The sequence below is a fragment of the Nocardioides sp. Z21_20 genome, assembly GCF_059766585.1.
In genome coordinates, this window is record NZ_JCBAJX010000001.1 from 1 (window position 1) to 112,558 (window position 112,558).

The window sequence follows — 112,558 nt, forward strand, 5'->3', positions numbered from 1 at the left end:
CCCGAGCACCTCGGCGATCTGGGCGATGCTGGCCCCAGCGGCCAGCATCAACCCGATCGTCTCTCGCTCCTGAGAGGTCAAACGCCGATAGGAACACCCGGTCCGGCCGGCTCGCGAAGGTGGTGGGATCACGCCACCCAACCCTGCGAGCCAGCGCCGCGCCACGGCGTACGACACACCGAGCGACTCAGCAGCCTCGCGCAGCTCCACGCCATCTTTGAACAACCGCCACAACCGCTCCCGTGTCCCAGCCGGGACCTCCACACCACGCGCCACAAGCACCTCCAACATCGAGGTGTTGCACTAGGACTTGGAGACCACCTCGTGAAACCCGCACTTCCCACGTGATGGAACACGTGGGAAGTGCGGGTTTCGTGTGGCCAGTCGTTCGGGGCGGGCACGCGACGCCGTACGGCGACGGTGCGCGAGGCGACGCGTTGCGCTAGAACAGGGCGGACTGGTCTCCGGGGTGGGAGGGCGACGATGAAGGTCGACCTGAAGAGGGAGCTCGACGAGTACCGGGCCCGCCGCGGCGAGTTCCGGATCCTCGACGTGCGGCCGCTGCAGTACCTGATGGTCGACGGCCACGGCGACCCGAACACCTCCACCGAGTACGCCGAGGCGCTCGGCGCGCTGTATCCGCTCGCCTACCGGATCAAGTTCGCCAGCAAGAGAGATCTCGACCGGGACTACGTCGTGATGCCGTTGGAGGCGCTGTGGTGGGCCGCGGACATGGCGGCCTTCACCACGGCGCGCGACAAGTCGGAGTGGCACTGGACCGCGATGATCCTGGTGCCGGATTGGATCACCGAGGCGACGTTCTCGGCCGCGGTCGCGCAGTTGGCGCGCCGGGACCCGCCCGCCGCCCTGGGCCGGGTGCGCCTGGAGTCGCTGCACGAGGGCCGCTGCGTGCAGACCCTCCACCTCGGGCCGTACGACGACGAGGCCGCGGTCCTCGCGACCCTGCACGGTGAGTTCCTCCCCCAGGCCGGCCTGGCGCCGTCCGGACGACACCACGAGATCTACCTCAGCGACCCACGGCGGGTGGCGCCGGCCGGGTTGCGCACGATCCTCAGACAGCCGGTCACCGAGGCCCAGCCAGCTACCTGACGACGCCCCGGCCGGTCCATTCGTGTGCCTGAGAGCGCGCCCGAGCGCGCCGTGGGGCACACAACCCGCAGGCGGCCACCCGCAGACGGGCCACCCGGAGGCGGGCCACCAGGAGGCCGGCGACCTGGAGGCGAGTCCCCCGGCGAGCCGCTCTCAGCCCTGCGCCGCCAGCACGCACCAGACGACCTTGCCGTCGTCGGTGGGCCGGGTCCCCCAGCGCTCGCAGACGGCCGCGACGATCTGCAGTCCGCGCCCGTGCTCGTCGTCGGCGTCGGGGCGCTGCTTGCGGGGCTCGTAGCTGGCCTGGTCGTGGACCTCGATGAGCAGCTCCTCGTCGTCCGCGCGCAGGCGCAGCTCCACCGGGGAGCCGGCGTGCAGGACCGCGTTGGTGACCAGCTCGCTGGTGACCAGCAGCGCGTCCTCGACCACGGTCTCGGCCAGGCCGCACTCGGCGAGGTGCTCGGCGACCAGGCGTCGGGCAAGCGCCGGGGCCTCCGCGCAGGCCTCGAAGTGGCGCGAGACCGTCCGGCGCACCACGGGCCAGTCGACGCGGGCCACCAGCACCGCCACGTCGTCGTCGGGGCCCTCGGGCAGCCGTCCGCGCACCAGCTGTTCCGGGGTCCCCTCCAGGGGCCCGTCCAGGCGGCCGACCAGGTCGCGCAGGGAGGCGATGCCGTCGTCGAGGTCCTCGCCGCGCCGCTCGACCAGGCCGTCGGTGTAGAGCACGACGGTGGATCCCGGCGGCAGGGTCACCTCGCGCGGGGTCACGTTGTACAGGCCCACGCCCAGGGGCGGGTCCTCCCTGCCCGAGAGCACCGACGTCTCGCCGTCGGGCAGCACCACGATCGGCGGCAGATGGCCCGCGTTCGCGAACTGCAGGGTCCCCTCGGCCGGGTCGAACACCGCGTAGATGCACGTCACGATCTGGTCCAGGCCCAGGTCGCGGACCAGTCCGTCGAGGGACTCCAGCAGGTCGGCCGGCGGCAGGTCCAGGCGCGCGTAGGCCCGGGTCGCGGCCCGCAGCTGCCCCATCACGGCGGCGGCTCGCACCCCGCGACCCATCACGTCGCCGACCACGAGCGCGGTCCGGCCGGCGCCCAGCTCGATCACGTCGTACCAGTCCCCGCCGACCTGTGTGCCCTCCACGCCGGCCCGGTAGTAGGTGGCGACCTCGAGGTGCTCGAGGTCGAAGTCCTCCTGGGGCAGCAGGCTGGCCTGCAGCTCGTCGGCGATCGCCTGCTCGCGCGCCCATGCCTCGGCGGTGGCCGCGCTCTGGGCGAGCGCCCGGGCCGCGCTGCGGAGCTGGGTGACGTCCTGCACCGAGCCGCGCAGCGCAGCGGGCGCCCCGTCACTGCCGATGACCAGCTCGCCGAGCACGGCCACCACGAGCTCGACGCCGTCGGGCCGGTTCAGCCGGAACTCCAGGTCCACCCCCTCGCCGCCCTCGCCCGCGGCGAGCGCCCCCATCACCATCGCGTAGTCGTCGGGGTGCACCAGCTCGGTGATGATCGCGGGGAAGCCGAGCGAGTCGATCTGCTCGCGGGTCAGCCCGGTGATCCGGCGGTACTCCTCGCTGGTCTCGAAGCGGCCGGTGGCGAGCTCGATCTCCCAGCTGCCGACGCGCGCCAGCCGCTGCGCCTGGTCGAGCAGCACCTGGCTGCGCTCGAGCTGGCGACGGGTACGGCGCGCCCGGTCGAGCTCCAGGTTCGCGCGGACCCGGGCGGCGAGCTCACGGGCGGTGAACGGCTTGACCAGGTAGTCGTCGGCGCCGGCCTCCAGCCCCTGCAGGGTGCCCTCCTCGCCCGCGCGGGCCGAGAGCATCACCACCGGGACGCCCATCGTGGCCGGATCGGACTGCAGCGCCTCGAGCAGCTGGAAGCCGTTCATCCGGGGCATCATCACGTCGGTCAGCACCAGGTCGGGCTTGCCGGCGCGTGCCTTGTCTAGGCCGTCCTGCCCGTCCTGCGCGAGCAGCACCTCGTACTCCACCTCGAGCAGACCGCGCACGTAGTTCCGGATGTCGGGGTTGTCGTCGACCACGAGCACGCGCGGGCGGCGCCGCCCCTGGTCGGGCAGCGCGCCCTGCGTCGACGGAGCGTCGCCGGGCCGGTCGAGCAGCTGGGAGGCCTCGGCGAGGAACCCGTCGACCACCTGGTCGGCCACGGCGGCCCCCTGGCGACCCAGGCTGTCCACCGGGAGATGGTCGGTGCCGAACGGGACCCGCACCGTGAAGGTGCTGCCCTCCCCGGGCCGGCTCTCGACCCCGACCGACCCGCCGTGCAGCTCGGCCAGCTCGGCGACCAGCGCCAGCCCGATGCCCGAGCCCTCGTGGGTGCGTGAGCGCACCCCCTGCACCCGGTGGAAGCGCTCGAAGACATGGGCCTGCTCGGCGGGCGAGATCCCCGCCCCGGTGTCGGTCACCGACAGCTGGGCGAGGCCGTCGACGACCTCGACGCGGACCGTCACCGAGCCGCTCATCGTGAACTTCAGCGCGTTGGAGACGAGGTTCAACACGATCTTGCCCCACAGGTCGCGGTCCACGTGGACCACGTCGGGCAGCGGGGCACACTCGATGACCAGCCGCAGCCCGAGCCGCTCGGCCGCGGAGACGAACATGCTGGCCAGCTCGCGGGTGTAGCCGGCCAGGTCGACCGGCTCGAACGACGCGTCGACGCGACCGGACTCCAGGCGGGAGAAGTCCAGGAGGGTGTTGACCAGCTTGAGCAGCCGCTTGCCGTTGCGCAGGATCAGCTCGACCCGCTCGCGTTGTCGCGGCGCCAGCGGCTCGTCGCGGTCGGCCACGGCGTCCTCGGCCGGCCCGAGCAGCAGCGTGAGCGGCGTGCGGAACTCGTGGCTGACGTTGGTGAAGAAGTCCGTCTTGGCCTGGTCCAGCTCGGCCAGCGTCTCGGCGCGACGCCGCTCGAACTCGTAGGCCCGGGCGTCGGTGATCGCGGCGGCCATCTGGCCGGCGACCAGGTCGAGGAAGTCGGCGTAGTCCTCGTCGTAGGGGCGGTAGGGGTTCAGCCCGACCACCTGGAAGCCGTACGGCGCGGACTGGGCCGCCTGGGTCAGCGGCCGGACCACCGCGCAGGTCGGCGGCACGTCCCACGCTCCGGTGGGCAGGTCGGCGAAGCGCTGCGCCAGGCCCCCGACCAGCACCGGCGCGCCGTCGGGCCCCGGCGCGGGCCACGGACCGTCGGCGACCCGCAGCGTGGCGGGAGCGGCCGGGTGCTCCCCCGCGAAGCCGGTCTGCCCGGCGAGTCGCGCCGTGCTCGGGTCCTCGTCGTAGAGGTAGGTCAGCGTGAACGGCAGGCACCTGTCGCTGGCGGCGAGCTGACGGCAGGCGGCGGCGACGGTCTCCTGCTCGGTCAGCTCGGCGGTGCGCGCCCCCAGGTCCCGCAGGGTGCGCATCCGGCGGTGGGCGATGACCTCCTCGGTGTCCTCGCTGACCACGCACAGCATCCCGACGGTGACGCCGGCGTCGTCGGCCAGCGGACTGTAGGAGAACGTGTGGTAGGTCTCCTCGGGGTAGCCGCTGCGCTCGAGGAACAGCAGCAGCGACTTGTCCCAGGTGGCCTCGCCGGTGCTGAGCACCCGCTCGATGCGCGGCCCGATGTCGTGCCAGATCTCCGACCACACCTCGTCCGCGGGGCGGCCCAGGGCCCAGGGGTACTTCTCCCCCAGGGTGTCGCGCCGGTAGGCCTCGTTGCAGAAGAAGGTGAGGTCCTCGCCCCAGGCCATCCACATCGAGTACCGGCTGGCCAGCATCATCCGCACGACGGCCTTGAGGCTGCCCGGCCAGGTCTCGATGGGACCGAGCGGGGTCGACCCCCAGTCGACGGCCAGGAGGTCGCGACCGAGCTCGCCCTCACCGAGGAACGTGTGCTTCATGCGCCACCCATCCTTAGGTCCCGTGGAACGCGCGCAGTTGCCATCCGGCGTGCTGACACCCGGCCGTGGGCTCGACCGCCCGGAAGTCTAGACGCGCCCGGGCCCGCCACAGACGACGGTGTCTCGGAGAATCAGCCCCGCGGCGTCCGCGCCGCGCACCGCCACGAGGCAGGCGTAACGCCGCCGATACGGGGGTACCACCGCCCCATGCGATCGAGATGGACGAGCGGCCCGACAGAGATCACCCTGGTGCGCCATGGACAGAGCGTGGGCAACCTCGCCGACGAGAAAGCGCGCGAGGGTGAGCTCGAGCGACTGGAGATCGACGAGCGCGACGCCGACGTGGAGATCTCGGCGACCGGGCGTGAGCAGGCCGGCGCGCTCGCTGCCTGGCTGGAGCGCGAGGGCCCCGAGGTCGCGCCGAGCATCGTGGTGAGCTCGCCGTACCGCCGGGCGGCGGAGACCGCGGCCCTCGCGACCGCCGGCCTCGGCGCCGACGTGGCGTACGACGAGCGGCTGCGCGAGCGCGACCTCGGCATCCTGGACGGGCTGACCGGGCTCGGCATCCGCAGCCACCACCCCGAGGAGGCGGCCAGGCGCACGAAGCTCGGCAAGTTCTACTACCAGCCGCCGGCCGGGGAGAGCTGGTGCGACGTGGTGCTGCGGGTGCGCAGTCTCCTCAACGACCTGCGCCACGGCTTCGACGGCGAGCGCGTCTGGCTGTTCACCCACCAGGCGGTGATCATGGCCTTCCGCTACGCCCTGGAGGACATCTCCGAGGCCGAGCTGCTCGAGGTGGACCGGCAGGTGCAGATCCCCAACGCCTCGCTGACCACCTACCGCCGCAGCGCGAGCACCTTCGAGCTGGTCACGTTCGCCGACACCGCGGCCGTGGACCACCTCGACGCCGAGGTCACCGAGGAGCCCTCGCAGGCGGGGCGGGGTGCCGATGAGCACGTCTGAGCCGGCCGTCGTCACCCCGGCGCTGCTGCGCTCCTGGGCGCTCCCGGCGCCCGGCGACGACAAGGGGGCGCGCGGCACGCTGCTCGTCGTGGGCGGGAGCGCCGAGGTCCCCGGCGCGGTCCGCCTCAGCGGCGAGGCCGGGTTGCGCGCCGGTGCCGGCAGGCTCGCGCTGGCCACCGTCGCGCCGGCCTGCTGGCCGCTGGCGGTCGCCGTACCCGAGGCCCGGGTGGTCGCGCTGGCGGCGGCCGAGTCGGGCAGCATCTCCCTCGACGCCGCCGCGGGGCTCGTCGAGGAGGCGGGTGCCGCGGACGTGCTCCTGATCGGCCCCGGCTTCTCCGACCCGCAGGACTCCGCGGCGCTGCTCGCGGCGATCGCGCCGGGCCTGGACACCGGCACCGCGCTCGTCGTGGACGCGCTCGCCTCGGCCTTCCTCACCGACCACCCCGAGGGTCTGCACCACCTCGAGGGGCGCGTCGTACTCACCGTCAACCCCACCGAGCTGGCCCGCACCGCCGGGTGCGACGAGGCCGAGGTCGAGCGCGATCCGGTCGGGTGCGCGGCCCGGGTGGCGAAGAACTCGCGCGTCGTCGTCGTGTGCGGTGGCACCGAGAAGCACGTGGTGACCCCGGACGGGGCCGCCTGGGTGGTCCAGGGCGGCGGACCGGGACTGGGTGTGTCCGGCTCCGGCGACGTGCAGTCCGGGATCGTCTCCGGGCTGCTGGCGCGGGGATGCGAGCCGGCCCAGGCCGCGGTGTGGGGCGGCTACCTGCACGCGCGTGCCGGCGAGCGCCTCGCGGCGGCGGTCGGCTCGGTCGGCTACCTCTCGCGTGAGCTGCCCGAACAGGTCCCGGCAGTGCTCAGCGAGCTGGGCTGAGGACACGCCCGGGATGCATCCGGGCGACATCGAGCCGCATGTGATGTGCGTCACTGGGCACCACTCCCTGTCAGCTTCAATGGAGGGAGAAACACGATGCTCACCGAGAACGACGCACGCGAGGTCATCGGCACCACCGCCTACTCGAACGAGGGGGAGAAGATCGGGAAGGTCGGTCAGCTGTTCCTCGACGACCAGAGCGGACGACCGGAGTTCGTCACCGTGAACACCGGGCTGTTCGGCACCAAGGAGTCCTTCGTGCCGGTCGCCGACGCCACCTTCGGCGGCGACCGGCTCACGGTCCCGTTCGCCAAGGACCGGGTCAAGGACGCCCCGCACGTCGAACTCGACGCCGGGCACCTCGACGAGTCCGAGGAGCAGCGGCTCTACGAGTACTACGGCATGGCGGCCACGGTGCGCGCCAACACCCAGACCGGGGACGACACCACACGCGACGACAGCCTGCGCGACACCACCCAGAGCGGCACCCGGAGCGGCACCACTCAGGGCGGCACCGGCGGCCAGGTACGCGCGGAGGGACACGACACGTCGGGACCGAACACCGACGACGCGATGACCCGCTCCGAGGAGCAGGTCCGTGTGGGCACCACCTCGCAGGAGGCCGGCCGCGCCCGGCTCCGCAAGTACGTCACCGTCGAGGAGGAGACGCACACGGTGCCGGTCCGCAAGGAGCGCGCCGTCCTGGAGACCGAGCCGATCACCGACGCCAACGCCGACGCCGCGACCTCCGGCAAGCCCATCTCGGAGGAGGAGCACGAGGTGACGCTCAGCGAGGAGCGCGTGGTGGTGGACAAGGAGGCGGTCCCGGTCGAGCGGGTCCGACTCGGCACCGAGACCACCGTCGAGGAGGAGACCGTGACCGAGGAGGTACGCAAGGAGCACATCGAGACCGAGGGCGATATCGACCGGCGCCCCTGAGGATCGACTGCCCGCACTCGACGCCCACTCCGCAAGGGGCGGGCGTCGAGTGCTGCCCGCAGGCGCAGCCCCGAGGAAGATCCTGGGGCATCCCCGGGGCCCCGGACGGGTAAAGAGGGGAGACCCCAACCGGGAGGAGCCCGATGAGTGAGAACGACAGCGAGACCTACCACGACTACAGCGTGGACGACGAGGACCAGCCCCAGGGCGAGGGCGACAGCCTGGTCAGCGACCGTGGGCTGAGCGAGCCGCTCGACGAGGGGTACTCGCCGCCGGAGAAGTGGTCGGTGGCGCAGGGGTACGGCAACACGCCGCTGGAGGAGGCGACCGGGGAGTCCCTGGACCAGCGGATCGCCCAGGAGGAGCCGGAGCCCGACCCCTACGTGGAGGCCGCGCGGGAGCCCGACAACCTCGACGACGGCGAGGTGGGTGACGAGCGAGCCGGCCGCCTGGTCGACCCCGACCAGGGTACGGCGACCGACACCGAGAAGGACCTCGTCGGCGAGGACGTCGGCATCGACGGCGCCGGTGCGAGCGCCGAGGAGGCAGCCGTCCACATCGTCGAGGAGTGAGCCGGGCGGCGGCCGGGCGCTCGGCCTTTCGTCGAGAGCGCCCGGCCGCCACCGGGTCCGCCGCCCGCTCAGTACGCCCACTGAGTACGCGTACCCGGGTGAACCGGGTGGCGCGGCGGGTACGCAAGGGGCGCGTTCGCTGGCTCAATGAGCCCCATGACCCGCTACGCCGACCCGACACGCTGCCCCGACTGCGGCGCCCCCGTGCCCGGCAGTCCCGGACTTGGCGGTCCCGAGCGCTGTACGCACTGCGACCTCCCGCTGACCGGCCCGGACGCCCACGACCTCTTCCTCACCCTCCAGCACGCCGACGCGGTGCTGGTCCGGCTGCGCGGCGCGGCCCGGGTGCCGGTGCCCGCGAGCCCCGCCTCCCGACTGCCGCACTACCCGCTGCCGGCGCCTCGTGCGGCGCAGCCGCGCACCCGCAGGGCCGGGCTCAGCCAGGCCTCGGTGCCCAGGATCCTGCTCGGCCTCGGCGCCCTGTGCCTGCTGGTGGCCGCGGTCGTCTTCCTCGCGCTGGCCTGGTCGGCGCTCGGCGTCGGCGGCCGCACGGCCGTGCTGGTGGGTCTGACGGTCACCGCGGCCGGGTGCAGCGCGCTCGTCGCGCGTCGTGGGCTGCGCGCCGCCGCGGAGTCGCTGGCCGCCGTGGCCGCCGGGCTGCTGGCCCTCGACCTGGTCGGCGCGGACAGCGCCGGCTGGTTCGGGAGCCTGGGGTCGGCGGAGCTGACCATCGTCGTCGGCGCGGTGCTGGCCGGGACGGGCCTGGTCGCCGGGGAGCTCGCCAGGCGCACCCGGGCCCTGCCGCGGCTGGCGGCCGCCGAGGTCGCCGCCGGTGCGGGCGTGCTGCTGGTCACCCTCGGCTCGCTGCTGAGCCTCGCCGATCACCTCGAGGGGGTGCTGGTCGCGGGGGTCGCCGGCACCGCCGGCGTCGCGGTGCTGGCGCATCGTCGGGGCCTGCGCGTCGCGGCCGGTCTGACCGGGGCCGGCGCCGGCGTCTGGTGGCTGGCGCTGCTGACGCTCGGGCTGCTCCGAGCCGGCCAGCACCCGTCGTACGCCGAGCTCTGGGGCGAGCTGAACTCCTGGCCGCTGCTCGCCGCCGCCGCCCTCGCCGCGGCTCCCGCGCTCGCCGGGGCCCGCGTGCACCTGACGCTGCGGGTGACGGGCGCGCTGGCGGGGGCTCTGGTGCTCACCCTGGCGGCCGGCTTCCCCCTGCCCTGGCTCGAGCCCGACCTGCGCACCGCGCTGGCGCTGGGGGCGCTGCTGGCCGCGGTCGCCGCGGCGTACCTGGTGGCCGGCCCCTGGCGCATCGTGCCCGCCGGCGTGGTCGGCCTCACCGCGCTGATCCCGGCGATCACGCTGCTGCAGCTCGTGGTCGGCGCCGCGCTGCGGCTGGCGCCGGCGCAGGTGTGGTCGGCCCCGGCCGACATGCGGCTGGCGGAGCCCGCCTCCGGCGGCCCGTCGCCGCTCTTCCTGGTCCCGCTGACGCTGGCGATGCTCGCCGCCCTGGTGGTCCTGCGCCGCCTCGTCGGCGCGACCGGCAGCCTGCGCGCCTGGGTGGTCCCGGTCGTGGCCCTGCTGACCCTGGCGCTGGCCGGCACCGCCGCGTCGTACGCCGTGCCGCTCGCGCTGGTGCTGGGGCTCGCCGTGGCCGGCGGAGTCCTCGTGGGCTGGTGGCCGGGAACGGCCTCGGCCGGGCCGACACCGGCCGGACCGGTGGCCGCGCTGGCCGTGCTGCTCGGCGCGCTGGGCGCCGCGCTGGTCTCGGTGGGGCTCACCGCCGCGGTCCTGGTGGTGCTCACCCTCGGGGCGGTGGCCCTGCGCGTGGCGCGCGGCACCGACCGCCGCCTGCTCGGCGAGGCCTGCCTGCCGCCGGCCGCTGCCGCCCTGCTGTGGACGCTCGGCGAGCTCGCCAGCGTCGCGGCGCCCGAGCGCGGTGCGGGGGTGCTGCTGCTGCTCGGGCTCCTCGCGATCGCCCGGCCGGGCGCACTCGCCGAGACGCTGTCGGCCGTGCTCGGTGTCGCCGCCGCCGGGGTCGGCCTCGAGGCCGCCGGGGACCCCAGCTGGTGGCTCACCGTCGACCTGACCCTGGCGGGCACGCTGGTCCTGGTCATGTCGCTGCTCCACACCGACCGCCGCCTCCTCGCGCCGGTGGGCGGGCTGCTGCTGACCGCGGCCAGCTGGGTCCGGCTCGCCGACGAGGGAGTCGGCACCCCCGAGGCCTACACCCTGCCCGCGGCGCTGGTGCTGCTGGCCGTCGGCGTGGTGCACCTGCTCAGGCACCCGGAGGCCGACACCCGGCGCGTGCTCTCGCCCGGTCTGGTGCTGGCGCTGGCGCCCACCCTGGTGTGGGCGTGGGGCGACCCGGTCTCGTGGCGGGCAGTGGCGCTCGGCGCGGCCTGCCTGGCGCTGGTGCTCGCCGGCACCGCGCTGCGCTGGAGCGCCCCACTCGCGCTGGGCGCCGGTGTCGGGGGCCTGCTGGTGCTGCGCGAGCTCGCGCCGTACGCCGAGGTGGTCCCGCAGTGGGCCCTGATCGGGCTGGCCGGCGCGACGCTCACCTTCGTGGGCGTGACCTGGGAGAGCCGGGTGCGCCAGCTGCGCGCGACCGGCACCTACCTGGAGCGGCTGCGCTGAGTCGGCCGGGGAGCAGGCGGCTCAGCCGAGCACCTGCTCCCCCAGCCAGCCGCCGCGTGCGAAACCCGGCAGGATCGCGAACTCCGCGGAGCCGATCGCGGTCGTCCACTCGTTGAGCGCGTCGGACTCGTCGAGCGAGCGCTGGATCGGCGTGAACTGACGGGCGATGTCGGCCTGGAAGCTGCAGAACACCAGACCGCTCTCGATGCGCACCCCGCCGGCCCCCTCCACCTCGCGGGTGTAGTTGAGTCCCTTGCGCACGATCCGCGCGCCCCCGGTGAGGCTCGGGTGGGCACGCCGGGAGTGCGCGTCGAGGGGGATCGTCCAGCGCCCCTCCTCGCGGGCCGCCAGGTCCAGCGGCGCCCGCTCCCCGCCCCCGGTGAGCGGGCCGCCGTCACCGAGCCGCCGACCGACGGTGCGCTCCTGCTCGTCGCGGGTCAGCTCGTCCCAGGTGTCCAGGTCCATCCGGATCCGGCGCACGACGAGGGTGGTGCCGCCCGCCCAGGCGCCGTCGGCGATCCAGACCGTCCGATCGAACAGGTCGCTGCCCGGCCGCGGGTTGGCGCTGCCGTCGATCTGCCCGAACAGGTTGCGCCCGGTCGCGGCGCGGCCCTGGGCGTCCACCCCGTTCCACGAGCCCGCCTGTCGGTGGCGCAGCCTCGCGAACGGCGCCGCGTCGGCGACCAGGCGTCGTACGGCGTGGGCGACGGTGGTGCCGTCCGCCCCGGTCACCATCGCCAGCAGGTCCCCGCCGCACCACCGCGGATCGAGGCGGTCGTGCCGCATCGGCGGCACCCGGGTGAGACCGGGGGGACGGAACCGGGCGAGCCCGGGCCGGGAGAAGACGTCCGGGCCGAGCCCGACGGTGACGGTGAGCTCGGCCCGGGCGGTCGCGAGCTCGGGGGCGGTGTCGCCCGGGGCGGGCCGGCCCTCGGCGAGGGCCTGGATGTCGCCGCTCCACAGCCGCAGCAACCGGCCGAGCGCGTCACGGTCCACGTCCCGGAGCAGGTCGAGCGCGACCAGCTCCCCGGCGCGCGGGGTGGGCTGGGCGACCCCGGGCTGGTGCGGTCCGTAGGGACTGACCAGCCCGGCCCCCGCAGCGGGCGGTGTGGCGGCGGCGCCGTCCTCGTCCCCGCCGAGCAGGGCGCCGGCCGGCGCCGCCACGGCCGCCCCGGCCGCGGCGGAGGCGGCGTAGCCCAGCAGCCGGCGACGGTCCCACCAGCTGGGGGATGCCTCACTCATCAGTGGGAGTGCTCGCCGGTGCCGGGAGCGTGGTAGTGCCCCTCCTCCTCGGTGTACTTCTTGACCGGCGCCGTGACGTCGATCGTGGTCCCGTCGGAGAGCTCGAGGCTGAGCTCCACCTCGTCGCCGGCGGCGAGCTCCTGAGTCAGCCCCCTCAGCATCACGTGGTAGCCGCCCGGCTCGAGGACCTTGCCCCGGCCGGCGGTGATCACGATGCCGTCCTCGACCTCGGCCATCGCCATGGCGCCGTCGCGCATCGCCATCTCGTGCAGCTCGACACGCCGCGCGACCGGCGAGGAGGCGGAGACCAGGGTGGCGTCCTCGGCGCCGTCGTTGCGCAGCAGCATGAACGCCGCCGTCATCGTGGTGTCCTCGGCGCCGGTGGTGGCCCGGACCCACGGGTCCTCGACGGTGACGGCCGGGTCGGCGGCCGGGGTGCTCGTCGCCGAGCCCTCGGCGGAGCCCGCGGACTCACCGGAGCGGGCCGGGTCGGCGTCGTCCTCGCCGCAGGCGCTGGCGCCGAGCGAGAGGGCCAGCACGGCCAGCGGCACGCCGAGCAGGCGGGCGCGACGCCCGGGCCGGGTGGCGCGCAGCGCCGGGGTGGGGCGGTGGGTGGAGCGGTGCAGCATGGGATCTCCTCGTGAGGGCAGGGTCCGTCGTGCCGCGCCCGGTCCCTCGACGAGAGGGGGCGGGGCGTGGCGAGACGGTCGGCCGACGGCGGATGCGTCGGGCCGGGGGCAGCCGGGGCGGTGGCCGGTGGAGCGGTCAGGCGGGGAGGAGACCCGGCGGACCGCGGTGGCAGATGACGTGCCGGGCCGGGGCGGGGCGCGGCAGCCGGATCCGGGTGCGCGCCAGCAGCCGGTGCCGCACCGGGCTGAGCGCGGCCAGCACGGTGAGCCTGAGCCGCTCGACGGCGCAGAGGCCGGTGACCGCACGCAGGTCGCGGGCTAGGCGCAGGGCGCCCAGCTCGAGCACTGTCCACAGCGCGGCCTCGCCGAGACCGAGCCAGACCCCGACCGCGACCGCCGCCAGCAGGTGGGCCAGCAGCATCGGCAGCGGCTGGTCCACCAGGTGCTCGACGAGGTGGGCCAGCCAGCCCAGCGACAGCTCCGGGCCGCTCGGCTCCGGCACCGGACCGAACTGCTCGGCGAGCTGGGCGGCGTAGTGGTCCTCCAGCGAGCCCACCCGGCGCCCGGCGTCGTCGACGAGGACCGGAGCCTCGTGCGCGGCGAGCTCGGCCGGGTGGGCGGCGGAGTCCGAGGCGGCGGAGTGCGCGGCGGCGGGCTGCGGCGGGGCGGGAGCGTCGCCGCGGTGGCCGGCCATCGCGGACAGCAGCGTGTGCACCAGGGCCTGCCCGCCGACGGTGAGCGCCACCAGGCGCGGCACCGACGCGCGGCGGCGCAGCGCGCACCCGGCCAGCCCGGTGCTGGCGACCAGCAGCAGGACCATCGCGCCGGCGCCCGGCAGCCGGCCCTCGGCGAGCACGTGGGAGACCGCGCCGACCAGCAGCACCGCGGCGCCCAGGAAGCCCGCGCGCAGCCACAGCAGAGGGCCCACCCGCACTCCTTCCGCCGCCTGGCCGACGCGTCCAGGGTACGGCGCGCCGGCCCGCGGCGCCCGGACCGGTCCGACAGACTGTCCGGGTGCTGCCCCGGTTCGAGATCGTCGCGCGGCTGCGACCCGTGGCGCTGGTCGCTCCCGCGTTCGTCGACGTCGATCGCTCCTGGTCGACCGCCGAGGGCCCCGTCCCCGGCTCTTCGCTGGAGCCCGCGGCCCGGCTCGCGCCGTACGCCGCGGTGACGGCGCAGGTCGCCCCCGATGCCCGGGGCCGACTCACGCTGCTGCTCGTCTCGGGAGGGGTCACCCTCGCCGGCTGGTGGGACGCCACCTCGGGGACCACCGGCCTCGAGGTCACCGACGCGACCGGCCGCACCAGCCACCACCGCAGTCGCCGCCACGGCCGGGTCAGCGGCCCGGTCGAGCTCGGGCTCACCCTGACCGGAACGCATCTGAGCGTGCTCACCCGGGAGCCCGGCGAAGCGTCCGCGGGTGAGCCGGGCAGCGAGTCCGGCGGCGGGGCCGGGTGGACCGTGCGCGGGCGCGTCGACCTCGCCGAGCGGCTCGACACCCGCGCCGGCCCCTTCCTGGCCGGGCTCCGGGCCGGGCACCGCTGGGCCGCGGGCGAGCCGCCGGCGTCGCTGCGGCTGCGGGCGGGCGCCTTCGGCCAGCTCGGGCTGCGCGACGTCAAGGTGGCGACCCACCTCGACGGAAGCCCGCTGCGCGAGGGGCGTCGGCTGCTGTTGACCGCGACCCACGCCGGGCCGGGCTTCTTCGACACCGCCCACACCGGCGTGTGGAGCCTGGACCCCGTCACCCAGGAGCTCGAGCACCGCGCCGACCTCTTCTTCCACCGCCCCGAGGGACCCGGCGCCTTCGGCGACCACGCCACCCACCTGGTGCGCACCGAGGACGGCTGGCTGGTGGCGACCAGCACCTGGGGCGACTTCGACCGGGCCCGACCCGGCGCCCGGGTGGAGATCACCCTGGCCCGTACCGACGCGGACCTGCTCAGCGGCGCCCACCTGCTCGCCACCCGGCGCCTGGAGCTGCCGATGACCGGGCCGGCGGGGCCGGTGCCGTCGGTGGCGGTCTGGGACCCGCACCTGGTGCGCACCGAGCGCGGCTGGCTGGTCGGGTTCGTCAGCGCCCGCAAGTTCTTCCGCTTCCACCCGGCGCTCGCCGAGGGCCCGTCCCTGGACCGGCTGACGCTGCGCGCGGCCGACACGCGTCGCATCGCCACCGAGGGGACGACGCTGCTGCACCTGGACGAGCGCGACCTGGGCGACGCGGGCCGCCCCGGCTGGTTCGTGCTGGCCAGCGACGGCCGCGACGGCCGACGCGGGATGCGCCGACGCTTCCCGGTGCTCGACCTGGACCTGCGCGAGGTCGGCGTCCTGGACGCGCCGTACCCGACCAACATCCCGTGGCCCTCCCTGGTCCGCGACGGCGAGGGCTGGCTGATGGTGACCTTCAACGGTCGCCCGCACGGTGGCGAGCTGGCCGGCTACGGCACCCATGGGGACCTGGTGCTGGCGCGGACCGCCGGGTCTAGGCTGGTGGGCGAGGTCACACCACCCCCGTGACCGCAGCTCAGCGCCACCCACCCGCGTGGCGTCGGACGAGAGGCCACACCCCCATGCCCGAAGCGCACCCACCGACCGCCCCCGGAGACGTCTTCGAGCTCGGCGCCGAGCATGAGCAGGTCGTCTTCTGCAACGACCCCGCCAGCGGCCTGCGCGCGATCGTCGCGATCCACTCCACCGCGTTGGGCCCGGCCCTGGGCGGCACCCGCTTCCACCCCTACGCCACCACCGCCGACGCGGTCGCGGACGCGCTGAACCTGGCGCGCGGGATGTCGTACAAGGCGGCGCTGGCCGGGCTCGACCTGGGCGGCGGCAAGGCGGTGATCATCGGGGACCCGGCGACGCTCAAGTCCGAGGCGCTGCTGCGCGCCTACGGCCGGTTCGTGCAGTCGCTGGGTGGGCGCTACGTCACCGCCTGCGACGTGGGCACCTTCAGCGAGGACATGGACCACATCGCCCGCGAGTGCGCCTACGTCACCGGACGGAGCGTGGCCCACGGCGGCGCCGGCGACAGCTCGGTGCTCACGGCGTACGGCGTGTTCCAGGGGATGCGCGCCGCGGCGGAGCGGACCTGGGGCAGCACCAGTCTCGCCGGGCGCACGGTCGGCATCGCCGGCGTGGGCAAGGTGGGTCGGCACCTGGCCCGGCACCTGGTCGAGGACGGGGCGAGCGTGGTGGTGACCGACGTGTCCGCGGCCGCCGTGGCCCGGATCCGCGAGGAGCTGCCGACGGTGCGCGTCGTCGGCTCGACCGCCGAGCTGGTCGCCTCGCCGCTCGACGTCTACGCGCCCTGCGCGCTCGGGTCGGCGCTCACCGACGAGGTCGTCGCCGTGCTCTCGGCGCGCGTGGTGTGCGGCGCCGCCAACAACCAGCTCGCGCATCCGGGGATCGAGAAGTCACTGGCCGACCGCGGCGTGCTGTACGCGCCGGACTACTGCGTGAACGCCGGCGGGCTGATCCAGGTCGCCGACGAGCTCGCCGGGTTCTCCTTCGAGCGTGCCCAGCAGCGCGCCGCCCAGATCCTCGAGACGACCCGCGCGGTGTTCGAGCGCGCCGCCACGGACGGCGTCCCCCCGGCGGTGGCCGCCGACCGGTTGGCCGAGCAGCGGATCCGGGAGATCGGTCGACTGCGCGGCATCTGGACCCCGTGAAGGGGGGGCCGAAACCTGATGCTGTCGGGCGAAGTTTCGCCTGACAACGTCAGGATTCCCCGGCGGACCGGGGAATCCTGAACGCAGCACAGTCAGATCAGTCAGTCACGCGGAGGATAGTCCGCCCAGTCCTCGGGGTCGTCGGCAGACGACTCCGGCCGGTCCGGTGTGGTGTTCTCACCGCCATGCAGCTCCTTCGCCAACGCCCCGAAGTCCGTCTCGTGAGTGCGGTACTTCAGGTCGCGAGCGACCTTCGTCTGCTTGGCCTTTGCTCGGCCGCGCCCCATAGGGTCGACCCCCTCGCACGCTTGGCCGGGACACAGGGCCCCGGGCTGTCCTAGAGATTTCTCGTGGGTGCAACGCTACCTGCTGTTGGGCTGTTCCCGCACACCCGGGCCGCAAATCGACTACGCCCAAAGCGAAAACCAAGCCTTACCAACCTGCGTAGGCGCCGGTGAGCCGGACCTGGCCGCCCTCCACGTCGTCGGCGCGCACCGCGCCGGCGACCCAGGCGCGGACTCCGTGCTCGGCCAGCACCTGGATGGCGAGGTCGGCGTCGTCGGCCTCGGTCAGCGCCACCATCCCCACCCCGCAGTTGAGGGTCTGCTCGAGGTCGGGCTGCGCGACGTCGCCGACGCGGCGGACCAGGTCGAAGATCGGCTGCGGGGTCCACGTCGAGCGGTCGATGGTCGCGGTCAGCTCCATCGGCATCACCCGGGCCAGGTTGGCGGCCAGGCCGCCGCCGGTCACGTGCGACATCGCGTGCGTACGGGTGCGCGCGGCCAGCGCGAGGCAGGCCTTGGCGTAGATCCTGGTCGGGACCAGCAGCTCCTCGCCCAGCGTCCGCCCCAGGTCGTCGACGTGGCGGTCGAGCTCCCACCCGGCGGTGTTCAGCAGCACGTGGCGCACCAGCGAGTAGCCGTTGGAGTGCAGTCCGCTGGCCTCCATCGCGATCACCACGTCGCCGGGCCGGACCCGGCCGGGGCCGAGCAGCCGGTCGGCCTCGACCACGCCGGTCGCCGCGCCGGCCACGTCGTACTCGTCGGGGCCGAGCAGCCCCGGGTGCTCCGCGGTCTCCCCGCCGGTCAGCGCGCAGCCGGCCTCCACACAGGCCTCGGCGATGCCCTTGACGATGGCCGCGATCCGCTCCGGCACCACCCGGCCGGTGGCGATGTAGTCGGTCATGAACAGCGGCTCGGCACCGCAGACGACCAGGTCGTCGACGACCATGCCGACCAGGTCGAACCCGATCGTGTCGTGCTTGTCCATCGCCTGCGCGATCGCCACCTTGGTGCCGACCCCGTCGGTCGAGGAGGCCAGCAGGGGCCGCTCGTAGCTCTTCAGGGCCGAGGCGTCGAAGAGCCCGGCGAAGCCGCCGATGCCGCCGATCATCTCGGGGCGGCGGGCCTTCTCGATCCACACCTTCATCAGCTCGACGGCCTTGTCGCCCGCCTCGATGGAGACCCCGGCCTCGGCGTAGGCGTTCTCGGCGCCGGCGCTCGACGAGGGGGACGGGGTGGGGTGGTGGCTCACGGCTGCTCCTGGGGACGGCGTACGGCGGGCGAGGGTGTCGGCTCGGGCTCAGGGGTTGTTGAGGACCGGCAGCGTCCGGGCGCTCAGCGACGCCTCGAGCAGGTGCTTGCCCAGCTGGCTCTCGTCGGGCAGCGCGACCGGGTAGTCGCCGGTGAAGCACGCCTTGCACAGCCGCTCGGTGTCCTGGCCGGTGGCGTCGATCATCCCGTCGAGCGAGATGTAGCCCAGGGTGTCGGCGCCCACGCTGGCGGCGATCTCCTCGGGACTGAGTCCGTTGGCGATCAGCTCGGCGCGGGTGGCGAAGTCGATGCCGTAGAAGCACGGCCACTTCACCGGCGGGCTGGAGATCCGCACGTGGACCTCCTTCGCGCCGGCCTCGCGCAGCATCCGGACCTGGGCGCGCTGGGTGTTGCCGCGCACGATCGAGTCGTCGACCACGACGATGCGCTTGCCGCGGATCATGTGGTCGAGCGCGTTGAGCTTGAGCCGGATGCCGAGCTGGCGCAGCGTCTGGCTGGGCTGGATGAAGGTGCGCCCGACGTAGGCGTTCTTGACGAAGCCCTGCCCGAACGGGATGCCGCTCTCCTCGGCGTACCCGGCGGCGGCCGGCGTGCCCGACTCGGGCACCGGCATCACCATGTCGGCCTCGACGGGGAACTCCCGGGCCAGCTGGCGGCCCATCTCCACGCGCGCCTCGTGCACGTTGCGCCCGGCGATGGTCGCGTCCGGGCGGGCCAGGTAGACGTACTCGAAGACGCAGCCCTTGGGCTCGGGCTCGGCGAAGTGGTGCGAGCGCAGACCCTGCTCGTCGATCACCAGCATCTCGCCCGGCTCGATCTCACGCACGACGCTGGCCCCGATGGTGGCGAGCGCGGCGTCCTCGCTGGCCACCACCCAGCCGCGGTCGAGCCGGCCGAGGACCAGCGGGCGGATGCCCTGGGGGTCGCGCGCGGCGTAGAGGGTGTTCTCGTTCATCCAGACGAAGGAGAAGGCGCCGCGCAGCAGCGGCAGCACCTCGAGGCTGCGCTGCTCCAGCGAGGTGTCCGGGTGGTGCGCCAGCAGCGCCGTCACCAGCCCGGTGTCGTTGGTGGAGACCTCCCCCTCGCGGCCCTGCAGGTCGGCCTCGTCGCCCTTCTCCAGCTCGGCGACCATCGCGACCAGCTCGTGGGTGTTGATCAGGTTGCCGTTGTGGGCCAGCGCGATCGAGCCGTCGGCGGTGGGCCGGAAGGTCGGCTGGGCGTTCTGCCAGGTGCTCGCGCCCGTGGTCGAGTAACGCGAGTGGCCGATCGCCAGGTGCCCGCGCAGCGAGTCCAGGGTGGACTCGTCGAAGACCTGGGAGACCAGCCCCATGTCCTTGTAGACCAGGATCTGGCGGCCGTTGCTGACCGCGATCCCGGCGGACTCCTGCCCGCGGTGCTGCAGCGCGTACAGGCCGAAGTAGGTGAGCTTGGCGACCTCCTCGCCTGGGGCCCAGACGCCGAAGACGCCGCAGGCGTCCTGCGGGCCGCGTTCCTGGGGATCGAGATCGAGGTTGAGCCGCCCGTCTCCGCGGGGTGTCTGCCGGGGCACACTCCGAGTCTAGGGGCGCCGAGGAGGGGCTCGCGCATCGTCGCGGGGGGCTTCCATCCCTCGGACGCACTCCCATTCGCCGTTCGTGCGGTGTGCGTGGGCACTACATTGACTCCGAAGAGGGGGCGCGACCGCATGCCAGAAGAGACTGTCCGCGAGCTCGCGAACTACCGCATCCACCGGGTACTCGCCGAGGCATGGGGCCACAGCGCGCTGCGCGACACCCTCGACGTGGTCGCCGAGGGCGTGACCGACGTGGCGGGATTCGGGGTCGCCTGCCTGAGCGTGCTGCACGACAGCGGCGAGCTCGAGGTCGTCGCGGTCTCCGGCAACGAGGACGCCCGCCAGGCGCTGCTGGGGACGTTCTCCCCGGTCAGCCAGATGCTCGAGGAGATCGAGCACGCCGACGAGTGGGGCTCGCTGCGCTTCGTGCCGCACAGCCGGGTCGGCGACTTCGTGCGCACCGGCTGGGTGCCCGACATCGAGCCCGTCGACGACGACCCGCTGGCCTGGCACCCCCTCGACCTCCTCGCCGCACCACTGCTCGACGAGGCCGGCGAGCTGCGCGGCTTCCTCACCGTCGACCTGCCCGAGGACGGTCGCCGCCCGGGGCCCGAACGGCGCCGCCAGCTGCAGATGTACGCCGACCAGGCCGGGCGCGCGATCATCAGCGCGATGGAGCGCGAGCGCCAGGCCGAGGAGCTGCGCCTGGCCGACACCGCCCGCAAGATCGTGCGCAACGCCAGCGCCCAGCTCAACCTCGACCGCATCCTCGAGGAGTGCCAGAAGGCCATCGTCGACGGGTTCCGCATCCAGGGCCTGTGGATCCAGCTCTACGACGTCGACGGGCGCGGGCTCGAGCGCGGCGCCATCTCCTCCTCCGACGGCCTGGGCGTCGAGCTGCCCGACGACCTGCGTCGCGAGGCCGTCTCCGCGTCCGGGATCTGCTGGCGCGAGCAGCGGGTCGGGATCGTCTCGCTGCGCAGGCCGGCCGGCTGGCTGTTCGACGAGAGCCAGAACTCCCGGATCAGCGAGTTCCTGACCAGCATCGACATCACCTCGATGCTGTTCGTGCCCCTCGGCGCGGGGCCCGAGTGCCTCGGCCACCTGGTGCTGACCCGCGACGACAGCGACCCCGAGTGGAGCGACGTGGAGGGGGCCGTCGCCCTGGACATGGGCCACGACCTGGGCCGCGCGGTGCTCAACGCCCGCCTCTTCGAGCGCGAGCACCGCCTGGTGGCCGAGCTCCAGCGCCTCGACACCTACAAGGGCCAGCTGATCGCGACCGTGTCGCACGAGCTGAAGAACCCGCTGTCCTCGATCATCGGCCACCTCGAGATCCTCGAGTCGGTGACCGGTCTCAGCGGGTCCACCCGGACCTCCCTGGCCGCCATCGAGCGCGGCGCGAACCGGCTCAACAAGCTGGTCGAGGACCTGCTGCTGCTCTCCCAGGTCACCGACCCCGACAAGCCGCTGGTCGCCCACCCGGTCGACCTGCGTCCGCTCCTGGCGGAAGCGGTGGAGCTGGTCGAGGTGGCGGTGCAGCGCAAGGCGCTGACGCTGAGCCTCGAGCTCGCCGACGAGCCGTTCCTGGTCCTGGGCGACGCCGAGGAGCTCGACCGGGTCTGCGCCAACCTGGTCAGCAACGCGGTGAAGTACACCCCGGCCCACGGCACGGTGAGCCTGAGCCTGAGCCGGGAGGGCGACGAGATCGTGCTGACCTGCGCGGACGACGGCATCGGCATCGGCGCCGAGGACCAGAAGCGGCTGTTCAGCGAGTTCTTCCGCTCCACCAACCCCGAGGCGATCCAGCAGCCCGGCACCGGTCTGGGGCTGGCCATCGTGCGCCGGATCGTGGAGCGCCACTGCGGCCGGATCGACGTGACCTCCACCCTGGGCGAGGGCAGCACCTTCGTGGTCCGCCTCCCGACCGGCTGACCGTGGCGCGGGGAACTCCGGGCGGCGAGCGTCCGCCGTACACGCTCCATCGGGAACAGCACCTCCCCTCCTCCGCCGGCCTGCCGGTGGACACGCTCCGGCTCATCGCGCAGAGCCTCGCCGAGCTGGCGGGCTTCGCCGTGGCCACGATCGGCGTGTTCCGGCCGAACGGGGAGATGGAGACTATCGCCGCCGCCTGCGCCGACGGGGCGCCTGCGTCGCTGATCGGCCAGAGCGCCCCCTCCTCGGTGGTGCTGGAGCTCCTCGACCTGGCCCAGCCCTGGGGCCGGCTGCTGCGCTTCGTGCCCCACGAGGAGTCGGCCGCCTTCGCCCATGCCCTCTCCGCGGGCACCGAGGCCGTCGCCGGGCCGGACGCCTGGCAGCCGCTCGACCTGCTGATGGTGCCGCTCGTCGGGGCCGACGAGACGCTGCAGGGCATCCTCGCCGTCGACCGGCCCCTGGACGGGCGCCGCCCCGGCCCCGAGCAGCTCAGGCTGCTCGACAGCTATGCCGAGCAGGCAGCGCGCGCGGTGCTGCGGACCTTCGAGCACGAACGGCGCGCCGAGCAGCTCCGGCTGGCCGAGGTGGCCCGGCGGGTGGTGCGCACCGCCAGCGCCGGCCCCGACCTGAGCAGCACGCTGGGTGCCTGCCAGGCGGCGCTGCTCGACGGCTTCCGCTGCACCGGCCTGTGGATGCGGGTGCTGCCCACCGACGAGGAGCCGCGGGGCTACACCCACCGCTACCCGGACGCGTGGGAGGTGCCGCATGCGCCCGCGCCGGTGGTGGCCACGGCGATGCGGCTGGCCCGAGACTGCTGGGCCCAGCAGCAGGTCGCCCTCCTCGGCCGTGACCGCCTCTCCCCCAGCCTGCTCTCGCCGGCCGAGCACCGCAGGGTCAGGCAGTACTTCGGCGCCCGTGGGCTCACCTCGGTGATGCTGGTGCCCCTCGGCGCGGGCGAGGAGTGCCTGGGCACGCTCACGCTGACGCGCCAGGACGCCGCCCTGGAGTGGACCGACGTCGAGGCGAGCGCCGCGCTGGACGTCGGGCACGACCTGGGCCGCGCCATCCTCACCGCGAGGCTGTTCGCGCGCGAGCGCAGGCTGGCCCACGAGCTGCGCGAGCTGGACGCCTACCAGGCGAGGCTGATCGACTCCCTGGCCCACGAGTTGACGAGCCCGCTGAGCGCGATCCTCGGCAACGTCGAACTGCTGCAGGGCGCATCCGACCTGGGCGCGCGGGCCGACGCCGCGGTGACCCTGCTCGGCCAGGACGCCCGGCGGCTGGCCCGGCTGGCCGACGACCTGACGATGCTCTCCACCCGCGCCGCCCCGTCGGCCTGAGCCGGGGTCCGGGCGCGGCGGCGTCCGGCGCGGCTACCGGGCGGGCGCGTGGGAGGCGAGGTTCTGCAGGAGCAGGGTCTCGGCCAGGATCACCCGCTGGAACTCGGCCAGGTGCAGGCCCTCGTTGGCGCCGTGGGCGCGGGTGTCGGGGTCCTCGACGCCGGTCACCAGCACGCTCGCGCGCGGGAACGCCTCGAGGAACTCGGCGATGAACGGGATCGAGCCGCCGACGCCCATGTCGACGGGGGCGACGCCGTCCCACGCCTCGGCGAACGCCGCCCGGGCCACGTCGTACGCCGGGCCTTCTGCGTCGATGGCGGTCGCCTCGCCGGTGTCGACGACGGTGACGGTGAGCTCGGCGCCCCACGGCACGTGGGCCTCGAGGTGGCGGCGCAGACACGCCACCGCGTTCTCGGTGGTGTCGCCGGGCGCGATCCGCATCGAGATCTTGGCGCGGGCCGCCGGGACCAGGGTGTTGGAGGCGCCGTCGACCTGGGGCGCGTCGAGGCCGGTGATGCTCAGCGAGGGCTTGGTCCACAGCCGCTCGACCGCGGAGCCGGAGCCGATCCACTCCACGCCCGGGTTCACGCCGGACTCCGCGCGCAGCCGCTCCTCGGGGTAGTCCACGTCGGCGGCCGGGCCGCTGTGCAGCCCCGCGACGGCGACGTTGCCGGCATCGTCGTGCAGGCTCGCGATCAGCCGGCTCAGCGCGATCAGCGCGTCGGGCACGAGGCCGCCCCACATCCCGGAGTGCACGGCGTGGGTCAGCGTGCGGACCTCGACGTCGGCGCGGACCAGGCCGCGCAGGCTGGTGGTCAGCGCCGGCACGCCGATGTCCCAGTTGCCGGAGTCGGCGATCACGATCACGTCCGCCTCGAGCAGGTGCTGGTATTCGCGCAGGAACGCCGGCAGGGACTCGGAGCCGACCTCCTCCTCGCCCTCGACGAAGACGGTGACGCCCACCGGCAGGTCGTCGCCCAGGATGCGCAGGGCACCGAGGTGGGCGGCGATGCCGGCCTTGTCGTCGGCCGCGCCGCGCGCGTAGAGCCGGCCGTCGCGCTCGGTCGGCTCGAACGGCGCGGAGTCCCAGGTCGCGTGGTCGCCCTCGGGCTGGACGTCGTGGTGGGCGTAGAGCAGCACCGTCGGACGCCCCTCGGGCGCGGGCCGGCGGGCGACGACGGCGGGCGCGCCGCCGTCGGCGGTGAGGATCTGGACGTCGTCGAACCCCTCGGCGCGGAACAGCCCGGCGACGGCCTCGGCGCTGCGCTGCACCTCGCCGGCCCGGGCCGGGTCGGCGCTGACCGACTCGATCCGGACCAGGTCCTCGAGGTCGCGGCGTACGCCGGGGAGGACCTCGGCGAGGCGGGTGCGGAGCTGGTCGATGTTCGCGGTGACAGTCACACGCCGACCCTATCGGGGCCTCAGCGGCGGATCTCGGCCAGGAACTCCGCGATCCGGCCGATCGCCTCCTCCAGCACGTGCACCTCGGGCAGGGTGACCAGGCGGAAGTGGTCGGGGGTGGGCCAGTTGAAGCCGGTGCCGTGGGTGACCAGGAGCTTCTTGGCGCGCAGCAGGTCGATCACGAACTGCTGGTCGTCCTCGATCGGGTACATCTCCGGGTCGAGCCGCGGGAAGCAGTACAGCGCGCCGTGCGGCTCCACGGAGGTGACGCCGGGGATCTCGTTGAGCAGCCGGTGCGCGGTCTTGGCCTGCTCGTAGAACCGGCCGCCGGGCACGATCAGCTCGTTGATCGACTGGTAGCCCCCCAGCGCGGTCTGGATCGCGTGCTGGGCCGGGACGTTGGCGCACATCCGCATGTTCGAGACCAGCATCAGGCCCTCGAGGAAGTCGGCCGCGAGGTGCTTGGGCCCCGAGACCATCACCCACCCGGAGCGGTAGCCGCAGACCCGGTAGGCCTTGGAGAGCCCGCTGAACGTCAGGCAGAGGACGTCCTCGCCGGTGTAGGCCGCGGTGTGGTGGTGCACGGCGTCGTCGAAGAGGATCTTCTCGTAGATCTCGTCGCTGAAGACGACCAGGTCGTGGCGGCGCGCGATGTCGACCAGGCCCTTCACCACGTCCTCGCTGTAGACGGCGCCGGTCGGGTTGTTGGGGTTGATGATGACGATCGCGTGGGTGTTCTCGGTGATCTTCGACTCGATGTCGTCGAGGTCGGGCGCCCAGCCGTTCTCCTCGTCGCACAGGTAGTGCACCGGGATGCCGCCCGACAGGGTCACCGCGCCGGTCCACAGCGGGTAGTCCGGCGCCGGCACCAGGATCTCGTTGCCGTCGTCGATGAAGGTCTGCAGCACCATCGTGATCAGCTCGGAGACGCCGTTGCCGATGAACACGTCGTCGACGTGGGCCTCGGCCAGGCCACGGCTCTGGTAGTACTGCGCCACCGCGGTGCGTGCGGAGTAGATCCCCCGCGAGTCGCTGTAGCCCTGCGCCTCGGGCAGGTGGTGCACCATGTCGGCGACGATCGCGGCGGGGGCCTCGAAGCCGAACGGCGCGGGATTGCCGATGTTCAGCTTGAGGATGCGGTGGCCCTCGGCCTCGAGGCGCTGGGCCTCGACGAGGATCGGACCCCGCACGTCGTAGCGGACGTGTTGCAGCTTGCGGCTCTGCCTGATCTGGCGCACGGCGTCATGCTCTCAGGCGGTGTCCAGCGGTTTGTGCTCAGGGGAGGGTGGGCGTCCGGTCGCGCTCAGGGCAGGGGTGCTCAGGGCAGGCGGCGGCGCGCTCGGGGCAGGGGGTGCGCTCGGGGCAGGGGGTGCGCTCGGGGCAGGGGGTGCGCTCAGGTCAGGGGGAGGAACGGGGTGAGGTCGGCGCGCTCGCCGCTGGCCCGGACGATCCCGGCCCGCTCGGCCTCCGGCCACGCCGTCTCCCCGCGGGCGAGCGCGATCCACGTCTCGGCGTCCATCTCCACCACGGCCGGCGGCGTACCGCGCTTGTGGCGCACGCCGGGCACCACCTGCACCGCGGCGTACGGCGGGACGCGGACCTCCACCGAGTGCCCGGGCGCCTTGTCCTGCAGCAGGGCGAGATAGTGCTTCACCAGCAGCTTGAGGTCGGCGCGCTCCGCCGTACCGTGCCCGAGCCGCTCCAGGGCGGCGGCCAGCGCCTCGGGATCGGCGGGAGTCAGGCGACGCGTGGACACGCACTCATTCGACCACACCCGCGCTGGCCCCCCTGCGTGGTCGTGTGCCTGAGCACGCGCCCCACCGCGTCGTGGGGCACACAACCCGCTCAGGGCGAGGCGAGGCGAGGCGAGGCGCGGGGCAGGGCGAGGCAAGGCGCGGCCCAGGGCGGGCGCGAAAGGGGTCGGCGCAGAGGGCGCGCGGTCCTAGGGTGGGCGGCATGGACCGTCGGGTGCTGGTGCTGAACGCGGGGTCGTCGTCGCTGAAGTACCAACTGGTCGACCCCGGCTCCGGGGAGGCCGGGGTCAGGGGGCACCTCGAGCGGATCGGCACGCCGAGCGCCGCGCTGCGCCACGTCGACTCCGCCGGTGAGAGCGCGCGCGACGCCGACCTGCCCGACCACGGTGCCGCGCTGGAGACGATGCGCGAGCTGCTGGCGGGCTCGGGCGTGGCCGGTGACGACCTGCTCGCGATCGGGCACCGCGTGGTGCACGGTGGGCCGCGGCTGACCCGGCCGGTGCGCGTCGACGACGACGTCCTGGCCGAGATCGAGCGGCTCTCCCTGCTCGCTCCCCTGCACAACCCACCGGCCGCCGCCGGCATCCGCAGCGCCCGGGCGGCGTTCCCGGGCGTGCCCCAGGTCGCCGTCTTCGACACCGCGTTCTTCTCGTCCCTGCCCGCGGCGGCCGCGACCTACCCGATCGAGAAGGACGTCGCCGAGCGCCACGAGATCCGCCGCTACGGGATGCACGGCACCAGCCATCAGTACGTCGCGAGCGAGGTCGCCGCCTATCTCGACCGTCCGCTGCACCGGCTCGACCAGATCGTGCTGCACCTGGGCAACGGGGCCTCCGCGGCCGCGATCCGGGGCGGGCGCCCGGCCGACACCTCGATGGGGATGACCCCGCTCGAGGGCCTGATGATGGGCACCCGTGCCGGCGACCTCGACCCCGGCGTGCTGCTGCACCTGCTGCGCCACGGCGGCTACGACGCCGACGGCCTGGAGGACCTGCTGCACCACCGCTCCGGCCTGGAGGGGATGGCCGGCGTGCACGACTTCCGCGACCTGCTGGCGGCGATCGACGCCCGCGACCCGGGCGCGGTGGCCGCCTACGCGGCGTACTGCCACCGGATCCGCAAGTACGTCGGGGCCTATCTCGCCGTGCTCGACGGGGCGGACGTGGTGGCGTTCACCGGCGGCGTCGGCGAGCACAACCCCGCCCTGCGCGCCGACTGCCTGACCGGCCTGGACCGGCTGGGGATCGAGGTCGACCCGGCCCGCAACGAGGACGCCGGCGAGCACCCGACCCGGGTCCGGCGGATCTCCACCGACACCTCCCGCGTCGCCGTGCTCGTCGTACCCACCAACGAGGAGCTGGCCATCGCCCGGCAGGCAGCCGCCCTCGTCGGCTGAGTGCGCGCCCCACCCCCCATGTAACGCGGAGTTATCGCTACTGCCACAGCGGTAGAACGCTGTGGTGGAGGGCATAACCCCGCGTTACATGGCGGCGGGGGTACGGCGGGCGGGCTGCGGGCCGTACGGCGTCAGTCGGCCATGTCGCCCGGCTGGCTCGTGGTGGACGGGGACTCATCGGGAGCCTTCGCGCCGGTCCAGGTCCAGTCGCGGACCTCGGGCAGGTCGTCGCCGTGCTCGCGGGTCCACTGGTGGGCGCGCCGGCGGGTGTCGACCATCAGCTGGCGCACCGTCGCCGCCCGCGAGCCCAGCCCGGGGACGCGGTCGATGACGTCCATGACCAGGTGGTAGCGGTCCATGTCGTTCATCATCACCATGTCGAAGGGCGTGGTGGTGGTGCCCTCCTCCTTGTAGCCGCGCACGTGGAACTGCTCGTGGTTGGTGTGGCGGTAGGCCAGCCGGTGGATCAGCCAGGGATAGCCGTGATAGGCGAAGATCACCGGCTTGTCGGTGGTGAAGACGTTGTCGAACTCGCGCGAGCTCAGCCCGTGCGGGTGCTCGCGGGCGTCCTGCAGACGCATCAGGTCGACCACGTTGACGAAGCGGACCTTGAGGTCGGGCAGGTGCTCGCGCAGCAGCGCCGCCGCGGCCAGCGCCTCGAGGGTGGGCACGTCTCCCGCGCAGGCGAGGACCACGTCCGGCTCGCCGTCACCCTCGGTGCTGGCCCACTCCCAGATGCCCAGCCCGCGGGCACAGTGCAGGTCGGCCTCGTCGCCGGAGAGCCAGTCGAAGGTCGGCTGCTTGCCGGCGACCACCACGTTCACGTAGTGCTTGCTGGCCAGGCAGTGCTGCATCGTGGAGAGCAGGGTGTTGGTGTCCGGCGGCAGGTAGACCCGGACCACCTCGGCCCGCTTGTTGACCACGTGGTCGATGAAGCCGGGGTCCTGGTGGGAGAAGCCGTTGTGGTCCTGGCGCCACACGTGCGAGGTGAGCAGGTAGTTCAGCGACGCCACCGGGGGCCGCCACTCGATCTCCCGGGTCGTCTTGAGCCACTTCGCGTGCTGGTTGAACATCGAGTCGACCAGGTGGATGAACGCCTCGTAGCAGCTGAAGATCCCGTGCCGCCCGGTGAGCAGGTAGCCCTCGAGCCAGCCCTGGCAGGTGTGCTCGGAAAGGATCTCCAGCACCCGGCCGCTGTGCGCCAGGTGCTCGTCGGAGGGCAGGATCTCGCCGGCGAAGACCTTGTCGGTGACCTCGTAGACCGCATCGAGGCGGTTCGAGGCGGTCTCGTCGGGCCCGAAGATGCGGAAGTTGTCGGCGTTGTCGCGCACCACCTCCACCAGGTACTGCCCGAAGACCCGGGTGGCCTCGTGGGTGGACGCGCCCGGGCTGGCCACCTCGACGGCGTGCGTGCGGAAGTCGGGCAGGTCCAGCGGCCGCAGCAGCAGACCGCCGTTGGCGTGCGGGTTGTCGCTCATCCGTCGCGTCAGCAGCGGGGCGAGCGCCCGGATCCGCTCCACCGGGACGCCGTCGTCGTCGAAGAGCTCCTCGGGGCGGTAGGAGCGCAGCCACTCCTCGAGCTGGGCGCGGTGCGCGTCGTTCTCACGGGTGCCCGCGAGCGGCACCTGGTGGGCACGCCAGGTGCCCTCGACCTGCACCCCGTCGACGACCTTCGGGCCGGTCCAGCCCTTGGGCGTCACCAGCAGGATCATCGGCCACGGGCGCCGCTCGGTCTCGCCGCGCTCGCGGGCGCCCACCTGGATGTCGGTGATGGCGTCGTGGGCGGCCTCCAGGGCCGCCGTCATCTGCTGGTGCACCAGGTCCGGGTCGTCGCCCTCCACGGTGATCACCTCGTGGCCGTAGCCACGCAGCAGGCTCTCCAGCTCGTCGCGCCCGATCCGGGCGGGGATCGTCGGGTTGGCGATCTTGTAGCCGTTGAGGTGCAGGATCGGCAACACCGCGCCGTCGTGGACCGGGTCGACGAACTTGTTGGCGTGCCAGGAGGTGGCCAGCGGCCCGGTCTCGAACTCGCCGTCGCCGACGACCGCGGCGACCAGCAGGTCGGGGTTGTCCATCGCCGCGCCGTACGCGTGGGACAGGACGTAGCCGAGCTCGCCGCCCTCGTGGATCGAGCCGGGCGTCTCGGGCGCCACGTGGCTGGGCACGCCGCCGGGGAAGGAGAACTGGCGGAACAGCTCCCGCATGCCCTCCTTGTCGTAGCCGACGTGCGGGTACACCTCGCTGTAGGTCCCCTCGAGCCAGCCGTTGGCCACCGCCGCCGGGCCACCGTGCCCGGGACCGGCGAGGAAGATCGCGTTGACGTCACGGGTGCGGATCAGCCGGTTGAGGTGGGCGTAGACGAGGTTGAGCCCCGGCGTCGTGCCCCAGTGGCCGAGCAGCCGCGGCTTGATGTCGTCCGGGACGAGGCCGCGTTCGACCAGCGGATTGTCGAGCAGGTAGATCTGGCCCACCGAGAGGTAGTTGGCGGCGCGGAACCAGGCGTCGATGTCGGCGAGCTCCTGCTCGTCCAGCGGATGCTCCGCAGTGGTGGTGCTCGGGCGGGGGACGGTCTGCGTCATCGGTGGCTCTCCTGGCTCGAGGATGCTCGCTCCCACCGTGCCACGCCGGCCGGCCCGGCGACAGAGGTCATTCGCCCCGGCCCGCGGTGGAGCGGGCGAAGCGCTCGGCGGCCTCGGCAACCAGGTCCGCGAGCTCGGCGGGCTCCTCGACCCGGAACTCGGCCCGCACCCCGGCCAGCACCATCAGCGGCCAATCGAGGTCGTCGGAGCCCATGGTGAGCACGCAGCCGCCCGCGTCGTCGGGTACGACGCTGCCCCAGCGCCCCACCCACGCCTGGACCGTCGCGGCGTCGGTCGCGAACCTCACCCGCACGAGGTGGCGCATCGGCCGGCCGGCGATGCCCGCCCGCACGAACGCGAGCGCGTCCTCGGCGGGCAGCGCGCGGGGCCGGAAGCGCGTGCCGCTCACCTGGGGCCCGGTGACCCGGTCGACGCGGAAGCTGCGCCAGTCGTGGCGCTCGCGGTCGTAGCCGACGAGGTACCAGCGCGCCCCGATCGAGACCAGCTGGTGCGGCTCCACGTGGCGCCGGGTCCGGGCCCCGCCGGCCGCGGTGTAGGCGAAGCGGACCGGCTCGTCGTCGCGACACGCCTGGGCCAGCGTGGTCAGCGTCCCTGCGTCGATGCTCGGGCCGCGCCAGGGCGCCGGCACGGTCTGCGACTGCAGGGCGTCCATCCGCCGGCGCAGCCGGGGCGGCATCAGCGAGATCACCTTGGTCAGCGCCTGCAGCGCGCTCGACTCCATCCCCTGCACCGACCCGGCCGCGGCGCTGCGCAGCCCGACCGCGATCGCGACCGCCTCCTCGTCCTCGAGCAGCAGCGGCGCGAGCGTCCCGCCGGCGCGCAGCTGGTAGCCCCCGGCGACCCCGCGCACCGCGTCCACGTCGTACCCGAGGCCGCGGAGCCGGTCGATGTCGCGGCGCAGGGTGCGCCCGCTGACCTCCAGCCGCTCGGCCAGCTCGGCGCCGGGCCAGTAGCGGTGGGTCTGCAGCAGGGAGAGCAGTCGCAGCATGCGTGCGCTGGTGTTCACGAGTATCAGGCTAGATCCGATTGAGGACGGAAACTGACCGGAAGCGCTCCTAGCGTGGACGGCATGACGAACTCACCCGCAGGACCCGTGATCCGCACCCGGTCGCTGACCCGGAGCTTCACGCGGCACAAGCAGACGATCCAGGCCGTGCGCGGCCTCGACCTGGAGGTGGCCCACGGCGAGCTCGTGGCCTTCCTCGGACCCAACGGCGCCGGCAAGTCCACGACGCTGCGGATGCTCACCACCCTGATCCCGCCGACGTCGGGCAGCGCCGAGGTGGCCGGCTTCGACGTGGTCACCCAGCAGCGCGAGGTGCGCCGCAGCATCGGGTACGTCGGGCAGGGCAACGGCGCCGGTCACCAGCAGCGCGGGCGCGACGAGCTGGTCAGCCAGGCCCGCGCCCACGGACTGACCCGCGCCGAGGCGAGACGGCGCGCCGACGAGCTGGTCGAGGCCTTCGACCTGTCCGAGGTCGCCGGCCGTCCGGTGGCCACCCTCTCCGGCGGGCAGCGGCGCCGCCTGGACGTGGCGATCGGGCTGGTGCACGCCCCCCGGCTGCTGTTCCTCGACGAGCCCTCCACCGGCCTCGACCCGCAGAACCGGGTCAACCTCCAGGAGCAGATCCAGGCGCTGCACTCCGAGTACGGCACCACGATCGTGCTCACCACCCACTACCTCGAGGAGGCCGACGCGATCGCCGGCCGGGTGATCGTGATCGACCACGGCGTGGTCATCGCCGACGACACCGCGGCGCGGCTCAAGGCGGGGCTGGGCGACCTGGTCACGCTGGGCTTCGACGACCCCGACGCGGCGGCGGCGGCCGCGGCCCGCGTCGTACACGCCACGGAGTCGAGATCCGGCACCGTCGACGTCAGCGAGACGACGCTGCGGCTGCGGGTGGCGCACGGGCGCGACCTGGCACCCGGGCTGCTCGCCGACCTGGACCGGTCCGGCTCACCCGCCCGGCGGATCGAGGTGGTCGGCCCCACCCTCGACGACGTGTTCCTCGAGCTCACCGGCCGCAGCCTGCGCGAAAGCGGCACCCCCACCGACTCCCCGGCCGCCGCCGGCCCCTCGAAGGAGAACGCAGCATGACCACTCTCACCGCTACCTCGCCCGTCCGCTTCGACGCCACCCCCGGGTCGGTGACCGGGCGGCCCACGACGTTCCTGGCCGACACCTGGAACGTGCTGACCCGCGAGCTCAGGCCGGTGTGGCGCGAGCCCGCGTCGGTGCTGTTCGCGATGGTGCAGCCGCTGGTCTTCCTGGCGCTGTTCGCGCCGCTGCTGCCTGACACCGGCGGCTCCGCGCTGCAGTGGTTCGTGCCCGGCATCGTCGCGATGACGGTGCTGATGGGGGCCTCGTTCACCGGCGCCAACCTGACCAGCGAGATGCTCACCGGCTCCCACGAGCGGCTGCTGGTCTCGCCGCTGAGCCGCTCCTCGCTGCTGGTCGGGCGGGCGCTCAAGGAGGTGGTGCCGATGCTGATGCAGACCGCGATCATCCTCGCGGTGTGCGCGCCGTTCAGCTTCGACCTGCACCTGGGCGGGGCGCTGCTCGGCACCGCGATGTTCGCGCTGTTCAGCGTGGGCGTCGGCTCGCTGTCGTTCGCGCTCGCGCTGGTCGCCAAGGACAGCGAGTGGCTGTTCTGGACGGTGCAGCAGACGCTGATCTTCCCGGTGCTGCTGCTGTCGGGGATGATGCTGCCGATCGACGGGGCGCCGCGCTGGCTCCAGGTCGCCTCCGACCTCAACCCGCTCACCTACGTAGTGGAGGCCGCGCGCGAGCTCTTCGCCGGGTCCTACCCCGCCGGCGAGACCGCGGCCGGGTTCGCCGCCGCCGCTGTCGTGGCCGCGCTCGGGCTGGTCGTGGGGCTCCGGGCGATGCGCGCCAGCAGCTGACCCGCCCGGCCGGGGTGTGCCCTCAGAGCCCGTCGAGGATCTTGACGGTGGCCGCCCACGCGGGGTGCTCGACGTCGACGACGGCCATGTGGTCGCCGGGGACCTCGAGCACCTCGACCTCCCCGCCCGCACCCGCGACACGCTCGGCGTAGCGGGTGGAGAGCTCGAAGGGCACCGACTCGTCGTCGCGCGAGTGCACGCACCACACGGGAACGGCGAGCGGGGCCTGGCGCAGCGGGTCCACCTCGTCGTACGACGCGTCACCGACCAGCGCGGCGACCACCGGGTCGTCGCCGGCCGCCCACTCCAGGTCGAGGATCGCGGCGAGCGCCACCACGCCGGTCAGCTCGACGCGCGCGGGCCAGCGACCGAAGCGCCCGCGGGCGGCGGCCCAGGCGGCCAGGTGCCCGCCGGCGGAGTGGCCGACCGCGACGACCCGGGTGAGGTCGAGGCCGTCGACGTCGGCCAGCGTGTCGATCGCGGCGGCGATGTCGTCGAACATGGCGGGGAAGTCGCCGCCGGAGCCGATGCGGCGGTACTCGACGTTCCACACCGTCCAGCCGCGCCCGGCGAGATCCCGCGCGGCGGGCTGGGTCAGGTCGAGGCCGTAGGCGGCCTTCCACGAACCGCCGTGCACCAGCACCACGACGCCGCGCGACTCCCCCGCGGGCCGGTACAGCTCGCCGTACTGCGAGGCGTCCTCGCCGTAGGCGATGATCTGCGGTTCCACACTCACTCGGCACTCACTCCCATCGCCCGCCTCGGGCCTTCTTGATCTGCGACCGCTGCTTCTTGCCGGCGAGCCGGCGTTCCTTGGAGCCCCGGGTGGGGCGGGTGGCCCGGCGCGGCCGCGGTGGCGGCGCGCAGGCGTCTCGCAGCAACGATGCCAGGCGCTCCCTGGAGGCGCGTCGATTGGCCAGCTGGGTGCGGTGCTCGGAGGCGGCGATGGTGACCACGCCACCGACCAGTCGGCCCTCCAGCCGGCTCAGCATCCGTTGGCGCTGCACGTCGCTCAGCGTCGGGGAGCCCGCCACGTCGAAGGAGAGCTCCACCCGGCTGTCCGCGGTGTTGACCCCCTGGCCGCCGGGCCCCGAGGAGCGCGAGAAGCGCTCGGTGAGCTCGGCCGCCGGGATCACCAGCGACCCCGTCACCACCAGGTCGTCGGCCATCGGCCCATCATCCCCGACGCGGCACTCTGCGCCGACTCGACGCCCGCTGAGCACGAGCCCGCGCCGACTCGGCGCCTCCTGAGCGCGAGCTCGCGCCGACTCGGCGTCAGTTCAGGGCGGCGGGGAGGGTGGCGGCCCAGGCGTCGCGGACCTCGGCGACCGGGACGCTGAACTGCCCCTGCACCACGATCTCCTCGCCGCCGGTGCGCCCGAGGTCGGTGACGGGTACACCGTGGGCCTGGGCGGCGGCGCGGAAGGCGTCGGCCTGCTCGTCGGTGACGGTGACGATCGCGCGCGCCGCGGACTCCGCGAACAGCGCGAGGAAGGCGTCCCCGTCGGCCACGTCGTCCACCGCCACCGTGACCCCGACGCCGCGCCGGATCGACGACTCGGCCAGCGCCTGGGCGAGCCCGCCGTCGGAGAGGTCGTGGGCGCTGGTGACCAGGCCCTCGGCGGAGGCCTGCGCGAGCAGCTCGGCGAGCGCGCGCTCGGCGGACAGGTCCACCCGCGGCGGCAGGCCGCCGAGGTGGCCGTGCACCACGTGGGCCCACTCCGAGCCCGAGAGCTCCTCGCGGGTGGTGCCGAGCAGCAGCACCTGCTCGCCGGCGGCGGCGAAGCCCGACGGCGTACGGCGCGTGACGTCCTCGATCACGCCGAGCACGGCGACCACCGGGGTGGGCAGGATCGGCACGTCACCGGTCTGGTTGTACAGGCTGACGTTGCCGCCGGTGACCGGGATGCCCAGCTCGAGGCAGGCGTCCTTGAGGCCGCGGCAGGCCTCGGCGAACTGCCACATCACGTCGGGGTCCTCGGGCGAGCCGAAGTTCAGGCAGTCCGAGATCGCCAGCGGCACGGCGCCGCCGGTGGCCACGTTGCGGTAGGACTCCGCCAGCGCCAGCTGCGCCCCGGTGTAGGGGTCGAGCTTGGCGAAGCGGCCGTTGCAGTCGGTGGAGACCGCGACGCCGAGGTTGGTCTGGTCGTCGACGCGGATCATCCCGGAGTCCTCCGGCTGCGCGAGCACGGTGTTGCCGCGGACGTAGCGGTCGTACTGGTCGGTGATCCAGGACTTGTCGCACAGGTTGGGGCTGGCCACCAGGCGCAGCAGGGTCGCGCGCAGCTCGTCGCCGCTGCGCGGGCGGGCCAGCGCCTCCGCGCCATCGGCCTGCAGGGCGTCCTGCCAGGACGGGCGCGCGAACGGCCGCTGGTAGGTCGGGCCGTCGTGGGCCACCGAGCGCGGGGGCACGTCGACGACGCGCTGGCCGTGCCAGTCGATCTCGAGGCGACCGGTCTCGGTGACCTCGCCGACCACCACCGCCTCGACGTCCCACTTGGCGCAGATCGCGAGGAAGGCGTCGACGTCGCCGGGCTCGACGACCGCCATCATCCGCTCCTGCGACTCGCTCATCAGGATCTCCTCCGGCGAGAGCGTCGAGTCGCGCAGCGGGACGCGGTCCAGGTGCACGTGCATGCCGCCGTCGCCGGCCGAGGCCAGCTCGGAGGTGGCGCACGACAGGCCGGCGCCGCCGAGGTCCTGGATGCCGGCGACGAGGCCGGCCGCGAAGATCTCGAGGGTGCACTCGATGAGCAGCTTCTCCTCGAAGGGGTCGCCCACCTGGACGGCCGGGCGCTTGGCCGGACCGCCCGCGTCGAAGGTCTCCGAGGCGAGGATCGAGACGCCGCCGATGCCGTCGCCGCCGGTGCGCGCGCCGTACAGGATCACCTGGTTGCCGACCCCGGAGGCCTTGGCCAGGTGCAGGTCCTCGTGGCGCAGCACGCCCACGCACAGCGCGTTGACCAGCGGGTTGCCGACGTAGGTCTCGTCGAAGACGGCCTCGCCGCCGATGTTCGGCAGGCCCAGGCAGTTGCCGTAGCCGCCGACGCCGGCCACGATCCCGGGCAGCACCCGGTGGGTGTCGGGCGCGTCGAGCGGCCCGAAGCGCAGCGGGTCCATCACCGCGACCGGGCGCGCGCCCATCGCCAGGATGTCGCGCACGATGCCGCCGATGCCGGTGGCCGCGCCCTGGTGCGGCTCGACGTACGACGGGTGGTTGTGGGACTCGACCTTGAACGTGACCGCGTAGCCCTGGCCGATGTCGATCACGCCGGCGTTCTCGCCGATGCCGGCCAGCATCCGGCCCGCGGGGGTCTGCTGCGGGATCTCGCTGAACTGCTTGAGGTGCACCTTGGAGCTCTTGTAGGAGCAGTGCTCGCTCCACATCACCGAGTACATCGCCAGCTCGCTCGAGGTGGGCCGGCGCCCGAGGATCTCGCGGATCCGCGCGTACTCGTCGGCCTTCAGTCCCAGGTCGACCCAGGGCTGCTCCCGCGAGGGGTCCTGCGAGGCGATCGCGACGGTGTCGAGGGTGGAGCCGGATGGGGCGCGAGTCGTCTCGGTCACGGCCCCCATCCTAGGGTCCGCCGCGGGTGGTGGCGGCGGACCGGTCGCCGGGCGGACGGCCGGGTCTCACTCGTAGGCGACCAGGGTCTCGTCGTCGTAGAGCAGGACCCGCCCGTGGGCGGCCGAGACGACGGCCGAGGGGTCGTCGTCGTCGAGCTCCAGGCTCCACGCCGCGGAGTCCGCGCCGAGCTCGTGGTAGGCCAGCACGCCCTCGTCGAGGGTGTAGATGCCGCCGTCGGCGAGGGCCAGGTGCCCCTGGTAGGTGCCGAGCGCCTGGAGGTCCGCGCCGTACAGGGTGTCGGTGGTGTAGGACATCGCATAGGAGTCCCCACCGGAGGTGAACGGGGTCAGGTAGAAGTAGCCGCCCTCGCCGCCCTCGATCTCCAGGTCGCCGACCTCGCCGTCGCGGTCGACGATCGTCGCGGCGGGCTCCGCCTCCTCGTCGTAGTCCTCCGGCGAGTGGTAGAGCCGGGTCTCGGAGAACAGCCCGACCCGGGAGCCGTCCTCGCCGCCGTCCTCGGTCCACAGCTCCTCACCGGACTCCGCGTCGTAGGCCACCACCCGGTCGCCGCCCAGCGCGACGAACTCCTCGTTCGCGGCGAGGGAGATGAGCGCGGGCTCGTCGAGCTCCACCGGGACGCTCCACTGCTCCTCGCCGTCCTCGAGGGACACCTTGCGCAGCTCGTCCTCGACGATCAGGTACGCCGCACCCGCGCTGAACGCCTCGGCGCGGGGCGGGTCGGTGACCCACACCTCCTCGCCGGTGTCCGCGTCGAGCAGGCCCATCTCGTCCAGGCCGACGAACACGACGCCCTCCTCGATGCTCGCCACCAGGCTGCGGTCGTCGTGGCTCCACAGCACCTCCCCGTTCTCGACGGAGAGCGCGGTGATGCCCTGGACGTCGTAGGCCGAGGCGACGATCACGTCGTCGCTGCCGGGCACCACCCCGTTGACCTGCATGCCGCCCTCGAGCGTGGCGCTCCACCGCTCCTGTCCTGCCCCGTCCAGGGACACCACGTCACCGCCGTCGCCCAGCGAGACCACCAACGAGTCGCCGACGTCCATCAGGCCGGTGAGCTTGTCGGGGGCCTCCCAGCTCCAGGCGCGTTCCGGCTGGGAGGTCACCGGCGCCACGAGCGCGCCGCCGGTGGCGCTCAGATAGCGACCGCCGCCGCCGTCGCCCGAGCCGAGCAGTCGGGTGGCCAGGAACGTGCCGCCCACGGCCAGCAGCACCGCCACCACGACGACACCGGCGATCAGGCCGATCCGCCGTCCGCGCCCGGCAGGCGCGGGGGCGGGCTGTCCGGGCCAGCCTGGGGGCTGACCCTGGGGGTAGCCGTGGGCCGGGTAGGCCGGCTGGGCCGGCTGGCCGGGCCAGCCCTGCGCGGCGGGCTGCTCGTAGTAGGCGGCGGGCTGCTGGTAGTGGGCGGCGGGCTGCTGGTAGTAGCCGGGCGGGGCGGTCTGCGGTGCCGGCGCGGCACCGCAGCGAGGACAGGCGCTCACACCGGGAGGCAGCGGGGCGGCGCAGGCGCCACAGGAGCCGGGGGGTGTGGGGTACATCGGCACTCGCTCTCGTACGTCCGCTGGTGGCACAGGTCAGCCCGCGCGGCTCACCGAGCTGATCCAGGACGCGTGCAGGGGCCATCTTTCCCCGCGCCGGTGTCGCGCACGCCCGAACTGCGGAGGGGAAGCGAATTACAGCGGAGTAGTTGGTTCCGAGGCCGTTTCTGGAGTGACGGATGGGGTTAGGGTGACGATCGCCCAACCTTGGAGAACCCCCATGCGCCTGCTTTCCCGATCCGCCGTCAGTGCCCTCGCCGGGGCCCTCGCCGGGGCCCTGCTCACGGTCGCACCGGCCCCCGCCCAGGCCGCGAACGTGGCGACGCCGGGCAACTTCACCGGCTACGGCTTCGACCAGTGCGTCGCACCCGACCAGGCGAAGATGGACCGCTGGCTGGAGACCTCCCCGTTCCTCGCGGTCGGCATCTACATCTCCGGGGCCTCGCGCGGCTGCCGGTCCCAGCCCAACCTGACGCCGTCCTGGGTGAGCACCCAGCTGGCCAAGGGCTGGCGACTCCTGCCGATCACGCTGGGGCCGCAGGCGTCGTGCAGCACGAGCTTCCCGCGCTACGGCAACGACCCGACGATCAAGCCCAACCCCGGCACCAACGGCAGATACGGGCCCGCCCGCGCGCAGGGGCGCAACGAGGCCGTCTCGGCGGTCGCCGCCGCGAAGGCGCTGGGCATCGCCGCCAACAGCACCCTCTGGTACGACCTCGAGCACTTCGACGTCACCAACACCCACTGCCGCGAGTCGGCGCTCGGCTTCCTCAGCGGCTGGACGGCGCAGGTCCGGGCGCTCGGCTACAAGTCCGGCGTCTACTCCAGCGCCAGCTCCGGCATCAAGGCCCTCGACGACGCCCGCCGTACCCGCCCCGGGGTGTTCCACCTGCCGGACGCCATCTGGATCGCCCGCTGGGACAACAAGGCCGACACCTCCACGTCGTACATCGCCGAGGACGGCTGGCGTCCCGGCGGCCGGGTGAAGCAGTACCAGGGCGGCCACAACGAGACCTGGGGCGGCGTCACCATCAACATCGACCGCAACTACCTCGACGTCGGCCGCGGATCGCGCCCCGGGCCCGCCCGGCTCGGCTGCGGCAACGTGAAGATCGACTACCAGGGCTACCCGCAGATCGCGCCGGGCGCCCGCCAGCCCCGCAAGATCCGTGCGCTGCAGTGCCTGCTCAAGCAGAAGAAGCTCTACACCGGCCGGCTCAACGGGCGCTACACCCGCCCGACGCAGCGCGCCGTGGCGTCCTTCCAGGCCTCACGCGGCCACGCCGTCTCCACCACCTGGTCGACGACCAACTGGATGCGCCTGCACGCCGAGGGCCGCCAGCCGGTGCTGAAGGTCGGCTCCACCGGCTTCGCCGTACGCCGGGTCCAGCGCGCCCTGAACACCGCCGGGGTGGCCAAGCTCCCCGTGCACGGGCACTTCGACGCCACCCTCGACCAGGCCGTGCGGGCCTGGCAGCGCCGCGCCGGCCAGCCGGTCACCGGCGTGATCGCCGCCAACAGCTGGCAGGCGCTGGCGGCCGGGCGCCGCTGAGGGCGGGCGGGCGGACGGCTGTCGGTCCGCCCCGGCGTCGACGTCCGGCCGCCAGGGCCACCGTTTGGTCCCCAACGGATGCCATTTCGCGTCCGGACATGCCGTCTCTGACCAATCGACGACCCTCAGCCCCCGCCGTACGCACCACCGACAGCCCCGCCACGAACCGGGCGCGGCCAACCGAGGCCGAACTCAGCCCGGCAGGCCACCGTTTGGTCCCCAACGGACGCCATATCGCGTCCAGACATGCCGTCTCTGACCAATCGACGACCCTCAGCCCCCGCCGTACACACCACCGACAGCCCCGCCACGAACCGCACGCGGCCAACCGAGGCCGAACTCAGCCCCGCAGGCCACCGTTTGGTCCCCAACGGACGCCAAATCGCGTCCAGACATGCCGTTTTTGACCAATCGATGACCCCACGCCGCCGCGCCGCAGGTACGACGACAGCTCCGCGAGAAGCCGCCCTGATCCGGTCAACCAGATGAGCGGGCCCAGCACTGAGTCAACAGGTCACCGTTTGGTCCCCAACGGGGGCCGGAGCGCGCCAGAGCATGCCGTCTCTGACCAATCGACGACCCACCAGCGCGGCAGCGCCGGCGCGGGTCAGCCGACCGGGGGGCCGGCGACCAGGGCGACGCCGGTGAGCGCGACCACGGCGACGACGCCGGTGACGGCGCCGCGCAGCGGGTTGCGCAGCAGCCAGGCCGTCGGGCGCTCGAGGCCGCTCGTCGGCTCGGCGGAGGTGAGGCGCCAGGTGTCGCCCAGCAGGCCGCGCGACTCGGCGTACCGGTCGAACCAGACGGTCATGAACGGCGGCACGGCGCTGACCAGGCCGAGCAGCGCGCGGCCGGGCGACCACCGCTGGTCGATCGCGACCAGCACGGTGACCAGGCAGTAGGCGATGAAGACGGTGCCGTGGATCATCCCGCCGACGCTGACCAGCGCCTCGGTGGTCTCGGTGACGTACTTGAGGAACATGCCGGTGAGCAGCAGCGCCCAGGTGAACGCCTCGGCGACGGCCACACCACGGAAGAGCTTGAGCGGACTCATGCGAAGACTCCTACAGCGAGGCTGGTGAAGAAGCCGAGCCCGTCGGTGCCCGGACCGCACAGGTCCTCCACCGCGTGCTCGGGGTGCGGCATCAGCCCGACCACGTTGCCGCGGGCGTTGGTGATGCCGGCGATCGCGCGCAGCGAGCCGTTGGGGTCCTCACCCAGGTAGCGCGCGACGACCTGTCCCTCCCCCTCGAGCCGGTCGAGCGTGTCCTCGTCGGCGACGAAGGAGCCCTCGCCGTTCTTGAGCACGATCGTGACCTCGGCGCCCTCGTCGTACGACGCGGTCCAGGGGGTGCGGTTGTTCTCGATCCGCAGCCGCTGGTCGGTGCAGACGAACTTGCGGTGGTTGTTGCGGATCAGCGCACCGGGAAGCAGGTGGGACTCACACAGGATCTGGAAGCCGTTGCAGATCCCCAGGACGGGCATCCCGCGCTCGGCGGCGGCGACGACCTCGGTCATCACCGGGGAGAACCGGGAGATGGCGCCGCAGCGCAGGTAGTCGCCGTAGGAGAAGCCACCGGGCAGGACGACGGCGTCGACGCCCTGCAGGTCGTGGTCCCCGTGCCACAGCGCGACGGCCTCGTGCCCGCCCAGACCGACGGCGCGGCGCGCGTCGACGTCGTCGAGCGAGCCGGGGAAGGTGACGACCCCGACCTTCACGAGCCGGCTCCGACGACGTGGGGGACGCCGTCGACGTGGACGGTGAAGTCCTCGATCACGGGGTTGGAGAGCAGCGTCTCGGCGATCCGGTGGACCTCGGCGAGGCGCTCGTCGGTGGCCTCCCCGTCCAGCTCGAGCTCGAAGCGCTTGCCCTGACGGACATCGGCGACTCCGGTGAAGCCCAGTCGCGGCAGCGCGCCGTGCACGGCCTTGCCCTGGGGGTCGAGGATTTCGGGCTTGAGCATGACGTCGACGACGACACGGGCCACGGGGCGGCTCCTTCTGCGGCAGGGATGCGCCCCCAAGTCTAGGCGGCAAGGGCCAACTGCCCGGATCTGGTCTCGCCGGGCGTCCGACCCCGCCCGACGCCGCCCGCCGCCGCCGGAGGACGACGGGTGACAACGTGCACAACCGGAGTGACACTGGGGAGATGGCATCCACCGACCCCCGCACCCCGCGCGCGATGACGTTGGACTTCCCGCAGTCCCTCGTCGTCTACGAGCACTACGCCGATGCGCAGAAGGCCGTCGACTTCCTGGCCGACAACAAGTTCCCGGTCGAGAACTGCGTGATCGTCGGTACGGACCTCAAGCAGATCGAGCGGATCACCGGTCGGCTGACCTACGGCCGGGTGGCCTTGGCCGGCATCGCGTCGGGCGCCTGGGTGGGCCTCTTCGTGGGCCTGATCTTCTCGATCTTCGGCGATGATGCGGTCCTGGCCGTCATCCTGTCCACGGTCTTCGTCGGCGCCGTCTTCGGGTTGATCTGGGGCCTGATCGGCTACGCCCTGACCCGCGGCCAGCGCGACTTCTACTCGGTCAGCTCCGTGGTCGCCACCCGCTACGAGGTGCTCGTCGAGCACAAGCACGCCGACGCCGCGCGGCAGCTGCTCGCCACCCTGCCCGGGGCGATGCCTGACCCCTTCGCCTGAGCCGCGTCGTACCCCGAGCACGGGGTACGACGCGGGCGTCGCGACAGCGAGCGCTCAGTTGAGCTCGCGCTTGAGGATCTTCCCGGTCGCGGTCATCGGCAGGCTGGGCGCCAGCTCGACGATGCGGGGGTACTTGTAGTTGGCCATCTGCGACTTGCCCCAGGCCACCAGCTCCTCGGCGGTGACCGAGGCGCCGTCGTTGAGGATGACGTACGCCTTGATCTCCTCGCCGTGGCTGTCGTGGGGCACCCCGACGACGGCGGCCAGCGAGACCGCCTCGTGAGTCATCAGGACCTCCTCGATCTCGCGGGGGTACACGTTGAACCCGCCGCGGATGATCATGTCCTTGGCCCGGTCGACGATGTAGTAGAAGCCGTCGGCGTCACGGCGGGCCAGGTCGCCGGTGCGGAACCAGCCGTCCTTCATCACCTCGGCGGTGGCCTCGGGGCGCTGGTAGTAGCCCTTCATGATGTTGTGCCCGCGGATCGCGATCTCGCCGACCGCGTCCTCGCCGGTCTCGCTGGTCGGCACCACCTCGTTCCAGGCGGCGTCGACGAGCTTGACCTCGATGCCCCAGATCGGTACGCCGATAGAGCCGGCGCGGGGCTCCTGCTCGGGGTCGCTGAACGTCGCCACCGGCGAGGTCTCCGAGAGGCCGTAGCCCTCGAGGATCTGGACGTGGAAGCGCTCCTTGAACTGCTTGAGGATCTCCACCGGCAGGGCCGAGCCGCCGGCGATCGCCAGGCGCAGGTTCGCCGCGATCCGGTCCACGTCGACGCCCTCGCCGAGCGCGTTGAGCAGGCCCCAGAACATCGTCGGCACGCCGGCGAACACGGTGATGTCCTCGGACTGCATCAGCGCCAGCGCCTGGTCGGCGTCGAAGCGCGGCAGCAGCACCAGGGTCGCGCCGACCGAGAAGCCGGCGTTCATGTTGACCGTCTGGCCGAAGGAGTGGAACAGCGGCAGCACCAGCAGGTGGGTGTCGCGGTCGGTCGGGCGGGAGTCGAAGAGCCGGTTGCAGGTCTGCGCGTTCATCACCATGTTGGAGTGGCTCAGCTCGGCGCCCTTGGGCTGCCCGGTGGTGCCGGAGGTGTAGAGGATGACCGCGGTGTCGGTCGGCTCGGTGGCGACCGACTCGAACGTCGCCGGCTGGCCGCCGAGCGCCTGCACCATGGTCGGGACGCCCTCGATCGGCGAGTCGGCCATCATGTCCGCGGTGATCACGAAGAAGCTCTCGCAGCCCTCGGCCAGCTCGAAGCCGGCGTGCCCCTCGCTGGCCATCGGCAGGTCGGGGGTGCCCTCGAAGCAGAAGTAGGCCTTCGCGTCGGAGTCGTTGAGGTGGTAGCCGATCTCGCGGCCCTTCAGCAGCACGTTGAGCGGCACGACGACCCCGCCGGCCTTGAGGATCCCGTAGTAGACGACCGGGAAGTAGGGCAGGTTCGGGCAGGACAGCGCGACCTTGTCGCCGGGCCGGATGCCGCGTGAGACCAGCAGGTTGGCGACCTGGTTGGCGAAACCGTCCACCTGCGCGTAGGTCAGGCGGAGGTCTCCGAGCACGACGGCGGCACGGTCGGGGTGGCGGCGGGCAGAGTCCTCGAGGAAGACCGACAGATTCAACATGGGCACAACCTACTCGGCGGTAGTGAGCCGCGTCACCGGGATCCTCCGACATCTTCGCCGAGGTCGCGCGCCGCCCGTCTCAGGTCGCTGCGGATCGCGGCCGGGCCGAGGACCCGCAGCGCGAGACCGACCGGGCGGCGCCAGCCCGGGGCCTCGAAGCTCACCTCGGCGTGCACCCGGGTGCGCGGCCCGCGTGCCGCGGCCGGGGCCGCGGCCGGGGCCGGGGCCGCCGCGAACGTCAGCCGCAGCCGGGCCACCAGGCCGCGCCACTGCCCCACCTCGGCCCACACCCGCCCGGGGACGTCCTCGGTGACCTCCATCAGCGGACGCAACCCGACGCGCGTCACGTCGTACCAGCGGGCCCCGACGCCGCGCGGCGGCCCGTCGAGCGGCTGGACCGCACGCAGGCTGGACTGCCAGCGCGGGCGCAGCGCCGGGTCGGCGAAGTAGCCCTGGGCGCGCTCGGGCGATGCCGCGACGAGCACCTCGACCGTGAACGCCATCTCAGCTCCCGAAGCCCCGGTCACAGCCCGCCCGACCGGTCAGAACCTCTCGCCGGTGAGCCGCTCGTAGGCCTCGACGTACTTGGCCCGGGTCAGCTCGACCACGTGGTCGGGCAGCCGCGGCGGCGCCTGTCCCGACGTACGGTCCCAGCCGGACTCGGCCGAGGTCAGCCAGTTGCGCACGATCTGCTTGTCGTACGACGGCTGGGCGCGCCCGGGCTGCCACTCCTCGGCCGGCCAGAACCGCGAGGAGTCGGGGGTGAGCACCTCGTCGGCCAGCCAGATGCCGCTGGGCCCCTCGGGCCCGACGAACCGGCCGAACTCGAGCTTGGTGTCGGCCAGCACGATGCCGCGCGCGCGGGCGATCTCCTCGGCCCGGGCGTAGACGGCCAGGGTCAGCTCCCGCAGCTGCTCGGCCTCGTCGGCGCCGACGGTGGCGACGACCGCGTCGAAGGAGACGTTCTCGTCGTGCTCGCCCTGCTCGGCCTTGGTGGCCGGGGTGAAGATCGGCTCCGGCAGCCGGGAGCCGTCCTCGAGGCCGGCAGGCAGCGCCACGCCGCAGACCTCACCGGTGGCCCGGTAGTCGGCCAGGCCGGAGCCGGTCAGGTAGCCACGGGCCACGCACTCGACGGGGTACATGTGCAGGCGCTCGCAGATGACCGCCCGCCCGCGCACCGAGGCCGGAACGTCGATGGACACCACGTGGTTGGGCACCAGGTCGGCGAGCTGGTCGAACCACCACAGCGACATCCGGGTGAGGATCTCGCCCTTGTCGGGGATGGTCGGCTCCAGCGCGAAGTCGTAGGCCGAGATCCGGTCGCTGGCGACCATCAGCAGCCGGCCGGCGTGCTCGCCGGCGTCGATGCGGTAGAGGTCGCGGACCTTGCCCGAGTGCAGGTGGGTCGCGCCCTCGACGGCCGGGGCAGGCGTGTGGTCGATGCTCACGTGGGCCAGCCTAGGGGGCGGACCCGACCCCGTGGTCTCGGTCTCGCGCCGTAGGCTGGCTCACATGGCAGTCGTCAAGATCAACGCGATCAGTGTCCCGCCGCAGGCCGGTCCCGAGCTCGAGCGCCGTTTCGGCGAGCGCGCCGGCACCATCGACGGCACCCCGGGCTTCCTGGGCTTCCAGCTGCTGCGCCCCACCGCGGGCGAGGAGCGCTACTTCGTCGTCACCCAGTGGGAGGACGACGCCTCGTTCGAGGCCTGGCGCGACGGCGACGCCCGCGCGGCGCACGCCGGGCAGCACGGCAAGCCCGTCGCCTCGGGCGCCAACCTCCTCGAGTTCGAGGTCGTCCTCGACGTCAGGCCCTGACCTCTCAGTAGCGCAGCTCGAAGCCCGCGGTCCCCTCGGGCGGCACGTGCGCGACGCGTACGTCGTGCACGCGCGCGAGTCGCGGCCCCTCGCGACACCACGCCACGATCGCCGCCACCGCGTCCGCATCGCCCTCGAAGTGCGCCGCCACCGAGCCGTCGGGCTCGTTGCGCACCCAGCCGCGCAGTCCGAGCCGGGCCGCCTCCTGCTCGGTCGCGGCCCGGAACGACACGCCCTGGACCCGACCGGTCACCACCACCTCGACGGCACGCTCACCCATCCGCCCATGATGCCCGACCCGCGCGCCCGCGGCGTCGAGGCGGCTGCGCTTGAGTCCGGCTGGATGCTGGAGCGATGGGAGAGGAACGGGGGGCCGCCGAGCAGGCCGCGGCCGCGCCGTACGTGCCCGACCCGCGCCGCTGGCGGATCCTGGGCGTCACCCTCGTCATCGGCTTCATGTCGCTGCTCGACGTCACCATCGTCAACGTGGCGATCCCCTCACTGCGCGCCGGCCTGGACACCTCCACCGCGAACATCCAGTGGGTCGTCTCCGGCTACGCGCTGACGTTCGGGCTGACCCTGGTCGCCGGCGGGCGCCTCGGCGACGCCTACGGGCGGCGCCGGCTGATGGTGATCGGGCTGATCGGCTTCGTGCTGTCCAGCGCGGCGGTCGGCTTCGCGCCCGACGCCGCCACGGTGATCGCCGCACGGCTCGCCCAGGGCGCGTCGGCCGGGCTGCTCACCCCGCAGAACTCCGGGCTCATCCAGCAGCTGTTCCGGGCCGAGGAGCGCGGGCGCGCCTTCGGCATGTTCGGGTTCACGGTGGCCACGGCGTCCGCGGCGGGGCCGGTCCTGGGCGGGGTGATCATCGCGCTGGCCGGCGCCGAGAACGGGTGGCGCTGGCTGTTCTGGATCAACGTCCCGATCGGGCTGGTGGCGCTGGTCGCGATCTGGCGGCTGGTGCCCGGCGCCCCTCGGCGCGACGGCGAGCGGCCCGGCATCGACGTGTCGGGCGCCCTGCTGCTGGGCGGGGCGGTGCTCTGCGTGCTCTACCCGCTGGTCAGCGCCGAGGGCGGACAGCGGCTGCCGCTGCTGCTCCTGCTCGGGGCGCCGCCGCTGGCCTGGGCGTTCGTGCGGTGGGAGAGCCGGCTGCGCGACCTGGGGCGCCAGCCGCTGCTCGACCTCGCCCTGCTGCGCCGTACCCCCGGGTTCGCCGGCGGGCTGGCCATCGGGACGCTGTACTTCACCGGGTTCACCGGAATCTTCCTGGTGCTCTCGGTGCACCTGCAGGAGTCGCTGGGGCTCTCGGCGCTGGAGGCGGGGCTGCTGACCATCCCGTTCGCGCTCGGCGCCGCGATCACCTCGCCGCTGGCCGGTCGGCTGGTCTTCCGCTGGGAGCGCAGGGTCACCCTGACCGCGCTGGTCACGATGATGAGCGGCATCGCGCTGGTCGCGCTGCTCGTCCCCGGCCGGGAGGGCAGCGCGCTGTTCTGGACCCTGGTGCCGTGCCTGCTGCTGGCCGGTCTCGGCGGCGGCGGGGTGATCTCACCCAACCTGACGCTCACCCTGGCGCGGGTGCCGCCGGAGATGGGCGGCGCCGCCGGCGGGGCGGTGCAGACCGGGCAGCGGATCGGGTCGGCGCTCGGCGCGGCGATGCTGATGACCGCCTACGGGGTCGCGCTCAACGTCTCCCCCGCGGCCGGGCTGCGCGCCGCGCTCGGCACCGCGCTGGTACTGCTGAGCCTGGCCCTCGGCGTCGCGGTGCTCAGCGCCCGCTCCACCGGTGCCCGCTCCGCGCCCGGCGCCGGATCCGAGGCTGCGGCCTAGCTCGGGGGTCCCGTGCGCCCGAGCGTCTCGCGCAGCGCGGCGAGCGCGGACACCTCGGGCGTCCAGCCGAGCTCGGTACGGGCGCGGGTGGTGTCCATCAGCACCGGCCGGGTGAGCGCCTCGACCCACTGTGCCGGCGACGGCAGCCCGGGCAGGCGGGCGAGGAGGCGGGCCAGCTCCTGCACGGGCGCGCCGGGCAGGGACACCGGGAGCAGCCCCAGCTCCCGGGCGATGTCGACGCTGCTGAGCGTGTCGTCGGCGGCGATGTTGTAGGCCCCGGGCGGACCGGCGCCGACGATGCACCGCACGAGCGCCCGGCCCACGTCGTACTCGTGGATCAGCTGGAGCGGCAGGTCGGGCACCGGCACCGGGAGCGGCGGCAGGCGCCGGGGCAGCAGCCGCGACCAGCCGGTCGGGAGCCGACCGGCCAGCCAGGCGGGCAGCTCGGCCTTGGCGCCCACGGTGTGCGGGCCGAGGACGATCGGGGGGCGCAGCAGGTACAGGTCGATCTCGGGGTGGGCCGCCGCCTCGCGCAGCAGCAGCTCCTCGACCTCGGCCTTCTCCTGGGCGTAGAACAGCCGGGGGTCGGGGCGGACCGGGCAGTCCTCGTCGAGCTCGGCAGGGTTGTCGCGGTGGAAGCCGTAGGCGGCCACCGAGGAGGTGTAGACGAAGCGGCGCGCGCCGGCGGCGAGCGCGGCCCGGAAGGCGTTGCGGGTGCCCTCGACGTTGATCTCGCGGGTGGTCTCCCGCGCGCCGCCGACCACCACGAACGCGAGGTGGACCACGACGTCGGCGCCGTCGAAGGCGCGGGCCAGGGACTCCGGCTCGCGTACGTCGCCGCGGCGGTAGGTCATCTTGGGCCACCCGTGCGCGGCCGGGTCGAACGGACGGCGGGCGGTGCCGACCACCCGTGCCACCCGCGGGTCCGCCTCGAGCAGCGGGGCGAGCCCGAAGCCGAGGGTCCCGGTCGGCCCGGTGACCGCCACGCTCAGCTCGGTGTCGTCGGGGTCTGGCTGCGGAGTGCTCACCGCTGCCAGGTACCCAGGGGCGGGCGGGTCAAGTGGGGTGGCGGCGGGCGGCGTACCGGCCGGGAACTGGCCACGTGAAACTGGCACTTCCCACGTGTTCCTTCACGTGGGAAGTGGGGGTTTCACGAGTTAACTCGTGAACCCGCAGCCCCCACGCGCCTCACAAGATGTCCCCCGGCGCGTACCCCGCAGCCCCCGGATGCCGCGCGGCGAGCGCGTCCACGCGCCGTACCACCTCCTGGACCTGGGCGACGGCGGCGCCGGTGAACTCGATCGGCTCGGCGACCAGGGCCGAGATCTGCTCGCGGGTGAGCCCCAGCCGGGGGTCGGCGGCGAGCCGGTCGAAGAGGTCGTTGACGGCGAGGCCCTGGCGCATCTCCAGCGCGACGCCGACGGCGTGCTCCTTGATGGCCTCGTGCGCGACCTCGCGGCCGACGCCGTTGCGGACCGCCGACATCAGCACCTTGGTGGTGGTCAGGAACGGCAGGTAGCGGTCGAGCTCGCGCTGGATCACCGCGGGGAAGGCGCCGAACTCGTCGAGCACGGTGAGGAAGGTCTGGAAGAGCCCGTCGGCGGCGAAGAACGCGTCGGGCAGCGCCACCCGGCGGACGACCGAGCAGGAGACGTCGCCCTCGTTCCACTGGTCGCCGGCCAGCTCGCCGACCATCGACAGGTGCCCACGCAGGATCACCGCGAGCCCGTTCACCCGCTCGCAGGAGCGGGTGTTCATCTTGTGCGGCATCGCCGAGGAGCCGACCTGGCCCTCCTTGAAGCCCTCGGTGACCAGCTCGATGCCGGCCATCAGCCGGATCGTGGTGGCGAGGTTGGAGGGGCCCGCCACCAGCTGGACCAGCGCCGAGACGACCTCGAAGTCGAGCGAGCGCGGGTAGACCTGGCCGACCGAGGTGAGCACGTGGTCGAAGCCGAGGTGGGCCGCGACCCGGCTCTCCAGCTCGGCCAGCCGGGCGGCGTCGCCGTCGAGCAGGTCGAGCATGTCCTGGGCGGTGCCGACCGGGCCCTTGATGCCGCGCAGCGGGTAGCGCGCCAGCAGCTCCTCGACCCGCGCGATCGCGACCAGCATCTCGTCGGCGATGCTGGCGAACCGCTTGCCGAGCGTGGTCGCCTGGGCGGCCACGTTGTGGGAGCGACCGGCCATCACCGTGGTCTCGTGCTCGGCGGCGAGGCGCCCGAGGCGGACGGCGGCCGCGACGCCGCGGTCGCGCAGGATCTCCAGCGACTGGCGCACCTGCAGCTGCTCGACGTTCTCGGTCAGGTCGCGCGAGGTCATCCCCTTGTGGATGTGCTCGTGACCGGCGAGCGCGCAGAACTCCTCGATGCGGGCCTTCACGTCGTGGCGGGTGACCCGCTCGCGCGCGGCGATCGAGGCCAGGTCGACCCGGTCGACGACGGCCTCGTAGGCCTCGACGACCCCGTCGGGCACGTCGATGCCGAGGTCGCGCTGGGCCTTGAGCACGGCGATCCACAGCTGGCGCTCCAGCACGATCTTGTGCTCCGGGGACCAGATCGCGGCGAGGTCGGCGCCGGCGTACCGGGTGGCGAGGACGTTGGGGAACTCGGGCACGGGCGTCACTTTCCGTCGGGGGTGGGGGTCGCGGAGGCCGCGCGGGCGGCCTTCGCCGCGATGTCGTAGCGGTGCTGGGCGCCGGGGAAGGCGATCCGCTCCACGCCGGCGTAGGCGCGGGCCCGGGCGTCGGTGAGGTCGCTGCCCACCGCGGTGACCGCGAGCACCCGGCCGCCGGCGGTGACCAGCGCGTCGCGGTCCAGGGCCGTGCCGGCGTGGATGACATGCACGCCGGAGACCGCCTCGGCCTCCTCGATCCCGGTGATCAGGTCGCCGCGCGAGGAGGACTCGGGGTAGCCGCGCGAGGCGAGCACGACGGCGACGGCCGCGCCAGGCTTCCACGCCGGGGCCGGTACGGCGTCGAGCCGGCCGGTCGCGGCGGCGTACAGCAGCGGCGAGAGCGGCGAGTCGAGCAGCGCCATCAGGGCCTGGGTCTCCGGGTCGCCGAAGCGGGCGTTGAACTCGATCACCCGGGTGCCGCGCGAGGTGAGGGCGAGCCCGGCGTAGAGCAGTCCGCGGAACGGCGTGCCGCGGCGCGCCATCTCGTCGACGGTGGGCTGCAGGACGTCGCGCAGCACCTCGTCGACCAGCCCCTCGGGCGCCCACGGCAGCGGCGTGTAGGCGCCCATGCCGCCGGTGTTGGGCCCGGAGTCGCCGTCGAAGATCCGCTTGAAGTCCTGGGCCGGCTGCAGCGGGCGCACGGTGACGCCGTCGGTGATCGCGAAGAGGGAGACCTCGGGGCCGTCGAGGTACTCCTCGATCACGACGCGCCCGCAGGCGGCGGCGTGCTCGACCGCGGCCCGCCGGTCCGAGGTCACCACCACGCCCTTGCCGGCGGCGAGGCCGTCGTCCTTGACCACGTACGGCGCGCCGAACTCGTCGAGGGCCTCGGCCACCTCCTCGGGGGTGGTGCAGAGCCGGGCGGCGGCGGTGGGCACGCCGGCGGCGGCCATCACCTCCTTGGCGAACGCCTTGGAGCCCTCGAGGCGGGCGGCCTCCCGGGACGGACCGAAGCAGGCGATCCCACGTCCGGTGACCACGTCGGCGACCCCGGCGACCAGGGGCGCCTCCGGGCCGACGACGACCAGGTCGACGCCGAGCCGCTCGGCGAGGTCCGCCACCGCCGCGCCGTCGAGCGGGTCGACCTCGTGCAGGGTGGCGACGGCGGCGATGCCCGGGTTGCCGGGGGCGGCATGGACCGCGCTGACCCCGGGATCGAGCGAGAGGGCGCGGGCGAGGGCGTGCTCGCGGCCGCCGGTACCGATCACGAGGGTCTTCACGGGCGTCCATCCTAGGCGCGGGCCGCGGGTGGCCCCCCACGGCTACTCGCGGCGGACGCGGCCGGGCCCGGGGTGGTGGGCCCGGCCGCGCTCGCCGACCCGTCATCCGCGCCGCGACACGCCGTACGAAAGGTCGAGGGAGTGACGGGTCGGCGGGGTTGGGGGTTGGGGGTCTTTTTCTTGGGGTGGGGGGTGGGGTGGGGTGGGGTGGGGGGTTAGTCGTTGTGGACGAGGATGCTTTGTTCCCGGCCGGGGCCTACGCCTACGGCCCAGAGGCGGGTGCCGGACATCTCCTCGAGCGCCTTGACGTAGGTCTGCGCGTTCTTGGGCAGCTCCTCGAAGGTGCGGCAGCCGGAGATGTCGGTCTGCCAGCCCTCGAAGTACTCGTAGATCGGCTTGGCGTGGTGGAACTCGGTCTGCGTCATCGGCATCTCGTCGTGGCGCACGCCGTCGATCTCGTAGGCCACGCAGACCGGGATCCGCTCCCAGGAGTCGAGCACGTCGAGCTTGGTCAGGAAGTAGTCGGTCAGCCCGTTGACCCGCGTCGAGTAGCGCGCCACCACCGCGTCGTACCAGCCGCAGCGGCGGGTCCGCCCGGTGGAGACGCCGATCTCGCCGCCGATGCGCTGCAGCGCCTCACCGTCCTCGTCGAAGAGCTCGGTCGGGAACGGCCCGGAGCCGACCCGGGTGGTGTAGGCCTTGATCACGCCGATCACCCGGTCGATGCGGGTCGGTCCGACGCCCGCGCCGACGCAGACGCCGCCGGCCACCGGGTTGCTGCTGGTGACGAACGGGTAGGTGCCGTGGTCGACGTCGAGCATGGTGGCCTGGGCGCCCTCGAAGAGCACCGTCTCGCCGCGGTCCAGCGCCTGGTTGAGCAGCAGCGAGGTGTCGGCGACCATCGGCCGCAGCCGGTCGACGTAGGACAGCAGCTCCTCGACGACCGCGTCGGTCTCGATCGCGCGGCGGTTGTAGACCTTGGTGAACAGGTGGTTGCGCTGCTCCAGGGCCGCCTCGACCTTGGCGCGCAGGATCTTCTCGTCGAAGAGGTCTGCGACCCGGATGCCGAGCCGGTTGATCTTGTCGACGTACGCCGGGCCGATGCCGCGCCCGGTCGTGCCGATCCGGTTCTTGCCGAGGAACCGCTCGGTGACCTTGTCGATCGTGGAGTGGTACGACGCGATCACGTGCGCGTTGGCGCTGACCACCAGGTCGGCCACCTCCACCCCGCGCTCGATCAGCGAGTCGAGCTCGCGGAACAGCGCCTCGGGCGAGACCACGACGCCGTTGGCGATCACCGACGTGGCGCCCGGGGTCAGGATCCCGCTGGGGAGCAGGTGGGTCGCGAACTTCTCGCCGTTGACGACGATCGTGTGGCCCGCGTTATGGCCGCCACTGGTGCGCACGACGTAGTCGATCGTGGCGCTGGTGGCGAGCTGATCGGTCGCCTTGCCCTTGCCCTCGTCGCCCCACTGGGCGCCGAGGATGACGATGGCCGGCATCGAGTCACCTCTGTCTGGAAATGGAAACAGCCCCTGCAACAGCGCGTGCTGACCGAGGCTGGCGGGGGCTCTTGCGACGCCACGCTACCAAAACCCCGCGCAGGAGCCAGCACGCGAACCCAACCGGAAAGGCGAGCTGTCGCTAAGGTCCGCACGTGGACCCTCTCCTCGTCATCACCAACAGCGAAGCCGGCCCGGCCGACGACGAGCGCCTGCACCGCGCCCTCGACGTCCTGCGTGGTGAGGCCTCGGTGGAGGTCGCGGCGACCGCCAACCCCGGGGAGCTCGACGGAGTGCTGCACCGCGCGGGATCGCGGCGGATCGTGGTGGCCGGCGGCGACGGCAGCCTGCACGCGGTCGTCGCCGCGCTGCACCGGCGCAACCAGCTCAAGGACGCGGTGCTCAGCCTGCTCCCGCTGGGGACCGGCAACGACTTCGCCCGGGGCACCGGGATCCCGCTGGACCTCGAGCAGGCCGCCGAGCTGGCCCTGCACGGCACGATCAGCACCGTCGACCTCATCGTCGACGAGCTCGGCGGCGTCGTGGTCAACAACGTCCACGCCGGCGCCGGCGCGCAGGCCAGCAGGCGCGGCCACCGCTGGAAGAAGCGGCTGGGCGAGGTCGGCGTCGGCTGGGCGAACCTCGGCCGGCTGGGCTACCCGATCGGGGCGGTGCTCGCGGCCTTCCGGCCGCCGCACATCCGGCTGCGGGTGAGCGTCGACGGGGTGCTGGTCAACGACTTCGACGAGCCGCTGCTGATGGTCGCGGTCGGCAACAGCTCGCACGTCGGCGGTGGCACCGAGCTGACCCCGCAGGCCGACCCCATGGACGGCAAGGTCGACGTCCTGATCTCCCGCTCGACCGGGCTGTGGGCCCGCTTCGCCTTCGTGGGCCACCTCCAGCGCGGCGCCCACACCCGGCGCGACGACGTGCTCTACTTGCGCGGCTCGGAGGTCTCCATCGCGGGCGAGGACTTCTGGTGCAGCGCCGACGGGGAGATCTACGGCCCCGAGCGCCAGCGCACCTGGCACGTCGAGCAGGCGGCGTTCTCGATGACGCTCCCGGACTGACCCGACGCACGCGGGTCGCGCCCGCTACAGCCAGCCGCGGCGTACCGCCTCGACGCCGGCCTGGAAGCGGGAGTCGACGCCCAGGTCGCTGAGGATCGCGGCGATCCGGCGGCGCACGGTGCGCAGGCTCAGGCCGAGCGCGCGCGCGATCTGCTCGTCCTTGGCGCCCTCGGCGAGCTGCTGGAGCAGCAGCCGGCGCAGGTCGGGGCGGGCCTGGCCGAGCTCCAGGCCCGGCACCGACGCGGCTCGGTCCCAGATCAGCTCGAAGAGACCGGCCAGCCCGCGCACCAGGCCTCCCTGGCGGATCAGCAGACGGCGCTCGGAGACGATGCCAAGCGTCTCGGGGACCAGGGCGTGGCTGCTCCCCAGCACGAGCAGCCGGGCCGGCAGCTCCGCGATCACCCGGATGTCCTCACCCATCCGCGCCCGCGCCACCAGCACCTGAGGCGCCTCCTGGAGGATCCGCGCCGGGTAGATGGCGCGCGAGCGACGACCGGCCTCGATCTGCTCGGCCACCGCCGCGGCGAGCGCGCTCTCGTGGGGCAGGCGCCACTGGTCGGGGCGCAGCCACAGCAGGTCGCCCTGCGTCTCGCGCATCAGCGACACGATCAGGCTCGGCATGTCACCGCCCTCGAGCACCTGGCCGGCGATCGGCTCGAACGGGTGCTCCCCGGCGTCCATGACGAGGTCACGCGGCGGCTGCCCACCCCCCGGAGCGCCGTCGAGCAGCGGGATCGCGCGGGCAAGCATGCCCAGCTGCTCGCTGATCTGGGCGGTCGCGGCCGCCTGCGCCTGGACCAGCGTCGCGAACGCCTCCACCGGGGGGAGCAGGCGGACGCTGTCGCCCTCACGCCGGGCGATGCCCAGGTCGAAGAGCGGCCCCAGCTCGTCGAGGAGCTGTTCGCGGGTGCGCAGCACGGTGCTGGCCGCCTGGTCCAGGGCGGTGCCGCGGGAGCCCGGCGCCGCGCCGAGCAGCTGCCAGTACAGCTGTTCGGTGTCCGATCCGACGCCCAAGACGGAGAAGGCGGAGGAGACCGAGCTGCGCAGCACGCTGGCATGTTAGTGCCATTGGCATCAAGTAGCCACAGCATGAGGTCCGAGCAGTGGCATTCTGAGCACGCGTCAGTCGGCCACGTCACACCGCGGGGGATGAGACACCGACAGGCCGCACGGTCCGCATCGGGGGATGAGGCCGCACGGCCCGACGCACCAAAAGGGCGCCGGAGTCGCCGCAGGGGACGTCTCCGGCGCCCTTTCTCGTCTCCGCGGCCGCGCCCGCTAGCGTTGGGGCGTGAACAGCACCCCCGACGCCGCGCCCGAGACCCCCGAGCAGGACCTGCCGGCCCAGATGCAAGTACGTCGGGAGAAGCGCGAGCGCCTGCTGCAGCAGGGCATCGCGCCGTACCCGGTCGCGGTCCCACGCACGCACACACTGGCCGAGGTGCGCGAGCGCTGGGGACACCTGGAGAGCGGCGAGGAGACCCAGGACGTCGTCGGCGTGGCCGGCCGGGTGATCTTCGTGCGCAACACCGGCAAGCTGGCCTTCGCCACCCTGCAGGAGGGGGCCGGCACCCGCCTGCAGGTCATGCTGAGCCTGGCCGAGGTCGGCGAGGAGGCCCTGGCGGCCTGGAAGAGCGACGTCGACCTGGGCGACCACGTCTTCGTGCGTGGCCGGGTGATCTCCAGCCGCCGCGGCGAGCTCTCGGTGATGGCCCAGGAGTGGCAGATGGCGTCCAAGGCGCTGCGCCCGATGCCGGTCATGCACAAGGACCTCACCCCCGAGACCCGGGTCCGGCAGCGCTACGCCGACCTCATCGTGCGCCAGGAGGCACGCGACATGGTGCGCGCCAAGGCGCGGATCCTGAGCGCGATCCGGCACTGCCTGGAGGAGCAGGACTACCTCGAGGTCGAGACGCCGATCCTGCAGCTCGTCCACGGCGGCGCCGCGGCGCGCCCCTTCCACACCCACCTCAACGCCTTCAACCAGTCCATGTCGCTGCGCATCGCACTGGAGCTGAACCTGAAGAAGGCCGTCGTCGGCGGGGTCGACCGGGTCTACGAGATGGGCCGGATCTTCCGCAACGAGGGCGTCGACTCCACCCACTCCCCCGAGTTCACGATGCTGGAGGCCTACCAGGCCTACGGCGACCAGACCTCGATCGCCCGGCTGATGCAGGACATCTTCGTCGCCGCCGCGGACGCGCTGGGCAGCCGCCAGATCGAGACCGAGCGGGGCACCGTCGACCTGGACGGCGAGTGGCGCTGGCTGCCGGTCTACGACGCCATCTCCGAGGTCGTCGGCCAGCCCGTCGACGTGAGCACGCCGGTGGAGACGCTGCGCGAGATCGCCGCGCGCCACGAGGTGTCGATCGACCCCGCCTGGGACGGCGAGAAGGTCGCCCTGGAGCTGCTCGGCGAGCTCGTCGAGCCGACGCTGCTGCAGCCCACGTTCCTGTGCGACTACCCCGCCAGCGCCCAGCCGCTGGCGCGCCCGCACCGCGACAAGCCCGGGCTCATCGAGGCCTGGGACCTGATCATCGCCGGCGTCGAGCGCGGCACCGGCTTCTCGGAGCTGATCGACCCGGTGGTGCAGCGCGAGGTCCTGGTCCAGCAGTCGCTGCGGGCCGCCGGCGGTGACCCCGAGGCGATGCAGCTCGACGAGGACTTCCTGCGGGCGCTGGAGTACGGCGCCCCGCCGATGGGCGGCCTCGGCCTGGGCATCGACCGGCTGACGATGCTCTTCACCGGCGCCAACATCCGCGAGACGATCCTCTTCCCGCACCTCAAGCCCGAGGCCTGAGCCGCTCGGCGCCCGCGCTCAGCCCTGCCCGACGACGTACGCCGCGGGCAGGGCGAGCAGCGCCACCAGCAGCGTCGCCGCCGTGGCCAGCACCAGCTCGCGGCGTCCGACCCGGCGCAGCATCCGGGCGTCGACCGAGCAGCCCAGGGCGAACATCGCGGCCGCCAGCGCTGCGGTCTGCACCAGCTGCGCCGCGTCGAGCACCGGCTGCGGCACCGCCACGACCGTGCGCAGCACGACCAGGCCCAGGAACGCCGCCACGAAGGCGGGCACCAGCGGCGGGCGGCGAACGCCGGTCGGGGCGGTGCGCCGTTCGCGCCAGGAGAGCACCGCCAGCACCGGCGCGAGCAGCAGCACCCGCCCGAGCTTGACCGTCACCGCGGTCTGCAGCCCCGCGGCACCGGCGATCAGTCCGCCGGCGACCACCACCTGACCGACCTCGTGCACCGCGGCTCCCGACCAGGCGCCGGCCGCCGCCGGGGCGAGCTCGAGCAGCCGGCCCAGCAGCGGCAGCACCAGCATCGCCGCGCTGCCGAAGACCACCGTCAGGGCGATCGCCGCGGCCACGTCGCTCTCGCGCCGCTCGGCTCCGGCGGCTTCGGGTCCGGTGCGCTCGGCTCCGGTGGCCGCCTCGGCGGGGGCGCGCCGGATGCCGTCGACCGCGGCGATGGCGGCCGCACCGCAGATGGAGAAGCCGCAGGCGAGCAGCAGCCGGCGCCCGGGCTCGACCCCCAGCATCCGGCCCAGGAGCAGCGTGCCGGCGATCCCTCCGGTCACCACCAGCGCGATGACCGCCAGCATCGGCCAGCCCAGCGCCAGCACGTCGGCGAGGACCAGCTCCAGGCCGAGCAGGGCGACGCCGATGCGCAGCACCCGTCGCGAGGCGATCGCGAGCCCCGGCTCGGCGGCGCGCGGCAGCCGCGCCAGGTTCGCGACCAGGGCGCCCAGCACGATCGCCACGAAGACCGGGCTCAGCACCGGCACCAGCCGGTGCACCCCGACGGCGACGGCGGCGCCGCCGGCCGCGAGGGCGAGGCCCCAGACGATCGAGGGCGTCGGCGGCGCACCCGCGCCGGCCGGCTCCGGGCCCGCCGGCGCTGGTGCGACGGCGGCGGGGCGTTCGAGCTGGTCGATCGTGGTCACGCCTGAATCCTGCCCGCCGGCGACGCCGCGCAGTAGCCCGCAATCGGGCACCAGCTCATGCGCCGTTGATATGGGGTGCGGGCTGGGCATATCGTCTGCGCATGAGCAGTGGGCGTCCCGACCTGACCGCGCTCGACCTGCTGGTACGGGTCGGCGAGCTGGGCTCGCTGGGCGCAGCCGCCCGGGCGATGGGGATGGCGCAGCCCAATGCGAGCCGGGCGCTGTCACGACTGGAGCGTCAGCTGGGCGTGGTGCTGCTGGTGCGCGGGCCGACCGGCTCGCGGCTCACCACGGAGGGCGGAGTGGTGGCCGAGTGGGCGCGCGAGGCGCTGGCCGGCGTCGACCGGGTCGTGCTCGGGTCGCGCTCGCTGGCCGAGCGCCGGCAGGCGCACCTCGGGGTGGCCGCGAGCCTGACGGTGGCCGAGTACCTCGCACCGCAGTGGCTGGCCAGGTTCCGCCGGCTGCACCCCGAGCTGCGGGTCAGCCTGGACGTCCGCAACTCCGGCGGCGTGCTCGACCTCGTCGCCGGGGGCACGGTGCCGCTGGGCTTCGTGGAGTCGCCCACGGTCCCGCGCAGCGTCGGGTCGACCACGGTGGCCCGCGACCAGCTCGTCGTGGTCGTCGGCCCCGGGCACCCCTGGGCCCGGCGGCGGCGTCCGGTGAGTCCCGGGGAGCTCGCGGCCAGCGACCCGGTGGTGCGCGAGTCGGGGTCGGGCACCCGCGAGACGCTGGTGCGGGCGCTGGACCGGGCCGGCGTGCAGCTCGGGCCGCTGGGGCTCGAGCTGGCCAGCACCGCCGCGGTCAAGGCCGCGGCCGCGGCCGGCGACGCGCCCGCCGTGCTCAGCGAGCTCGCCGTGGTCTCCGAGCTGGCCTCGGGCCAGCTGGTCGCCGTCGCGGTGGGCGGCCTGGACCTGACCCGGGCGCTGCGCGCGGTGTGGCCCGCGGCGATGCGACCCAGCGGTCCGGCCGCCGACCTGGTGCGGATCGCGCGCGGCTGAGCAGGCTGAGGCGGGCACTGCCCCGCTCAGCCGGGCACCGCCGCGCTCAGCCGCGCGGAGGCCCGCTCAGCCCAGCAGCGCGTCGTACGCCGTGGGGCTGGAGTCGCGCAGGAACTCCGAGCAGCGCTCCCACTCGGCGCTCTCGCCGATCGCGCGGGCGGAGAGGGCGAGCAGCGCCAGCGAGCGCAGGAAGCCGCGGTTCGGCTCGTGCTCCCACGGGACCGGCCCGTGGCCCTTCCAGCCGTTGCGGCGCAGCATGTCGAGGCTGCGGTGGTAGCCCACCCGCGAGTAGGCGTAGACCGTCACGTCGTCGGCCCCGGCGTCGCGCGCCTGCTCGGCCATCGCCGCCCAGGCGAACGGGGACTCCGGGTGCCGGCGTACGACCGCGGCAGGGTCGTCGTCGCGGAGCTCGGCCTCCGCGGGGTCCTCGGGGAGTCGGGTGGGCGGGGGGCCTGCCATCAGGTCGTGGTGGTTCATGGGCCCCACAGTAGCCACGCCCGACGGCCCGCCCGGCCGAGCACCTGCGGGCGCCCGCTGACCACCTCGCTCCGGCCCGGTATCCGGCGCGGGTGTTTGATTGCTCCTCGTGACCTCCGTCTCCTCCACCTCGGCCTCCCCGCCCGGCTCCAGCGACCCGGGCAGACCCGCCACCCTCAGTCCCTGGCCGGCGCTGTTCGCGCTGTGCCTGGGCTTCTTCATGATCCTGGTCGACTCCACGATCGTGTCGGTGGCGACGCCGGCCATCATCGAGGACTTCGACGCCGACGTGAACGACGTGGTGTGGGTGACCAGCGCCTACCTGCTGGCCTACGCCGTACCGGTGCTGATCACCGGGCGCCTCGGCGACCGCTACGGGCCGAAGCGGCTCTACCTGATCGGGCTGACCGTGTTCACCCTGTCGTCGCTGTGGTGCGGGCTCACCGGCTCGATCGAGGAGCTGATCGTGGCGCGGGTCTTCCAGGGCCTGGGCGCGGCGATGATGACGCCGCAGACGATGGCCGTGATCACCCGGATCTTCCCCGCCGCGAGCCGTGGCCAGGCGATGTCGCTGTGGGGCGCGACCGCGGGCTTCGCCACGCTGGTCGGGCCGGTCCTCGGCGGCGTGCTCGTGGACGGGCTCGGCTGGGAGTGGATCTTCTTCGTCAACGTCCCCGTGGGGGTCGTCGGCTTCGCGCTCGCCTGGTGGCTGGTGCCGGCCCTGAGCACGAGCGACCACCGCTTCGACTGGCTGGGCGTGGCCCTCAGCGGGGCCGGCATGTTCCTGGTGGTGTTCGGGATCCAGGAGGGGCACGCCTACGACTGGGGTCGGGTGAGCGGCCTGGTCACCGTGCCGCGGATGATCGTGCTCGGGCTCGTGCTGCTGGTCGCGTTCGTGGTGTGGCAGGCCCGCACCCGCCGCGAGCCGCTGGTGCCGCTCTCGCTCTTCGCGGACCGCAACTTCTCGCTGGCGAACCTCGCGATCACCACCATGGCGTTCGCGATCACCGCGATGGCGATCCCGTTCATGCTCTACGCCCAGCTGGTACGCGGGCTGTCCCCGACCCGGGCGGCGATGCTGATGGTGCCGATGGCGGTGATGGCGATCGTGCTCGCGCCGTTCGTGGGGCGCGTCATCGACCGGGTGCACCCGCGCGGCATCACCGCGGCCGGGTTCGCCAGCAGCGCGGTCTCCCTGGCCTGGCTGAGCCAGGTGATGACGCCCGACTCGCACACCTGGGAGCTGGCGCTGCCGATGATGCTGCTCGGCGTCGGCAACGCCCTGGTGTGGGGCCCGACGAGCACCACCGCCAACCGCAACCTGCCCCTGTCCCGGGCCGGGGCGGGTGCCGGCGTCTACAACGCCACCCGCCAGGTCGGCGCCGTGCTCGGCTCGGCCGCGATCGCCGTACTGATGGACGCCCGCCTCGACGCGAGGCTTCCCGGCTTCGACATCGCCGGCGGCACCGAGGCTGCGGGTGCGGCTGGCGCGGGCGGCGCGAGTGACGGGGCGGGCGGCGGGGCGATGCCGGCCGCGGCGCTCGACGCCTTCAGCGACGCGATGGCGCAGTCGATGCTGCTGCCGCCGGTCGTGCTCCTGATCGGCATGGTCGCGGTGCTCTTCTTCGCCCGCCCCACCCACCAGACCGCCCCCGCCCCGTCACCTTCCCCTAGCGCGCCCGCGCCCCGGTAGCGCCCCGCGCCGGAGCGCGCCCGCGGGAGCGCGCCCCCGCGGGGGAGCGCGCCCACCCCCACCCCCCGCTTGTAACGCGGGGTTATGTCCACTGCCCCAGCGTTATTTCGCTGTGGTGGTGGGCATAACCCCGCGTTACAGCCGGCATGAAAGGCGCGGGACGGGGCGGAGGCGCGGGGCGGGGCGGAGGCGGGGCGGGGTCAGGCGGCGCGGCGTACGACGAGGTGGGCGAGGCCGTCGAGGGAGTGACCGAAGCGCGTCTCGGTCAGCGCGTACTCACGCGCCAGCCGCTGCTTGGTGCGCTCGCGCTGTGTTCCCCAGAAGTCCGACCAGACCAGTCGGGACATCCCCAGCCCGAAGCCGCAGACCCAGTCCTCGCGGCGCTTCTCCTGCCAGACGATCTCCTCGATGGGCAGGTCGGAGACCCCGCCGGCATCGCGGCGGCGGTACTTCACGCGGCCGTCGAACTCGAAGACATGGCGCCCCACCCGCAGGTCGCAGCGGGCCCAGCCGGTCGGGTCGCGCAGCTCGAACTGCGTCTCGACCGGGCCCAGCCCCAGCTCCTCGAGGAGGTCCCGGCCCAACGTCTCCCCCGCGGACTCGGCGCCGGGGTTCGCCCTCTCCACCGCCGCCCGGGCCGCCCGCACGTGCGGCCAGCAGCGCATCGGCGCGAGGGCGGCGGCCAGCTGGCCCCGAGTGACTCCCCGATGCAGCGCGGAGTCGCAGGCCACCAGGCCCGCCAGGTAACCGTGCTCGCGACCGATGTCGACGGCGGTGCGCGCCGCGTCGAGGCAGGCGATGCCGTCGGGGACGACCACCTGCTCCGGGCGGTGCACCGCACCATGGTGCTTCACCCCGTGCTCGGTCCGGGAGCCGCGCACGTCGGGACGGGTGATGTGGACGAGCGGCGCCTCGGGATGCAGAAGCGCCAGGCCCAGCTCGAGTGCGGCCGAGTCGTGGCTGAGGACGTGCGCGGTGAGCATGCTCAGTCCGACGGCGCGCGACTCCAGGCGCCGGCGTCCGACGTACTCGTCCAGCGCCTCCCAGGTCGACCGCTCGGCGTACACGCCCCGGCGCACCGCCACCCACGCCGAGTCACGGCCGCGCACCAGGGCCAACACCTGAGCCGGCGTCAGGCCGGCATCGAGCGCCTGCCGGTAGGTGATCAGACCGGAGCCGGCGCGCATCCGCGCCAGGGCGAGTGAGTGCATGCCCCGCACCCTGCCGCCGCCGTACGACGGCCGCTCGCGCCAGCCGGCACCCTGTGGACGACGCCGCCCCGCCCACCGCCTGTGCACGCCCCACGGCTCGCATGCCCCGGCGCCGCGAAATGTAACGCGGGGTTATGCCCACCACCGCAGCGTTATTTCGCTGTGGCAGTGGACATAACCCCGCGTTACAGCCGGTCTTGGCGGCGCGGCGCGTGCCGGCGGTGGCCGGCGCGGCCGCGCGCGGAGCCGGTCAGGCGGAGAGGGACGTCCCGGCGGAGCGCAGGTTCTCGCAGGCCTCGACGACGCGGGCGGCCATGCCGGCCTCGGCGGCCTTGCCCCAGGCGCGCGGGTCGTAGGCCTTCTTGTTGCCGACCTCGCCGTCGACCTTCAGCACGCCGTCGTAGTTCTGGAACATGTGGCCGACGACCGGGCGGGTGAAGGCGTACTGGGTGTCGGTGTCGACGTTCATCTTGACGACGCCGTAGTCCACCGCCGCGCCGATCTCCTCGGGCAGCGAGCCGGAGCCGCCGTGGAAGACGAGGTCGAAGGGCTTGGAGCCGGCCTCGAGGCCGAGCTCGGCGACGACGGCCTCCTGGGCGTGCTTGAGGATCTCCGGACGCAGCTTGACGTGGCCGGGCTTGTAGGCGCCGTGCACGTTGCCGAAGGTCAGCGCGGTCATGTAGCGCCCCTTCTCGCCGATGCCGAGCGCCTTGACGGTCGCCAGCGCGTCCTCGGGGGTGGTGTAGAGCTTCTCGTTGATCTCCCCGACGATGCCGTCCTCCTCGCCGCCGACGACGCCGATCTCGATCTCGAGGATGATCCGGGCGGCCGCAGCCTGGGCGAGCAGCTCCTCGGCGATCTGGAGGTTCTCGTCCATCGGCACGGCCGAGCCGTCCCACATGTGCGACTGGAACATCGGCAGCTCGCCGCGCGCCACGCGCTCCTTGGACAGCGCGAGCAGGGGCCGCACGAAGCCGTCGAGCTTGTTCTTGGGGCAGTGGTCGGTGTGCAGCGCGATGTTGATGGGGTAGTTCTTCGCCACCTCCTGCGCGTAGGCCGCGAAGGCGACCGAGCCGGTGACCATGTCCTTGATCGACGGGCCGGAGAGGTACTCGGCACCGCCGGTGGAGATCTGGATGATCCCGTCGGAGCCTGCGTCGGCGAAGCCCTTGAGGGCGGCGTTGAGCGTCTGCGACGACGAGACGTTGATGGCCGGGTAGGCGAAGGCGTTCGCCTTGGCCTTGTCCAGCATCTCGGCATAGACCTCGGGGGTTGCGATGGGCATCTCAGGCTCCTCGGGAATCACTCACAGCACTTCGGACGTCCAGCCCACCCTAGTCGCTCGCCCAGGCCGCGCCAGGGCCGATCGGCCCCCGCCGGCCCGCACCCCGCAGGAGGTCCCCCGCCGATCACCCCCGCCAGGCCGCGTCGCCGGACAGGTCGGCGTACTGGCGGATCCAGCTGTGCATCGCGATCGCCGCCGCCGCGCTGGCGTTGATCGAGCGCGTCGACCCGAACTGCGCGATCGAGAACGTCCCGTCGCACGCCTCGCGCGCGCCCTCGGAGAGCCCCGGGCCCTCCTGGCCGAAGAGGAAGCAGACGCGGCGGGGGACGCTCGCGGTCTCCAGGTGCAGCGAGCCGGGCAGGTTGTCGATGCCCAGCAGCCGTACGTCGCGCTCGGCGAGGTAGGCGCGCAGCTCGGCGGCGCTGTCGTGGTGGCGGATGTGCTGGTAGCGGTCGGTCACCATCGCCCCGCGGCGGTTCCACCGCTTGCGCCCGACGATGTGCACCTCGGCGGCCAGGAACGCGTTGGCGCTGCGCACGATCGTGCCGATGTTGAAGTCGTGCTGCCAGTTCTCGATCGCCACGTGGAAGTCGTGGCGCCGCTGGTCGAGGTCGGCGACGATCGCCTCCATCGTCCAGTACCGGTAGCGGTCCACGACGTTGCGCCGGTCCCCGTGCGCGAGCAGCTCTGGGTCGTACTGCGCCCCCTCGGGCCACGGACCCTGCCACGGCCCCACCCCGACCTCGTCGGGTCCGTGCGGCATCGGGTCGTACGGCGCGCGCTGCTGGTCCACGCCGGCGAGAGTATCGGCTGGGTCACCTGGCCCTTCCCCGGCTACGCTTCAGAGGTGGATGTACTCATGACCCTTCCGATGCTGTTGGGCATGGACTGGATGGACCCCAACTGGCTCCTCGACAAGTTCGGCGCGGAGCTGTTCTGGATCTCGCTGGCGATCGTGTTCGTCGAGTGCGGGCTCTTCTTCCCGTTCCTGCCCGGCGACACGCTGCTCTTCGCGCTGGGCCTGTTCATCGCCACCGAGCGCATCGACCTGTTCCCGGGCACCCCCCTGGTCGAGCTGTCGGTCGCGCTGGTGCTGATGACCGTCGCCGGCTTCCTGGGCAACGTGTCCGGCTACGAGATCGGCCGCGCCATCGGTCCACCGCTCTATGCGCGCAACGGCCGCTTCCTGAAGAAGAAGTACTTCGACCAGACCCAGGTCTTCTTCGACAAGCACGGCAACAAGGCGCTGGTGATCGGCCGCTTCGTGCCGTTCGTGCGGACCTTCATCACCGTGGTGGCCGGCGTGACCCGGATGGAGCGGACCCGGTTCTTCCTGTGGAGCGCCATCGGGGCCGTGCTGTGGGTCCTCTCGATCATGCTGATGGGCTACTTCCTCGGCCGGCGCTTCCCGGGGCTGGGCGAGAACATCGACAAGGCGATCATCGTGATCCTCGCCTTCTCGATCATCCCGGTGGTCTGGGAGTGGTGGCGCCACCGCCGTACGGCGAGCAGCCGCGGCGACGACAACGACCACGACGGGCGCCCCGACCTCGACATCGCCGGGTTCGACGCCGGCCCCCGCCGCGAGCCCTGAGCCTAGGGCCGCGAGTCGCGAGGCTCAGCCGTCCGAGCCGGCCCTCAGAGGTCCAGCTCGTCCTTGCCCACCGCGAAGCGGTACTCCAGGCCCTGCGCCTCGACGTTCTCCTTGGCTCCGGTGTCCCGGTCGACGATGACCGCCACCCCGACCACCGTCGCGCCCGCCTCGCGCAGCGCGGCGACCGCCTCCAGCGCGGAGCCGCCCGTGGTGGAGGTGTCGTCGACGGCGAGCACCCGGCGGCCCTGGACGCCCGGGCCCTCGATCAGCTTCTGCAGGCCGTGCACCTTCTGGGACTTGCGGATCACGAAGCAGTCCAGCTCGCGCCCCGCGGCCGCGGCCTGGTGCATCATCGCGGTCGCCACCGGGTCGGCGCCCAGGGTGAGCCCGCCGACGGCGTCGAAGTCCCAGTCTGCGGTGAGCTCGAGCATCACCCGGCCGATCGCCGGCGCGGCCTGCGCGTCCAGGGTGATCCGGCGCATGTCGACGTAGTAGTCGGCCTCCTTGCCCGAGGACAGGATGACCCTGCCCCGCACGATCGCCTTGGCGTTGATCTGGTCGAGCAGGACGTCGCGATCGGTCATGGCCGCGAGCCTAGTGGGTTGCCCCGCCGGCCCCGCGCGGCCTCTCCTCGACCAGGTGGCCGAAGGCGATCAGCCGGTCGTCGGTGTGGAACAGCTCGGCGCAGGTGGTCAGCGTGATCAGCCGCTGGCCGGGGCGCTGGCGCGGCTGCACCTCGCCCTCGTCGGGGTTGCGGGGCAGCGGGTCGATCACCCAGGTCTCGGTGAACGGCACGCTGAGCTCGTCGCCGCCGGAGTCGAGCCGGTAGGTGTAGACGGTCTCCCGGGTCTCGACGACCACCCGGTCGCCGGCGCGCAGCCGCGGCAGGTCGGCGAACGGCTCGCCGTGGGTGACCCGATGCCCGGCCAGCGCGAAGTTCCCGACCTGCCCGGGCTGCGCGGTCTCAGGGAAGTGGCCGATGCCCGCGGCCAGCACCTCCTCGGAGGTGCCCTCGAGCACCGGCACCGCCCAGTCCTTGCCGAAGCGTGGGATCCGCAGGATCGCGGAGGCCCGGCCGTCGGCCACCTCGGCGACCTGCTCGCCGGCCTGCCAGTCCTCCTCGAGGGTCCGCACGATGTCGGCGTGCTTGCGCTCGGAGACCCAGCTGGTGCCGTACATCTGCCAGCCCACGTAGCCCAGCGCCCCCGCGCCGGCGACGATCAGCACCACGCCGGCCAGGAGCAGCCAGCGGGAGGCGCGGCTGCGGGGTCGCTTGGTCATGCGGCGATTGTGCCTGCTGCGAGCCCCCGGCGTGGCGACGTCGCCCGGACGGGCTCGCTAGCCTCGGGGGATGCGTACCGAGGCGACGAGACTGCAGGGGATCCCGCCGACCGTCTTCTCCGAGATGTCGGCGCTCGCGGCCCGCACCGGGGCGGTCAACCTGGGCCAGGGCTTCCCCGACGTCGACGGACCGCCGGCGGTGATCGAACGGGCCGTGCGGGCGCTGCACGAGGGCGCCAACCAGTACGCCCCGGGCATCGGCGTACCGGCGCTGCGCGAGGCGGTCGCCCGGCACCAGCGGCGCCACTACGGCCTCGACCTCGACCCCGAGCACCAGGTCGTGGTGACCACCGGCGCCACCGAGGGGATCGCGGCGGCGCTGCTGGGTCTGGTCGACCCCGGCGACGAGGTGGTGGTGCTGGAGCCCTACTACGACTCCTACCGGGCGATGATCCAGATGGCCGGCGGCGTACGGCGCCCGGTCACCCTGCGCGCGCCCGACTTCCGCCTGGACGCGGCGGCGCTGGAGGCCGCGGTCGGCGACCGGACCCGGCTGATCCTGCTCAACACCCCACACAACCCCACCGGCACGGTGCTGACCCGAGCCGAGCTGGAGGCCGTCGCCCGGGTAGCGATCCGCCACGACCTGGTGGTGGTGACCGACGAGGTCTACGAGCACCTGGTCTTCGACGGCCGCGCGCACGTGCCGCTGGCCACCCTGCCGGGGATGTTCGAGCGCACCGTGACGCTCTCCAGCGCCGGGAAGTCGTGGTCGTTCACCGGCTGGAAGGTCGGCTGGGCCACCGGGCCGGCCGAGCTGGTCGGCGCCGTGCTGGGCGCCAAGCAGTGGCTGACCTTCACCTCCGGCTCGCCGTTGCAGCCGGCCGTCGCGCTCGCCCTCGACGAGGAGGGCGACTTCCCGCTCCGGCTGGCCCGCGACCTGCAGGAGCGTCGCGACCTGCTCTGCTCGGGTCTCGCCGAGGCCGGCCTGACGCCGCGGGTGCCGGAGGGGACGTACTTCGCGACCACCGACGTGCGCGAGCTGGGCTGGCCGGACGGGCGGGCCTTCTGCCTGGCTCTGCCCGAGCTGGCCGGCGTGGTCGCGATCCCCACCCAGGGCTTCTACGACGACGCCGAGGCGGGCCGCCACCTGGTGCGCTGGGCCTTCTGCAAGCAGCCGGACCTCATCGCCGAGGGCGTGGCCCGACTGGCGAAGGCCCGGCTGCACCGCTGAGCGGCGACCCCCTGGGCGCGGACGCCTGCGGCGCGGGCCGCGCCGGTCAGCGGCGCGGGGCGGGAGAGGCGGCGAACCAGGCGCGCACCTCGGGTCGCAGCAGCGCGTAGACCGTGGCGCCGGCGGCCACCACCGGCAGCAGCAGGACCAGCGAGGTCAGCGCCCCCAGCAGGCAGAACCCCGCGGTGGCCGACGCGGAGATGATCAGCATCACCCGGGCCCAGCCCTGCCCACGCAGCGCGAGCGCGGCCAGGACCATCGCCGCCAGCGCCCAGAGCACCAGCATGCCGGCCATGAAGTAGGTGGTGTTGACGATCAGCTGCTCGGTGACACCCGCCTGCTCGAAGATCTCGGGGTTGGTGCGGCGCATCTCGTCGAGGATCAGATCGTGGTCACCGGCAAGGATGGCGACGCTCGCCAGCGTGAGCAGGATCGACAGCACCGAGAACACCCAGGTGAGCACGGCGGCGAGCAGCAGCGGCCGCGGTCGCGGCCCGCGCACCTGAGCGACCGGCTGGCCGTAGGGCTGCTGCGGGGACCAGGCCTGGGGGTCGTGGGCCTGGGGGTCGTGGGCCTGGGGCGCGCCGGGCTGTCCGTACGGCGCCGCGGGCGGCTGCTGGCCGTACGGCGCGGGGTAGGGCCCCGGCTCGTTCGGCGCCTGGGCGGGCGGGGTCCCGAAGCCCGGGTACGGACGCGGCCCCTGCTCACCGGTCGCGTGCGGCGGGGTGCCCCACGGCGCCACGGTGGGCCGCTCGGTCACCGCGCGTCCCTCGACGGGCGGAGCCTGCCGGGCCTCGACGGCAGGCCGGGGCGGCACCGGGCGCGGCTCCCGGCCGGCGAACCAGTCGCGGGCCGGCTGCAGCCAGAGCGCCACCACACCGGCGACGACGACCGACGACATCAGGCCGCCGGCCGCCGCCCCGCTGATCAGGATCGGCAGCGCCAGCACCGTCAGGCCCACCCGGGCGCCGCGGTTGCGCTGCAGCGCGAAGACCCCGAGGATCGCCGCCGCCACCGCGCAGCCGCCGGCGACCAGCATGGTGACGTGCATCAGGTCGAGCACCGCCTCCACACTCATGTCGAGGGTGTCGCCCGGCGACTCGGCGAGGAACTCGGTGACGGCCTCCCGCATCTCCAGCGAGCGGAGCTGGGACATCGACTGGAAGACCGACACCAGCAGGAAGACCGAGGCCAGGACCACGGCCCATCCGGCGACCGTGACCTGTCGGGGGCGGGGCAGGGGCTTGACGTCACTCACGTCGTCATTCCATCACGCGCGTCCCAATCGCCTCAGACGCCCGCCTTGTCGGTGCTCACCAGCGGGCGCAGCACCAACTCATGCCCGCTCTCGGCGAGGTCGACGCCGACCGAGCCACCGTCGTTGACCTCGCCGGCGATCAGCATCCGGGCCAGCGGGTCGCCGATCGCCGTCTGGATCAGTCGGCGCAGCGGACGGGCGCCGTACGCGGGGTCGTAGCCGGTGTCGGCCAGCCAGGTCCGCGCCTCGTCGCTGACGCTGATCGTGATCCGCCGGACCGCGAGCCGCTTCTCCAGCAGCGCCAACTGCAGGTCGACGATGTGGGTCAGCTCGTCCTTGGTCAGCGCGTCGAAGAGGACCACCTCGTCGAGCCGGTTGAGGAACTCCGGCTTGAACGAGGAGCGGACCACCGCCATCACCGAGGAGCGCTTGGCCTCCGGGTCCATCAGCGGATCGACCAGGAACTGCGAGCCCAGGTTGCTGGTCAGGATCAGCAGCGTGTTGCGGAAGTCGACGGTGCGGCCCTGGCCGTCGGTGAGCCGGCCGTCGTCGAGCACCTGCAGCAGGATGTCGAAGACCTCGGGGTGCGCCTTCTCGACCTCGTCGAGCAGCACCACGGAGTAGGGCCGGCGACGGACCGCCTCGGTGAGCTGACCGCCCTCGTCGTAGCCGACGTAGCCCGGAGGGGCACCGACCAGACGGGCCACCGAGTGCTTCTCGGAGTACTCGCTCATGTCGATGCGCACGATCGCGCGCTCGTCGTCGAAGAGGAAGTCGGCCAGTGCCTTAGCGAGCTCGGTCTTGCCGGTGCCGGTGGGGCCGAGGAACAGGAAGGAACCGGTCGGCCGGTTGGGGTCGGCGATGCCCGCGCGGGAGCGCCGCACGGCGTCGCTGACCGCGCTGACCGCGGTGCGCTGCCCGATCAGCCGCTTGCCGATCACCTGCTCCATCTCGAGCAGCTTGGCGGTCTCGCCCTGCAGCATCCGGCCGGTGGGGATGCCGGTCCAGGCCTCCACCACCTCGGCGACCTGCTCGGCGCCGACCTCCTCGCCGACCAGCGGCTCGGTCTCGGGCTTCACCGTGGCGTCGGCCGCGGCGAGCCTCTTCTCCAGCTCGGGGATCCGGCCGTAGTTGATCTCGCTGGCCCCGGCGAGATCGCCCTCGCGCACCAGCCGCTCGGCCTCGACACGCAGCTGGTCGAGCTGGCGGCGCAGCTCGCCCTCGCCCTCCAGAGAGGACTTCTCCAGCTCCCAGCGGTGCTCGAGCGCGCGCAGCTCCTCCTCGCGGTCGGCGAGGTCCGCGACCAGCTTCTCCAGCCGCTCGCGCGAGGCGTCGTCGTGCTCCTTCTCGAGAGCGAAGCGCTCCATCTTCAGCCGGTCGACCTGGCGGCGCAGCTGGTCGATCTCCTCGGGCGAGGACTCGATCTCCATGCGCAACCGCGAGGCCGCCTCGTCGACGAGGTCGATGGCCTTGTCGGGCAGCTGGCGTCCGGAGATGTAGCGGTCCGAGAGCGTCGCGGCCGCGACCAGCGCGGCGTCGGTGATCCGGACGCCGTGGTGGGCCTCGTACTTCTCCTGGATGCCACGCAGGATCTGGATGGTGTCCTCGACGCTGGGCTCGCCCACGAAGACCTGCTGGAAGCGACGCTCCAGGGCGGGGTCCTTCTCGATCCGCTCGCGGTACTCGTCGAGCGTGGTGGCCCCGATCATGTGCAGCTCACCGCGCGCCAGCATCGGCTTGAGCATGTTGCCCGCGTCCATCGCGCCCTCGCCGCTGGCTCCGGCGCCCACGACGGTGTGCAGCTCGTCGATGAACGTGATGATCTGCCCGCCGGCCTCCTTGATCTCCTCCAGGACGGCCTTGAGACGCTCCTCGAACTCGCCGCGGTACTTGGCACCGGCCACCATCGCGGCCAGGTCCAGGCTCAGCACCCGGCGGCCCTTGAGCGAGTCGGGGACGTCGCCGGCGACGACCCGCTGGGCGAGACCCTCGACCACGGCGGTCTTGCCGACGCCGGGCTCGCCGATCAGCACGGGGTTGTTCTTGGTGCGCCGGCTCAGCACCTGCACCACCCGGCGGATCTCGGCGTCGCGGCCGATCACCGGGTCCAGGCGGCCCTCCTCGGCCGCCTGGGTGAGGTCGACGGAGTACTTCTCCAGCGCCTCGTAGGTGGACTCGGCGTCCTGGCTGGTGACCCGGCGGTTGCCGCGTACGGCGGTGAGGCCCTCGCGCAGACCGGCCTCGGTCAGGCCCGCGCCGAGCAGGATCTTCTGCGCCGAGCTCTCGACGCCGGCCAGCGCGATCAGCAGGTGCTCGGTGGCGACGTAGTCGTCCTTCATGCTGGCGGCGAGGTCGATCGCGGAGGCCAGCACCCGGGTCAGCGCGGCGGAGGCGCCGGGCTGCTGCACGGTGGCCCCGCTGGCCTTGGGCAGGGCGTCGCGCTGGGCCGCGGCCTCGCGGACCAGGGCCGGCGCGTCGACGCCGGCCTTGGCGACCATGTTCGCCGGGGTGCCGCCCTCCTGCAGCAACAGCGCCACCAGCAGGTGGATCGGCTCGGTGGTGGTGTTGCCGGCCGTGGTCGCCGAGACCTGCGCGGCCTCGATCGCCTCACGGCTGCGGGTGGTGAACTTGTCGGCTCCGAACTGGCTCATGCTGGTCACTCCTGGCTCATGAACACGGCTTGGTGAAGGCGTGCAATGCTGTTGTTCTGTTACCGGAACATCAGCAAACTTGAGTGTATTCCACTCAACTCTGGAAAGCGCAGAACTCGTTGCCCTCCGGATCGGCCAGCACCATCCAGCCGATCTCCTCGTCCAGCGCGCGGAGCACTCGGGCACCCTGCCAGCCGTCACGGCCCGCCGTCAGCGCAGCCAGGTCCGGCGTGGTGAGGTCGAGGTGGATCCGGTTCTTCACGGTCTTGGGCTCGGGGACCCCCACGAAGACGATGCACTCGAACGGCGCACCCGGAATGTCCTCGACCCAGCCCCAGCCGGTCTCCGCGTCATGCCCGCCGCTCGCCCCGAGCAGGGTGGCCCACCACTGCGACTGGGCGACCGGGTCGGCGCAGTCGATGACGATCTCGTAGAGGCGATGCTCGGGCACCTCCTCGCGCACGAAGACGCACAGCTCCCCGCCCTCGGGGTCGGCCACGATCTTCCACTTGAAGGTCTCCAGGTCCCTCGGGCTCGCGCCGAGCGCCAGCACGTCGTCCACGCTGGCGGCGTGGACGTCCAGGTGTACCCGCTGCTTGACACTGACCGGCTCGGGGACCCGGTTGATCCACACCGTGTGCTCCGGGCTCGGCCCGGTGAGCAGCACCATGCCGTCGGGTCGCTGCTCGCGGCGCAGCCCCAGGGTCCGGGCCCAGAAGTCACCCATCGCGAGCGGGTCGACCGCGTCGATGCACAGGTCCTTGAACGTGGCGAGAGTCATGCCCGCCAACCTAGGCCACGTCGCCGACGTCCGGGGGCAGCGAGCGCACGGCCCGATCGCCGGCCCGGGCCGCGAGCACCACGGCGACGAGGCACCCCAGGTAGCCGGCGCCCAGCGCGAGCACCGGTATGGCCGGGCTCACGTCCGCGACCTCGACCAGCACCTGCCCGACCGCGCTGAGGGCCGCACCGAGGACCGCGAGCACGCAGGACAGCCGCGCCAGCGGCAGGGCCGCCCGGTGCGCGACCAGCCACGCCCGCTGCGACGACGTCGTCAGCGCCGTCCGGAGGCCCAGCAACTGGTTGACCTCGATGGTGCCGCCCGCGGCGGCGCGGGTGGTGAGGAAGACGACCACCCCGACCATGACGAGCCCGCCCGCACCGATCACGATGCCCGTGGGGTCCATGCCTCAGTCCCGTTCCGCGCTCAGCCGCGGCGACGCCACAGCACGAGCTCCTGGGAGGGGCGGGCGCCACGGAGCACGGGCAGCTTGTTGACCGGCTGCGCGGCGGAGGTACGACGCGCCGCGTGCGCCGCCCGCAGTGCCTCGTGAGCGCCCTCGAGCTCGGCGCACAGCTCGTCGTTGCGCATCTGGAGGGCGCTGACCTGGTTCTCCAGGTCGAGGATGCGGCGCACCCCCTCGATGCCGATGCCGGCCGCGGTCAGGTCGGCGATCTCGCGCAGCAGCTCGATGTCGCGCTGGGAGTAGCGCCGCCCTCCCCCGCCGGCGCGACCAGGCGTGATCAGCCCGAGCCGCTCGTAGGTGCGCAGGGTCTGGGGATGCAGACCGGTCAGCTCCGCGGCCACGCTGATCACGTAGACCGCCGCGTCGTCGCCGAGGCCGGGCCGGAAGCGGCCCGCGGGACGTGCTCGCCGACCGGCCATCTCAGATCCCCTCGAACAGCCCCGTGCGCAGCGGCTTGCCGGCCGTCGCGGCACGGTAGGCCTCGACCGCCTCGCGGGCGGCCGGGTCGAGCGTGGCCGGCACGTGCACCTCCACGGTGGCCAGCAGGTCGCCCTTGGTGCCGTCGGCACGGGGGGCGCCCTTGCCGCGGACCCGGAAGGTCCGGCCGTTGGGGGTGCCCGGGGGCAGCCTCAGCGTGACCGGGCTGCCGCTGAGCGTCGGGATCTTCACTTCGGCCCCGAGCGCGGCCTCGTCGAAGGAGACCGGCACATCGAGGGTCAGGTTGTCGTCCTTGCGCCCGAAGACGCGGTGCGGGGAGACCTTGACGGTGACGAACAGGTCGCCCGCCGGGCCGCCGTTCTCACCGGCGCCGCCCTTGCCGCGCAGCCGGATCCGCTGGCCGTCCTTGACGCCGGCGGGGATGCGGGCCTGGATGGTCCGCGCCGAGCGGCCCCGCCCGCTGCCCTGACAGGTGGGGCACGGCTCGTCGTAGACGAGCTGGCGGCCACCGCAGGAGGGGCAGGTCTCGTTCATCGTGAACGCGCCCCCGACCGAGGCCGCGACGTAGCCGGCCCCCTCGCACTCGGGGCACACGTGCGGACGGGTGCCCGGCTTGCCGCCGGTGCCGTTGCAGTCGGGGCAGGGCGCGTCGCTGGCCAGGCGCAGCGAGATCGTGACGCCCTCGAGGGCGTCGGTGAAGCTGATCGTCGCGGTGCTCTCCAGGTCCGGGCCCTTCTGCGGGCGCGGGCGGCTCTGGCGGGCCCGGCCGCCGCCTCCGAAGAGGTCGCCGAACATGTCCCCGAATCCGCCACCGGCCCCGGCACCGGTGCCGGCCCGGTCGCGCAGCAGGTCGTTGATGTCGAACCCGCCACCGCCGGTGCCGCCCCGGTTGAAGCCGCCCGGGAAGCCACCGAAGCCGCCGACTCCGACGCGGCGCACCTCGTCGTACTCCTTGCGCTTCTCGGGATCCCCGATCACGTCGTAGGCCTCGGCGACCGCCTTGAAGCGCTCGTGCTTGGCGCTGTCGCCGGGGTTGGAGTCGGGGTGGTTGGCGCGCGCGAGCTTGCGGTACGCCTTCTTGATCTCGTCGGCGGTGGCGTCCTTGGACACCCCGAGCTCCTTGTAGAAGTCCTTCTTCACCCAGTCCGCATTGGTCACGCGCGCACCTCCTCCCTCGGAATCGTCTTACTCGGCCGTCGGCGCCGCGGCCGGCTGCGACCCGGCGGGCGGGTCGACCACGAGCACCTGCGCGGCGCGCACCACCCGCTCGCCGATCCGATATCCGGCCTTCGCGACCACCTTGCAGGTGGTCACCGTGACGTCGGGGTCCTCGCCCAGGTGGGACAGGGCCTCGTGGATCGTCGGGTCGAAGGCGTCACCGGGGACGCCGTACTTGACCAGGCCGACGCTCGAGACGATCCGCTCGAGCTGGTCGGCGACGGCCTTGAACCCACCCTCGACCTCGCCGTGCTCGCGGGCGCGGTCGATGGTGTCGAGAACCTCGGTGATCGGCGCCAGCGCGGTGTACGTCGCGTTCTCGCGGATCAGGTCGCGGTCCCGGTCGACGCGGCGCTTGTAGTTGAGGAACTCCGCCTGCAGGCGCTGCAGGTCGGAGGTCAGCTCGACCACCTCACGCCGGGCACGACTCAGGTCGTCCTCGACCTCCTCGGTCTGCGGCGACTCCGCACCCTCCTGCGCGGTGTCCTGCGCGGGAGCGGTGGCGCCTTCCATCGCGGGGTCCGTGGCGGGGTCGGCAACTGCCTGAGGCCCCGGCTCAGCAACCCCCTGCGGGGAGGGAGCCGCGGTGTCCCGCGACTCCCCCGCCGGGGTGAACTCGTCCTTGGGGGACTGGGTCACTTGGTCTCACCCTCTGTGGTGTCCTCGTCGACGATCTCAGCGTCGACCACGTCGTCGTCGCTCTCGCCCGAGCCGGTCGCCGCACCGCCGGCAGCGGCCTGCTCGGCCTCGGCGGCGGCGTACATCGCGGCGCCCATCTTCTGGCTGGACTCACCGAGCTTGGTGATGCCGGCCTGCAGCTCCTCGTTGCTCGACTCGGCGTTCTCGAGCGTGGCCTTCAGCGCGTCCACGTCGGCCTGGACCTCGGTCTTGACGTCCTCGGGCAGCTTCTCGGCGTTGTCGGCGAGGAACTTCTCGGTCGTGTAGACGAGGCTGTCGGCCTGGTTGCGCAGCTCGACGCTCTCGCGGCGCTTGGCGTCCTCCTCGGCGTACTGCTCGGCCTCGCGGACCATCCGGTCGATCTCGTCCTTGCCGAGCGCGGAGCCACCGGAGATCGTCATCGACTGCTCGCGCCCGGACGCCTGGTCCTTGGCCGAGACGTGCACGATGCCGTTGGCGTCGATGTCGAAGGTGACCTCGATCTTCGGGATGCCGCGGGGAGCCGGGGGCAGGCCGGTCAGCTCGAAGTTGCCGAGCGGCTGGTTCTGCGCCCACATCTGGCGCTCGCCCTGGGCGACCTTGATCTCGACCGAGGGCTGGTTGTCGTCGGCGGTCGTGAAGATCTCGCTGCGCTTGGTGGGGATCGTGGTGTTGCGCTCGATCAGGGTGGTCATCACGCCGCCCTTGGTCTCGATGCCCAGCGACAGCGGGGTGACGTCGAGGAGCAGCACGTCCTTGACCTCGCCCTTGAGCACGCCCGCCTGGAGCGCGGCGCCCACGGCCACGACCTCGTCGGGGTTGACGCCCTTGTTGGGCTCCTTGCCGCCGAGCAGCTCCTTGACGACCTCGGTCACCGCGGGCATCCGGGTGGAGCCACCGACCAGGACCACGTGGTCGATGTTCTTGATCGCCACGCCGCCGTCCTTGAGCACCTGCTGGAACGGCTTCTTGGTGCGCTCGAGCAGGTCCGCGGTGAGCTTCTGGAACTCGCTGCGGGTCAGCTTCTCCTCGAAGTGCAGCGGGCCCGACTCGCCGTGGGTGATGTAGGGCAGGTGGATCGTGGTCTCGCTCGAGGACGACAGCTCGATCTTCGCCTTCTCCGCAGCCTCCTGCAGGCGCTGCTTGGCGATCTTGTCGGCCGCGAGGTCGACACCGTGGTTGGCCTTGAACTTCTTGACCATCCACTCCACGACCCGGGCGTCCCAGTCGTCACCACCGAGGTGGTTGTCGCCGGAGGTCGCCTTGACCTCGACGACGCCCTCGCCGATCTCGAGCAGGGACACGTCGAACGTGCCGCCACCGAGGTCGAAGACCAGGATGGTCTGGTCGTCGCCCTTGTCGAGGCCGTAGGCCAGCGCCGCGGCGGTGGGCTCGTTGACGATCCGGCTCACGTTGAGGCCCGCGATCTCGCCGGCCTCCTTGGTGGCCTGGCGCTGCGCGTCGGAGAAGTACGCCGGGACGGTGATGACCGCGTCGGTCACCGGCTCGCCCAGGTAGGCCTCCGCGTCGCGCTTCAGCTTCTGCAGCACGAAGGCGCTGATCTGCTGGGAGGTGAAGGACTTGTCGTCGATCTGGGTCTTCCAGTCGGTGCCCATGTGGCGCTTGACCGAGCGGATCGTCCGGTCGACGTTGGTGACGGCCTGCCGCTTGGCCACCTCGCCGACGAGGACCTCGCCGGACTTCGCGAAGGCGACCACCGACGGGGTGGTGCGGGCGCCTTCGGCGTTTGCGATGACGGTGGGTTCTCCACCCTCGAGGACCGCGACGACGGAGTTCGTCGTACCAAGGTCAATGCCAACCGCGCGTGCCATGGGGATACCTCCGGGTTGCTTCTGGGCTGTCTGCCCGCGTCTGTGCTTCTGGTCTGTGCGTACGTCTGCGTTCAGTTCTGTGGGCCCGATCAGGTCGGGCATGGGGCCATCATGCGTCGCTGCGACGAGTCTGGCAAACAAGTTGAGTCGGATCAACTCAAGTTCGTTCACTCGTGCCAACGCAGGGAGGGGGGTGGATGTTCCCCCCAGGCCGCGTGGAGCGCGGATTTCGGGTGCGAGGTGACTCACATCGTCGGGGCGTCGCGGAATAGCCCCGGCCGAGGGTTGTTGGGCCCCTCATGAGCGTTCCCGTCATCACCCTCCATGACCAGACGACCATCCCCCAGCTCGGCTTCGGGGTCTACCAGGTCCCGCCCGAGCAGACCGCCAGCACCGTCGCCTCGGCCCTCGAGGTGGGCTACCGCCACATCGACACCGCCGAGATGTACGGCAACGAGCAGGGCGTCGGCGAGGCCATCGCCGCCTCCGGCATCGCGCGCGACGAGCTCTACGTGACCAGCAAGCTGAACAACAACGTGCACCGCCCCGACGACGCCCGCCGCGCCTTCGACGCCACACTGCAGGCGCTCGGCCTGGACCGGATCGACCTGTTCCTGATCCACTGGCCGCTGCCCACCCAGTACGACGGGGACTTCGTCTCCACCTGGCGCACGCTGGCCGAGTTCGTCGCCGACGGCCGCGCCACCTCCGTGGGCGTGTCCAACTTCCAGCCCGCACACCTGGACCGGATCATCGAGGAGACCGGCGTGATCCCGGTCGTCAACCAGATCGAGGTCCACCCCTACTTCGCCAACGAGGAGGCCCGCGCCGCCTCGATCCGCCACGGCGTCGAGGTCGAGGCGTGGTCGCCGATCGCGCAGGGCAAGGTCCTCGGCGACCCGGTGATCAACGAGATCGCCGCCCGGGTCGGCAAGACCCCGGCCCAGGTGACGCTGCGCTGGCACATCGAACGCGGCGACATCGTCTTCCCCAAGTCGATGTCCACCGACCGGATGCGGGAGAACTTCGACATCTTCGACTTCACCCTCTCCGCCGACGACGTCGCCGCGATTGCCGCCCTGGACCAGGGCGAGGCCGGCCGCCAGGGCCCCAACCCGGACACGTTCGACTGGATCCCGGCCTGAGCTGACGGCTGCGGTTTCCCCGGTCGGCCGGGGAAGCCCGATGTTGTCGGGCGAAACTTCGCCCGACAAGTTCAGTAGTTGACAGCCGGCACTACCTCACCGGCCCCACGGGGCGCTGCGGTCACTCCAGTGGCGGGCGCCCTGTGGTCGACCCCGGGCAGCGCGCCGCGGCGTACGACGAGGTGCGGGCGCGAGTGCTCGCCTTCGCAGGGCCGGGGAAGCCCGGCCAGTCAGCGCGATGCCGGCCGGGCGCGGCCCGCCGCCGCGCTGCGCCGTACTGGCCACACGAAACCTGCACTTCCCACACGTTCCTTCGTGTGGGAAGTGCGGGTTTCACGAGTTAACTCGTGGTCCCGCCGGCACCGGGCGCCCCAAACGCGCGCCTCAGCCCCACCGGCCCCACCGGCGCGCGCCTCCGCAGCAGCCGACCCGCGGCCCAGCCTCACTCGACGGTGACGGTGACCTCGTTCGAGGCCAGCTCGCTGTCGGTGTCGACGACGCGGAACCGGTTCTCGCCGGTGCGGCCGGTCTCCACGTACGTCGAGAAGATGCCGCCGCTGACCGAGGCGGTGACGCCGAAGTCGGCCCAGCCGCCGTCCTCGAAGCGTTGCACCTTGAGGATGGCGCCCTCCCCCTTGGGGTAGACGCCGGTGAGGTCGATCTGCTCCATCGGGCCGACCGAGGTCTGGCCGGCCTGGAGGGTGACCGTCTTCTCGGCCGCCTCGGACTCCGACGGCGGCTCCGCGGGCTCCTCGCTGGCCTCGGAGTCGCCGGGGGCGAGCGTGATCAGCGGGCCGGAGGCACGCTCGGTGACCTGCGGCTCGGGCAGGTAGAGCGTCTCCTGGGCCGTGGAGCGTCCGGACGCCGAGCCGTCGCCGCCGACGCCCAGCAGCCGGGAGCCGACGAGCGCGGCCACCCCGGCCACCACGCCGACGACCAGACCGACCGCGACCAGCGCGACCAGGCCGGACAGGACGGGACGGTCTTCATCGGATCGCACGCGCAGGACACCCCCAGGGGAAGACGGACGGCGCCACGGCCGTCACCACCCGCCCATTGTCGGGCACGGGCCACGGAAGGCCAACCGGCGGTCAGCGCGGCGAGCAGATCACCACCGGGATCTCGCGCTCGGTCCAGGACTGGTAGGAGTCGAAGTCGGCGTACAGGTCCACCAGCCGCGGCCACAGCCTGCGCCGCTCCTGCGCGTCGGCGGTCCGGGCACGCACCTCGCGCACCTCGGAGCCGATCTGGATCCGGGCGTCGGGGCAGGCCTCCAGGTTGCGGTACCACTGCGGATGCTGGGGCAGCCCGCCCTGCGAGGCGACGACCACCACGTCGGGCCCGTCCAGCAGGTAGAGCAGCGGGGTCGTGTACGTCGTGCCCGAGCGGCGCCCGACGTGCTCGAGCAGGCAGACCGGGACCGGGCGGCGCAGCGCCGAGCCGATCCGCCACCGGGCGCCGACCCTGCCGCCGGTGCGTCGGTAGAGCGCGACGTGGGCCCGCCCGGCGTACTTCATCACCTTCGGCACCAGCGGCGAGTCGAGCCCTCCGGGGCGCGGCTTGGCCTGCCCGCTCATCACATCCCCCTCTTCCAGACCAGCTCCTCGTGCAGCCGACGGCTGCGCCAGCCGCGCTCGGTGCGCACCATCTCGTGGTGGTAGATCCCGCCGAACTCCACCAGCAGCTCGCCGCCGCCGGGCTGGGCCAGCGTCATCGGGTTGTGGAAGTACGCCGCGACCCGCGCCGCGTCGCCGTCGAGGTCGACCTCGCTCTGGCCCAGTGTGTGCATCCGCCGCTCGAAGACCGGCAGGTTCTGCGCCAGCCACGCCTTCACCTCGCGATACCCGCCGGCGATCCCGCCGGACTCGGTGTAGTCGATCGCGGCGTCGTCGGTGAACACCGTGTCGAGGCGGTCCCACTCGCCGGTGTCGATGGCGCGGGTGTAGCGCACCAGCACCTGCTCGATCTCCAGCCGGTCGCCGATCTCCGCCAGGTCCATGGGGCTCCTCGTGCCTCGCCGCAGGGCGTCTTCCGCCCATCGGGAGCACTATGGCAGTGAAGTGGAACACGTTCTAGGGTGCGGGCATGCGATTCACCTACGCCGAGGCGATGACCCGCGTCGAGAACTATGTGCCGCTCGCCCAGGCCGCCGAGGCGGCCGGGTACACGTCGATGACCATCGCGGACAGCCTGATCTATCCGCGCGAGTCCGACTCCACCTACCCCTACACCGACACCGGCGACCGGGAGTTCCTCGAGGACAAGGCGTTCATCGAGACGATGACGCTGGTCACCCACCTGGCCGCGCTGACCAGCACCCTGCGCTTCACGCCGTTCGTGCTGAAGCTGCCGGTGCGCCCGCCGGTGCTGGTCGCCAAGCAGGCCTCCTCGATCGCCTACCTCTCCGGCAACCGCCTCACCCTCGGCGTGGGGCTCTCCCCCTGGCCCGAGGACTTCATCGCGATGGGGGTGCCGTGGGCGCGCCGCGGCAAGCGGATGGACGAGTGCATCGACGTGCTGCGCGGCCTCACCAGCGGCGAGTACTTCGGCTACGACGGCGAGTTCTTCTCCTTCCCCGAGATCAAGCAGTCCCCGGCCCCGACCGAGCCGATCCCGCTGCTCGTCGGCGGCCACAGCGACGCCGCGCTGCGCCGCGCCGTACTCAAGGGCGACGGGTGGATGCACGCCGGCGGCGACGCCGAGGAGCTGGACCGGCTGCTGGCCCGTCTCGCCGAGATCCGCAAGGCCGAGGGCGACACCCGCGAGGACTTCCAGGTGCACGCGATCTCGACCGACTCCTACACCCTCGACGGCATCCGCCGCCTCGAGGACAAGGGCGTCACCGACGCCATCGTCGGCTTCCGGGTGCCCTACATCAAGGGCCAGGACGACCAGCCGGTGAGCAAGAAGGTCGCCCACCTGGAGCGGTTCGCCGAGCAGATCATCGGCCGGCTCTGATGGACGCCGGGGGGCGGCCCGAGGACCTGCGGCTCGACGACCCGGGCATCACCAAGCCCTTCGCCGACGCCGTCGCGCAGGCCGAGGAGCTGATCCGCGGGGCCGACTTCATCCGCACCGAGCAGGACCTGCTGGAGGGCTACGACTACCTGGCCGGGCGGATCCGGATGGCGATCCAGGCGGCCTTCAGCCACGACCCGGGCCGCACCCTCTTCGTCAACGGCACCCACCAGTTCTCCCGCCAGGGCCTCGACAACCCCGATGCCCTGTACTTCCACGCGGTGATCAACGACTCCGCGACGTACGTCGTGCGTGGGCGCCGCGGGACCACCGCCGACCTGTCGTTCCAGGTGATGGCCGGCAACTACACCGCCGAGGACACGCCGGCGGCGCTGGCGGCCTTCGACGAGCGTGAGATCGAGCTCGACGAGGACGGCACCTTCGCGCTCACCTTCGGCCCGGAGCTGGTGCCGGGAGCCGAGCGGCCGCGCAACTACTTCGTCTCCGGGCCCGGCGCCTCGTCGCTGATCGTGCGCGAGGTCTACAACGACTGGGACACCGAGGAGCGCGGCACGCTCTGGATCGAGCGCACCGACCAGCTCGGCGTGCCGGCGCCGCCGCTGACCCGCGCCCGGCTCGCCAAGAAGTACGAGATCGCCGCACGCACGCTCACCGGGACGATCCAGACCTGGTTCATGTTCCCCCAGTTCTTCCAGTACCAGCAGCTGGTCAACACGCTGACGCCGCCGCAGTCCACGCCCGGCGGGCTCACCTCGCAGCGCTCCTCGATCGGGCACTACGAGCTCGCCGACGACGAGGCGCTGGTGATCAGCGTCCCGGCCTGCGCGGACTGCACCTACCAGGGCATCCAGATCGGCTCGGACTGGTACGTCTCCACCGACTACGAGACCCACCAGACCTCGCTGACCAAGGCGCAGGCGCAGACCGACCCCGACCAGGTGATGCGCTTCGTGATCAGCGAGCGCGATCCCGGCGTGGCCAACTGGCTGGAGGCGCTGGGGCACCGCACCGGCGCGATCATGCTGCGCTGGCAGCAGCTCTCCCGCGACCTGGGCCCCGAGGACGGGCCGGTGGTGGAGAGGGTGCGCTTCGACGACCTGCCCAGCGTGCTGCCGTACCACGCGTCGAACCGGATCGGCCCCGAGCAGTACGCCGCCCGGATCGCCGCCCGTCAGCGCGCGGTGGCCCGGCGGATGCTCTCGTGAGCACCTCCCCGCTCGGTGCGGGCCTGCTGCGGGACAAGGTCGTCGTCCTCTCCGGCGTCGGCCCCGGGCTGGGCCGCGCGCTCGGCGAGGAGGCCGCGCGGATGGGCGCCGACCTGGTCCTGGCCAGCCGCACCGAGCGGCGCCTGGAGAAGGCGGCGGCCCGGGTGCGCGAGCTGGGCCGGCGCGCGCTCGTCGTCCCCACCGACATCACCGACGAGACGGCCCGCGCCGCGCTGGTCGACGCCGCGCTGGCTGAGTTCGGCCGGGTGGACTGCCTGGTCAACAACGCCTTCGCGATCCCGCCGATGGACCCGCTCACCACGCTGGGGCTCGACGCGCTGCGCACCGCTCAGGAGACCAACGTCTACGCGCCGCTGCGGCTCTCGGCGCTGTTCGCCGACGCGCTGGCCGCGACCCAGGGCTCGATCGTGATGGTCAACTCCGCGGTCCTGTACCACTCCCAGCCGGAGTTCGCCGGCTACAAGCTCTCCAAGGGCCAGCTCGCCCACGCCGCCTCCGCGCTCGCCACCGAGCTCGGCCCGCGCGGGATCCGGGTCAACTCGATCGCGCCGTCCTACATCTACGAGGACGTCAACAAGGCCTACTTCGACTGGATCGCCGCGGAGACCGGGCGCACCCACGAGGAGGTGTACGCCGAGAAGGCGGCCCCGACCGACCTCAAGCGGCTGGCCACGCCGGTCGAGATCGCCCGCGCCGCGCTGTTCCTCGCCAGCGACCTGGCCAGTGCCGTCACCGGCACCGTGCTCAACGTCGACTGCGGCGAGTTCCACGACCGCTAGCCCCCGCCGGTCCGCACCCCGACCTGCCCCAGCCACCCCCGGAGGAGACATGGCACGCGAACGCGCCGACGTCGGCAGCTACGAGGACATCGCGGCCGCCGCGATCCGCTCCACCGGCCTGGCGGACTTCGGCGGCACCGAGCACGAGGAGGGACTGCGGATCCTCGTCGAGGACCTCAACTCCCCGACTGCCGGGCTGACCGGCGTGGGCAGCTACATGATGCGCGCGCAGGTGAAGGGCGCGCTGGTGGCCCGGCTGCTGTCGCAGTCCGGGTTCGCCCAGCACCCGTCGTACGCCGAAGTGGCGATCGAGCGGCCGATCTTCGTGCTCGGCCTGCCCCGGACCGGCACCACCGCGATGCACCGCCTGCTCACCGCCGACCCGGCCCACCAGGGCATCGAGCTGTGGCTCGCGGAGTTCCCCCAGCCGCGCCCGCCGCGCGCGACGTGGGAGGACAACCCCGTCTACGCCGCGATCAACGCCGGCTACGCCGCCCACAACGCCGAGCACCCCGAGCTGATGGGGATCCACTACATGGACGCCGCCACGGTCGAGGAGTGCTGGAAGATCCTGCGCCAGAGCGGCAAGTCCATCGGCTACGAGTCGGTGGCCCACGTGCCGACGTACGCCGGCTGGCTGGCCCGCCAGGACTGGACCGACGCCTACCAGCGCCACCGCGCCAACCTGCAGCTGATCGGCCTGCACGACACCGCGCGCCGCTGGGTGCTGAAGAACCCCTCGCACCTGGTCGCCCTGGACGCGCTGATGGCCGTCTACCCCGACGCGCTGGTGGTGCAGATGCACCGCGACCCGGTCACCTCGGTGGCCTCGGCCTGCTCGCTGTCGGCGACGTCCGCGGCCGGCTGGTCGACCACGTTCGCCGGCGAGGTGGTCGGCGCCACCCAGCTGGACCTGCTCGCCCGCGAGTTCCACGCCTTCCACGAGGCGCGGCCGGCCTACGACCAGCGGCAGTTCGTCGACGTCGACTACCTCGACTTCGTGGCCGACCCGACCGCGACGGTCCAGGGCATCTACGAGACGTTCGGCCTGGACTACTCACCCGCGGTCGCCGACGCCGTCCGCGCCGCGGACGCCGCCTCGCGCGAGGGCGACCGCAAGCCGGTGCACGCCTACACGCTGGCCGACTACGGGCTCACCGAGGAGCAGGTGCGCGCGGCGTTCGCGCGCTGAGCGCGCCGGGCTCGGCGCTCGGCTCGCGGCTGGGCGCACCTGCGGCAGGCGGTTGTCCACAGGTCCGGAAAGTGAGGCTTGGCGGCACGCCGGATGCTTCCTAGCGTCGTCGGCATGCAAATCGACTACTCCCGGATGCGCGGCGCGGCCCGGCGGCTGTCCGTCCAGCGCGAGGCCGTGCTCGACGAGCTGCCCCTGTCCCGGCCCGACACCGGCGCGACCAGCGCGGAGACCGCGCAGGGCCTGGCCCGGGTGAGCGGCGCCTGCCGGGAGCTGGCCACCCACCTCGCCCGCATCTCCACCGGCGTGGTCGACACCTGCGACGACTTCTGGGCCACCGACGAGCTGCTGGTGGCCCCCGACTTCCGGTGCCGGGTCCCCGATCTCGCCGACGTGGCTCCGGGGGCCGGGCGATGAGCGTGTCCCTACGGGTGGCCGGGGCGCCCGGCGAGTGCCGGCGCACGGCGCGCCAGCTGACCCGCGCCAGTCACGCCGTCGCGGACACCGCCGACCTGCTCCTCCGTGAGCGCGAGCGGTCGGGTCCCGGTCTGGCCGGCGGCTCCGGCGCGGCCTACCGCGCGCGGGTGGCGACCACCGCCGGGGAGGCCGAGCTGCTGTCGCGGTGCGTGGCGGAGCTGGCACACCGGCTGAGCGCGCTGGCCGAGGTGCTCGAGGACGTCGAGGACCGCATCGAGCGCGTCCGCCGCCTGGTCGCCCCCTACGACCTGGTCCGCGGGGACCGGCTCGTGGAGCCGGTGGACCGCGCGGACGAGAGCGCCCGCCTGGTCAGGGAGCGCCGGCTCGCCCACCGCGAGGCGGTCGCCACCGTACGGCGGGCGCGCGCCGACGAGACCGAGGCACAGGACGGCTGGCGAGCGTCGCTGAAGGCCTACGCCATCGAGCTGGGCCAGAGCTCGTGGAACGCGCTGCCCAGCGGCACGTTCCTGCCGCCGGTCGAGGACCTCCCCGCCGGCCCGCCGCAGCAGCCCGAGCGGCAGCCCGAGCAGCGGCCCGCACCCGGCCCCGAGCGGGGGCCCGACCGGCCCGAGTCACCGGCCGCCGAGGCGCCGGCGTCCCCAGCGTCGCCGGAGGCGAGGCCGTCCTCCGGGTCACCGGCCGGCGCAGCATCCGACCCGTCCTCCGGGTCCCCGGGCATCGGCGCGTCCGACCCGCCCGCCGAGCGGACCCCGCAGGACCGGCCCGGTGCGCCGGGAGGCGCCCGCCGCTGGCAGCTCGCCTCCGCTGTCGTGTCGGACGCCGGGCCACCGGTCCTCGCCGGCACCACCCTCGTCCTGCCCGTCCCGACCACCCGACCGCCGGGCGCCGACCTCGACGTCCCGCCCCACCTGGAGGTATCCGATGAGCCCTGCCGGCCCGACCCCCGACCCGCCCCCGCCCCCTGACCTGCCGCTGACGCTGCCGCCGGGCTGGGTGCACGGGACCCGGCCCGAGGCGGGGATCCTGCTGGCCGCCTCTCCCCGGCGGCCGGGACCCAGCGGTGTGCGTCCCGGCATCAACCTCGTCGCCGAGCCGGTGACCGTCGGCCTGGAGGACTGGGTGGAGCTGACCCTGCGCGACCTGGGACCGGGGCTGGACCGCTTCGACCTCGAGGACGAGGACGACTACGACGGCGGCTGGCCGGTCGCCTACCGACGCTTCTCCTACGCCTACGAGGGCCACGACCTGGTCTGTGACCTGTGGGCGTGGGTGGCCGACGGCGTCGGGCTGATGCTGACCGGGACGGTGGTGCGCGAGGAGTACCTCGACTACTGCGACCTCTTCGAGGACGTCGCGCTGGGCTGTGACCCGGAGGCGGTGGTGCGCGCCCTGCACGCCGGGCCGCCCCGGCCCACGGCGCGTGCCTCCTAGCCGGGCGTGCCTAGCGCCGGTGCACCCGGATCGGCGCCCCGCGGCGCGGGACGCTGGTGATGTTGCGGACCCGGGGGCGGTCCTCGCCGAGGGTCTCCACGTCGTAGGCGGTGAGCACGGCGCGCAGCACCGCGACCCCCTCCATCAGCGAGAAGCCCGCCCCGATGCAGCGCCGTACGCCGCCTCCGAACGGGATCCAGGTGTGCGGGGCGGGGCTCTGCCCGACGAACCGCTCGGGGCGGAAGGCCTGCGGGTCGGGGTGGCTGTCGGGGCGGGCGTGGCCGAGCAGGATCGAGGGCCCCACCGTCACCCCCGCCGGCAGGTCCCACCCGCCGACACGGGCCGGCGCCGTCAGGTGGCGCACCACCATCGCGATCACCGGGTGCAGCCGCATCGACTCCTTCAGCACCGCCTCCAGGTAGTCGTCGTCGCCCTCGTCGGCCGCCTGCTGGGCGCGCGCCAGCTGACGCGGGTCGCGGCCGAGCTCGTAGAGCGCCCAGGACAGCGCGGTGGCCGTGGTCTCGTGGCCGGCCAGCAGCAGCGTGACCAGCTGGTCGCGCAGCTCGGCGTCGTCGAGCATGTCGCCGGCCTCGTCGCGGACCTGGATCAACCGCGACAGCACGTCGGTGCGCTGCGCGAGATCGCCCTGGCCGCGCCGCTCACCGATCTCGGTGTACATCAGCCGGTCCAGCGCCCGCTGGTTCTCCACGCTGGCCTTCCACGGCCCGATCCGCTGCAGCTGCGGCACCGGCCAGCCGAGCAGGACGATCGGGCTGACGTCGACGGTGCGGTTGACCCGCGGGCGCAGCCCGCGCAGCCGCTCCTCGTCGGTGACGCCGAAGACCACCCGCAGGATCACCTCCAGGGTGAGCGCGTTCATCCGGTCGAGGGAGCGGAACTCCCGCGCGGGCGTCCAGGTGTCGACCTCGGCTCGGGCCAGCTCGCTGACCAGGGCCTGGTAGCCGCGCAGCGCGTGGCCGTTGAAGGCCGGCATCAGCAGCTTGCGGGCCCGCTTGTGCTCGGCGCCGTCCTGCAGGAGCAGCGAGTGCTGCCCCATCACCGGGCCCAGCACCGCGTTGCCCTTGCCCGCGTGGAAGACCGCAGGGTCGCCCGCGAAGATCTCCTTGGCGTGCTCGGGCCCGGTGAACAGCACCAGCGGCTGCCCGCCGGGCAGCAGCCTCACCGCGAAGACGTCACCGTGCTTGCGGTGCATCGCGGGCACGAACTGGTGCCGGAAGCGCACCAGCGCGATGGTCTGCAGCAGCGGCGGCCACGACGGTCCCGGCGGCAGCGCGGAGCGCGGCACCTTCCGCCGCCGTCGCGTCGGGGGCCGGGCCGCGCGGAAGCGCGCGTCGGTGAGCCGGTCCATCTGCTCCTGGGTCATGGCCATGACGCCCTCCTGAGGGGCCGCGTCGGTGGCCCGGGTCACATGCTAGGAGGGCCCCGGCACCCGCGGAAGCGCGCAGCGCGCGCTCGTCTCAGGCCGGGCGGGCCAGCTGGTCGACGGCGGCCGCGAAGACCCCCGGCCAGGCCGCCGCCAGCGGCACCACCCGCCGGCGCAACGCCGGCTGCCGGGTGGCCCCCAGCAGGGTGCGGGTCAGCAGGTCGTGGCGCCGTCCCAGGCGCCGTGCCACCCGCTCGTAGCCCGCCGGACGGTCGGTGACGAGCGCGGCGACGGCGGCCTGGGCCTGGGCCAGGCCCAGCGAGATCCCCTCCCCGGTGAGCGCGTCCACGTACCCCGCGGCGTCCCCGACCAGCAGCACCCGGCCGGCGACCCTGCGCCGGGCCCGCTGGCGCAGCGGGCCGGCGCCGCGGGCGCGCGTCGACTCGGCGCCGGCGAGCCGCTGGGCCAGCGCCGGCAGCTCGACCAGGACGTCCTCGAGACGGCTGCCCCGGGCTCCCAGCACCGCGATGCCCACCAGCCGCTCCCCCACCGGGGTCACGTACGCCTCGGCGGTGGGCGCCCAGTGCACCTCGACGAACGAGGTCCATGGCTCCCGCTCGACGTGGCAGCGCAGGCCGTAGCGCCGGGCGCCGGTGACCGGCACGTCCAGGCCGAGCATCCGGCGCACCGGCGAGTGCAGCCCGTCCGCGGCGACCAGGTGCCGGGCTGCGTCTCCGTCCACCAGCACCCGGTCCCCGACGTCGCGCACCTCCCGCACCGCCACCGGCTCGATCACGACCCCGGCGTCCAGCACCGCCTCGCGCAGCGCCGCGTGCAGCACGGTACGGCGCACGCCGCGCCCCGGCCCGCGCCGGAACGCCGCCTGGGCGCGGTGGTCCGCGTCGAGGTAGCGGATCCCGTCGATGGCGCACCCGGCCGGGTCGACGCCGAGCGCGGCCAGCGCCGCCACCGCCCCGGGCATCAGCCCTTCCCCGCACGCCTTGTCGATCGTGCCGGGGCGGGGCTCGCGGACCACCACGTCGAGTCCCTCCCGCGCGGCGTACAGGGCAGTGGCCAGGCCGACCGGTCCGCCGCCGGCCACGATCAGGTCACGCACGCGCGGCCGGCTGGGGCAGGGTGGCGAGCGCGGCGTCCTCCACCCGGATCCGCACCCGCAGCAGGGCCGCGTTCAGGATGGTGAAGACCAGCGCGGTGATCCAGGCGCCGTGCACCAGCGGCAGCGCCGCGCCCTCCACGACGACCGCGACGTAGTTGGGGTGCCGGAACAGCCGGTAGGGCCCGCCAGCGACCGGGGCGAGCCCGGGCACCACGATCACCCGGGTGTTCCAGCGCCGCCCGAGGGTCGCGATGCACCACCAGCGCAGCGCCTGCGAGGCGAGCACCAGCGCGAGCATCGACCAGGCCAGCACCGGCGCCACCTCGGGACGCCGCAGCCACGCCTCGGCGAGCGCGCCGACGAGGAGCCCCGAGTGCAGCACCACCATCACCGGGTAGTGCCCCTGCCCGGTCTCCCGCCCGCCCCGGGCCAGGCTCCAGGCGGCGTTGCGCTTGGAGACGACCAGCTCGGCGACCCGCTCCAACCCGACCAGCGCCACCAGCACCGTGAACGCGCCCAGCCCGGTCACGCCGCCGCCTCACCGAGCGAGCGGAGCAGCACCAGCTCGGAGCAGAAGCCGGGGCCCATCGCCAGCAGGACGCCGTACGAGTCTGGGCGCGGTGGCCGATCGCGCAGGGTGTCCTCGAGGACGTGCAGCACCGAGGCGGAGGAGAGGTTGCCGATCCGGGCCAGCGACTCCCAGGTCAGCCGGACCGCCTCGCGCGGCACCTCGAGCGCCTGCTCGAGGGCCTCGATCACCTTCGGCCCGCCGGGATGGCAGACCCACCAGCCGATGTCGGCCCGGGTCAGGCCCTGCTCGGCGAGGAAGCCGTCGACGTCCTCGCGCAGGTAGTGGCCGACCACGTCGGGCACCGAGGCGTCGAGCACGATCCTCAGGCCGCCGGAGGTCACGTCGAAGCCCATGGTCCGCTCGGAGTCGGGATAGAGCCGGCTGCGGCTGGCCAGCACCTCGACCGGGCCGCGCGCCGCAGAGTCCCGCCCGCGCCCCCCGCGCGCGACGACCGCCGCGGCGCCGTCGCCGAAGAGCCCGCTGGCCACCAGGTTCGGCACCGACACGTCGTCGCGCTGCACCGTCAGCGAGCACAGCTCGACCGCGACCAGCACCGCCACGTGGTCGGGGTGGCCGACCAGGTAATCGTGCAGCCGGGCGATGCCGGCCGCGCCCGCCACGCAGCCCAGCCCCACCAGGGGCAGCCGCTTCACGTCGGGGCGCAGGCCGATGCCGGCGGCGATGCGCGCCTCCAGGCTGGGTACCGCGAGCCCGGTGACGGTCGCCGAGATCACCAGGTCCACGTCGGTCGGCGTCAGGTCGGCGGCCTTGAGGGCGTCGCTGAGCGCACGCGAGCCGAGCTCGACGGCCGCCTCGATGAAGTGGTCGTTGGCCCGGCCGAAGTCGTCGAGCCCGGCGTAGCTCTCCAGCGGCAGGACCAGGCTGCGGTGCTCGACCCCGGCGTTGGCGTGGAAGCGGCGCAGCAGCCGCTCGTCGAGACCACCCCGGGCGATCACGCCGGCGAAGGCGTCGGTGATCTCCTGCTGGGTGTAGCGGTGCTGCGGGAGGGCCCCGCGGACCGACAGGATCTCCATCTGCTGCTCCTTCAACCGGTGGTTCCCGCGGCGCCCGGGAGGGGCGTGCGGGGGATGAGGCCCGCGAGCAGTCCGCCCGCGAGCCGAGGGGTGATCCGGCCGTCCCCGAGACCGATCTCGACGAGGTCGTCGAAGACGTGTTCGTTGCCGGTGGCGGCACGGATGCCTGCGTCGATCACCACCGGGAGCGTCGCCAGCCGGGAGGCGATCCAGGTGTGGCGCAGATGGCCGCCGAGCAGCGCCCGCACCGCCCGGCGGTGCTCGGCGCCGGCCTGCCGGGGCCGGTCCTGCGCCAGGGTGCGCGCCGCCGTGCGGCCCGCGACGATGCCGGTGGCGACGGCGTAGTAGATGCCTTCGCCGGTCATCGGGTTCACCAGCCCCGCGGCGTCGCCGGCCAGCAGCAGCCGGCCCGCGGGCTGCTGCCAGCGCCAGCCGGACAGCGGGAGGTGGTGGCCCCGCCAGCGGGTCCCGGCCGCCGCCGCGCCGGGCAGCAGCCGTTCCAGCTCGCCGAGGAGCAGGGCCCGCGAGGGCGGCTCGCCGGGGCCCAGGAGCTCGCCGTACCCGACGTTGGAGAGGCCGTCGCCACGATCGAAGGCCCAGGCGTACGACGGCTGGCGGCGCTCGCCGTAGCGGATCACCTGGGTGCCGCGACGCCCCGGCGCGGTGGGGGCGTAGCCGCGCAGGGCGAGCGCGCGGCGGCCGCCGACGGACACCCCGGCGGCGCGGCGGACCACCGAGTGCGCGCCGTCGGCGCCGACCACCACCGGGGCGCTGAAGCCGTCCACCTCCACCCGGTCCAGATGCTGGCGGACGTGGGCGACGCGGTGGCGGCGCAGCACGGCCCCGGCGGCCACCGCGCGCTGGACCAGTCGGGCGTCGAAGACCTCGCGCGGGATGACCCACACCGGCCGGGCCATCGGGCGCGCCACCCGCGCCTCGCGCCGGGCCAACTCGAGGCTCCACAGCGGCGACCAGCCCTCGACGACGTCGCCGGCGCCGACCTGGGCCAGCGCGTCGACGACGTGGGGGGCGATGCCGTCCCCGCAGCACTTGTCGCGCGGGAAGTCGGCGCGGTCCAGCAGCAGCACCCGCAGCGCCGGGTCCTCGGCCAGCGCGGCCAGCGCCGTGGCGCTGCCGGCGGGGCCGGCGCCCACCACGATCAGGTCCCAGGCCGCCGGCGGTGCCGCGCTCATCGGGCCCACCCGAACATCACCACGTCGACCAGCGCGATGCCGAGCGCCGCCCGGAACGGCGCCCGGCCCTCGCCGGTCAGGGCCAGCACCGCGAGGACGGCGACGACGACCAGCGCCCCGACGGCGACCGGCGGCGAGTCCACCGGGGCGCCGGCCACGATCACCACCGAGGCGAGCGCCAGCACGGCGACCGCGATCGGCGCGGTCCAGCGGGCCCCGATCCGGTGCGGCAGCCCGCGGACGCCGGTCGCGGCGTCGTCGTCGAGGTCGGGCAGCACGTTGACCAGGTGCGCCCCCACGCCCAGCAGCGCCCCGGCCAGCGGCATCCAGCCGGGTGGGACGGCGTCGTCCACGGCGAGGCTGACGAAGACCGGCAGCGCCCCGAACGCCACGGCGTAGGGCAGCCAGGACAGCACCGTCGCCTTGGCCCCGAGGTTGTAGACCCAGCCGGCGGCGACGACGAGCAGGTGCACCGAGCCGGCGAGCAGGCCGCAGGCCAGCGAGAGCGGGATCGAGGCGAGCAGGGCCACGGCGCAGGCGGCGCGCACCAGCCGCTCGCCCACGTCGCCGGTGGCGATCGGCTTGTCAGCGCGCCCGACCCGGCGGTCCCGGGCGGCGTCGAGGAGGTCGTTGGACCAGCCGATGGAGAGCTGCCCGGCCGCGACGGCGACGACGACGAGGGCCACCCGCCCCGGGGAGCCGCCGAGCGCGGCCGCGAGCAGGCCGCCCAGCAGGGTGACCGCCGCAGCGGGCCCCGGGTGGGCGGCACGAAGGAGTGCGGCCGAGGCCCGCCTGGCGCTCATCGCCTGGCCGGTACCCCGACCGACCCCGCTCATGTTCGGGCGGCGGGGTCGGGGCTCGGCGAGGTGGTCGCGACGCTGAGCACCTCGTGGCGCGGGGCGACGTTGTCTCGGGTGGCGCCGCAGGTCAGCCGGTGTGCCGGGCCGTCGTCGGTGGTGCGCACCCGCACCGTCCACTCGGCGCCGGTGGCCGCGAAGACCGCCTCGGTCACCGCGTCGGCACGGCGCGAGCGGACCCTGCGGACGTCGTCTGTGCGGGTGAGCCCGAGGCGGCGGCGCAGCGCGATCTCGGCCGCCTGCACCGGCATCGGCAGTCCGGAGCGGCCGCGCAGGTGGTCGAGGTCGAGCTCGCCCACCAGGTGGCCGCCGGCGACGGCGAGCGCCGAGCGCTCGTCGAGCCTGCCGTAGTAGAGGCCCTGCGGCAGCACCAGCAGGTTGGCGGCGAACCGGTCGCCGCCGATGTGGGAGACCTCCCAGGTCTCCTCGGGGTGCGCGCGGGACAGCGCCGCGGCCACCGGGCGGCCCCGCTCGGCGCAGCAGACGTCGTGGCGCCCGTGCGCGCAGACCGCCAGCACGCTCGCGTCGTACGGCGTGAGGCCGGGCGAGCGGCCGGCGCCGAGCGCGTCCAGGTCGAGCTCGAGCAGCGCGGAGGGGGCGTCGAGCAGGGCCGTCTCCAGCCACGGGCGCACCGCGTCCGCGTGGGCGGCGAAGACCCGGATCCCGGCGGCGGCGGTGACCCGCCCGGGGCGTCGTACGAGCAGCACGCGCACGCCCGCCTTCCGGGCCCGGCGCTGCAGTCCGGTGCGCACCTGCTCGGGCAGCCGGCAGTCGCGCAGCGCGTCGACCCCCCAGGGGCCGGGAACCTCCACCAGCAGGAACGCGCGCACCGTCGAGGCGGTGCCGGCGAGGTCCTCGTCGCGCAGCAGGCTGCTGGCCGCGCAGCGGAACGCCGGGTCGGGGCTCACCCGACGACCTCGAGCAGCCCCTCCCGGACCAGACGACGACACAGCACCGACCGCCCGGGCTCGTCGAGGTGGGCGGCGAGGTCGACGGGGCGCAGCTCGGCGCGCGAGCCGATCTCCTCCAGGGCCGGGCGGATCCGGGCGGGCAGGTCGAGGTGGCGGTCGCCGAGCAGCAGCCGGACCCGGTCGTCCGGGGCGTCGAGGAGCACGCAGGGGTGGGCGGCGCGGCGGCGCAGCAGCGTGGTGTCGTCCAGGTCGCGTACGGCGAGGACGTCGCGCAGCCCGTGCGGCAGGCGCGGGCTGCGCCCGGTCAGGAAGCGCTGCACCTCCGCCTCCACGGCGGCGGAGACGTCGGCGCGCCGTACTCGCTCGGCGAGCTGCTCCAGGCGCGCGGCGAGCTGGTCGCGCAGCTGCTCGGGGTGCTCCAGGTAACCGGCGGGCAGGTGCTCGTCGGGGACCTCGTCGAGCAGCGGCCGGACGGTGCGCCCGACCAGGCCGCGCCAGGTGAGCTGGTTGATGCCGAGGGTGACGTGCAGGGAGGCGCTCTCCTGGGCGCGCGCGGCGTGCGGGGTGCCGGTGGGCAGGTACATGCTCAGCCCGGGCTCGAGGAGGACGTCCTCGACGCCATCGTCGGTGTGCACCTCCCAGCGCTTGGCGCCGTGGGTCTGGAAGACGAACACGTCGTGGCTGTCGGAGTGCACCGCGAAGCCCTGCGATCCCGGCGGGGTCAGGTAGGCGTTGGCCTGGCACGGGTGGCCCAGCTCGTTCTCCAGCTCGGCCACCAGCCGGGTCAGCGGCGGCCAGTAGCGGTGCAGGCCCTGCAGCACCACGGTGGCGCCCTCGTCGAAGAGCCGCAGCACCTTGCGCGGATCGACCAGCCCGGTCAGCGGCTTCCCGGCGAGGGTGGCGGCGCGGGTGAAGTCGGCCTCGGGCAGCACCCGGCCGTCGCGGGCGAGGCGTACCGCGGGGGTGCGGATCGCGGTCTCGGTGAGCAGGTGGTCGACGTCGTCGAAGGAGAGCAGCTCGACCAGCCGCTGGGGGTCGGTGCGGTGCAGGTGCACCCGTGACGCCCAGACCTTCGTCAGGAAGGTCTGGGCGTCACCGCTCAGCAGGTCGAGCGCGCTCAGGAGTCGGTCCCGTCGGAGTCCGTGCCGTCGGAGTCCTTGGTGTCGCCGTCGGAGGTGTCGGTCGCGTCCCCGTCGGTGCCGTCGGAGTCGGTGCCGTCGGAGTCGCCCCCGTCCGTGCCGTCCGAGTCGCCCCCGTCCGTCCCGTCCGCGTCGGCGGTGTCCCGCCCGTCCGCGTCGGCGGGCCCGGGCATCGACGTGGCCTGGGGGGTGCCCACGGTGCCGCTGGTCATCTCATCGTCGCTCAGTGAACCGGTCATGCGTCCTCCTCTGCTCCCGGCGGAGGTTCCGCCGAGTCGTCGTACGGCAAGTCCCGGGTAACGACCGGATGGCCGCCCGTCAGGACCGACGCCAGCCATTTACCCAAGCCCGGCCGAATAACGCCACCCCTCCGCAGCCACGCCCGCCCGAACCCGCCCCGGGTGGGCGTCAACCCCTCGCCGTTTGGTCCCCAACGGATGCAATCCGGGCGAAATACATGCCGTCTCTGCCCAATCGGCAACCTCACCGCCCACCCAGGCCCGAAACCACGCCGACCCCTCACCGTTTGGTCCCCAACGGACGGAATCCGGGCGAAATACATGCCGTCTCTGCCCAATCGACGCCCCCAACGCCGACCGCCGACCCCACCCCAGCCTCAGCTCCCTCCAGCCCCTCCAGCCGCTCGGGCCGCCCGCTCCACCCGGGCACGCTGGTCCTCCCAGGTCTCGCCGTCGGCCAGCCACAGGTTGTCGTTGCCCAGGCGTAGCCCCGCGGTCCCGTCGATCAGCTCGCGGACGATGTCGGCGTGGCCGGCGTGGCGGTGGGTCTCGGCGACCATGTGCAACAGGATCCGGTGCAGCGTGACCTCGTTGCGGCCCTCGCCCCACCAGGGGACCCGGCCGATCGTGTCGAGGTCGAGCGCCTCGATGGTCGCGTCGGCGTGCGCCCAGGCCCGGTGGTAGAGGTCGACGATCTGCTCGCGCGACTCCTCCGGGGTCGCCCACAGGTCGGCGTTGGGCTCCGCGCCGGGCTCCAGCCAGGGCAGCGGCTCGCCGGAAGGCCGGTCGAAGGTGTCGCCGAAGTACCCGAACTCGACGCTGGCGAGGTGCTTGACCAGCCCGAGCAGGTTCGTCCCGGTCGGCGTGAGGGGGCGGCGTACGTCGTACTCGGACAGGCCGTCGAGCTTCCACAGCAGCGCCTCGCGCGCTTGCTGAAGGTAGCGATGGAGGTCGGTCTTCGCGCCCTGGTCGGTCATCTGACGACTCTGACGGGGCGCCGCACCGGAGGTCAACCGGCTTCTCGGACGCGGCCGAACGAGCGCGTACGCCGGCGCCCGCCAACCGGCGCGCACGACGCGGTGGCCACGCGGCGGACGCCGGCTACGCCAGCAGCCCCGTACGACGCGTGATCGCCGCCGCCTCGGTGCGACCCGACGCGCCGAGCTTGGCCAGGATGTGGGAGACGTGCACCGAGACGGTCTTGGTGCTGATGAACAGCTGCTTGCCGATCTCGCCGTTCGTCCGGCCCTCCGCGACCAGCGCGAGGACCTCACGCTCGCGGGTGGTCAGCGGCTCGGTGCCCTGCTCGTGCCCCGGGCCCGCCTCCGCGGGCCGGGGGGTGGATCCGCTGGCGACGAGCTCGTCGAGCAGCGGCCGCGCGCCCAGCGCCTGGGCCGCCTCGCGGGCCAGGTCCGCCGCCTCCCGAGCGGTGGCGGCGTCGCCGGTGGCGCGCAGGATCTCGGCCAGCCGGGCGCGCACCTTGGCGAGCTCGAGGACGTCGCCGTACTCGGCGAAGTGCCGCTCGGTCTCGCGCCAGCTCGCCAGCACCTCCGCCGCGTCGGGCGGGTCGACCTGCGCCCGCCAGCGCCAGCGCAGCGCCTCCGCGTTGAGCCGGGCGTGCCAGGCCCAGGTCTCGGGTCCGAACACGATGCCGGACTCGCGCTGGTAGGCGAAGACCCGGCGCCCGTCCTCGAGCAGCCGGGCCGCGTCGGCGGCCTGGACCTTGCGCTGCGCGGCGCTCAGCCTCACCGCCGCCGACGAGAGCGCCGCCAACGTGGTCGCGGACAGCCGCAGGCGCGCCTGGAAGCTCTGTCCCCACAGCGGCGCGATCGCCGCGCACACCTCGTCGTAGACGCCCACCGCGGCCACGTGGTCGCCACGCTGCTCGTGCATCTCCAGCTCGGCGCTGCCCCCGGTGACGGCGACCAGCCCCTCAACCGCCCAGAAGGGGCGCGCCACCCGGGCCAGCTCGAGGGCCGTCATGTCGCCACGGGCCGCGAGCACGGTGGCCCGCATCGTGGAGAGCATCGCCTCGTACAGCGGCGGCGGGGCCTGGTCGGCGACACCGGTGAGCGCGAGGACCTCGTCCCACCGCCCGGCCGCGCGCAGCACCGAGCCGTGCATGAAGCGGGCCTCGAACGCGTACGGCGCCCACGGGATGCCCGCCGCCGCCCCCCGCTCGGCGGCCCGCTGGAACGCCAGTCGCGCCTCGTCGAACTCGCCGCGGTCCTGGTAGAGCCGCCCGAGCAGGTACAGCGCGCGCAGCTCCGCGTTGACCGCGCCGGCGGCGTGGGCCCGGCCGATGACCTCCTCCACCCCCTCGCGGACCTGGTCGACGGGGCCGTCCTTGTCGATGCCGATCAGCGTGGTGCGCACCTCGGAGGCGAGCCGCGGCATCCCTAGCCGCTCGGTCATCGCGAGCGTCTCCAGGGCGACCTGCCGGGCCTCCTCCCCGTGCCCGCACGCGTCCAGGATCCGGGCGTGGCTGGCCAGCACCCGGGCCCGCGGCTTGTCCGCCACGTCGCTGATCAACCCCACTGCCTCACGCGAGACCGCCAGCGGGTCCTCCTCCCCGTCGAGCATCAGCAGGCACACCGACAGCGCGGCGAGCATCTCCGCGCGTGGTGCCGGCGGCGCGTCGGGCGGCAGCCGGTCCAGCTGCTCGCGGATCACGTTCACCGCCCGCGCCACGTGGCCGGCGGCCATCAGCGCGTCCGAGGTCAGCCGCACCAGCCCGGCGACGTCGCGCTCGCCGGCGTCCCCGGCGCCGGGGTCGGTCAGCAGGACCAGTGCCTGCTCGAAGTGCTGGGCGGCCTCCTCGGGTCCGCCGACACTCATCGCCTCCTCGCCGGCGCGGATGCTCGCGGTCAGCGCGGTGCGCAGGTCCTGGCCCAGGCGGGCATGCCGGGCGAGCTCGGCGGCGCTGCCCGCGGCCCGCTGCTCGCCCAGCGCGGCGGCGTACGCGGCGTGCAGGCGCACCCGTTCCCCGGGCAGCAGGTCGTCGTAGACCGCCTCGCCCAACAGCGCGTGCCGGAAGGCGTAGGCGTCGCCGGAGACCGGTACCAGCACGTTGGTCTCCACGCCCGCGCGCAGCGCCTCCTCCAGCGGCCCCGGAGCCAGCCCGGACGCCGCCGCGAGCAGCTGGTGGGAGACCCGGCGACCGGCGACCGAGGCGGTGCGGACCACCGTGCGCGCCCCGTCCTCGAGCCGGTCCAGGCGCACCAGCAGCACGTCGACGAGGTCCTCGGGCAGTCCACCGCCGCCGCTGGCCCAGGTGGCGCCGACGAGCTCCTCGACGAAGAAGGCGTTGCCCTCCGAGCGGGTCACGATGTCGGCCACGTCGGCCTCGCGGATCGGGTCGGGGTGCAGCTCGTGGACCAGCAGCCGTACGTCGGGCGCGGCCAGCGCCTCGAGCTGGATCCGCTCGACTCCCGCGGTCCGCGACCACTCGGCCACCTGGCGGCGCAAAGGGTGGCGCCGGTGCAGGTCGTCGGAGCGGTACGACGCGACCAGGGCCACCGGGCCGGCGGGGCGCCCGACCCCGCGGGCGAGCAGGAAGCTCAGCAGGTCGCGGGTGGACCGGTCGGCCCAGTGGGTGTCCTCGACGACCAGCAGCAGCGGCGCCTGCAGCGCGGTCTCCTCCAGCAGGGCGTGCACCGCGGGGAAGAGCGCGCCGCGCTCGAGCAGCGCCCCGTCCTCGCCGTCGGAGCCGCTCAGCATCCGCCGGCCGGGCTGCAGCCGAGCCAGCGTCGGGTGCTCGGCGACGACGCGCTCGACGACGCCCGGGATCTCGCGGTGCAGCCGGCCGAGGATCTCCGAGAACGGCAGGTAGGCCACTGCGGAGTCCGCGAAGTCCAGGCAGTGACCGGCGACGACCTGCCAGCCCTGCGTCACGGCGCGGTCGCGCAGCTCGGTCAGCAGCCGGGTCTTGCCGACTCCGGCGTCCCCTCCCAGCAGCACCGCCTGCGCGGTGCTCTGCGCGGTGCCCTGCGCGGACGCACGGATGCCGAGCGTGGAGCTCAACAGCTCCAGCTCGGCATCTCGTCCCACCAGCTTCGAGCTCCGCATCGCCACGGGGTCCATGATGTCGTGCGCGGGTGGGTACGCGCTTCCGGGTTTCCGCTGAGCGCGGGTCGCGACGAGCGCACCCGCGGCCCGCCGGGCTGGACGGTCGGCGACCGACACCGCCCGGTCAGCCGATGGTGTCGTGGTCGCGGCCCGCCGCGCGGCGGCCCCGCCTGCTGTCCAGCTGCGGGTCACGTCCCGCGCGGCGGCGACGGCGCACCGGCTTCCAGGTCTCGCTGATCCGCTCGGTGCGGTAGTCGATCTCGGCGTTGATGAAGAGGTCGGATCCGTTGAACATCTGCTTCTCCCTGCTTCCGGCCCCGCGTCCTCGGGGCGTGAGAAGACAGTCCCGCGCTGAGGTAGTCGCCCACATCGGACGAGTGCCCTAGCCGGAGCGCCCCGGGTGCCGCCGCGCTACCTCAGAGGCCCCCGCCTCGGGGCCCGACCACCTCAGGGCCCCATCACCTCAGGGCCTGACCACCTCCGGGCGCCCCCGGCTCCACACCCCGACCACCAGCGGTACCCCGGGCCGGTAGGCGAGGTGGACGTGGCTGGGCGCGTCGAGCAGCACCAGGTCGGCCGGCGACCCGACCCGCAGCGCCCCCACGTCGTCGCGCCCGAGCGCCGCGGCGCCGCCGGCGGTGGCGGCGTGCACCGCCTCCGCGCACGTCATCCCCATCTCCCGCACCGCCAGGGCGATGCAGAACGGCATCGACGTCGTGTACGACGAGCCCGGGTTGCAGTCGCTGGCCAGCGCGACGCGGACGCCGGCGTCGAGGAGCCGGCGGGCGTCCGGCCACGGCTGGCGGGTGGAGAACTCCGCACCGGGCAGCAGCGTCGCGACCGTGCCGGCCCCGCGCAGCGCGTCGACGTCGGCGTCGTCGAGGAACGTGCAGTGGTCCACCGCGGTCAGCCCCAGCTCCGCGGCCAGCCGCACGCCGGGGCCGTGGCCGAGCTGGTTGGCGTGCAGCCGCCCGCGCAGCCCGGCGGCCTCCCCCGCGCGCAGCACCGTGCGGGCCTGGTCGGCGTCGAAGGCGCCCTCTTCGCAGAAGACGTCGATCCAGCGGGCGTACGGCGCGCACGCCGCGAGCATCGGCCCGGTCACCAGCTCGACGTAGGCCGCCGGGTCGCTGCCCTCGGGGACCACGTGGGCGCCCAGGAACGTGGTCTCCTCGGTGAACTGGCGCGCCACCGCGAGGCTGCGCGCCTCGTCGCGCACGCTCAGCCCGTAGCCGCTCTTGGTCTCGAACGTCGTGGTCCCCTGGCGGCGCATCTCGTGGACCAGCCGTGCCGTGTGCGCGCCGAGCTGCTCGTCGCTGGCCGCCCGGGTAGCGGCGACGGTGTCGCGGATCCCGCCGGCGCGGTACGGCTCACCGGCCATCCGGGCCGCGAACTCCGGCGCCCGGTCGCCGGCGAAGACCAGGTGGCTGTGGCTGTCCACGAAGCCGGGCAGCACCGCGCGTCCGCCGGCGTCGTAGGCCTCGTCGGCGGCGGGCGCCCGCCCGGTCGGCCCGAGCCACACCACCCGGCCGCCCTCGACGACCAGCGCCGCGTCCTGGAGGATCCCCAGCAGCCCCTCGCGCTCGACGTCGTTGGTGACCAGCTCGCGGATGCCGGTCAGAACCGTCGCCGTCACCGGGGCCTCCTCACGCCCACACCGCGGCGACCGCGGCCGCGAGCTCGCGGCCGATCTCGGTCTCGTCGCCGGCGGCGAAGACCACCCGCCCGTCGGCGAGGACCTGGCGCACGTCGGCGGCGCCGGCGGCGAAGACGACGGTCTGCGCGTCACGCCCGGCCCCCGCGGTGCGCGGCGAGGCCGCGTCGAGGGTGACCAGGTCGGCGCGCGCCCCCCACCGCGATCCGCCCGGCGTCGGGGAAGCCCAGCGCGAGGTGGCCGCGCGTGGTGGCGAACGAGAGCAGCTCCTCGGCCAGGAAGTGGCCCCGCGCACCCGAGGCGAGCCGCTCGTGCAGCTCCAGCGCGCGCATCTCCTCGAACAGGTCGATCACCGCGTGGCTGTCGGAGCCCAGGCTCAGCGCGCTGCCGGCCTCGTGCAGTCGCCGCGCCGGGCCGAGGCCGTCGCCCAGGTCGCGCTCGGTGGTCGGGCAGGCACAGACCACGGTGCCGCTCTCGCCGAGCAGCCGCACGTCGGCGTCGCTGAGGTGGGTGGCGTGGACGGCGGTGGTGCCCGGCCCGAGCACGCCGGTCTCGGCGAGCAGCGCGGTCGGGGTCATCGCGTGCGCCGCCAGGCAGGCGTCGTTCTCGTCGGGCTGCTCGGAGAGGTGGACGTGCAGCGGAGCGTCCCCGGCCGCCGCGGCCACCTCGGCGAGCTGGGGGCGCGCGACGGCGCGCACCGAGTGGATCGCGGCGCCCACGACGTGATCGGCGCCCCGCGGGAGGTCGGCCACCCGCTGCGCCCAGGCCGCGGCGTCGCCGTCGCTGAAGCGCAGCTGGACGCCTTCGACGGGCCGGTCGAACCCGGCGGCGAGGTAGCAGGTGTCGAGCAGCGCGATCCGCAGCCCGGCCTCGCGGGCCGCCTCCAGCAGGGCCAGCCCCATCACGTTCGGCTCGTCGTACGGCGTGCCGTCGCGCTGGTGGTGCAGGTAGTGGAACTCGCCCACCGCGGTGATCCCGGCGGCCACCATCTCCCGGTACGTCGCCCGGGCGAGCGCGAAGCAGGTGTCGGGGTCGAGGCGCCGCGCCGCGTCGTACATCTGGGTGCGCCAGGTCCAGAACGACCCGCGCCCCGGCCCGGCGCCGGGTGTCTCGGCGCGCCCGCGCAGCGCCCGGTGGAAGGCGTGGGAGTGGGCATCGGCCAGCCCCGGCAGCGTCAGGCCGGGCAGCCGGACCGGCGGTGCGCCCGTGCCGGTGGCGGTGCCCGGCGGCGCCTGGGGCAGCACCCGGGTGAACCGGCCCGCGGCGATCTCGACCAGCACCTCCGTGCGCATCTCGCCGTCCACCCAGCCGCGCTCCAGCAGGTACGCCGCGTCGCCCGCCCCGGCGCCGCTCACCGGGCGAGCCGTTCCAGCGCGTCGGCCAGCACCGAGACGCCGGCCAGGCAGTCGGCGGCGCTCGCGTGCTCGGCCGGGGCGTGCGAGACGCCGGTGGGGTTGCGCACGAACAGCATCGCGGTCGGGATCCCGGCGGCCGACAGCACGCCGGCGTCGTGGCCGGCGGCGGTGGCGAGCACCGGCAGCCTCGGCTCGTGCCCGGCGCCGATCCGGGCGGCGAGGCCGGGGTCGAAGGTGACCGTCGGGGAGCGCGACTCGGCGGTGACGGTGACCGCGGTGCCGTCGCGGCCGGCCCGGTCGCCGGCCTGCCGGGAGATCGCCGCGACGAGCTCGGCCAGGGCCGCCTCGTCGGGGCAGCGGGCGTCGAGCCAGGCGGTGACCCGCGAGGCGATGGCGTTGGTGGCGCCGGGCTCGACCTCGACCCGGCCGAAGGTGGCGCGGTGCCCGCCGAGGCGGGCCTGCTTGTTGGCGGCCAGCACGGTCATCGCGTAGGTCAGCATCGGGTCGTGGCGGTCCGCCATCCGGGTCGTGCCGGCGTGGTCGCCGGTGCCGGTGAACTCGAAGCGCCACCGCCCGTGCGGCCAGATCCCCTCGGCCAGGCCCACCGGCGCGCCCAGGTCGACCAGCGCCCGGCCCTGCTCGAGGTGCAGCTCGACGAAGCAGTCGACGCCGCCGAGCCACGATGAACCGGTCTCCGGCTCCAGCCCGGCGCCGGCGAGCACCTCGGCCAGTGCGACCCCGTCGCGGTCGCTCAGCTCACGGGCCTCGCTCCAGGCCAGCGCCCCGGTGGCCAGCCGCGACCCCAGGCACGGCACGCCGAAGCGCGAGCCCTCCTCCTCCACGAACACCGCGACCCCGATCGGGCGCGACGCCGCGACGCCGCGCTCGCGCAGCAGGTCGATCGCGGCCAGCCCGGAGACCACCCCCAGCGCCCCGTCGTAGCCGCCGCCGTCGGGCACCGAGTCCAGGTGCGATCCGGTCAGCACGCCGCGCCGCTGCGCCGGGTCGCCGGCCGGGCGCCACCAGGCGACCGTGTTGCCCCACCGGTCGGTCTCCACCTCCAGCCCGCGCGCGGTCGCCTGCGCGACGAACCAGGCGTGCAGCTCGCGTTCGGCGGGGAGGAACGACTCGCGGACGTAGCCCCCGCCGGGTCCCCGCCCCACGGGGGCGACCTCGCGCCACATCTGCTCGAACGTCAAGATCGCCTCCATGGAGTTCAGTGACGTGGTGCGCCGGCGTCGGATGGTGCGACGCTACGACGCGAGCCGTGCGGTCGACCCGCGGATCGTGGACCGGATGCTCGATCATGCCCGACGCGCCCCCAGCGCGGGGTTCAGCCAGGGCTGGGCGTTCCTGCGCCTGGACACCGCCGAGGACGTCGCCCGCTTCTGGCGCGCCACCAGCCCGGACCCGGCGGCGAGCAACCCCTGGCTGGACGGGATGCGGACCGCGCCGGTGGTGATCGTGGCGCTGGCCCACCGCGAGGCCTACCTGCGCCGCTACGCCGAGCCGGACAAGGGCTGGACCCCCGGCACCGGCACCGACCCTGATAGCGACGCCGTGCAGGAGCGCTGGCCGGTGCCCTACTGGGACGTCGACACCGGGATGGCCTCGCTGCTGATCCTGCTCACCGCGGTCGACGAGGGGCTCGGCGCGTGCTTCTTCGGGGTGCCCCCCGAGCGCGTCGACGCCTTCCGCGCCGAGTTCGGGGTGCCCGCGGACCACCACCCGGTCGGCGCGATCACGGTCGGGCACCGGCTGCCCGACACCGGCGCGCCCGGCTCGGCCGCGCGCCGCGCCCGCCGGCCGGTGCAGGACGTCGTGCACCGCGGCCACTGGGGCGCCCGCTGACCGCGCACCGACCCGCGGCGACCGCCCGCTGATCGGGCGAGACGGGAGCGCCCCGCACGCCGTACCGTCCTGCCTGACCCAGCCCAGCCCACCAGGAGGCGCCCGTGCCCGAGCCGGCCCCAGCGATCGCCAAGCTCCAGGCACTGGTGCGGATCCCGACGGTCTCGCACAGCGATCCCGCGCAGGTGGACACGGCCGCCTTCGACGCGTTCCTCGAAGAGCTGGCCCGGCAGTTCCCGCTGCTGCACCAGCGGCTCGAGCTGACCCGGATCCACACCCACGCGCTGCTGTTCCGCTGGCCCGGCGCCGGCGCGGAGCGGCCGGTGGTGCTGATGGCCCACCTGGACGTGGTGCCGGTCGTGGAGAGCGACCCGTGGACCCATCCCCCGTTCGCCGGCGTGCTCGAGGACGGGATCCTGTGGGGCCGCGGCACCCTCGACGACAAGGGCAGCCTGGTCGCGATCTGCGAGGCCGTCGAGCGACTGCTGGCGCGCGGCTTCACCCCCGCCCAGGACGTGTGGCTCTCCTTCGGCTGCGACGAGGAGGTGTTCGGGGTGGCCGCGCCGATGGCCGTCGACGAGCTGGCGCGCCGCGGGGTGCGGCCGTGGTTCGTGCTCGACGAGGGCGGCGCGGTGGCCGCCGGGGCGTTCCCGGGGATCACGGCGCCGCTGGCGGTGATCGGGGTGACCGAGAAGGGCACCACCTCGCTGGAGCTGCGCGTCGAGGGCCGCGGCGGGCACGCCTCCACCCCGGCCCGGATGGGGCCGACCGCGCGGCTGGCCCGGGCGATCCTCCGCCTGGAGAAGGCGCCGTTCGCCTCGTCCCTGCCCGCCCCGACGCTGGAGCTGTTGCGCCGGCTGGCCCCGCACGCGCCGCTGCCGCTGCGCCCGCTGCTGGCCAACGCCGAGCGGCTGCGTCCCGCGCTGACCCGAGCCCTGATCGCGGCCGGGCCGGAGTCGGCCGCGATGACGCGCACCACGATGGCGGTCACCACGCTGTCGGGTTCGCCGGCGATCAACGTCATCGCCGCCACCGCCAAGGCCGGCGTCAACCTGCGGATCATGGTCGGCGAGTCCGTCGCCTCCGCGGTCGAGCACGTCCGCCGCGCGATCGGCGACGACAAGGTCGCCATCGACGTCCTGGAGTCCGGCGAGCCCAGCCCGCTCTCGCCGTACCACGACGAGGCGTTCGCGCTGCTGGAGTCGACGGTCGCCGAGGTCTTCCCCGACGCGGTGCCCACGCCGTACGTGATGATGGCCGCCACCGACTCGCGCCACTTCGCCCGGATCAGCGAGCGGGTCTACCGCTACGCGCCGTTGCGGATGTCGAAGGCGCAGCGCGAGTCCATCCACTCCTACGACGAGCACGTCGGTGTCGACGCGTTCGTCGAGGGCGTGCGCTGGTACCAGCGACTGATCGAGAGGCTCCCGGCATGAGCGGCGTCGACCCGGTCCCCCTGGGCAAGGGCACCCCCCGAGCTGGAGGCACCGTCGTGCCCGGCCTCGCCGCGATCGTCGGGCTGCTGGTCTGCGTGGAGATCGCCAGCGGGGTGCTGCAGGGCTACTACACGCCGATCTTCTCCGACATCGCCGACCACCTGTCCATCACCGACGCCGACGTCAACTGGTTCGAGGCCGCGCAGCTGATGGTCTCGGCGCTGGTCGTGCCGCTGCTGTCGCGGATGGGCGACCTGGTCGGGCACAAGAAGGTGCTGCTGCTCTCCACCGCGGTCACCGCGCTCGGCTCGTGGATGACCGCGTTCGCGCCGTCGTTCACGACGTTCCTGATCGGCTGGGCGCTGCAGGGCGCGTACGTCGTGTGGCTGCCGCTGGAGGTGGCGATCATCTATCGCCGTACCGCCGGCAGCGGGCACCAGGCGCGGCTGACCCGGCGCTCCGCGGCGATCCTGGTCTTCGCGCTCGAGGCCGCGGTGATCGCCGCCGCGCTGACCAGCGGGGCGCTGGTCGAGGCGACGTCGATGACCGTGCTGCTGGCGCTGCCCGCGGTCGTGGTCACGCTGTGCCTGGTGATGATCTGGTTCGGCATCGAGGACGCCCCCGGCACCGCGACCGGCGGGATCGACGTGCCGGGGCTCGCGCTGATCACGCTGGTGCTCGCCCTGGTGATGGGCGGGCTGGTGCTGGTGCGCCTCGAAGGCGTGGGCAGCGTGCTCCCCTGGCTGCTGATCGCGCTCGGCCTGGCCACGATGGTGCCGTTCGTGCGCTACTCGCTGGCGGTCCCCGAGCCGCTGGTGGACATCCGGGTCTTCGCGGCCCCCGGGCAGTGGCCGGTGCAGCTGACGGCGTTCCTGTTCGGCATGTCGGTGCTCGGCGCCCAGATCCCGCTCTCGACGTTCGCCCGCACCGATCCCGCGGAGGTCGGCTACGGGCTCGGCGCGGACGCGGGGTTCGTCTCCACGCTGATCGGGGTCTACGTCCTGTCGATGGCCCTCGGCGCGCTGTCCCTGCCGCTGACCACCCGGCTGTGCGGGGCCCGCAACGCGCTGGTCGCCGCCTCGCTGATGGTGGCGGCGGGCTACGCGCTGTGGCTGCCGTTCCACGACACCACCGCGCAGGCCCTGCTCAACATGGGCGTGGCCGGCTTCGGCTCCGGCGCCCTCGTCGCCGCCCTGCCGGCCGCCGCCGCCGCTGCCGCCCCGGCCGACCGGACCGGCTTCGTGACCGGGATGACCAACGCGACCAAGACCGTCGGCGGCGCGATCGCCTCGTCGATCTTCGCGATCGCGCTGGCCGCCACTGGCTCGCTGGAGGGCCCCGAGGCCGGCCACGCCCCGCTGAGCGGCTACCTCACCGTCTGGTCGGTGTGCGCCGGCGCCGCGCTCCTCGCCGCCCTCGCGCTGCTGCTGGTCCCCCGGCGGGCGTTCTCCGACCCCGCCGAGCTCCCGGTGGCCCCGCCGCTCGCCCCGTAACCCCCGCCCGCCGCCGCGCGCCGCGCGCCGCGCGCCCGCGCGCCCGCGCGCCCCCACAGCCGCTTGTAACGCGGGGTTATGCGCACCAACTCAGCGATATTTCGCTGTGGCAGTGGACATAACCCCGCGTTACAAGCCGGCGGGGGCGGGCGGAGGGGTGGGACGGGGTGGGGTGGGTGGGTAGCGTGGACGCCCTGATGGAGCGGCAGCCTGACGAGCGCGATGACCGGCCCGAGGACCTGGCCGGCCCCCGCGAGCGTGCCCGCGACGAGCGCACCGGCGGGGACGCGGCGGCGGCTCGGGTCCAGCACCAGTCGCGGTGGGTCGAGCTGCAGATCCAGCAGGCGATGGAGCGCGGCGAGTTCGACGACCTTCCCGGCTACGGCAAGCCGATCCAGGGCCTCGAGGGCCCGCACGACCCGGACTGGTGGCTCAAGAAGCTCGTGGAGCGCGAGCAGATCAGCGTGCTCCCGCCGGCCCTGCAGATCCGCAAGGACGACGCCGAGCTCGAGGCCCGGTTGGACCGGATCACCACCGCCGCAGAGGTACGCCGCGAGGTCGAGGACTTCAACGCCCGGGTCCGCTCGGCGCGCATCCAGCCGCTGGGTGGGCCGCCGATGATCACCAAGGAGCGCGAGGTGGCAGCCGAGGTCGACGCCTGGGCCGCGCGCCGCGAGACCCGACGTACGGCGCAGCACGAGGCGCTGGCCCGCGCCGAGCAGGAACGCCGCGACGAGCGCGCCGCCCGGCGCCGCCGTCCCCGCTGGCGCCGTCGCTCCCCCTGACCGCCATCCCTGCCCCCGCCTCTCCCAGGGTCGTGTGCCCGAGCACGCGCCCCACCGCGTCCTCAGGCACACAATCCGGCAGGGCGGCAGACGCGGCAACGCCACAAGCCTGTCCACCCGAGACGTGCGTCATACCCGCCGGTAACCGCGCGCTGCTAGCGTCCGGACCCATGCGTAGCGCCAAGGACTTCTTCGCCCCCCTCGCCGTCGGAGCCCCGGCCCCGGTCCGCGAGATTCCCGCCCGCCCGTCCCGGGCGATCCACTTCTTCGACCCCAGCAACGCCAAGATGGCGGCCAAGATCCCGGCCATGGTCGGCACCGTCGACGTGCTGCTGGGCAACCTCGAGGACGCCGTCAAGGCCGACAACAAGGTCGCCGCCCGCGAAGGGCTGGTGAAGATCGCCCAGGACACCGACTTCGGCCCCACCCAGCTGTGGACCCGGATCAACGCCCTGGACTCCCCCTGGGTCCTCGATGACCTGACCACGCTCGTGCCCGCCATCGGCGATAAGCTCGACGTGATCATGGTCCCGAAGGTGCAGGGCGCCGAGGACATCCACTACATCGACCGGATCCTCGCCCAGCTCGAGGCCAAGGCCGGCCTGACCCGGCCGATCCTGGTCCACGCGATCCTCGAGACGGCGCGCGGCGTGGCCAACATCGAGGAGATCTGTGGCGCCTCCCCGCGGATGCAGGGTCTCTCCCTCGGCCCGGCCGACCTGGCCGCGGACCGGCGGATGAAGACCACCCGCGTCGGCGGCGGCCACCCCGGCTACCTGGTCCGCCAGGACCCCCCGCGCGACGCCGACGGCACCGCCCAGATCCAGGCCGAGCGCACGACGTACCAGCAGGACCTGTGGCACTACACGATCGCGCGGATGGTCGACGCCTGCGCGATGCACGGCATCTACCCCTACTACGGCCCGTTCGGCGACATCGCCGACGTGGTCGCCTGCGAGGACCAGTTCCGCAACGCGTTCCTGCTCGGCTGCGTCGGCACCTGGTCGCTGCACCCCAAGCAGATCGCGATCGCCAACCGCGTGTTCAGCCCCAGCGTGGAGGACATCCAGCACGCCCGCCGGGTGGTCGCGGCCATGGGCGACGGCACCGGCGCGGTGATGATCGACGGGAAGATGGAGGACGACGCCTCCCTCAAGCAGTGCCTGGTGATGGTCCGCCTCGCCGAGGAGCTGGCCGCGATCGACCCCGAGCTGAAGAAGCAGTACGACGCGATCCCCGCCGAGAAGCAGGAGGCCTGAGCCATGACCGACGCGACCTTCCGCCCCCGCCGCTCCGTGCTCTACATGCCCTCGTCCAACGAGCGCGCGCTGGAGAAGGCCAAGACGCTGCCGGTCGACGCGCTGATCCTCGACCTCGAGGACGCCGTCGCCCCCGACGCCAAGCCGGCCGCCCGCGAGGCCGCCTGCGCCGCGGTGCGCTCCGGTGAGTACGGGCGGCGCGAGCTCACCATCCGGGTCAACGGCATGGACACCGAGTGGCACGCCGACGACCTCGCTGCCGCGTGCGCGGCCGGGCCCGACGCGATCGTGGTCCCCAAGGTCAACTCCGCCGACGAGGTCCGCACCCTGGTCGCCGCGATGGAGCAGGCCGGCGCCCCCGCGCACACCAAGCTGTGGGCGATGGTCGAGACCCCGGTGGCGATGCTGCACGCCGAGGAGATCGCCGGCGCCTCCGAGCGCCTGACGGTGCTGGTGATGGGCACCAACGACCTCGCCAAGGAGCTGTACGCCGAGCACGTCCCCGGCCGCCAGCCGCTGCTCACCGGGCTCGGTCTGGCGCTGCTCGCCGCGCGCGCCACCGGCAAGGCGATCGTCGACGGCGTCTACAACGACGTGAAGGACGCCGAGGGCTTCCTCGCCGAGTGCCAGCAGGGCCGCGAGATGGGCTTCGACGGCAAGACGCTGATCCACCCCGGCCAGGTCGCCGGCGCCAACGAGGCCTTCGCGCCGTCGGCGAAGGCGGTCGAGGACGCCCGCGGCATCCTGCAGGCGTGGGAGGACGGCAAGGGGTCCGGCGTGGTCACCTACAACGGCCGGATGGTGGAGAACCTGCACGTCGAGTCCGCCCAGCGCACGCTCTCGATCCACGAGGCGATCACCGCGCTGGAGGCAGATCAGGGCTGAGCCGCGAACAGGACCACGACGTCCGGTATCCGGGTCGATTCGGGCCGACTTCGAAATTAGTCGGAATTGGGAGGGTTTGCCCCCGTCCGGACCGGGGCACAGGTCTTGCTCCCAAGGGCGCTCCCCGCGGGCCCTGCCACCCGGCGGGGACTGGAGCGCTCTGCACGAAAGGAACGTGACACTGTGGTCGCACTCGGCCTGATTCTGCTCATCATCGGCCTCGTCGCCAGCATCTCGGTCCTGACGACGATCGGACTCATCCTGATCGTGGTCGGGCTCATCCTGAACTTCGTGCCCCTGGGTGGCACCCGTCGCCGGGTCTTCTGATCTGGCCAGGCGCCGAGCCGCATCAGGGGCGGCGACCTGGCCCAGCACGACCAGCAACACCGCATCACCAGCAACACCGTCGACGGCGGCCCGGCTCACGCAGCCGGGCCGCCGTTGTCGTCTCTTCGGGTCGCCCGGCTCAGTCGAGGCGGCCCACCGCCACGCGCGCGGCAGCGAGCACGGCCCCGGATCCGACCAGGCCGACACTCGCCTCGATCTCGGGCGAGAGCCACCGGTCGGGCCCGGGGCCGGCCACACCCGCCCCGCGCAGCAGGTCCACCACCGCGGCGGTGCCCGCCGCCGGCTCCAGCGGCCGGCGCAGGTCGAGGGCGCGCGCCGCGGTCATCACCTCGAGCGCCACCACCCGGGTCAGTCCGTCCACGGCCCGGCGCAGCTTGCGCGCCGCCGACCAGCCCATCGAGACGTGGTCCTCCTGCATCGCGCTGGACGGGATCGAGTCCACCGAGGCGGGCACCGCCAGCCGCTTGAGCTCCGAGACGATCGCCGCCTGCGTGTACTGCGCGATCATCAGCCCGCTGTCCACCCCGGGGTCGTCGGCCAGGAACGGCGCCAGCCCGTGGTTGCGCGCCCGGTCCAGGAAGCGGTCGGTACGCCGCTCGCTGATCGAGGCGACGTCCGCGGCGACGATCGCGAGGAAGTCCAGGGCATGGGCCAGCGGCGCCCCGTGGAAGTTGCCGTTGGACTCGACCCGCCCGTCGAGGACCACGGGGTTGTCGATCGCGCTGGCCAGCTCGCGCTCGGCCACCGTCGCGGCGTACGCCACTGCGTCGCGGGCGGCGCCGTGCACCTGCGGCGAGCAGCGCAGCGAGTAGGCGTCCTGCACCCGGTGACAGTCCGGGCCCTGGTGCGAGGCGAGGATGCCCGAGCCGTGCAGCAGCCGGGTCAGGTTGGCAGCCGAGACCGCCTGCCCGGGGTGGGGCCGCAGCGCCTGGAGCTCGGCGGCGAAGACCCGGTCGGTGCCGAGCTGGGCCTCCACCGACATGGCCGCGGCGACGTCGGCGGTGCGCAGCAGGCCCGTCAGGTCCTCCACGGCGAGCACCAGCATCCCCAGCATCCCGTCGGTGCCGTTGATCAGCGCCAGCCCCTCCTTGGCGGCAAGCTCGACCGGGGTCAGCCCCGCCCCGGCCAGGGCCTGCCCGGCCGGCCTCGGCGTGCCGTCGCCCGCGCGCACCTCTCCCTCGCCGATCAGCGCCAGCGCGCAGTGCGCGAGCGGCGCCAGGTCGCCGGAGCAGCCCAGTGAACCGTGCTCACGCACCACCGGCGTGATGCCCTCGCGCAGCAGGGCGGCCAGCAGTTGCGCGGTCTCGACCCGGACGCCGGTGCGGCCGGTGGCCAGGGTGGAGAGCCGCAGCAGCATCATCGCCCGCACCACCTCGCGCTCGACCTCGGGGCCGGTGCCCGCGGCGTGCGAGCGGACCAGGGAGCGCTGCACGCGCGCGCGGCTCTCGGCCGGGACGTGGCGTGTCGCCAGTGCCCCGAACCCGGTGGACACGCCGTACGCCGGAGTCGGGGCGGCGGCCAGCCGGTCCACCACCTCCCGGGCGTCCCGGATCGCCGTGAGCGCCGCGTCGGTGAGCACCACCGGCGCGCCGTGGCGAGCGACCGCGACGACGTCCTCGGCCCGGATCGGGCCCACCCCGACCTGCACCGGTGCCGGAGCGTGGACCGGTGCCGGAGCGTCGGCCGGGCCGGGGGCGGAGGGTGGTGAGGTCATCCGGTCATCCAACTCCGCGTACCCCCGTCCCGCCAGCCCCGCGCCCGGTCGTCACCTCTGGTGCTCGGCGCGGAACGGGCGCACCCTGAGAGATGGGAGGGGCCCGCTCGGGGCTCACCGGTCCAACCGAAGGAGCACCGCCATGAGCATCGTGAGCAGCCGCCCCAGCAGCCGACTGGCCGACATGTTCGACTGGCTGGAGAGTGGCAGCAGCCTGGCCACGCCGTTCTCCACGAAGGACGACCGGTTCGTGCGGGTCGAGAGCTACCGCGAGGACGACACCTACGTGGTGCGCGCGGAGCTGCCGGGCGTCGACCCCGACAAGGACATCGACATCAGCATCGAGGGCGACGTGCTGAGCATCCGCGGCGAACGGCGCGAGGAGAAGCGGGACAAGGGGCACAGCGAGTTCCACTACGGCTCGTTCTCCCGCAGCGTCACGATGCCTCCGGGTACCGACGCGGACGCGATCACCGCGACGTACACCGACGGGGTGCTCCAGGTCCGGATCCCGGTCGCCGAGCCTCAGTCGAAGCAGCGCAAGATCGCGGTCACCCGACCCGAGAGCTGAGCTCGCGTCGCAGCGGTCGGCCCAGGCGGGCCGGAGCGGCCCGGGACGATTGGCGCACACCTCACAGCCCGCTGCGTAAGACGGTGGTCGGCCCAGGGGCACCGAGCGCGTTCACTGGTCGGGTGACAGTCGGTCGGGCCCGGGCGCCGGGAGTGAGCGCCGCGCAGGCGGCGGTGGCCGCCTCGTGGCCGCGGCGCTGGCTGATGCTGGCGGCGAGCACGCTGGCGCAGGCGGCCGCCGCGGTGATGATCCACGGGCCGGCCTTCCTGATCCCGGTGCTGCACGACACCCGCTCGATGAGCCTGGCGCAGGCCGGCGTGGTCGCCGCCGCACCGACGGTCGGGGTGATGCTGACGCTGGTGCTGTGGGGGCTGGTCACCGACCGGCGCGGGGAGCGCTTCGTGCTGCTCGCCGGGCTGGTCGCGACGGCCGCGGCCGGCGCGCTGGCCGCCCTCGTGCAGAGCACCTGGCTGCTCGGGGCGG

General features: G+C 73.7%; 103 protein-coding genes (1 of these 103 cut by a window edge). 40 read left to right on the forward strand and 63 right to left on the reverse strand.

What is annotated here, in order from left to right; genetic code table 11:
- On the reverse strand, positions 1-210 hold a 210-nt coding region (locus tag AC6EH9_RS00005; RefSeq protein WP_498419352.1), incomplete at its 3' end, for a helix-turn-helix domain-containing protein.
- Between the two features lie 273 nt (positions 211-483).
- Here AC6EH9_RS00005 and AC6EH9_RS00010 point away from each other — a divergent pair.
- Entirely contained in the window at positions 484-1,110 is a 627-nt protein-coding gene (locus tag AC6EH9_RS00010; protein ID WP_498419354.1) for a GyrI-like domain-containing protein, read from the forward strand.
- 153 nt (positions 1,111-1,263) lie between these two features.
- On the opposite strand, the gene AC6EH9_RS00015 is transcribed toward AC6EH9_RS00010, so the two are convergent.
- Positions 1,264-5,001: a SpoIIE family protein phosphatase gene (locus AC6EH9_RS00015; protein ID WP_498419355.1), complete on the reverse strand. Its 3,738-nt coding sequence runs from the start codon at positions 4,999-5,001 to the stop codon at positions 1,264-1,266.
- Between the two features lie 207 nt (positions 5,002-5,208).
- Between AC6EH9_RS00015 and AC6EH9_RS00020 the strand changes: the two genes are divergently transcribed.
- From AC6EH9_RS00020 to AC6EH9_RS00040, 5 genes are all read left to right on the forward strand, one after another.
- Entirely contained in the window at positions 5,209-5,964 is a 756-nt protein-coding gene (locus AC6EH9_RS00020; RefSeq protein ID WP_498419357.1) for a histidine phosphatase family protein, read from the forward strand.
- Positions 5,951-6,838: an ADP-dependent NAD(P)H-hydrate dehydratase gene (locus AC6EH9_RS00025; protein ID WP_498419358.1), complete on the forward strand. Its 888-nt coding sequence runs from the start codon at positions 5,951-5,953 to the stop codon at positions 6,836-6,838. Before AC6EH9_RS00020 ends, AC6EH9_RS00025 begins: the two co-directional genes overlap by 14 nt.
- 96 nt (positions 6,839-6,934) lie before the next feature.
- Positions 6,935-7,777, forward strand: a complete 843-nt coding sequence (locus AC6EH9_RS00030; protein ID WP_498419360.1) for a DUF2382 domain-containing protein — start codon at positions 6,935-6,937, stop codon at positions 7,775-7,777.
- A 143-nt stretch (positions 7,778-7,920) separates the two neighbouring features.
- Positions 7,921-8,349 (forward strand): DUF5709 domain-containing protein, encoded by a 429-nt coding sequence (locus AC6EH9_RS00035; RefSeq protein ID WP_498419362.1) that lies wholly within the window; start codon positions 7,921-7,923, stop codon positions 8,347-8,349.
- Positions 8,350-8,496: 147 nt separating this feature from the next.
- The gene (locus AC6EH9_RS00040; protein ID WP_498419364.1) at positions 8,497-10,980 is read left to right on the forward strand and encodes an SCO7613 C-terminal domain-containing membrane protein; all 2,484 of its coding nucleotides are present in this window, start codon (positions 8,497-8,499) and stop codon (positions 10,978-10,980) included.
- A gap of 21 nt (positions 10,981-11,001) precedes the next feature.
- On the opposite strand, the gene AC6EH9_RS00045 is transcribed toward AC6EH9_RS00040, so the two are convergent.
- The 3 genes from AC6EH9_RS00045 to AC6EH9_RS00055 all read right to left on the reverse strand — a co-directional run bounded on the left by AC6EH9_RS00045 (position 11,002) and on the right by AC6EH9_RS00055 (position 13,779).
- Entirely contained in the window at positions 11,002-12,222 is a 1,221-nt protein-coding gene (locus AC6EH9_RS00045; RefSeq protein ID WP_498419366.1) for a Dyp-type peroxidase, read from the reverse strand.
- The gene (locus tag AC6EH9_RS00050) at positions 12,222-12,851 is read right to left on the reverse strand and encodes a copper chaperone PCu(A)C (RefSeq protein WP_498419367.1); all 630 of its coding nucleotides are present in this window, start codon (positions 12,849-12,851) and stop codon (positions 12,222-12,224) included. The genes AC6EH9_RS00045 and AC6EH9_RS00050 overlap by 1 nt, the downstream gene beginning before the upstream one ends.
- A gap of 136 nt (positions 12,852-12,987) precedes the next feature.
- On the reverse strand, positions 12,988-13,779 hold the full coding sequence (locus AC6EH9_RS00055) for a hypothetical protein (protein ID WP_498419368.1): 792 nt from the start codon (positions 13,777-13,779) through the stop codon (positions 12,988-12,990).
- Between the two features lie 86 nt (positions 13,780-13,865).
- On the opposite strand from AC6EH9_RS00055, the gene AC6EH9_RS00060 reads away from it, so the two are divergent.
- Together AC6EH9_RS00060 and AC6EH9_RS00065 are read left to right on the forward strand one after the other, a co-directional pair.
- The gene (locus tag AC6EH9_RS00060) at positions 13,866-15,365 is read left to right on the forward strand and encodes a hypothetical protein (RefSeq protein ID WP_498419369.1); all 1,500 of its coding nucleotides are present in this window, start codon (positions 13,866-13,868) and stop codon (positions 15,363-15,365) included.
- Between the two features lie 53 nt (positions 15,366-15,418).
- Positions 15,419-16,516: a Glu/Leu/Phe/Val family dehydrogenase gene (locus AC6EH9_RS00065; protein WP_498419371.1), complete on the forward strand. Its 1,098-nt coding sequence runs from the start codon at positions 15,419-15,421 to the stop codon at positions 16,514-16,516.
- 101 nt (positions 16,517-16,617) lie between these two features.
- Here the strand turns inward: AC6EH9_RS00065 and AC6EH9_RS00070 are convergent, their stop codons facing one another.
- From AC6EH9_RS00070 to purF, 3 genes are all read right to left on the reverse strand, one after another.
- Positions 16,618-16,803 carry a DUF3073 domain-containing protein gene (locus AC6EH9_RS00070; RefSeq protein WP_498419373.1) on the reverse strand — a complete coding sequence of 62 codons (186 nt, stop codon included), beginning with the start codon at positions 16,801-16,803 and terminating at the stop codon, positions 16,618-16,620.
- 145 nt (positions 16,804-16,948) lie between these two features.
- Positions 16,949-18,049 carry a phosphoribosylformylglycinamidine cyclo-ligase gene (gene purM, locus AC6EH9_RS00075; protein WP_498419375.1) on the reverse strand — a complete coding sequence of 367 codons (1,101 nt, stop codon included), beginning with the start codon at positions 18,047-18,049 and terminating at the stop codon, positions 16,949-16,951.
- 48 nt (positions 18,050-18,097) lie between these two features.
- A complete protein-coding gene (gene purF / locus AC6EH9_RS00080; RefSeq protein WP_498419377.1) occupies positions 18,098-19,618 on the reverse strand; it encodes an amidophosphoribosyltransferase in 1,521 nt (506 codons plus the stop codon).
- 135 nt (positions 19,619-19,753) lie between these two features.
- On the opposite strand from purF, the gene AC6EH9_RS00085 reads away from it, so the two are divergent.
- Positions 19,754-21,556 (forward strand): sensor histidine kinase, encoded by a 1,803-nt coding sequence (locus AC6EH9_RS00085; RefSeq protein ID WP_498419378.1) that lies wholly within the window; start codon positions 19,754-19,756, stop codon positions 21,554-21,556.
- Between the two features lie 86 nt (positions 21,557-21,642).
- Positions 21,643-22,896, forward strand: coding sequence for a GAF domain-containing protein (locus tag AC6EH9_RS00090; protein WP_498419380.1), 1,254 nt, complete (start codon positions 21,643-21,645; stop codon positions 22,894-22,896).
- Positions 22,897-22,929: 33 nt separating this feature from the next.
- Here AC6EH9_RS00090 and AC6EH9_RS00095 read toward each other — a convergent pair whose 3' ends face one another.
- From AC6EH9_RS00095 to AC6EH9_RS00105, 3 genes are all read right to left on the reverse strand, one after another.
- On the reverse strand, positions 22,930-24,297 hold the full coding sequence (locus tag AC6EH9_RS00095; RefSeq protein ID WP_498419382.1) for a dipeptidase: 1,368 nt from the start codon (positions 24,295-24,297) through the stop codon (positions 22,930-22,932).
- Positions 24,298-24,317: 20 nt separating this feature from the next.
- Positions 24,318-25,535 carry a pyridoxal phosphate-dependent aminotransferase gene (locus AC6EH9_RS00100; RefSeq protein WP_498419384.1) on the reverse strand — a complete coding sequence of 406 codons (1,218 nt, stop codon included), beginning with the start codon at positions 25,533-25,535 and terminating at the stop codon, positions 24,318-24,320.
- A gap of 155 nt (positions 25,536-25,690) precedes the next feature.
- Positions 25,691-26,053 (reverse strand): sterol carrier family protein, encoded by a 363-nt coding sequence (locus AC6EH9_RS00105; RefSeq protein ID WP_498419385.1) that lies wholly within the window; start codon positions 26,051-26,053, stop codon positions 25,691-25,693.
- Between the two features lie 200 nt (positions 26,054-26,253).
- On the opposite strand from AC6EH9_RS00105, the gene AC6EH9_RS00110 reads away from it, so the two are divergent.
- Positions 26,254-27,447 carry an acetate/propionate family kinase gene (locus tag AC6EH9_RS00110; RefSeq protein ID WP_498419386.1) on the forward strand — a complete coding sequence of 398 codons (1,194 nt, stop codon included), beginning with the start codon at positions 26,254-26,256 and terminating at the stop codon, positions 27,445-27,447.
- 131 nt (positions 27,448-27,578) lie between these two features.
- Here AC6EH9_RS00110 and AC6EH9_RS00115 read toward each other — a convergent pair whose 3' ends face one another.
- Together AC6EH9_RS00115 and AC6EH9_RS00120 are read right to left on the reverse strand one after the other, a co-directional pair.
- Entirely contained in the window at positions 27,579-30,026 is a 2,448-nt protein-coding gene (locus AC6EH9_RS00115; RefSeq protein ID WP_498419388.1) for a phosphoketolase family protein, read from the reverse strand.
- A 67-nt stretch (positions 30,027-30,093) separates the two neighbouring features.
- Positions 30,094-31,053 (reverse strand): helix-turn-helix transcriptional regulator, encoded by a 960-nt coding sequence (locus tag AC6EH9_RS00120; protein WP_498419389.1) that lies wholly within the window; start codon positions 31,051-31,053, stop codon positions 30,094-30,096.
- A 63-nt stretch (positions 31,054-31,116) separates the two neighbouring features.
- Here AC6EH9_RS00120 and AC6EH9_RS00125 point away from each other — a divergent pair, with 63 nt between their 5' ends.
- Positions 31,117-32,148 carry an ABC transporter ATP-binding protein gene (locus AC6EH9_RS00125; protein ID WP_498419390.1) on the forward strand — a complete coding sequence of 344 codons (1,032 nt, stop codon included), beginning with the start codon at positions 31,117-31,119 and terminating at the stop codon, positions 32,146-32,148.
- Positions 32,145-32,954, forward strand: a complete 810-nt coding sequence (locus AC6EH9_RS00130; protein WP_498419392.1) for an ABC transporter permease — start codon at positions 32,145-32,147, stop codon at positions 32,952-32,954. Before AC6EH9_RS00125 ends, AC6EH9_RS00130 begins: the two co-directional genes overlap by 4 nt.
- A 22-nt stretch (positions 32,955-32,976) precedes the next feature.
- Here the strand turns inward: AC6EH9_RS00130 and AC6EH9_RS00135 are convergent, their stop codons facing one another.
- From AC6EH9_RS00135 to AC6EH9_RS00150, 4 genes are all read right to left on the reverse strand, one after another.
- Positions 32,977-33,690, reverse strand: a complete 714-nt coding sequence (locus AC6EH9_RS00135; protein ID WP_498419394.1) for an alpha/beta hydrolase family protein — start codon at positions 33,688-33,690, stop codon at positions 32,977-32,979.
- Between the two features lie 7 nt (positions 33,691-33,697).
- Positions 33,698-34,123, reverse strand: a complete 426-nt coding sequence (arfB, locus tag AC6EH9_RS00140; RefSeq protein ID WP_498419396.1) for an alternative ribosome rescue aminoacyl-tRNA hydrolase ArfB — start codon at positions 34,121-34,123, stop codon at positions 33,698-33,700.
- Between the two features lie 106 nt (positions 34,124-34,229).
- Positions 34,230-36,521, reverse strand: coding sequence for a phosphoribosylformylglycinamidine synthase subunit PurL (gene purL / locus AC6EH9_RS00145; protein ID WP_498419398.1), 2,292 nt, complete (start codon positions 36,519-36,521; stop codon positions 34,230-34,232).
- A 66-nt stretch (positions 36,522-36,587) separates the two neighbouring features.
- Positions 36,588-38,024 carry an outer membrane protein assembly factor BamB family protein gene (locus AC6EH9_RS00150; protein WP_498419400.1) on the reverse strand — a complete coding sequence of 479 codons (1,437 nt, stop codon included), beginning with the start codon at positions 38,022-38,024 and terminating at the stop codon, positions 36,588-36,590.
- Between the two features lie 277 nt (positions 38,025-38,301).
- Here AC6EH9_RS00150 and AC6EH9_RS00155 point away from each other — a divergent pair, with 277 nt between their 5' ends.
- Positions 38,302-39,633, forward strand: coding sequence for a glycoside hydrolase domain-containing protein (locus AC6EH9_RS00155; protein ID WP_498419401.1), 1,332 nt, complete (start codon positions 38,302-38,304; stop codon positions 39,631-39,633).
- 607 nt (positions 39,634-40,240) lie between these two features.
- Here AC6EH9_RS00155 and AC6EH9_RS00160 read toward each other — a convergent pair.
- Genes AC6EH9_RS00160 through purS form a run of 3 tightly spaced genes read right to left on the reverse strand, consistent with a single transcriptional unit; the run spans position 40,241 to position 41,621 of the window.
- A complete protein-coding gene (locus AC6EH9_RS00160; RefSeq protein WP_498419402.1) occupies positions 40,241-40,687 on the reverse strand; it encodes a DUF3817 domain-containing protein in 447 nt (148 codons plus the stop codon).
- The gene (gene purQ / locus AC6EH9_RS00165) at positions 40,684-41,352 is read right to left on the reverse strand and encodes a phosphoribosylformylglycinamidine synthase subunit PurQ (RefSeq protein WP_498419404.1); all 669 of its coding nucleotides are present in this window, start codon (positions 41,350-41,352) and stop codon (positions 40,684-40,686) included. The genes AC6EH9_RS00160 and purQ overlap by 4 nt, the downstream gene beginning before the upstream one ends.
- On the reverse strand, positions 41,349-41,621 hold the full coding sequence (purS, locus tag AC6EH9_RS00170; RefSeq protein ID WP_498419406.1) for a phosphoribosylformylglycinamidine synthase subunit PurS: 273 nt from the start codon (positions 41,619-41,621) through the stop codon (positions 41,349-41,351). The genes purQ and purS overlap by 4 nt, the downstream gene beginning before the upstream one ends.
- A gap of 161 nt (positions 41,622-41,782) precedes the next feature.
- Between purS and AC6EH9_RS00175 the strand changes: the two genes are divergently transcribed.
- Complete coding sequence (locus AC6EH9_RS00175) at positions 41,783-42,283, forward strand: YflT domain-containing protein (protein WP_498419408.1); 501 nt, start codon at positions 41,783-41,785, stop codon at positions 42,281-42,283.
- A 54-nt stretch (positions 42,284-42,337) separates the two neighbouring features.
- Here the strand turns inward: AC6EH9_RS00175 and AC6EH9_RS00180 are convergent, their stop codons facing one another.
- From AC6EH9_RS00180 to AC6EH9_RS00190, 3 genes are read right to left on the reverse strand one after another with little or no spacing between them, the layout of a single operon-like run.
- Positions 42,338-43,903 (reverse strand): long-chain-fatty-acid--CoA ligase, encoded by a 1,566-nt coding sequence (locus AC6EH9_RS00180; RefSeq protein ID WP_498419410.1) that lies wholly within the window; start codon positions 43,901-43,903, stop codon positions 42,338-42,340.
- A 32-nt stretch (positions 43,904-43,935) separates the two neighbouring features.
- A complete protein-coding gene (locus AC6EH9_RS00185; RefSeq protein WP_498419411.1) occupies positions 43,936-44,406 on the reverse strand; it encodes an SRPBCC family protein in 471 nt (156 codons plus the stop codon).
- 39 nt (positions 44,407-44,445) lie between these two features.
- Complete coding sequence (locus AC6EH9_RS00190; protein ID WP_498419413.1) at positions 44,446-45,351, reverse strand: phosphoribosylaminoimidazolesuccinocarboxamide synthase; 906 nt, start codon at positions 45,349-45,351, stop codon at positions 44,446-44,448.
- Between the two features lie 64 nt (positions 45,352-45,415).
- Here AC6EH9_RS00190 and AC6EH9_RS00195 point away from each other — a divergent pair, with 64 nt between their 5' ends.
- Entirely contained in the window at positions 45,416-45,718 is a 303-nt protein-coding gene (locus tag AC6EH9_RS00195; protein ID WP_498419415.1) for an antibiotic biosynthesis monooxygenase family protein, read from the forward strand.
- A gap of 4 nt (positions 45,719-45,722) precedes the next feature.
- Here the strand turns inward: AC6EH9_RS00195 and AC6EH9_RS00200 are convergent, their stop codons facing one another.
- Complete coding sequence (locus tag AC6EH9_RS00200; RefSeq protein ID WP_498419416.1) at positions 45,723-45,998, reverse strand: acylphosphatase; 276 nt, start codon at positions 45,996-45,998, stop codon at positions 45,723-45,725.
- A gap of 74 nt (positions 45,999-46,072) precedes the next feature.
- Between AC6EH9_RS00200 and AC6EH9_RS00205 the strand changes: the two genes are divergently transcribed.
- Complete coding sequence (locus AC6EH9_RS00205) at positions 46,073-47,545, forward strand: MFS transporter (protein ID WP_498419417.1); 1,473 nt, start codon at positions 46,073-46,075, stop codon at positions 47,543-47,545.
- On the opposite strand, the gene AC6EH9_RS00210 is transcribed toward AC6EH9_RS00205, so the two are convergent.
- The 4 genes from AC6EH9_RS00210 to AC6EH9_RS00225 all read right to left on the reverse strand — a co-directional run bounded on the left by AC6EH9_RS00210 (position 47,542) and on the right by AC6EH9_RS00225 (position 52,937).
- Positions 47,542-48,573 (reverse strand): NAD-dependent epimerase/dehydratase family protein, encoded by a 1,032-nt coding sequence (locus AC6EH9_RS00210; protein WP_498419419.1) that lies wholly within the window; start codon positions 48,571-48,573, stop codon positions 47,542-47,544. The genes AC6EH9_RS00205 and AC6EH9_RS00210 overlap by 4 nt on opposite strands.
- A gap of 160 nt (positions 48,574-48,733) precedes the next feature.
- On the reverse strand, positions 48,734-50,155 hold the full coding sequence (purB, locus tag AC6EH9_RS00215; RefSeq protein ID WP_498419421.1) for an adenylosuccinate lyase: 1,422 nt from the start codon (positions 50,153-50,155) through the stop codon (positions 48,734-48,736).
- A gap of 5 nt (positions 50,156-50,160) precedes the next feature.
- On the reverse strand, positions 50,161-51,435 hold the full coding sequence (gene purD / locus AC6EH9_RS00220; protein ID WP_498419423.1) for a phosphoribosylamine--glycine ligase: 1,275 nt from the start codon (positions 51,433-51,435) through the stop codon (positions 50,161-50,163).
- 215 nt (positions 51,436-51,650) lie between these two features.
- Positions 51,651-52,937 (reverse strand): adenylosuccinate synthase, encoded by a 1,287-nt coding sequence (locus tag AC6EH9_RS00225; protein WP_498419425.1) that lies wholly within the window; start codon positions 52,935-52,937, stop codon positions 51,651-51,653.
- Positions 52,938-53,092: 155 nt separating this feature from the next.
- Here AC6EH9_RS00225 and AC6EH9_RS00230 point away from each other — a divergent pair, with 155 nt between their 5' ends.
- A complete protein-coding gene (locus AC6EH9_RS00230) occupies positions 53,093-54,007 on the forward strand; it encodes a diacylglycerol/lipid kinase family protein (protein ID WP_498419427.1) in 915 nt (304 codons plus the stop codon).
- A gap of 24 nt (positions 54,008-54,031) precedes the next feature.
- Here the strand turns inward: AC6EH9_RS00230 and AC6EH9_RS00235 are convergent, their stop codons facing one another.
- The gene (locus AC6EH9_RS00235; RefSeq protein WP_498419428.1) at positions 54,032-55,057 is read right to left on the reverse strand and encodes a LuxR C-terminal-related transcriptional regulator; all 1,026 of its coding nucleotides are present in this window, start codon (positions 55,055-55,057) and stop codon (positions 54,032-54,034) included.
- 298 nt (positions 55,058-55,355) lie between these two features.
- On the opposite strand from AC6EH9_RS00235, the gene lysS reads away from it, so the two are divergent.
- Positions 55,356-56,807, forward strand: a complete 1,452-nt coding sequence (gene lysS, locus AC6EH9_RS00240) for a lysine--tRNA ligase (RefSeq protein ID WP_498420598.1) — start codon at positions 55,356-55,358, stop codon at positions 56,805-56,807.
- Between the two features lie 18 nt (positions 56,808-56,825).
- Here the strand turns inward: lysS and AC6EH9_RS00245 are convergent, their stop codons facing one another.
- Complete coding sequence (locus AC6EH9_RS00245; RefSeq protein ID WP_498419430.1) at positions 56,826-57,950, reverse strand: YeiH family protein; 1,125 nt, start codon at positions 57,948-57,950, stop codon at positions 56,826-56,828.
- A 101-nt stretch (positions 57,951-58,051) separates the two neighbouring features.
- Here AC6EH9_RS00245 and AC6EH9_RS00250 point away from each other — a divergent pair, with 101 nt between their 5' ends.
- Positions 58,052-58,948 (forward strand): LysR family transcriptional regulator, encoded by an 897-nt coding sequence (locus AC6EH9_RS00250; RefSeq protein WP_498419432.1) that lies wholly within the window; start codon positions 58,052-58,054, stop codon positions 58,946-58,948.
- A 66-nt stretch (positions 58,949-59,014) separates the two neighbouring features.
- Here AC6EH9_RS00250 and AC6EH9_RS00255 read toward each other — a convergent pair whose 3' ends face one another.
- Entirely contained in the window at positions 59,015-59,425 is a 411-nt protein-coding gene (locus AC6EH9_RS00255) for a DUF3151 domain-containing protein (RefSeq protein WP_498419434.1), read from the reverse strand.
- Between the two features lie 109 nt (positions 59,426-59,534).
- Between AC6EH9_RS00255 and AC6EH9_RS00260 the strand changes: the two genes are divergently transcribed.
- The gene (locus tag AC6EH9_RS00260) at positions 59,535-61,118 is read left to right on the forward strand and encodes a DHA2 family efflux MFS transporter permease subunit (RefSeq protein ID WP_498419435.1); all 1,584 of its coding nucleotides are present in this window, start codon (positions 59,535-59,537) and stop codon (positions 61,116-61,118) included.
- A gap of 200 nt (positions 61,119-61,318) precedes the next feature.
- Here the strand turns inward: AC6EH9_RS00260 and AC6EH9_RS00265 are convergent, their stop codons facing one another.
- The 3 genes from AC6EH9_RS00265 to AC6EH9_RS00275 form a co-directional block, all read right to left on the reverse strand.
- Positions 61,319-62,329, reverse strand: coding sequence for a hypothetical protein (locus AC6EH9_RS00265; protein ID WP_498419437.1), 1,011 nt, complete (start codon positions 62,327-62,329; stop codon positions 61,319-61,321).
- A gap of 250 nt (positions 62,330-62,579) precedes the next feature.
- Positions 62,580-63,614, reverse strand: coding sequence for a class II fructose-bisphosphate aldolase (gene fbaA / locus AC6EH9_RS00270; protein ID WP_498419439.1), 1,035 nt, complete (start codon positions 63,612-63,614; stop codon positions 62,580-62,582).
- Positions 63,615-63,738: 124 nt separating this feature from the next.
- A complete protein-coding gene (locus AC6EH9_RS00275; RefSeq protein ID WP_498420600.1) occupies positions 63,739-64,377 on the reverse strand; it encodes a TrmH family RNA methyltransferase in 639 nt (212 codons plus the stop codon).
- A gap of 96 nt (positions 64,378-64,473) precedes the next feature.
- Here AC6EH9_RS00275 and AC6EH9_RS00280 point away from each other — a divergent pair, with 96 nt between their 5' ends.
- A complete protein-coding gene (locus AC6EH9_RS00280) occupies positions 64,474-65,208 on the forward strand; it encodes a DedA family protein (protein WP_498419440.1) in 735 nt (244 codons plus the stop codon).
- A gap of 44 nt (positions 65,209-65,252) precedes the next feature.
- On the opposite strand, the gene pyrE is transcribed toward AC6EH9_RS00280, so the two are convergent.
- Together pyrE and AC6EH9_RS00290 are read right to left on the reverse strand one after the other, a co-directional pair.
- Positions 65,253-65,792 (reverse strand): orotate phosphoribosyltransferase, encoded by a 540-nt coding sequence (gene pyrE, locus AC6EH9_RS00285; RefSeq protein ID WP_498419442.1) that lies wholly within the window; start codon positions 65,790-65,792, stop codon positions 65,253-65,255.
- A gap of 10 nt (positions 65,793-65,802) precedes the next feature.
- Positions 65,803-66,489: a class E sortase gene (locus AC6EH9_RS00290; protein ID WP_498419444.1), complete on the reverse strand. Its 687-nt coding sequence runs from the start codon at positions 66,487-66,489 to the stop codon at positions 65,803-65,805.
- 70 nt (positions 66,490-66,559) lie between these two features.
- Here AC6EH9_RS00290 and AC6EH9_RS00295 point away from each other — a divergent pair, with 70 nt between their 5' ends.
- Positions 66,560-67,723, forward strand: coding sequence for a pyridoxal phosphate-dependent aminotransferase (locus AC6EH9_RS00295; protein WP_498419446.1), 1,164 nt, complete (start codon positions 66,560-66,562; stop codon positions 67,721-67,723).
- Positions 67,724-67,769: 46 nt separating this feature from the next.
- Here AC6EH9_RS00295 and AC6EH9_RS00300 read toward each other — a convergent pair whose 3' ends face one another.
- From AC6EH9_RS00300 to dnaK, 8 genes are all read right to left on the reverse strand, one after another.
- A complete protein-coding gene (locus AC6EH9_RS00300) occupies positions 67,770-68,981 on the reverse strand; it encodes a hypothetical protein (protein ID WP_498419448.1) in 1,212 nt (403 codons plus the stop codon).
- A 32-nt stretch (positions 68,982-69,013) separates the two neighbouring features.
- Positions 69,014-71,632 carry an ATP-dependent chaperone ClpB gene (gene clpB, locus AC6EH9_RS00305; protein WP_498419450.1) on the reverse strand — a complete coding sequence of 873 codons (2,619 nt, stop codon included), beginning with the start codon at positions 71,630-71,632 and terminating at the stop codon, positions 69,014-69,016.
- Between the two features lie 94 nt (positions 71,633-71,726).
- Complete coding sequence (locus tag AC6EH9_RS00310) at positions 71,727-72,413, reverse strand: VOC family protein (protein WP_498419451.1); 687 nt, start codon at positions 72,411-72,413, stop codon at positions 71,727-71,729.
- A gap of 10 nt (positions 72,414-72,423) precedes the next feature.
- On the reverse strand, positions 72,424-72,819 hold the full coding sequence (locus AC6EH9_RS00315) for an SdpI family protein (RefSeq protein WP_498419453.1): 396 nt from the start codon (positions 72,817-72,819) through the stop codon (positions 72,424-72,426).
- Positions 72,820-72,839: 20 nt separating this feature from the next.
- On the reverse strand, positions 72,840-73,298 hold the full coding sequence (locus AC6EH9_RS00320) for a heat shock protein transcriptional repressor HspR (protein WP_498419455.1): 459 nt from the start codon (positions 73,296-73,298) through the stop codon (positions 72,840-72,842).
- A gap of 1 nt (position 73,299) precedes the next feature.
- On the reverse strand, positions 73,300-74,475 hold the full coding sequence (dnaJ, locus tag AC6EH9_RS00325) for a molecular chaperone DnaJ (RefSeq protein ID WP_498419457.1): 1,176 nt from the start codon (positions 74,473-74,475) through the stop codon (positions 73,300-73,302).
- Between the two features lie 27 nt (positions 74,476-74,502).
- The gene (grpE, locus tag AC6EH9_RS00330; protein ID WP_498419458.1) at positions 74,503-75,048 is read right to left on the reverse strand and encodes a nucleotide exchange factor GrpE; all 546 of its coding nucleotides are present in this window, start codon (positions 75,046-75,048) and stop codon (positions 74,503-74,505) included.
- A gap of 122 nt (positions 75,049-75,170) precedes the next feature.
- Entirely contained in the window at positions 75,171-77,024 is a 1,854-nt protein-coding gene (dnaK, locus tag AC6EH9_RS00335; protein ID WP_498419460.1) for a molecular chaperone DnaK, read from the reverse strand.
- A gap of 299 nt (positions 77,025-77,323) precedes the next feature.
- Between dnaK and AC6EH9_RS00340 the strand changes: the two genes are divergently transcribed.
- On the forward strand, positions 77,324-78,169 hold the full coding sequence (locus AC6EH9_RS00340) for an aldo/keto reductase (protein ID WP_498419462.1): 846 nt from the start codon (positions 77,324-77,326) through the stop codon (positions 78,167-78,169).
- A 442-nt stretch (positions 78,170-78,611) separates the two neighbouring features.
- Here the strand turns inward: AC6EH9_RS00340 and AC6EH9_RS00345 are convergent, their stop codons facing one another.
- The 3 genes from AC6EH9_RS00345 to AC6EH9_RS00355 form a co-directional block, all read right to left on the reverse strand.
- Positions 78,612-79,169, reverse strand: a complete 558-nt coding sequence (locus tag AC6EH9_RS00345) for a hypothetical protein (RefSeq protein WP_498419464.1) — start codon at positions 79,167-79,169, stop codon at positions 78,612-78,614.
- 91 nt (positions 79,170-79,260) lie between these two features.
- Positions 79,261-79,746, reverse strand: coding sequence for a nitroreductase family deazaflavin-dependent oxidoreductase (locus AC6EH9_RS00350; RefSeq protein WP_498419466.1), 486 nt, complete (start codon positions 79,744-79,746; stop codon positions 79,261-79,263).
- Positions 79,746-80,168: a nuclear transport factor 2 family protein gene (locus AC6EH9_RS00355; RefSeq protein ID WP_498419467.1), complete on the reverse strand. Its 423-nt coding sequence runs from the start codon at positions 80,166-80,168 to the stop codon at positions 79,746-79,748. The genes AC6EH9_RS00350 and AC6EH9_RS00355 overlap by 1 nt, the downstream gene beginning before the upstream one ends.
- Positions 80,169-80,254: 86 nt before the next feature.
- Here AC6EH9_RS00355 and AC6EH9_RS00360 point away from each other — a divergent pair, with 86 nt between their 5' ends.
- The 7 genes from AC6EH9_RS00360 (at position 80,255) to AC6EH9_RS00390 (ending at position 86,214) form a co-directional block, all read left to right on the forward strand.
- Positions 80,255-81,127 carry a TIGR03619 family F420-dependent LLM class oxidoreductase gene (locus tag AC6EH9_RS00360; RefSeq protein WP_498419469.1) on the forward strand — a complete coding sequence of 291 codons (873 nt, stop codon included), beginning with the start codon at positions 80,255-80,257 and terminating at the stop codon, positions 81,125-81,127.
- Complete coding sequence (locus AC6EH9_RS00365; RefSeq protein WP_498419471.1) at positions 81,127-82,353, forward strand: hypothetical protein; 1,227 nt, start codon at positions 81,127-81,129, stop codon at positions 82,351-82,353. Before AC6EH9_RS00360 ends, AC6EH9_RS00365 begins: the two co-directional genes overlap by 1 nt.
- On the forward strand, positions 82,350-83,153 hold the full coding sequence (locus tag AC6EH9_RS00370; protein ID WP_498419473.1) for an SDR family oxidoreductase: 804 nt from the start codon (positions 82,350-82,352) through the stop codon (positions 83,151-83,153). The genes AC6EH9_RS00365 and AC6EH9_RS00370 overlap by 4 nt, the downstream gene beginning before the upstream one ends.
- A 49-nt stretch (positions 83,154-83,202) precedes the next feature.
- A complete protein-coding gene (locus tag AC6EH9_RS00375; RefSeq protein ID WP_498419474.1) occupies positions 83,203-84,345 on the forward strand; it encodes a sulfotransferase family protein in 1,143 nt (380 codons plus the stop codon).
- A 114-nt stretch (positions 84,346-84,459) separates the two neighbouring features.
- Positions 84,460-84,762: a hypothetical protein gene (locus tag AC6EH9_RS00380; RefSeq protein WP_498419476.1), complete on the forward strand. Its 303-nt coding sequence runs from the start codon at positions 84,460-84,462 to the stop codon at positions 84,760-84,762.
- The gene (locus AC6EH9_RS00385) at positions 84,759-85,748 is read left to right on the forward strand and encodes a hypothetical protein (protein ID WP_498419478.1); all 990 of its coding nucleotides are present in this window, start codon (positions 84,759-84,761) and stop codon (positions 85,746-85,748) included. The genes AC6EH9_RS00380 and AC6EH9_RS00385 overlap by 4 nt, the downstream gene beginning before the upstream one ends.
- Positions 85,705-86,214 carry a hypothetical protein gene (locus AC6EH9_RS00390; protein ID WP_498419480.1) on the forward strand — a complete coding sequence of 170 codons (510 nt, stop codon included), beginning with the start codon at positions 85,705-85,707 and terminating at the stop codon, positions 86,212-86,214. Before AC6EH9_RS00385 ends, AC6EH9_RS00390 begins: the two co-directional genes overlap by 44 nt.
- 10 nt (positions 86,215-86,224) lie before the next feature.
- On the opposite strand, the gene AC6EH9_RS00395 is transcribed toward AC6EH9_RS00390, so the two are convergent.
- From AC6EH9_RS00395 to AC6EH9_RS00465, 15 genes are all read right to left on the reverse strand, one after another.
- Positions 86,225-87,604 (reverse strand): cytochrome P450, encoded by a 1,380-nt coding sequence (locus AC6EH9_RS00395; protein WP_498419482.1) that lies wholly within the window; start codon positions 87,602-87,604, stop codon positions 86,225-86,227.
- A gap of 88 nt (positions 87,605-87,692) precedes the next feature.
- Complete coding sequence (locus AC6EH9_RS00400; RefSeq protein ID WP_498419484.1) at positions 87,693-88,715, reverse strand: FAD-dependent monooxygenase; 1,023 nt, start codon at positions 88,713-88,715, stop codon at positions 87,693-87,695.
- Complete coding sequence (locus AC6EH9_RS00405) at positions 88,708-89,244, reverse strand: isoprenylcysteine carboxyl methyltransferase family protein (protein WP_498419485.1); 537 nt, start codon at positions 89,242-89,244, stop codon at positions 88,708-88,710. The genes AC6EH9_RS00400 and AC6EH9_RS00405 overlap by 8 nt, the downstream gene beginning before the upstream one ends.
- Positions 89,241-90,320, reverse strand: coding sequence for a type III polyketide synthase (locus AC6EH9_RS00410; protein WP_498419486.1), 1,080 nt, complete (start codon positions 90,318-90,320; stop codon positions 89,241-89,243). The genes AC6EH9_RS00405 and AC6EH9_RS00410 overlap by 4 nt, the downstream gene beginning before the upstream one ends.
- A gap of 11 nt (positions 90,321-90,331) precedes the next feature.
- A complete protein-coding gene (locus AC6EH9_RS00415; protein ID WP_498419487.1) occupies positions 90,332-91,513 on the reverse strand; it encodes an NAD(P)/FAD-dependent oxidoreductase in 1,182 nt (393 codons plus the stop codon).
- On the reverse strand, positions 91,510-92,316 hold the full coding sequence (locus AC6EH9_RS00420) for a UbiA family prenyltransferase (protein WP_498419489.1): 807 nt from the start codon (positions 92,314-92,316) through the stop codon (positions 91,510-91,512). The genes AC6EH9_RS00415 and AC6EH9_RS00420 overlap by 4 nt, the downstream gene beginning before the upstream one ends.
- Positions 92,317-92,345: 29 nt before the next feature.
- Complete coding sequence (locus AC6EH9_RS00425; protein ID WP_498419491.1) at positions 92,346-93,278, reverse strand: ferredoxin family protein; 933 nt, start codon at positions 93,276-93,278, stop codon at positions 92,346-92,348.
- A complete protein-coding gene (locus tag AC6EH9_RS00430; protein WP_498419493.1) occupies positions 93,275-94,336 on the reverse strand; it encodes a cupin domain-containing protein in 1,062 nt (353 codons plus the stop codon). Before AC6EH9_RS00430 ends, AC6EH9_RS00425 begins: the two co-directional genes overlap by 4 nt.
- 62 nt (positions 94,337-94,398) lie before the next feature.
- The gene (locus AC6EH9_RS00435; RefSeq protein ID WP_498419495.1) at positions 94,399-94,659 is read right to left on the reverse strand and encodes a hypothetical protein; all 261 of its coding nucleotides are present in this window, start codon (positions 94,657-94,659) and stop codon (positions 94,399-94,401) included.
- A 377-nt stretch (positions 94,660-95,036) separates the two neighbouring features.
- Entirely contained in the window at positions 95,037-95,636 is a 600-nt protein-coding gene (locus AC6EH9_RS00440; RefSeq protein ID WP_498419496.1) for a DinB family protein, read from the reverse strand.
- Positions 95,637-95,760: 124 nt separating this feature from the next.
- A complete protein-coding gene (locus tag AC6EH9_RS00445) occupies positions 95,761-98,727 on the reverse strand; it encodes a helix-turn-helix transcriptional regulator (RefSeq protein ID WP_498420602.1) in 2,967 nt (988 codons plus the stop codon).
- A 124-nt stretch (positions 98,728-98,851) separates the two neighbouring features.
- Positions 98,852-99,022, reverse strand: coding sequence for a hypothetical protein (locus AC6EH9_RS00450; RefSeq protein ID WP_498419497.1), 171 nt, complete (start codon positions 99,020-99,022; stop codon positions 98,852-98,854).
- 168 nt (positions 99,023-99,190) lie between these two features.
- Positions 99,191-100,360 (reverse strand): imidazolonepropionase, encoded by a 1,170-nt coding sequence (gene hutI / locus AC6EH9_RS00455; protein WP_498419499.1) that lies wholly within the window; start codon positions 100,358-100,360, stop codon positions 99,191-99,193.
- Between the two features lie 149 nt (positions 100,361-100,509).
- Positions 100,510-101,733, reverse strand: a complete 1,224-nt coding sequence (locus AC6EH9_RS00460) for a formimidoylglutamate deiminase (protein WP_498419501.1) — start codon at positions 101,731-101,733, stop codon at positions 100,510-100,512.
- On the reverse strand, positions 101,730-102,944 hold the full coding sequence (locus AC6EH9_RS00465) for an allantoate amidohydrolase (RefSeq protein ID WP_498419502.1): 1,215 nt from the start codon (positions 102,942-102,944) through the stop codon (positions 101,730-101,732). Before AC6EH9_RS00465 ends, AC6EH9_RS00460 begins: the two co-directional genes overlap by 4 nt.
- On the opposite strand from AC6EH9_RS00465, the gene AC6EH9_RS00470 reads away from it, so the two are divergent.
- From AC6EH9_RS00470 to AC6EH9_RS00500, 7 genes are all read left to right on the forward strand, one after another.
- The gene (locus tag AC6EH9_RS00470) at positions 102,943-103,584 is read left to right on the forward strand and encodes a nitroreductase family protein (RefSeq protein WP_498419504.1); all 642 of its coding nucleotides are present in this window, start codon (positions 102,943-102,945) and stop codon (positions 103,582-103,584) included. The genes AC6EH9_RS00465 and AC6EH9_RS00470 overlap by 2 nt on opposite strands.
- Positions 103,585-103,688: 104 nt before the next feature.
- A complete protein-coding gene (locus AC6EH9_RS00475) occupies positions 103,689-105,020 on the forward strand; it encodes a M20/M25/M40 family metallo-hydrolase (RefSeq protein ID WP_498419506.1) in 1,332 nt (443 codons plus the stop codon).
- Positions 105,017-106,513: an MFS transporter gene (locus AC6EH9_RS00480; RefSeq protein ID WP_498419508.1), complete on the forward strand. Its 1,497-nt coding sequence runs from the start codon at positions 105,017-105,019 to the stop codon at positions 106,511-106,513. Before AC6EH9_RS00475 ends, AC6EH9_RS00480 begins: the two co-directional genes overlap by 4 nt.
- Before the next feature lie 197 nt (positions 106,514-106,710).
- Positions 106,711-107,298, forward strand: coding sequence for a DnaJ family domain-containing protein (locus tag AC6EH9_RS00485; protein ID WP_498419509.1), 588 nt, complete (start codon positions 106,711-106,713; stop codon positions 107,296-107,298).
- Between the two features lie 170 nt (positions 107,299-107,468).
- The gene (locus AC6EH9_RS00490; RefSeq protein WP_498419511.1) at positions 107,469-108,557 is read left to right on the forward strand and encodes an HpcH/HpaI aldolase/citrate lyase family protein; all 1,089 of its coding nucleotides are present in this window, start codon (positions 107,469-107,471) and stop codon (positions 108,555-108,557) included.
- Positions 108,558-108,560: 3 nt separating this feature from the next.
- Positions 108,561-109,442, forward strand: coding sequence for an HpcH/HpaI aldolase/citrate lyase family protein (locus AC6EH9_RS00495; RefSeq protein WP_498419512.1), 882 nt, complete (start codon positions 108,561-108,563; stop codon positions 109,440-109,442).
- Between the two features lie 183 nt (positions 109,443-109,625).
- Positions 109,626-109,769, forward strand: coding sequence for a hypothetical protein (locus AC6EH9_RS00500; protein ID WP_498419514.1), 144 nt, complete (start codon positions 109,626-109,628; stop codon positions 109,767-109,769).
- A gap of 139 nt (positions 109,770-109,908) precedes the next feature.
- On the opposite strand, the gene hutH is transcribed toward AC6EH9_RS00500, so the two are convergent.
- Complete coding sequence (hutH, locus tag AC6EH9_RS00505; protein WP_498419516.1) at positions 109,909-111,504, reverse strand: histidine ammonia-lyase; 1,596 nt, start codon at positions 111,502-111,504, stop codon at positions 109,909-109,911.
- Positions 111,505-111,646: 142 nt separating this feature from the next.
- Here hutH and AC6EH9_RS00510 point away from each other — a divergent pair, with 142 nt between their 5' ends.
- Positions 111,647-112,075 carry an Hsp20/alpha crystallin family protein gene (locus AC6EH9_RS00510; RefSeq protein WP_498419518.1) on the forward strand — a complete coding sequence of 143 codons (429 nt, stop codon included), beginning with the start codon at positions 111,647-111,649 and terminating at the stop codon, positions 112,073-112,075.
- 122 nt (positions 112,076-112,197) lie between these two features.
- On the forward strand, positions 112,198-112,558 hold the 5' end (the start) of the coding sequence (locus AC6EH9_RS00515; protein ID WP_498419520.1) for an MFS transporter. It continues 863 nt past the right edge of the window; the window shows 361 of its 1,224 coding nt (coding positions 1-361); it begins with the start codon at positions 112,198-112,200; the stop codon falls past the right edge of the window.

Excerpts from the sequence above, each read along its gene's own strand:
- AC6EH9_RS00010 (WP_498419354.1), top strand. The coding sequence starts at position 484 with ATGAAGGTCGACCTGAAGAGGGAGCTCGACGAGTACCGGGCCCGCCGC.
- AC6EH9_RS00015 (WP_498419355.1), bottom strand. The coding sequence starts at position 5,001 with ATGAAGCACACGTTCCTCGGTGAGGGCGAGCTCGGTCGCGACCTCCTG.
- AC6EH9_RS00020 (WP_498419357.1), top strand. The coding sequence starts at position 5,209 with ATGCGATCGAGATGGACGAGCGGCCCGACAGAGATCACCCTGGTGCGC.
- AC6EH9_RS00025 (WP_498419358.1), top strand. The coding sequence starts at position 5,951 with ATGAGCACGTCTGAGCCGGCCGTCGTCACCCCGGCGCTGCTGCGCTCC.
- AC6EH9_RS00030 (WP_498419360.1), top strand. The coding sequence starts at position 6,935 with ATGCTCACCGAGAACGACGCACGCGAGGTCATCGGCACCACCGCCTAC.
- AC6EH9_RS00035 (WP_498419362.1), top strand. The coding sequence starts at position 7,921 with ATGAGTGAGAACGACAGCGAGACCTACCACGACTACAGCGTGGACGAC.
- AC6EH9_RS00040 (WP_498419364.1), top strand. The coding sequence starts at position 8,497 with ATGAGCCCCATGACCCGCTACGCCGACCCGACACGCTGCCCCGACTGC.
- AC6EH9_RS00045 (WP_498419366.1), bottom strand. The coding sequence starts at position 12,222 with ATGAGTGAGGCATCCCCCAGCTGGTGGGACCGTCGCCGGCTGCTGGGC.
- AC6EH9_RS00050 (WP_498419367.1), bottom strand. The coding sequence starts at position 12,851 with ATGCTGCACCGCTCCACCCACCGCCCCACCCCGGCGCTGCGCGCCACC.
- AC6EH9_RS00065 (WP_498419371.1), top strand. The coding sequence starts at position 15,419 with ATGCCCGAAGCGCACCCACCGACCGCCCCCGGAGACGTCTTCGAGCTC.
- AC6EH9_RS00070 (WP_498419373.1), bottom strand. The coding sequence starts at position 16,803 with ATGGGGCGCGGCCGAGCAAAGGCCAAGCAGACGAAGGTCGCTCGCGAC.
- AC6EH9_RS00085 (WP_498419378.1), top strand. The coding sequence starts at position 19,754 with ATGCCAGAAGAGACTGTCCGCGAGCTCGCGAACTACCGCATCCACCGG.
- AC6EH9_RS00110 (WP_498419386.1), top strand. The coding sequence starts at position 26,254 with ATGGACCGTCGGGTGCTGGTGCTGAACGCGGGGTCGTCGTCGCTGAAG.
- AC6EH9_RS00115 (WP_498419388.1), bottom strand. The coding sequence starts at position 30,026 with ATGACGCAGACCGTCCCCCGCCCGAGCACCACCACTGCGGAGCATCCG.
- AC6EH9_RS00125 (WP_498419390.1), top strand. The coding sequence starts at position 31,117 with ATGACGAACTCACCCGCAGGACCCGTGATCCGCACCCGGTCGCTGACC.
- AC6EH9_RS00130 (WP_498419392.1), top strand. The coding sequence starts at position 32,145 with ATGACCACTCTCACCGCTACCTCGCCCGTCCGCTTCGACGCCACCCCC.
- arfB (WP_498419396.1), bottom strand. The coding sequence starts at position 34,123 with ATGGCCGACGACCTGGTGGTGACGGGGTCGCTGGTGATCCCGGCGGCC.
- AC6EH9_RS00155 (WP_498419401.1), top strand. The coding sequence starts at position 38,302 with ATGCGCCTGCTTTCCCGATCCGCCGTCAGTGCCCTCGCCGGGGCCCTC.
- AC6EH9_RS00160 (WP_498419402.1), bottom strand. The coding sequence starts at position 40,687 with ATGAGTCCGCTCAAGCTCTTCCGTGGTGTGGCCGTCGCCGAGGCGTTC.
- AC6EH9_RS00175 (WP_498419408.1), top strand. The coding sequence starts at position 41,783 with ATGGCATCCACCGACCCCCGCACCCCGCGCGCGATGACGTTGGACTTC.
- AC6EH9_RS00180 (WP_498419410.1), bottom strand. The coding sequence starts at position 43,903 with ATGTTGAATCTGTCGGTCTTCCTCGAGGACTCTGCCCGCCGCCACCCC.
- AC6EH9_RS00185 (WP_498419411.1), bottom strand. The coding sequence starts at position 44,406 with ATGGCGTTCACGGTCGAGGTGCTCGTCGCGGCATCGCCCGAGCGCGCC.
- AC6EH9_RS00195 (WP_498419415.1), top strand. The coding sequence starts at position 45,416 with ATGGCAGTCGTCAAGATCAACGCGATCAGTGTCCCGCCGCAGGCCGGT.
- AC6EH9_RS00200 (WP_498419416.1), bottom strand. The coding sequence starts at position 45,998 with ATGGGTGAGCGTGCCGTCGAGGTGGTGGTGACCGGTCGGGTCCAGGGC.
- AC6EH9_RS00205 (WP_498419417.1), top strand. The coding sequence starts at position 46,073 with ATGGGAGAGGAACGGGGGGCCGCCGAGCAGGCCGCGGCCGCGCCGTAC.
- AC6EH9_RS00225 (WP_498419425.1), bottom strand. The coding sequence starts at position 52,937 with ATGCCGGCCATCGTCATCCTCGGCGCCCAGTGGGGCGACGAGGGCAAG.
- lysS (WP_498420598.1), top strand. The coding sequence starts at position 55,356 with ATGCAAGTACGTCGGGAGAAGCGCGAGCGCCTGCTGCAGCAGGGCATC.
- AC6EH9_RS00250 (WP_498419432.1), top strand. The coding sequence starts at position 58,052 with ATGAGCAGTGGGCGTCCCGACCTGACCGCGCTCGACCTGCTGGTACGG.
- AC6EH9_RS00255 (WP_498419434.1), bottom strand. The coding sequence starts at position 59,425 with ATGAACCACCACGACCTGATGGCAGGCCCCCCGCCCACCCGACTCCCC.
- AC6EH9_RS00265 (WP_498419437.1), bottom strand. The coding sequence starts at position 62,329 with ATGCACTCACTCGCCCTGGCGCGGATGCGCGCCGGCTCCGGTCTGATC.
- fbaA (WP_498419439.1), bottom strand. The coding sequence starts at position 63,614 with ATGCCCATCGCAACCCCCGAGGTCTATGCCGAGATGCTGGACAAGGCC.
- AC6EH9_RS00275 (WP_498420600.1), bottom strand. The coding sequence starts at position 64,377 with ATGCCGCACGGACCCGACGAGGTCGGGGTGGGGCCGTGGCAGGGTCCG.
- AC6EH9_RS00280 (WP_498419440.1), top strand. The coding sequence starts at position 64,474 with ATGACCCTTCCGATGCTGTTGGGCATGGACTGGATGGACCCCAACTGG.
- pyrE (WP_498419442.1), bottom strand. The coding sequence starts at position 65,792 with ATGACCGATCGCGACGTCCTGCTCGACCAGATCAACGCCAAGGCGATC.
- AC6EH9_RS00290 (WP_498419444.1), bottom strand. The coding sequence starts at position 66,489 with ATGACCAAGCGACCCCGCAGCCGCGCCTCCCGCTGGCTGCTCCTGGCC.
- AC6EH9_RS00295 (WP_498419446.1), top strand. The coding sequence starts at position 66,560 with ATGCGTACCGAGGCGACGAGACTGCAGGGGATCCCGCCGACCGTCTTC.
- clpB (WP_498419450.1), bottom strand. The coding sequence starts at position 71,632 with ATGAGCCAGTTCGGAGCCGACAAGTTCACCACCCGCAGCCGTGAGGCG.
- AC6EH9_RS00310 (WP_498419451.1), bottom strand. The coding sequence starts at position 72,413 with ATGACTCTCGCCACGTTCAAGGACCTGTGCATCGACGCGGTCGACCCG.
- AC6EH9_RS00315 (WP_498419453.1), bottom strand. The coding sequence starts at position 72,819 with ATGGACCCCACGGGCATCGTGATCGGTGCGGGCGGGCTCGTCATGGTC.
- AC6EH9_RS00320 (WP_498419455.1), bottom strand. The coding sequence starts at position 73,298 with ATGGCCGGTCGGCGAGCACGTCCCGCGGGCCGCTTCCGGCCCGGCCTC.
- grpE (WP_498419458.1), bottom strand. The coding sequence starts at position 75,048 with ATGGAAGGCGCCACCGCTCCCGCGCAGGACACCGCGCAGGAGGGTGCG.
- dnaK (WP_498419460.1), bottom strand. The coding sequence starts at position 77,024 with ATGGCACGCGCGGTTGGCATTGACCTTGGTACGACGAACTCCGTCGTC.
- AC6EH9_RS00340 (WP_498419462.1), top strand. The coding sequence starts at position 77,324 with ATGAGCGTTCCCGTCATCACCCTCCATGACCAGACGACCATCCCCCAG.
- AC6EH9_RS00350 (WP_498419466.1), bottom strand. The coding sequence starts at position 79,746 with ATGAGCGGGCAGGCCAAGCCGCGCCCCGGAGGGCTCGACTCGCCGCTG.
- AC6EH9_RS00355 (WP_498419467.1), bottom strand. The coding sequence starts at position 80,168 with ATGGACCTGGCGGAGATCGGCGACCGGCTGGAGATCGAGCAGGTGCTG.
- AC6EH9_RS00360 (WP_498419469.1), top strand. The coding sequence starts at position 80,255 with ATGCGATTCACCTACGCCGAGGCGATGACCCGCGTCGAGAACTATGTG.
- AC6EH9_RS00365 (WP_498419471.1), top strand. The coding sequence starts at position 81,127 with ATGGACGCCGGGGGGCGGCCCGAGGACCTGCGGCTCGACGACCCGGGC.
- AC6EH9_RS00375 (WP_498419474.1), top strand. The coding sequence starts at position 83,203 with ATGGCACGCGAACGCGCCGACGTCGGCAGCTACGAGGACATCGCGGCC.
- AC6EH9_RS00380 (WP_498419476.1), top strand. The coding sequence starts at position 84,460 with ATGCAAATCGACTACTCCCGGATGCGCGGCGCGGCCCGGCGGCTGTCC.
- AC6EH9_RS00385 (WP_498419478.1), top strand. The coding sequence starts at position 84,759 with ATGAGCGTGTCCCTACGGGTGGCCGGGGCGCCCGGCGAGTGCCGGCGC.
- AC6EH9_RS00390 (WP_498419480.1), top strand. The coding sequence starts at position 85,705 with ATGAGCCCTGCCGGCCCGACCCCCGACCCGCCCCCGCCCCCTGACCTG.
- AC6EH9_RS00395 (WP_498419482.1), bottom strand. The coding sequence starts at position 87,604 with ATGGCCATGACCCAGGAGCAGATGGACCGGCTCACCGACGCGCGCTTC.
- AC6EH9_RS00410 (WP_498419486.1), bottom strand. The coding sequence starts at position 90,320 with ATGGAGATCCTGTCGGTCCGCGGGGCCCTCCCGCAGCACCGCTACACC.
- AC6EH9_RS00415 (WP_498419487.1), bottom strand. The coding sequence starts at position 91,513 with ATGAGCGCGGCACCGCCGGCGGCCTGGGACCTGATCGTGGTGGGCGCC.
- AC6EH9_RS00420 (WP_498419489.1), bottom strand. The coding sequence starts at position 92,316 with ATGAGCGCCAGGCGGGCCTCGGCCGCACTCCTTCGTGCCGCCCACCCG.
- AC6EH9_RS00435 (WP_498419495.1), bottom strand. The coding sequence starts at position 94,659 with ATGACCGGTTCACTGAGCGACGATGAGATGACCAGCGGCACCGTGGGC.
- AC6EH9_RS00440 (WP_498419496.1), bottom strand. The coding sequence starts at position 95,636 with ATGACCGACCAGGGCGCGAAGACCGACCTCCATCGCTACCTTCAGCAA.
- AC6EH9_RS00445 (WP_498420602.1), bottom strand. The coding sequence starts at position 98,727 with ATGCGGAGCTCGAAGCTGGTGGGACGAGATGCCGAGCTGGAGCTGTTG.
- AC6EH9_RS00450 (WP_498419497.1), bottom strand. The coding sequence starts at position 99,022 with ATGTTCAACGGATCCGACCTCTTCATCAACGCCGAGATCGACTACCGC.
- AC6EH9_RS00470 (WP_498419504.1), top strand. The coding sequence starts at position 102,943 with ATGGAGTTCAGTGACGTGGTGCGCCGGCGTCGGATGGTGCGACGCTAC.
- AC6EH9_RS00465 (WP_498419502.1), bottom strand. The coding sequence starts at position 102,944 with ATGGAGGCGATCTTGACGTTCGAGCAGATGTGGCGCGAGGTCGCCCCC.
- AC6EH9_RS00480 (WP_498419508.1), top strand. The coding sequence starts at position 105,017 with ATGAGCGGCGTCGACCCGGTCCCCCTGGGCAAGGGCACCCCCCGAGCT.
- AC6EH9_RS00485 (WP_498419509.1), top strand. The coding sequence starts at position 106,711 with ATGGAGCGGCAGCCTGACGAGCGCGATGACCGGCCCGAGGACCTGGCC.
- AC6EH9_RS00490 (WP_498419511.1), top strand. The coding sequence starts at position 107,469 with ATGCGTAGCGCCAAGGACTTCTTCGCCCCCCTCGCCGTCGGAGCCCCG.
- AC6EH9_RS00495 (WP_498419512.1), top strand. The coding sequence starts at position 108,561 with ATGACCGACGCGACCTTCCGCCCCCGCCGCTCCGTGCTCTACATGCCC.
- hutH (WP_498419516.1), bottom strand. The coding sequence starts at position 111,504 with ATGACCTCACCACCCTCCGCCCCCGGCCCGGCCGACGCTCCGGCACCG.
- AC6EH9_RS00510 (WP_498419518.1), top strand. The coding sequence starts at position 111,647 with ATGAGCATCGTGAGCAGCCGCCCCAGCAGCCGACTGGCCGACATGTTC.